The organism is Bacillota bacterium, from assembly GCA_013178305.1.
In the GTDB taxonomy this organism is placed as follows: domain Bacteria; phylum Bacillota; class Sulfobacillia; order JABLXB01; family JABLXB01; genus JABLXB01.
Map to the genome: position 1 here is coordinate 576,717 of JABLXB010000001.1, position 115,343 is coordinate 692,059.

Here is a 115,343-nt window from a genome sequence, read left to right on the forward strand (position 1 = left end):
ATGCGTAGGGCGCGTAGGCCGATGCCGGAACCTTGAGCATCCCATAGACGAACAGGCCAGCTGTGCTCCATGGGATCAGCACCGTCCCCAGCGTGCCCGCGTCCTCCAGAGTCCTGGACAAGACCCTGGCGTGAATTTCTCTCGCCGCGAACGCGTCCTTGAACGCGCGCCCGGGGAGGATTATGGCCAGCATCTGGTTCCCCGAAACGATGCCGACCAGGTAGCACGAGGCTATGACGGAGACGATGAGGCTGCCGGTCGAACGCACCCTCTCCAGCACAGCGTCGATGACCACGGACAGGACGCCCGTCCGCTCGAGAATCCCGCCCAGGGCGGTGGCCGCGAGGATCAGCGCCACGGTCCCCATCATCGAATTCAGGCCGCCCCTCGTAAGCAGCCTGTCGACCGCAACCGTCCCGGTCTTGCTGATGTAGCCGTCCATCGTCGCCCTGACCACCGAGGTAACGTCGGCCCCCTGCGTCAGCACCGCCCACACGCCGCTGAAAGCCACCGCGAACGATAGTGACGGGATTGCGGGCACCCTCCTTACGGAGAGCGCGATCACAACGAGCGGCGGCACCAGTGCGAGCAACCCGATCCGGAACGTCTTCGATAGCGCGTCCGTGATCGCCCCGACCGCCTGTGAGTCGACATGACCCCCGGCGAACCTGGCCCCGAGGAAAGCGTACAGGCCGAGCGAAACGGCCAGGGCCGGGATGGTGGTGTACATCATGGAGCCAACGTGCTCGAACAGCTCGGCGCCGGCCATTGCGGGCGCCACGTTGGTGGTATCGGACAGGGGCGACATCTTGTCGCCGAAGTAAGCACCGGCCACGATCGCTCCCGCGACCATCGCCAGCGGGACCCCGAGACCCTCGCCGACCCCCATCAGCGCGAGGCCCACGGTGCTGACCGTACCGAACGAAGTGCCCGTCGCCGTGGAAACGACACAGCACAGAAGGCATGCGGCGGCGAGAAACATGCCCGGGCTGAGCAGTTTGAGACCGTAGTAGACCATCGTCGGGACGGCGCCGCCGAGTATCCACAATCCGACCACCATGCCGACGAGCATAAGAATGATTACCGCGGGAAGCGAGTTGCGGATGCCGTCCATCATTCCTTGCTGGAGATCCTTCCAGGTGTAGCCGAGGTAGCTGCCGAACAACCCCGCCGCGAACGCCCCCGCGACCAGTGGGGCGCTCATCCCGACCTTCAGCCGGATCCCGAGCACCACCACACCGAACGACACCACCAGGGCCAGAACGGCCTCCCACAACTCCGGCTTTCGCCCTGCCCCTTTGCCGGCCGTCTCTACCATTCCACCGTCCTCCCCCCAACCGCGAAGCTACGGCGCACGGCAGTGGTACGCGGGCCTGGAAGAAATATAAACGGGCACCCGGTAAAGGTGCCCGTCACGATCCCCAAAGCACCGCCCCTACCGAACTACCGTACTTATCCGTGCTGCATGCGGCTCCGCCTCTTACTATAAGGTCCGCTCCAGGGCGTGTCAACAGGCACTGCCGCCGGTCACCCGCCTCTGTCAGACGAGTTCGCCCCTGGCAACCATGACGACCTTGCCGCCGACGCGCACGTCAACGCCGGTCTCCGATTCTTTGGCCCTGAGGAGAAGCAGCGAGGGTCTGCCGATCTCATAGCCCTGCTCCACGCGGACGTCAATCTCGCTCGAGCCAAAGTACCCGTGCTTCACGAGGTACCCGGCCAGGCAGCCGTTCGCGCTTCCCGTGGCTGGGTCCTCGGGGATCCCATGGTACTCGACGAAAACCCTCACGTGCAGGTTGTTACCCTCCTCCACCGTCTCGGGGCAGAAAACGAGGATGTCCTTTGCCTCGGTCTTCTCGGTGAGATTCATGAGCCTGTCACGCCTGACGACGATCCGCCTGACAGCATCGATGGTCTTCAGCGGGGTCATGAAAAACGGCAGACCCGTGGAAACCTCCTGGACGGGGAACCTGTCGTCGAAGTCGGCGGGGTCCAGCCCCAGCACCTCGGCGATGGGCCGCGGGTCGTGGACCGGACCGAATACCGGGTGGCGCTGCCTCATCCACAGTACCCCGGAGTCGCCGCCCTCCCCGAAGGTGACCGGTATCTGGCCGACCTTGAGGTTCAGCGAAACCCGCTCAACGGTCGAATTCAGGATCTCGTTCCTGATGACGTAGGCGGTGCCCAGCGTGGGGTGACCCGCGAACGGAACCTCGTCCTCAGGGGTGAATATGCGCACGTCGAAGCCGCCTTCGCGCTCCTTCTCCGAGAGGATGAACGTCGTCTCGGAGAAGTTGATCTCCCTGGCGATCCGCTGCATGCCGGCATCCGACAGCCCCGAACAGTCGCGCACCACCGCGAGCTGATTGCCCGCGTATTTCTCCTCTGCGAACACGTCCACCATGTAGAACCGCCTTGCCATCGCGAGACCTCCTTTACACGGTCATGCTGTGCCGGCTGACGATCACATGCCACACCAACATCATAACCCTCGAAAGGCCCGCAAAAAAGAGGGCACGCGGCCGGAACCGCGGTGTTCCCGCGGAGGCCGCGCGCTGGCGAGCCTTAAGGGCGTTCCAGGAGGGCTCTGAGGTTCCTCCCCAGGTGCTCGAATCGCCCGAGGCCCATCGAATCGAGTTTGGACTGGACGGACCGCCACACCGCGTCGTTCAGGTCGAATTCGGTCCCCATTATGGTGGCCGTCTCCTCATCCGTGAACGCCGGTTCAAGGTGCTCGACCTTCAACTTCCCCCGGTTGACAGGGCATTTTTCCTGGCAGATCATGCACCCGATGATGGCATTGTGCGCGGCCGGTGACAGCCAGTCGGGCCAGGCGCCCGGCTGCTCGGTAAACCAGGTAAGGCATTTCTCCGCGTGCAGGAGGAACCTATTCTCGGGTATGGCGCCGGTCGGGCAGGCCCGCCGGCAGAGAGTACATTTCTCGCACTCCGGCTGCATCTCGGGATCCCTGAGATCGTGAAGGCTCGCGCCGCGGTCGACGTCGGTGACGAACCCCACGAGCTGGTGATAGCTCCCCATCCCCGGAGCATAAGCGATGTTGTTCCGCCCGTACCTGGTCAGGCCGAGCCTCGCCGCTACCGCCTTGTGGGGCGCGCGGAGATCCGACAGGCGTTCGCGCGGAATGACCGGATCCATCTGTTCGCGAACCTCCCGCCAGAGTTCGGGATAGCGCACGTACGTGGGCGGAACAATCGCTTCAATCTTGCCGCTCCGCGTCTCGAAGGAAATGGCGTGTGCGGGGCGTGGGATTGCCAGCATGAGCACGGCGGTGGCATCAGAGGTCCGGGAGGATTCAAGCAAGCCGTATTTTGGGACGATGTCGTTCCGGAACTGCTCGGCGACCTCACCGGAATCCAAGCGCGCCCTGATGTCCGAAGCCGCGCGGTCGAGCACGGACGGGTGCCCAACGGCAACGGCGTAACCTCGTTCAGCAGCCCATTCTCTGAGTCGTTCGATCACCGTAATCCCTCCCGGGGTAACGCCTTATTTGACATACGCCAGTTACACAACTAGACTATACGTCAGGAGCCGGTAACAGTCAATACCCATTTTGGAAGTTACGGTATTCCGGACAACCACTGCGGAGGAATCGCGCTCTTTGGACATTGCCGCTATCGACCTCCTGAACAGCGACTGGCATGATTACCGCGGCTCGGGCCGCAGGGTGGATCGCCTGGACGACCCCGAGTGGCTGAAGATTTTCGTGTCCCGGTGGGGTCTCGACGCCGCGGGAACCCCTGGCGAGAACGTGCGCGCGTCACTGAAAGACCTGCGGGCGCTGCTGAGGCGGATCGTGGAGGCCGTCTCGCGAGGCACCGAGCCTCACTCCCGAGACTTCCAGGAATTCAACAAGGTGCTGGCCCTTTCTCCCGTCGTCAGACGGCTGGTACCCACCGGGGGCGGGTACACCCTGGAACCGGTGCCCCTCGAAAAGGGTTGGGACTGGGCTCGCGCGGAGATAGCGAGGGGATTCGCAGAAGTACTCGCGCACGGGGACCCGTCGCGTTTCAAGATATGTGAGAACCCCGACTGCTTCTGGGTGTTCTACGACGAGAGCAGGAATCGCTCCCGTCGCTGGTGCGAGGATACCTGCGGAAACCTGCTCAAGGTGCGCAGGTTCCGGGAACGCCGGAAGGGCACAACCCCATGAGCAGCCACATAATATGTGGCGGAGGATAAATTCCACCCTGCCAGGGCTTCTGCCAGGGCCCCTGCCAGGGTTGCCGGGGGGAACCCGTTCGATGATGACCCCGCCTGTCGTGCCCTTCCCACCCCGCATCGCGGTAGCCGCAATCCGAGGTGGGCCGCTCGCTCCCGGCATCAATGGAACCGTCGTATTCCGTGACGTGCCATGGGGCGTGGAGGTATCCGTGCAGGTGGCGGGCCTGCCGCCTTACCGGCCCGCCGAGGGCGACAGGCCTCCAATTGGCCCCCACGGCTTTCACATCCACGAGAACGGGAACTGCGAGGTGGGTGATCCCGGCAACCCGTTTCAGGGCGCAGGTGAACACTGGAACCCAACCGGCCAGCCGCATGGGAACCACGCCGGTGATTTCCCGGTACTGTTCTCGAACGGCGGCTACTCCAGGATGTCGTTCTTCACCAACCGGTTCCGCGTCGCCGACGTCGTCGGCCGCGCAGTGATAATCCACCAGAACCCGGACGACTACCGCACGCAGCCGGCCGGCGCATCGGGCAGGCGGCTTGCGTGCGGTGTCGTTATGCCCGTTTACTGGTAGACCCGGGCACCGGGTGGGCCTCCCCGGTCCCCGCCGGCAATACCCCGCGTTGATTTATGGCGTGGAGGTTCAACGGCAGCGACCGCGAAAAGTACCGATTGGTGATTGCTTCTTGAAGAGACTGAACGTCTACCTTCTGCTGCTCTTCTCCGTTACGACCTGGGGTGGCTCGTTTGTGGCAGCGCGGATGGTGCTCGATCCCGCCGCCGCATCAGTCGCCGGGTCTGGTGCAGGCCCCGCAGGCGTGACAACGCTCACCCCGATCATGCTTTCGGTGGCACGGTCCGCCCTGGCCTCGGTCATATTGCTCCCTGCGCTGGTCCATCAGCACCTCCGCGTGCGGAGGATTGAACCCCGTGACGCCGCCGCATTCCTGATACTCGGCCAGCTGGCCGTGACTGTCTACTTCTGGCTACAGTACCAGGGCGTCCGCCTGACCAACGCAGGCGTTTCCTCTCTGGTGGTCGTGGGTTTGATCCCTATTGCCACTCTCCTCATCGCGAGCCTCGTCGAGCGGACCGCCCTCGGATGGAGGAAGACGCTAGCCGTCGCGCTGGGCCTTGCCGGCGTTGCCGTGGTGGCCGGGCAGAAGGGGTTGGCGGTCACGGTCGAGTCCGGATTCCTGCTCGGCAGCGTGTGCCTCGCGGCCGATGCAGTGTGCTTCGCGATATACACGGTGGCCATCAGGCGACTGAGTTCGCGATACGCCACGATGGAGATCACCTCTGCCGTGCACGTCTCAGGCACGGCCGGGCTCCTCGCGCTGGCCACAGTGGAGGGTGGATGGCAGTCGTTCAGCCGCCTTGCCCCGGTACAGTGGGTCGCGATTGCGTATCTGGCGCTGGCATGTACTATCGGCGCCTACCTGTGCTACAACTATGCCGTCTCTCGGCTCGAAGCGGGCAAGGCGGCCGTGTGGATCTACCTTGAACCCCTCGTGGCGTCAGTGCTCGGGGTCCTGCTGCTTGGGGAAACCGTGACGGTCCACACCTTCGCCGGCGGCGTCATCATTTTTGCGAGCCTCTACTTCACGCAAAGGACTTAAGCCGGCTGCAAAGACTCGCGCCGGTTGAGAGGGCTCACAATGCATGGACCCGGAGTTTACTCGCCTCCGCCTACCGGCCTAGCGCGGGAATATCCACTGCGGGATGTTCGGGTCTTCCACGCGAATCACCTGTGTGACGGAGTCTCCCTTCAGTACCATCGTGTTGCCGCCGGCCGTGAACATCCTGCCTACGACATCCCCGTTCTTCACAGCCAGGATACACCTTACGGGGATCATCCGGTCCCACAGTTCGGCCCCCACCTGCTCTTCGCGCAGCGCGGGTGGCTCCCACGAGATGATGAGCGTGTCGCCGTAAGCGTACATGGATGGGGGTGTGGCCGCCTCGGTCCTGTTCGCATAGCGCTCCTGGAAGTACTGCAAGGCGTCGTCGATGGCGCTGCATGGCTCGACTTCGCCGGTAGCTATGTCGACCCTGAAGACCTTTCTGTCCTGGCAGCCGATGAAGATGGCGCCCCCCACCTTGACCATGCGGGTGCCCGCGCCAGCCTCCGTGATCTCGAGGTCCTGGGCTATGACGCGCCACCTGACCGTGTTCCCGGAGTACGTGGCCTCGACCAGGCCCGAGACCGGCCCGCGGTCGGAGGACTTCGCCGTCTCGAAGTACATTTTGAGCTGATCGCCGGCCCAGTGCGCCGCGATGGGACGGAGTAGCGAGACTCCGGCGCCCAGGTCGGGCATGAGTGCCAGGCGCCTGACCTCAGTTCCCTTCCGGATCTCCAGTTCCGTGTCGCCCTCCAGCACGGACCTGGTTATCTTCACGGTCTCTTCCCTGGAGCTATCGGCCGCCACCAGGTCAAGTCCCCAGCTCGTCGCGACCTCTTCGACCCGGGAACCAGGTAAACGGCTGGCAACGCTTATCTCGAGTCCCGGCTGAGAGGTGAGGACGATCCGGCCTCCGCCATCCCACGCCACCCTGACCCAACCACGGCGGTCCGCATCCTTTACATGAAACACCGGGACGCCCCCGAACACCAACCGCGCACGCTCAAGGTCCCACTCCGCACGCCGTATGGGGTATAGTCCAAGCTCGTCGCCCAGTTCCGATCTCTCCACGGCCAGGAAGGGGATGGCGCCGGGGGCCGGTGTCCCGGAAAGCACCGTTCCAGCTCCCAGCGTATCTCCAGCATCGCCCGCGGAGGTCACGAGCCACGGTTTACCGGGCAGGTCGTCGAACCGCCGGACCTCGACGCTGGCAGCACTGCCCCCTTTACCGTCGTCATTTGACCACAGGGTAAACCTGATCGTGAACGCCTCGACAGCCGGCTCGGGGCCTGCGGCGGGGTCGGGGATTGACTCAACCTGGTAGGTGGCCACCCGCAGGTTACCGGCAGGACGCCAGGGCGCCGCGCTCTTGAGTGCGAGCGCCGATACCGCACGCTGCAGCACCGTGTTCCCCGTCCTGACACCTTCGGCCCACTTCATCGCCGCCTCGGCTGCGGTCCGGGGCGCGAGCGCCGCCTCGAAGAGCCGTCCCTGCTCGCCGCTCACACCGGCCGAGGTGACTTTGACCGTCCTGGTCGCCCCGTCCCAGTCCACCGTAGCGCCAAGCGCCTCGGCGACCCAGCGTACGGGGACGAGTACCCGTCCATTCACGATTTGGGGCAGTACGTCAGGCTGGATAGCCCGCCCGTCGACAACCAGCGTAACTTGACCGGCGGCGAGGGTGACTCCCGCGACCGCCAGCACGACCAGCGCTGAGCACGCGACCATTGCGATTCTCTTCAGGTTCGCCTTCAACTCTGACTCATCCTTTCACTGCTCACTACCGGCCGGTCGCCAGGCGCGCAAACAACAACCGGCGTCACTCAATGAGTGGTGACGCCGGGAGTGGCACAAAGTTCCTATTTTCGTATATTTATATACGAATTCAGGGTTTGCGCACAAATTCAGGGCCGGAGCCACACATTGGGACCCTGGCATTTCTGTTCTGCTTCACAGGAGTCATTCCCGCCCCCATCGAATATCACGCTGACAGCTCGTTCGACCTCGAGGTAGACACCGACGTGGCATACATCTGCTACTACAAAGTGACAGGAACGCCGACATGACCCACGAGAAAATTGTGGCTGGAACCGGATACGGAGTATGTGACGAATACTCACCGCTCCGGCGGGTGTTGGTCAGGCGCCCGGGCTCCGAATTCACCAACATGGAGCAGTACCGGCTATGGGGTTACTCCGGGGAGCCGGACCTGGCTCAGGCTCAGGTGGAACACGACGCCTTCACCGCGATCCTCAAGCGTGAGGGCGTCGAGGTGATCGATCAGGAGCAGGTCCACCCCAAAAAGAGGGAACCCCTGTTCACCCACGACGCCTCGATAATGACCCCGAAAGGCGCGATACTGTGCAGGTCGGGCAATCCTCTGAGGCGTGGCGAAGAAGAGTACGCCTCGAAGGCCTTCGAGGCGCTGGGCATCCCGGTGTTCTTCGCCGTGAACGGCGACGGCACCGTGGACGGCGGTGACACGCTCTGGCTGGACCCCGACACGTTCCTCGTGGGGCACTCCTACCGAACGAATCACGAGGGCTACCGGCAATTGCGTTCGGCCATGGAAGGCGTCGTGGCGCGACGCGTTATCCAGGTCCCGCTGCCCCATCACATCGGACCGAGCCACGTCCTGCACTTGATGTCGGTGATCTCCCCTGTCGACCGCGATCTGGCCGTCGTGTATCCCAGGCTTGCGCCGATCGTTTTACTCGAACTGCTGGACGAGCGCGGGATCAGGTGGGTCGAGGTCCCCGATGAGGAGTTCGAATCCATGGGGCCGAACGTGCTGGCGATCTCGCCGAGGAACGTGGTGATTCACTCCGGCAACCCTGTGACGAAGAGCCGGCTGGAGGACCACGGTTGCCATGTGCACGAGTACACGGGTGAGCAGATCTCGATGATACCCTGCGGGGGGCCGACGTGTTTGACGCGGCCTATTCTCAGGGGATAACGCCAACATGACGCCGGCCGCACCTCGCTGGAGGTGCGGCCGTTCGCCGTTCTTGAACAGTATTTCCCGCAACATCCGGTCCAGAATCAGCTGTGAAGTTCTTCCACCATCCTGATGACGTCATCCGAGGGCCTGGCGGTCGCCAGGCTGACGACGATCATCACCACGAAGGACAAGGGCAGGGATATCAGTATATGCGACAGGCTCGGGAGCTTCATGAACCACAGCGTATATAGATAGGATACCGACCCCGCGAGGAGCCCCGCTATGGCGCCCGCGTCGTTGGCTCTCTTCCACCAGATACCCAGCACCACCGGCGCGAAGAGGCTCGACACTATCAGGCCTACGGCGGCAGTGTATAGCATTGTCAGCAGCTTCGGCGGGTTAAAGGCGAAGAACATCGCCGCTAGGCCGATGACCCAGGTGGTGATCATACCGATGTTGATCACCGTGCGGTCGGACGCCCGGGGGTTGATAATTTTCTCATAGATGTCATGTGCGACTGCGCTGGCGCACGACAGGAGAAGAGCGTCCGTCGTAGACATAACCGCCGCCATGACCGCGGCCACCGCCAGTCCCGCGAATATGGGTGGCAGGAACTCCCCGGTCATCTTTAGAAACAGGGTGTCCGCATCCTTGAGCCCGGGGAATACCACGTGCCCCGCAGTGGAAATGCCCAGCACGCCGAATACGACCATGACGGCGTAGATCAGCATGGCGTAGTTGAGCGAGTACCTGGCAGACTTCACGTCCTTCGATGTGTAAATGCGCATGACGATGTGCGGTATCACCGGAGCCGCGCACGCCCACACCACAAACGCCCCAATGTAGGAACTGAGCGGCAGCGCAGCGAGTGTTCCGACCTGGGGTCTGACCCTGGCAGCCTCCATAAGCAATGGAGTGACCCCGCCGAACCTGGTGAACATCGTGATGGCCAGCACCAGCATCATGAACACGACCAGGATCCCCTGGACCACGTCCGTGACGGTGACGGCCCACATTCCGCCGATCGAAACGTAGACTATAAAGACGATGGCCGTCAGCACAATCGCCTGATTGTACGGAATCCCGAGAAGAAACTGAGCCGTGACTCCCGCAGCCTTCATCTGGGCGATGATGTAGGTGCCCATCGAGAGAACGATGATAATTGGGACTGCTATCTGGATGAACCTCGACTTGTAGCGGGACGTCAAGAAGTCCGTTATCGTGACCTTACCCAGATTCCTGAGCTGTTTCGCCACGAGCACGCCGGCCATGGGGAATCCAAGGACGGCGCCGGCATACATGGCGAAGGCGTACGGGATACCCAGGGAGTAACCCAGCGCCGTGACGCCGAGAACCGAGCCACCGCTTGCCAGGGCCGCCATGAGTGCCCACGAATTGACAAAAGTGCCGATCTGCCTTCCGGCTATCCAGTAGTCGTCCTTGGATTGTCTCGCCCTCTTCTGGGCCCAGCCGCCGATCAGGATGCAACCGACGATGTACAGCCCGGTAATCGTGAGTTCCAGCGTCTTCATGAGCGCTTCCCTCCCGCCGACGCGGTCGTGTTAGTCCCAGGGCCCGGCTTGCCTTCCTGGCTGAGGTTGTATAGTCCCAGCAACGGGCCTATGAACATCAGCGCTCCCATCCCCCAGCCGAACACGACCATACCATTCACGGTCGTCGTCCGGCTCCATGGGAGAAAGAACACGACCGCCAGGACCACGAACGTGATCAGCAACCAGGCGTCCCCCTTCCGCATAGGGAAGAAGTCCATCTTGCGCGTCCCTCCTCGCGATGAATTGAAAGAAGCCTACACACTGCCGTCAACACGCCACCCTACCTGCCCAGCGACTCAGCCACATTCTCGAGGCCAAGCTCTCTCAGCTTGGAACCCGCAGGTATGCCGTTCGAATCCCATCCACGAAGCGAGTAGTATTCGTCCAGGAGTCGCTCCACCGTGTCCCTGGTGAGATGCTTCCCCTTTGTGGGCCCGCCGGAAACGGGCTCCTCATAAAACCGTGCGGGCGGGTAGTCGCAGGCCCTGCCGAAACCCGGGACCTCCCTGGCCCAGAACGACCTCGTCAGGTTCCACACCTTCTCCGAAACCCGCAACAGGTCTTGCCACGTCATGTCCATCCCCGTAACCAGTGGGAAGATCTCGCCGTAGTACTTGAGGTCAAATCCGATCTCGATCCAGGGGAACCGGCACACCGTGAGCATATCGAGCAGCGGCCTGACGTGTTGCAGTTCGATCACCTTGGCCGCCTTCCCTCCAATTACGTCCCTGCCCACAGCTATGTCGTAGGTTATCGCCCACGCCCTGTTGTGGTGGGCCCCCACATCACACGTCATGTATGCGAGTAGCGTTCCGGCCGCGTAACGGGGCTCGTATCCGGAAACCTCCAGCCCCTTTACTTGTATGGCGTACTTCTCACTACCACCGCCCAGCGCGCGAGCGGCGGACCGTGCGCCCTCGGCCAGGACAGCCCCTACACCTTCGCGCCTGGCGATCTTGTTTGCGAGGTATTCCACCGAGGCCATATCGCCGAACCGCAGTTCGCGACCATCGACGTCGCCCCTGGAGATGAGCCCCTTCTCAAAGCATTCCAACGCAAAGCCGATGACGTTACCGCCGGAGATCGTGTCCAGGCCGAGGTCGTCCATCACGTGGTTGAGATACGCAACCTGGGAGATGTCGGAAATGCAGCAGGCCCCTCCGACGAGAGCGATCGTCTCGTACTCCGGCCCTTCCTGGTATGTCTCCATGCCGCCGGCGCTCACCTTCGTGTACTTGCCGCACGGTATCGGGCAGCTGAAGCACCCCTTGTCCACCACGACTATCTCTCGGAGGGCCTTGCCGTTTATGTTCTTGTACGGGGCGAAGTAACCGGCCGCGAAGTTCCTGGTCGGGAAGGCGCCGTTTTCGTTGCACCAGTCGGTAATGTCCGCCGTGCCGTACGGCGTCCACGTCTTGAACCCGGGCCTCTCGAACGCCGCCCGGAACATCTCCTTACCCTTCCTGAGCACGCCTTCGGGGTCGGCGACCTTGTAGCCGCGGCTACCCCTGACGGCAACCGCCTTCAGCTTCTTGGAGCCCATTACGGCGCCTATTCCGGTGCGGCCGGCCTGCCGTCCGAAATCGTGCGTTACGCAGGCAATTTTGACGAGGTTCTCGCCGGCCGGCCCGATCGTCACGATCTGATACTCTTTTCCAAGGTCACGCTTCAGGGCCGCTTCCGCATCATAGCTGCCGAGCCCCCAGTACTTTCCCGCGTCGATGATACTCACCCTGTCGTCGTCAACCACCAGACACACTGGTTTGGGTGATTTCCCCGAAATGATGAAAAGGTCGTAACCCGCGGTCTTCATCTCTGCGGAGAAGTGTCCGCCCATGTTGCTGTCGCCGTACCCGCCGGTCGCGGGCGACTTCGCCCCAAATTCGACCTTGCCGCTGCTGGGCAGGAACGACCCCGAGAGCGGTCCCGCGGCTATGACGACCTTGTTACCTTCGCCGAGCGGGTCTGTCCCCTTCTCGACTTCGTCCCAGAGAGTCTTGGCCACGAACCCGCGCCCGCCGATCCATTGCCGGGCCATGCCGGGCGGTAGTGGTTCGACCGTGGTTGTCCCATTTGACAGGTCTACTCTCAGTATTCTGCCGCCGTATCCGTACGGCACGCCTGCTCACCCCCCTCTAGCCTGCCGGCGCCTGCAAGAACGCCCCGCGGGCACCACTCAACGCACTCGCCGCACTGGTTGCATATAATGGGGGCCTTCAAGTCCGGATGGACGAACACCGCAGAGGACGGGCACGCGCTGACGCACGCCCGGCATCCCGTGCACAGGGCATCATCAACGACGTAGGCGGAATCCTTGAACCCAATGGCGCCCGCCAGGCAGGCCTCGGCGCACTTCCCGCACTGATCGCACAGATGGATCCGGAACCTCCCCGGTACGGGGAACTCCCCCTCGACGCGTATCGCCGCCTTCTTCGGATTCATCTCCTTGAAGTGGGTCAGCGCGCATAGGATTTCGCACGTCCTGCATCCAGAGCATAGCGCCTCATGCGCGGTGATCGGCATAGTACTCCTCCTCCGTATTGGGAGCAGCGATTCTTGCCGGGGCGAATGCCTCCCTTTGGCCGAACCTACAAAAACCAAGCCCGTTATTTTAGGCGAAGCCACAAATGTCGGTTCACACAAAACGCCGTAACGTTTTTTTGGAGAAGACGCCAAAGGGCGCCCGGGGAGTGCTGGGGAACCGTACCGGAGAACCACTGCAATGCCTGCCCGGTAAGCGTGGGGGTGATGCCGTGAAGGACCACGTGTTTTACGCAAGTCTCAAAGCGACGTATCCGGTCATAGACCGCGGCGAGGGCGTGTACCTGTGGGATACGTCCGGCAAGCGGTACCTCGACGGATGCTCGGGAGCACTGGTGGCAAACATCGGCCACGGTGTAAAGGAGGTGGCCGACGCGATTGATCGCCAGCTCCGGCGAGTCGCCTTCGCGCACAGGTCCCAGTTCACGAGCGGTCCGCTCATCAGTCTGGCCGAACTGATCGCGGAGATGGCGCCCCCGGGTATGAACTGGGTTAACTTCGTCTCCGGCGGCTCCGAGGCCACCGAGACCGCGATGAAGATGGCGCGGGAGTATTACATCGAACGTGGAAAGCCCGCGAAATACCAGGTTGTGGCGCGCTGGCAGAGTTATCATGGTAACTCGATCGGGGCCCTGTCCATGAGCGGGCACATCGGCAGGAGGCGTCGCTACGCCCCAATGCTCGTCGATTTCCCCCATGCCGTCCCCGCGTACTGCTACAGGTGCCCGTTCGACAAGAGGCCGGAAAACTGCGCGCTCGAGTGCGCCGCCGATATCGAGAGGGCCATCGTCAGCGCCGGTCCCGAAAACGTGGCGGCCGTAATCATCGAGCCCGTTGTCGGTTCGTCCCTCGGGGCGGTCCCAGCGCCCGACGGATACCTGCAGGCGGTGAGGGACACCTGCACTAAGTACGATGTCCTGCTGATCGCCGACGAGGTGATGACCGGTTTCGGCCGCACCGGCGCCAACTTCGGCGTGGACCACTGGAAAGTCGTACCCGACATGATAGTGTGCGCGAAGGGGGCAAGCGGCGGGTACGCCCCGCTCGGCGCGGTCGTGCTTACGGATGAAGTCCACAGGGCGTTCAGAGAGGGTTCGGGCAAGTTCGCCCACGGCTTCACCTACGGCGGCAACCCTGTCGCGGCGGCCGCGGGTGTGGCGGTGCTCGAGTACCTGAAAAACCACGACCTCGTCAACGCCTCGCTAGAGAGGGGGCGCTACCTTATGGCGGGGTTGAAACGGCTGCAGGAGTCCTGCTCCATGGTAGGAGACGTCCGGGGGATGGGGCTGATGACGGGAATCGAGTTCGTCTCCGATAGGCGCACGAAGGAGCCTTTCCCAGTCAAGAGCGGCGTGACCGACATGGTGAAGTCGGTGGCATTCTCAAAAGGACTGATCCTATACCCGGCCCCCGGGTGCGCCGATGGTGTCCGCGGCGACACCGTTATGGTCGCCCCGCCACTCGTCATAAAGGACTCCGAGATCGACGAGCTGCTGGCCATCATCGAGGAAACCCTGCGGGAAATCGAGGCCCGGGTTCCAGGGCTTGAGAAGCGGACCTGAAAGGAGTGCGTGCGTTTTGGCCCTCCCTGCCACCGCAACACAAAGGTCGAAGGTGCGAACGATTCAGGAGGCGCTGTCCAGGGTCGTCGACGGCAGCAGCATCATGGTCGGCGGCTTCGGGCTGGCCGGGTGTCCATGGCCGCTGATCGACGCGCTGGCGGTGCACGGCGCCAGGAGCCTCACGATAATCTCCAACGACCTGGGGTCGCCCGGCGTCGGGTTAGGCAAGCTGCTGACTTACGGTCTGGTCAAGAAGGTGATCGGCACCTATTACACCTGGAACCCCGAAGTGTCCAGGCAGTATCTCGAGGGGTTGCTCGAGGTCGAGCTGGTCCCGCAGGGCACGTTCGTTGAGAGAATCCGCGCCGCGGGGGTGGGCCTCGGGGGGTTCTACACCCCTACGGCGGTCGGGACGGAATTGGCCGAGGGCAAGGAGACACGCGTGATAAGTGGCCGGGAACACGTGTTGGAGTTCCCCCTCAGGGCCGACGTTGCCCTGGTGAAGTGTCATAAGGCCGACACGCTCGGCAACCTCGTATACCGGAAGACCGCCCGCAACTTCAACCCGTTGATGGCTATGGCCGCCGACTACGTTATAGCACACTCAGACTACATCGTTCAGCCGGGGGAACTCGACCCGGAAGCCATAGTCACTCCGCAGCTGTTTGTGGACGTAGTAGTCCACGGAGGGACCGGCAATGAAGCATCTTAGTGAAGACGTCGCAAAGGTAAGGATCGCCCACAGGGTTGCAGAGTTCGTACGGCCCGGAGAATACGTGAACCTCGGTGTAGGGATCCCCACGATGGTGGCCGACTTCCTCGCGCCCGGCGCCGTGTGTTTTCACAGTGAGAACGGTATACTCGGCGTGGGACCCAAGGCTGGCCCCGGCCAGGAGGACCCCGACCTGATTAACGCGGGGAGGCAGGGCGTCACCGAGCTGCCCGGATCCTCGTATTTCGACTCCGCCCTCTCGTTCGGGATGATACGCGGGGGGCACATCACCACGACGGTGCTCGGGACGTTACAGGTTGACGTGGAGGGAACCATCGCCAACTGGAAGAATCCAGCCGGAGGGCTGCTGGGCGTCGGCGGGGCCATGGACCTCTGCACCGGAGCCAGGAGGGTGATCGTGGCCACCACGCTTTTTACCAGGAATGGCGAGCCGAAGGTCGTGGACAGGTGTACGATGCCGGTTACGGCGACGCGTGAAGCGGACGTTGTCGTTACCGAATTCGCCGTCTTCGAGAAGAAGAACGGGAGATTGACCTTGACGGAAATCGCGCCCGAGATCACTCTGGAGGAGATGAGGTCCCTGGTCAGGGCTGCGTTCGACGTAGCGGCCGACCTGAAGACAATGCGGGTCCAGGGCGGTGAGGCGAATGGTTGAGGTGGCCGTTGTCGGGGCAGGGCAAACCCCTTACGGGGACTTCCCGGACCTCACGATAAAGGAGATGTTCGCGGCGGCCGTCCGTGAGGCCGCAGGCAGTGTCGACAAGGGTTTTGACCCTGGACGGGTCGGCGCCGCGTACATTGGGACCCTGGGGTCGGGGGGATTTCAGCTGGGCCAGTCCGACGTGCTCGTGGCCGAATACGCGGGGCTCCCGGCTGTCCCCGTCACTCGCGTTGAGAACGCCTGCGCCTCCGGCGGCTTCGCGCTGTATACGGGGGCCCTCGCCATAATGTCCGGACTGTACGATGTTGTCGTCGCCGGCGGCGTCGAGAAAATGAGGGATGTTTCGGCGACAAAGAACAAGTACTGGCTGGGCGTCTCCGGAGACACCGAATACGAGAGGCTGGCCGGGGTCACGTTCTCCGGCATATACGCGATCATGGCCAGGCGTTACATGTTCGAACACGGCGTGGACAGGAAGTACCTGTCGATGGTCGCGGTGAAGAACCACAAGCACGGCGCGATGAACCCGAAAGCGCATATCCGGCGCGAGATCACCCTGGAAGAGGCCATGTCCGGAGCTCCGGTAGCCGCCCCGCTGAACGTGTACGATTGCTGCCCCACCTCTGATGGGGCCGCCGCCGTCATCCTCGCTCGAGGGGACATTGCTCGCGAATTCACCGTCTCCCCGGTTTTCATCAAGGGGATGGGAGCGGGGGCGGACGCGCTTGCCATCCACGACAGGCCGGACATAACCGGCCTCCAGGCGGTGCGCGACGCTGCGCGGCAGGCGTACGCGGCAGCCGGAGTGGGTCCCGATGACATCGACCTCGCCGAGGTGCACGATTGCTTCACCATAGCGGAGATCATGGCCTACGAGGACCTGGGATTCGCGCCCAGGGGCCAGGCCGGGGATCTGCTGGACCGGGGGGACACCTCGATCGGCGGGAGTATCCCCATGAACGTTAGTGGAGGCCTGAAATCCAAAGGGCACCCCCTTGGGGCCACCGGCGTAGGGCAGGTCTGTGAAGTCTTCCACCAATTGAGGGGAACGGCCGAAAGCGCGGGCAGGCAGGTCAAGAACGCCCGGCTGGGCCTCACCCACAACGTCGGCGGCTCGGGGGGAACCGCGACGGTCTTCATCCTCGAAAGGCGGTGACGCTTTTGACCGGGATTATCGGGTGGGGGGCATTCATCCCGAGGAAGCGTATACGGGCTGCTGATTTCAAGGCGGCGTGGGGCTCCTTCGGTGGGGTGAGGATACTGGAGAAGACCGTCCCCGACGTTGACGATGATTCTGTCACGATGGCAACCAACGCCGCTCAGGCGGCCGTAAGGCACGCCGGCATAGACGCTGCTTCCGTCCGCGCGATCGCGCTCGCTTCCTCCTCCCTGCCGTACGAACAAAAGCACCAGGCTGGCACCGTCGCTATAGCACTCGGCGTACCAGGGAACTCCATGGGCCTCCAATTCGCGGGGTCCTCGAAATCCGGGACCGAAGCACTGCTGTGCGCGCTCGCCCTGGCCGAAAAGACGGGCGGCCACGCCGTGGTGGCGGCGGGCGACCGGAGGGGTTCGAGCATGTACAGCCCTCTCGAGCACGCTGCCGGCGCGGCGGGATGCGCCCTGGTGACCGGCGCGGGAAACGTGATCGCGGAGATGGAGGGTTCCGCCCACTTCATCGACGATATTCCGGGAGACCGGTTCAGGCCTGCCGGACAGGCGGACCTCGAGGATATCGAGGTAAGGGAATATACGGAACGACTCATGCTCGGGGCCATGACATCCGCCGCTTCGGGCCTACTTGGAAAGCTCGATGCTGAGCCCGGCGATTTCAAGCACCTCTGCGTTACCGAACCCGACGGGAGGCTTGCGGCGCAGGTGGCAAAGAAGCTCGACCTGCCGGAAGACCGTATCGCCGCTGCAAGCCTGGCGCGGCGGCTGGGTGACACGGGGGCATGTAGCGTGCTGCTCGGACTCATATCCGCCCTGGAGGACTCCCGAGAGGGAGACCGGATCCTGGCCATCGCGTATGGAGAAGGCGGCGGCGCCGCCGCCCTCGCGTTCCGCGTGCTGTCCAGGCCGTCCCCGAGCAACCTGGACGAGCAGGTGGCCGGCGCGGAATACATTGACTTCATCGAGTATCTCAAGCTCAGGGGCAGGGTCAATTAGGAGGGGTATAATGGGGGCGCACGTGTCCGTTCCAGCCTACAGGAGGTCTTTGCCGCAGAGATACGCCCTCATGGGGCTCAAGTGTTCGACCTGCAACGCTATTGTTTTCCCGCCGAAGGCCTATTGCCCGCACTGCCGCTCCAGCGGTGCGGTTTCCCCCGTCCGCTTGAAGCCCGAGGGGGAGGTCTACTCTTTTGCCGAAATCTCCGCGGCGGGTTCTCCCCCGGAGTTCGCGCACCTCGCCAGGACGCGAGACTCGTACGTCGTAGCGCTCATCAGGCTCGACGAGGGTCCCAGGATAATGGCCCAGGTCGTGACCTCCGGTAAGCAAGTGCAGATTGGGTCGCGGGTACACGGCGTTTTCAAGCAGGTCTACACGGAAGAGGGCATCGTCCGCTACGGGCTGAAGTTCCAGGTCGTATAAGGCCCCTGGGCCCTCCCGGCCTAGCCCCTGGCGAGTATCAGCGCCGCCCTGAAGTAGAAACCGCCTTTCGGCGAAAGCGGGTCGAGCCCGGTGAGTTCTTCCACCTTCCTGAGGCGGTATCTGATCGTGTTCGGGTGAACGTGCATCGCAGCCGCCGACTCCTCGATGCCCCCGCTCTCCAGCACGTGCTCCAGAGTGTGAATAAGGCTCGAGTCGTGGCTCGAATCATACTCCCGCAGCGGCTTCAGGAATCTCTCCATGAGCAGCTTGCCCTCAGCTGAGAGCTTACCCTTCAAGATATACGCCTCGAGGGCGTAGTCCTCGAAGAAATGGATCCTCCTCCCGGGGGCAAGCCTCGCCCCAAGCTCTACGGCGCGCTTTGCGAGAATGTATGAACTTGACAGCGCCGACGGCGAGGTCACCGGGAGACCCACACCCATGCTCAGAACCCGCGCTGGTCCTGAGATCTCTTCCAGAGTAATCTCCAGCGACCTGCGGGACGTCCTGGACAGGAGATCGGACGGGCGCCTGGAGGTAATCAGAGTGATGAGTTCGCTCCCCCTGACGCAGCTCAACGACCTCGGCAGCGTTTCCTGTAGTACGCCAAGCAGCCGTGTAACCCACATGTGCCGCGGTTCGTCCTGCAACTCGAAGTTTATGACGGATACGTACGTGTGAGCCTGGAGTTCATAGGAGAAGGTCTTCAGCTTGTACAGGACAGCATCGTCGTTCAGGTGCCCGAACAGGATGCCCTCGAACGTCTCCGTCAGCTCGGGCCCGGCGGCCCTGACCATGCGCTGGTTCTGGAGGAGGTTGAACGCTATCGCCGCCGCGGTCTGTTTGACCAGCAAGTCGAGAGCCGGCTCGATCCCCGCAGGCGACTCTACCACAAGGCAGGCCATCCGCTCTCTCAGGACCTGACACGGCCATACCAGGCAGGAACCCGCCCTAAACGGGCTGATCTGCGGGATCGCGGAAGCCAGCGTTCCCTTAAGCGCGTTCTCCACGGCCCGGCTCATCTCCGTCGACGAGGCCAGGACATCCCCGCGGGCCGATACCACCCAGCACGGGGCGCGGAGCTCGGCGGCAAGGTCTTCACAGAAGCTCGAAAGGCTATCGTTGCCCAGGAGCTTCTGCCACAGCCGCTGGGAGAGCTGCGGTCCGGGCCCGCGGGTCTCGGCCTGCAGCGCGGAGGAATCGACCGAAGACTCCCTGATGAGGTCGCCTACCACCTTGTAGATTATCTCCCTGAACACGACCTGCGACGGGACGGTCAGTATGGGTAACCCGAGGTGGTCGGCCTGGTTGACCATCTCCGGGGGCACACTCTCGACAAACCTGCCGACTTTCACGATCACCGCAGCCGCCTGCCTCTCCGCGAGGCGCATGATGAGCCGCACGCGCAGCGTCTCATCGTCCCGCATCGAGTAGAGCGTAGTCAGGACCAGTTCGTTACCGGACAGGTGCTCGGGCAAGTCGGGCGCTTCCATCACCGTAACGTTGGTAATGACCCTATCGAGGGCCGACGCGCCAGCCACCAGCGTGAGGTGTTCCTTGAGGCCGGGTATGTTCATTATGTCGCGGACTCTCATAGTCAGGCTCACGGCCGCCGTGGGTGGGCAGGCCATGCCTCCTCGATCCTGAATTCCCCACGGAGGCCTCAGTCCCTCTTTGTATGCGGCACGCTGACTCGAAGCCCGCGGAGCGCGCTCTAGCAGTACGCGCAACCCCGGCAGGTTTCCCCGGATAAGAACGGCTTCCTTCAGATTCCGCCTTACATGGTAAACCGCAGCCTTTGTCAACATCCTGAGGGCCCCCACGATTGGGGGCCCTCGATACTTGAGGCCTGCACCTTTACGCGCCCACGCCTCAATCTCGCCTCAACTCGACAGGCTCCTCAAACTACCTGGCCCGCGCCTTGTCTCGCTACACTCGCCGTGGCGTACACAGTCCTCGCGAGTGTCACGATGTCGAATACGGGAAGCCCTGTCACCGCCTTTACGTCCACGGCATACGGAGGCAGGTTGGTGCATTCGAGCAGCGACCGGTCGCTGCCCGATGCCATCCCTACTACATCGCCTTCCCGGATCCGGTCGCCACTTCTTTCGGCTGCGTGACGGCCGATACAATAAGCGTCACAACGGCGGATGCCGCCACGCCGTACAGGATCCCGCTGAACCACGACACCGCCGCACCGACTATCAGCCCCAGACGGGAACCCCACGCCGTCAGGCGGCTGTTGTGCTCGCCCATCTCGAAGGGCCTTGAGTAGTCCTTCTTCCACAACAGGCCCACGAGCAGTACCGGCACCACGCTGCCGCCTGCGAGGGTATACGCTTTCGAGAACAGGCCGATGATCGAAGTGGCCTTGACTGCAGCATAGCACGCGAACACGCCGAGGACCACCGTGAGCCATTTCGCCAGCGACACCAGTTCCTTGTCCGATTTCTTGACGAACGGCCTGATAAGGTCATTGACTACGATGACCGCCGCCGAGTTCAGGTTCGAGTCCGCGCTGGACATGGCAGCCGCCAGGATGAGAGTGAACACCACGGCCGTCACCCCGAGGGGGACCTGCGTCATCATCATCCAGGGCATGGCGGAATTCGCTTGAAGTCCGGGGTTGATGGACCTGGCCACCAGGCCCACCATGGCCGTGAGGGACGTCGCGAAAATCACGAGGATACCGCTAATGAGCATGCCGTTCCTCGCCGTAGCGCTATCCTTCGCCGCGAAGCACCTCTGCCAGTATATCTGAGCCGCGAGTATACCGAAACAACCTGTAATGAACAGCTCCAGGAGCTTTACCGCCGGCATCGACATACTCCACAGGTTACCCAGCCCGGCAGCGGTCAGGCGCTGGCCCAGGGTGGACAGGCTCCAGTTCACCGGCGCGAATGCGTAAAAATAGAACACCATGCCGAATAGGACGACGATGATCCCCTGCAGCAGGTCGGTCCAGACAACCGAGTAGATACCGCCCAGCATGGTGTAGACGATGAACACCGCTGAGAACAGGACGATCATCAGGGTGGGGTCGGTCCCGGTGAACACCGCGAATATGTCACCGAGCCCTTTACCCTGGCCGCCCACCCACGCGATCATGATGCATGTGGTGAGAACCCCGACGATGGCGCGGGAGATCTTGTCGCGGTGGAGCAGGTCCTCCATCATTTCCGAGAGGGTATGGTACGTAAACCTGCCGGCCATGCCCGCGAAGACAAGCGCAAATATGACCTTGGAGCCCTGTTCGCCGAAGACGAATGGGAGGTGTGACAGGCCCTTGGTGAAGCCCTGGGCCGCGTGGCCTATGAAGTTGCCGACCCCCATGATCGTCGCGATATCGGTGAACAGTATCAGTATGAGCGGCAGCGTCCCACCCGCGATGGCATAGGCCGAGAACGACTCGCTCGCCTTGTCTTGGACCTTGAACGAAATCCAAAGGAAGATCCCGCAGAAAACGATTGTGATTGCCCAGGTCATCCCAGCGAGGGTCACTATGAGTTCCTCCTTTCAGTAATCATAATCCAACCAGGAAGCAGGTTGCACTACACTGTTGAGCCGGTCCTCATCACCTCCTCCAGCCCAGCCCGGGGCGGCGGGACGGTCACGCCACGACCCCTCTCCGCCTGCGCCCGGCAGGCGCGGACATCTCCGACGTAAACTGGTCGAGTCTCGAGGGTGGGATATCGAACACCATGCCTGTAGGCGGCAGGGGTTCCTCATAGAAAAACGCCGGTAACCTGTCGTCTTCGGCCGTAAATCCTGCGAGGTCGTTAAACTCGTGCTCGTCCCGCAGCACTGACCTGGCGAGGCCGTCCAGGTACGATGGATCACACTCAATGCCCGGGCCGCACGCGATAATCCTGGCGAGCAGTGACAGGTCGTCGAGGAGCACGGCCCGCGTGAACCAGCAGAGTCCGAGCGTGTCCAGCAGGGCGGCAAGCTTCTGGAACTTCCTTGCGTACTCGATCTTGCCCTCGGATGAGGTCGCGTCGCCCGGGCCGCCCAGTCCGTTACCCATGGTGTGATCGGCACCCATTGTACTTGTTGAATACGTGACCCCCACACCCTTGAGAACCCGCGGGTCGTATGCGGCCAGCGACTGGTCCTTGACGACGGGAACCCGCTTGACCCCCAGCATCTTTCCAGTCACGGCGGTGCCCTGCCCGATCACGCGGCCCCATCCCTGCCCCCGGCCCGCAAGCCGCACCATCTCGAGCATCGCCGCGCCGTCCCCGAATTCCAGCAGCCCGCCCTCCATTGCCACGGCGATGGCCGCGCCGGTCTCCATGGTGTCGAGGCCGAGGTCGTCGCACATCCGGTCAAGCTTCGCGACCACGTCGAGGTCCCCTAGGCCGCAGTTGGAACCCAGCATGACGATCGTCTCGTACTCGAGGCCGGACGTTATGTACTCGCCACGCTCGTCCGGGTAGATGTTGGAGCACTTGATCACACAGCCGGGATAACAGGCGTGCCCCGTCTTGCCACCGCGGGTTTCCGTGTTGGTGGCCAGTCTTATACCGTCGATCTCGGTGGCCTTTTCGAACGCGCCAGCCGAGAAGTTCCTGGTGGGCATTGCTCCCAGCGAGTTCACAAAGTTGACGAGCGAGGCCGTGCCCCACTTGCGCAGGGTTACCGAAGTCGTGGGATGGGAATTGAGCGCGGCAACAAATTCCCTGACTGCGGACGTGAACCCCGACCTGTCGCCCACAGTGGGCGGCTCCGATCGCCCACTTATGACGACCGCCTTTACACCCTTGCTGCCCATCACCGCGCCGAGCCCGCCCCTGCCCGCATGCCTCGAGGGGAGGCCCTCCATGTTTGTCACGGCCACGCTGGCTGTGGGAAGAAGCAGCTCCCCGGCCGGACCGGTGCATACGATGGAAGCATCCTTACCGTACTCCGACCTCAGCTTTGCAGCCGTATCGTATGTGCCGAGGCCGGAGAGTCCGGCAGCCTCACGTATCTCACCGCCGTCCGGAGACAGGAACAGGACGTAGGGACCCGGCACCGGCGGTATCCCTTCAATCACGACGGCGCCGATCCCCAGCCTGGAAAGAGCCTGACCCGCTGTACCGCCGACGTTCGACTCCTTGATCGTCCCGGTGAGCGGGCTCTTACCCCCCACCGATAGACGCCCGGCGCAGGGAACGCCACTTTGTCCCAGCAGCCCGGAAGCAAGGATTAGCTTATTCCTGCCGGACATCGGGCCCACGCGTGGGTCCATCTCGTCGAGAAGCATCGCGGCGATGAGCCCGCGCCCACCGAGATCTCTGTACCCGCGCGGGAATTCCTCCACCGTGATACGCGGCCCCGAAGACATGTCCGCCCTGACGAGCTTCCTGCTGTCATTCTGGTTCATGGGGACCTCCCGCGTTATGGCTTCAAACCGTCCACGCCCACCCGTTCGAGAACCTGTTGCAAGCCACGCTCCTGCTCGGGCGACAGTTCCTCAAGCGGCGGCCGGCACGGGCCGCAGCGGAATCCAAGTACGTTGAGCGCCTTCTTCACGGGAATCGGGTTGGTGGCGACAAAAAGCCCCTTGAACAGGGGAAGTAATGAGAGGTGCTGGTCCCTGGCAGCGACCACGTCGCCGCAGACGAATGCGTCTATCATGCGCCTGATCCGCGGGCCCGTTACGTGAGATGCCACGCTAACAACGCCGTGCCCACCGACAGCGAGGATCGGCAGGGTGAGGCTGTCGTCGCCCGAGTATATCCTGAACTCCCGCGGTGTGAGTGACCTGATCGCGCTGACCTGGTCGAGTGACCCACTGGCCTCCTTGATGGCAACGATGTCCGGTACCTGGGCCAGGCGGGCGACCGTCTCGGGCAGCAAATTGACCCCAGTACGGCCGGGGATATTGTAGAGGATCGCGGGGACTCCGGCCTCATCCACGATCGCCCGGAAATGCCTGTACATACCCTCCTGCCCGGGCTTGTTGTAATAGGGGCAGACCAGCATGATCGCTCCTGCGCCGCTCTTGACGGCGCGCCTGGAGAGGCGTATCGAACCCTGGGTGGAGTTTGAGCCGGTCCCGGCGATCACCCGGCCGGTCCCAACCGCCTCAACCACGGCCTCGAGCAGGGCGATCTTCTCATCCTCCGTCAGGGCCGGCGCCTCGCCGGTCGTGCCGAATATCACGATGCTGTCAGACCCGCTCGCCACCAGGTGACGCGCGAGGGTCTTTGCGGCGTCCAGGTCCAGCGTCAGGTCATCCTTAAAGGGGGTTACCATCGCTGTTACTACGCGCCCCATATCCATTCCGAACCACCCCTTTCACGTGTGCCCGCCGCCGCGGGCGACTGGTCCGGCGCCTCGCAGCCGTCCTACGCGGGCCTGCCACTGCATACCGCGTCAAATCGGGATAACGAGAACGGGCCAAGCGGCATTGATGTCTTCCCGGTGTCCAGGAGTTCCGCTATGAGCAAACCCGTGACCGGCGATAGCGCGATCCCATCCCCCTCGTGGCCCGCGGCCACGACGAACCCGGGCACGCCGTCGACGGGACCGAGTATTGGCATGCCGTCGGGGGTATACGGCCGGAGCCCGGCGAAGGCCCTGATAAAATTGACCTGTCGCAGCCCGGGGACCAAGTTAATTGCGTGACGGGAGATTGCGACCAGAGCATCGTAGGTGTTGCGCGAGTCGTAGCCCGCGAATTCGCGGCACCCGCCCAGGAGCAGGTTGCCGTTCCGCGTCTGGCAGAGCGAAAGGCCGATCCCGAGGTCGGGGCCGGCGTCTCGAGAGGCGTTCAAGCCCTCTGCGCCGTCGTACACGGCCTTCCCCAGTTTAGCCACGAGGTACCGCGCGCACAACACGTCGCCGTGGACCAACCTTGGCATCTTCTCACTTACGAGGAGCTGGCCCCTCCTAGGCTTGATGGGCACCTCGACCCCCGCCATCCGGCCGATCTGGGGCGCCCACGCGCCCGCCGCGTTGACCACCCATTGCCCGCGGGCGTTCCCCTTGTTGGTCGCCACCCCGGATACCCTGGGCCCGTCGAAAAGCAGCCCGGTGACGTCCCAGCCGGACAGGAAGCGCGCTCCGAGCCGCTTTGCCCCCACCATTAGCGCGCGCGTGAGGCAGAGCGGGTTGACCTCGGCGTCCACGGCGCTCCACGTGGCGCCCACGAGTCGATTCGAGGCCACGGGCAGGCGCCGCCTGACCTCCGATGCCGGAATCAGTCCAACCTCGAGCCCTGCCTTGCGCTGCCGTTCGACCAGCCCTTTCATCACCTCCAACTGCCGTTCGTCCTCTATCAGCACCATGCCGCCCGCGCGGGAGAACTGTATGTCCGTCTCCAGCTCACGCGCCAGGTCGTCAAACATGGCCACGCTCTTCATCGCGAGTTGCAGGTGCAGCCCGGGGCTTTTCGACTGCAGGATTGCGGCCTTGTCGCAGGCCCCCGACGAGCCCGAGCCGGCGTCGCCCCTGTCGAGAACGACGACTCGCTTCCCGCGCCTGGAAAGGTGATACGCGATGGAGCAGCCGATCACGCCGCCCCCAACTATGACGACCTCAGCCTCCGAAACCGTCATCCGTCAGATACCCTCGCCTTCTCGACTATCGCCGGTCTCGTTGGCCAGCACGGCGAGCGTCACGGGCATCACGGGCGGCCGCACAGTCTCCCTGGCGACCCCGCCCGGCGGGGTGGCGGTTGCCCGCTCTATCTCCTGCATAACGAGCCGCCGGCACGTCCTCCCCTGGCACAGCCCCATGCCTGCGCGGGTCCACCGCCGCACCCCGCCCAGGGTTGTGGCCCCGTCGGCCAGGGCCTGCCTGATCTCCGCCATCGTGACCTCCTCACACCGGCAGACAAGCGTGTCATCGCCGTGGCTGAGGCCGTCGCCGTTCCCGGTGGGCCCGCAATCGCGCCCGGCGCCGCCTTCCCGCCCGGCGTATTCCCCGCAGCGGCACGGCGCCGGCCTCATCATCGTACGCACCCGGGACGCGTGCTCCGGGGGTACCGCCAGGGTGACCACGCGGGTCCGGTCGTGACTGCGGGGGCAGGCGACCCTCACGACACTCGCCTCGCAGACCGGCTCCCCCTCCCTGTCGCACGCCACGACCCGATCGCCGGCCTCCGGTTCGGGCAGGTACTCCCAGGGAAACGACACGAGCGCGCGGTCTTCGCGGGACATGTCGACCACGAATATCGCCTGGCCGGGGCAGGCGGGGATACACATCCCACAGCCAGTGCACTTCGTAGGGTCAATGCGGGGAAGGCAGGTTATCGGTTCGCCAACGGTGATGGCGCCGCGCGGGCACACCTTCTCGCAAGGGTTGCACGGGATCTCCTCAACGCATTCGATGACCGCCCTGGGTCCCCGGCGCAACCAGTGCTCGGGCGTGAACCCCGGCGAAGCAATAAGCTCGGCCATCGACGGTACTCCGGTGAAGGCGACGCCATCCCGGGGGTTGCCTGCGTTCATCCCGCGCACTCCTTCCCGGCCGCCGGCTTCTCGCTTGTCGCGCAATCGCCGGCCCTGACCTCGAATTTCCTGAGTATATCGTCTTTGGCCTGGCGCCTGTGAACGCCGAACGGCCCCTCTCGCAGCTGGCATAGCCGGTCCCAGACGCGCTGCATCCTGGATTCTGCCTCCGCCCTGCCAATGCGCCCGAGCGAGGACGCGGCGGCCAGGCCCGCGAGCCGGCCCTCCTCCATGGCGCTCGACGCCTCTTCCACCCCGGTGATGTCGCCGGCGACGAACAGGCCCGCCGTGGTGGTCTCCATTTCGCGGTTGTGAACCGGGATAAAGCCTCCGAGCCGGGAGTTGTGGATGAACTCGCACCCGGCCATCCACGCCAGTTCCGCCAGCGGGGTCAGCCCGACCGCAAGGCAGATGGTGTCAGCCCTGAATGTCCGCTCCGATCCCGAGACCGGTCGCCACGATTCGTCCAGCATCCCGATGGTGACCTCGGCGACCCGGCCCGGCCCGGTAGCCCGCAGAACCGTGTGTGAGCGGTAAATTGGGACTCCGGCCCGCCGGAGCTTGGACGCGTGCACTCCATAGCCGCCGATCTTCGGAGCGGCCTCAACCACGGCGACGACGTTGGCCCCTGCCTGAAGCAACTGGTACGAGACGATAAGCCCGACGTTCCCCGAGCCCACCATCACGACGTCCGAGCCCGGCAGCACCCTGTGCACGTTTATCATCGTCTGGGCCGCACCCGCCCCCATGACCCCCGGGAGGGTCCAACCGGGGAACGGTATCGAGTTCTCAGACGCCCCGGTAGCCAGTAGTACCCTGTCAGCCTGCACCTTCTCGTGCCGGTCTCCTCGGTTGACGGCGAGTGTCCACCCCGGAAACAGACCGTAGACCTGCGAGTCCAGCCAGACCTCCACCCCCGTATCGCTCAGGGTGGACAGCATCCGCCGGCCTATCTCAAACCCCCTGGTGCCCGCCTGATGCTCCGAGGAACCGAAAAACTTGTGGATCTGTTTGAACAGCTGGCCGCCCGGCTTCAGGTTCTCGTCTATGACGACAGTCCGGACGCCCGCCGAGCCTGCCTCGATGGCCGCCGCCAGGCCCGCGGGGCCCGCCCCGACGACCGCTAGTTCGAATCGCCGCAACCGGAATCACTCCATTCGCCCAGACCGTGTTGCGTCCGGACTATCATGCCGTCCCTCGCCGGGGTGACGCACGTGCGCACGTTCGGGACGCCGTCCACGGTCATGACACAGTCGGTGCAGCGCCCGATCGCGCAGAACACCCCTCTGGGCTCGTGCCTCACGGGTGTCGTCCTGAATGACGCCACCCCCGCCGCCATCAGGGCGGCCGCGATGGGCTCCCCCTCAATGGCCTCCACTGGGCGACCGTCGAAGTCGATGATTACCGTGCGATCCGCCGGCGCCGCCCCCAGGATGGGATGGTCGATTATCCTCCACGTGGCCAAGCAGGCCTCGCCCCCTACACGTATGCAGATGCAGATTGCTTCAATAAGATTGGAGCAATATCCGTGCCAGGCGCAGAAACGAAAACGCCGCGGCGAGAAACCGCAGCGTTGTTGGGCGAGCAAAGCCGGGGCGTCCTGTCCGAATACCCCAGCGTGCCTTCTTATTTCAAGAATTTATTACTAGGCTTTAGAATTGCCGTCTCCATTGATGGCGTACAGGCGCATCTTGTTGTAGAGAGTAGCCAGGGAGATCCCGAGCGCCCTGGCGGCCATTCGCTTGCCTTCGGTCGAGTTGCCGTATTGCAGGATAGCCCTTCGCAGGGCGTCGCGCTCGAGGCCGGCGAGGTTCAACCCCGCCTCCCGGTTCCCCCACGCCGGACTCCGGTCCCCGTGCGGAAGGCATGCCTGCAGGTTCGTGGCCGAGATCACATCCTCCTCGCTCAGCAACACTGCCCTCTCGAGCACGTTCGCCAGCTCGCGGACGTTTCCGGGCCAGTGATGACCAGTCAGCAACCGCATCGCTTCCGGCAGTATTCCCGTGACGCTCTTTCCGAGTCGCCTGTTGAGCTGCTCGATGAACCGTTCCACCAGCATGGGGATATCTTCCACGCGCTCCCTCAAAGACGGAACGTTGAGCGCCACCACGTTCAGCCGGTAGAAGAGGTCCTCCCTGAACCGGCCAGCCGCCACGTCGGCCTTGAGGTCCCTGTTTGTGGCAGCAAGTATCCGGACGTCGACGGTTATCGGCTTCGTTCCACCGAGCCGCTCGAATTCCCTGAACTGCAGGAGGCGCAGCAGCTTGGCCTGGACCGCTATCCCGAGCTCTCCGACCTCGTCGAGGAGGATAGTCCCCCCATCGGCGAGCTCGAATTTCCCAACCTTCGTCCTGGAGGCGCCGGTATAGGCCCCCTGTTCGTGCCCCATGAGCTCGCTTTCCATGAGGTTTTCGGGGATGGCGGCGCAATTCACCTTGATGAACGGCCCGTTCCGCCTCGGGCTCGCGTTGTGGATCGCGTGCGCGAACAGCTCCTTGCCGGTGCCGCTCTCGCCCTGTATGAGTACCGTGGTATCGGTGCCGGCGACCTTCCTGGCTATCCGTACCGCTTCCTTCATCGGGTTGCTTTCGCCGATTATGTCTTCAAAGGTAAACTCGCTTCCCTGGAACTGCTCGAGGCGGTTAGTGAGTTGCTTGATCAGCCGGTTTCGTTCGTCGAGCTCCTTGATCAGCCTGTTCATCTTGGTGATATCCTGGAAAACCACCACGGAGCCCACCATTTCCCCATTCACGAAGATCGGCGACGCGTTGGACAGGACCTCGGCTTTCGAACCCACCGCCCTGTTCCTCAGCCCGAACACGTCCTTGCCCGTCTTCAGCGCCTTTACCAGGGCCCCGTCGGGGGATACTTCAAACGCGCTCCTCCCGATCCGCTCAGACGCAGGGACTCCGGTTATCGACGTGAACGCGGGGTTGACGTAGCGGATGATGCCGTTCCTGTCGGCGAGCTGCACGCCCTCCTGAACTGCGTTGAGGATGGTGTCGAACTTCCGTTTCTCCTCGACTATGACCATCAAGGCATCGAAGGAGAGTCCGGAGATGACCTCCGTCGAGCCCGCCTTGCTCCCGATTACCTCGCGCAGCAGTGACTCGTCGCCAACGACCACCACACCGGGGTTCACCGCGGAGAGCAGGGCTTGAAGATCCCCGAAGATGCGGAACCTGACGTCCGGCACGTGCTGAGGGGGTGGATACAATCCGACCAGCTCCACGAGCTCGCTGGAGGCGAGGCTCTCCAGGAGGGACAGTACCTCCTTGCCTCCGCCCACGAGGCCCACATGCAGGCGCGTGCGAGACTCATCTGTGTTGTTGCCGCTCACGACTGCTATTCCCCCGTTCAACAGAATCGCCACGTAACCCCGTTCTTGTACGGTTCGCGGTTCTCGACAGTCGCCGAGGTTGTGTCGCTGTCGGTTATGTAGCCGGCCGCTCAGGCGGGCTTCCCTATACGCCCGAGTCTTTGGCGAATGGTACCGTAGCAAGGGGCTAACAGGGTAACAACCGCCAGTACCATGAACGCAACAGACAAGGGCCGCTTGAAGAACACGAGGACATCCCCATAAGCAATGAGCAACGACGTCCAGTAGCTTGCCTCCATGATCGGTCCCAGGATGAGAGCGAGCAGGAACGGCGCCATGGGAAACCCCGCCTTGCCCAGGCAATAGGCGATGACGCCCGTTATGACCATGACTGCCACGTTCATCATACTGTTGGCTGAGGAATATGCTCCGACCACGCAAATCACCAGAATTGTTGGGGCCAGAACCTGCAGCGGAGTCCGCACTATGTAGTGCCCGACCTGCACGACGAGGTGCCCTAAGAGAAAGAACAGGATATTCACCAGGAAGAAACCGGCGAAAAACGTGTAGACGATCTGGGGATTCTTGTGCATAAGGTGGGGACCCGGTTGGATTCCCTTCATGATGAGGGCCCCAAGCAGCACCGCTGCGGCGGCCGATCCGGGGATGCCAAGCGCGAGAGTCAACACCAGGTCGCCACCCGTCGCCGCGTTGTTGCCGGTCTCGCTAGCGACAAGGCCATCTGGCTCTCCGCTCCCGAACCGCTCCGGGTGTGCGGAGGAACGCTTCGCCTCGTTATATGACATGTACGCTGCCATTGACGGACCGGCGGCAGGGGCTATTCCTATGATTATCCCGATAATCGAGGACTTCACTATTGTGCCCCAATACCGGAGGATCTCCCCGGGAGCAAGATACCACTTCCGCGACGTTGACTCAGCGTAGAATACGTTTCTGGTGCGGAGGTCCTCTATCATTTCAAGAACGCGGGGTAGCGCCAGAGCGCCGAGAATCAGCGGAACGAAGTCGATCCCGCCGATGAAGTAGTAGTTGCCGAACGTAAGACGGATGTAGCCGTTGACGGGATCTGCACCTACAGTGCTCACGACGAGCCCAACTACCGCCATGATGAGTCCCTTGATCGCGTCTTTGCCGACTACACTGGAGACCATCGATATTCCCCACAGGGTCAGGGCAAACATCTCCGGCGGGCCAAACCTCAGTGCCCATATTGCGATGACCGGTGTGAGGGTGATGAGTACGAGCGCGCTGGCGAGGCCGCCTATTCCGGAAGCATACAAAGAGTATAACATGGCCTCACGTGCTTTGCCCGCCCTCGCCATGGGAAAACCGTCGAACGCGGTGGGAATGGAAGCCGCTGTGCCGGGTATGCCAACGAGAATCGCCGAGATCGACCCTCCGTACACTGCCCCACAGAAAACCCCCGCAAGCATCAGAAGGCCCGCGTCAATGCTCATCCCGAAAGTCAGCGGCAATAGCAGTGCCATGCCGGTCGTGGCAGAAAGCCCTGGTAGAGCTCCAATAACTATCCCCAGGAGCGTACCGCCGGTCATGGCTATCACGTTGGTCAATGACAGGGCACTAATGAACCCGCTGATGACTAATCGGACTATCTCTCCCAATTGGCCGATCTACCTCCCGGCTTAAGGCAAGGGCACGCCAAAAACGTGTACAAAGGGCCAGTATATGGCGACAGTCACTGCGGCGGAGATCAAAGCCACCTTAATCTTGCTCGCCCGATATCCCGCCAGGATAATCGATACAAATAGCAGTGTCACTGTAGAGACAATGAAACCGACTCTAGGCAACGCGATTACATACGCGATCAGCAATGCCGCCCCGGCAGCGACATCCCGGACATTTCTGAACGAGCATGTCGAGCCGGCTTTCAGCACCGCCAGGGGGACACTCAATGCCATCAGGATCACCAGGAGACCACCTGGAAAGGCCGCAGCCTCTAGAGGAGCTGTCCTCAGCGAAAACAATAGGAATAAAGCCACAACAAGCATGACTACTGCAATCAATCGCTCCATCTGCACATCACCATTTACGGGTCTGACCGGGGCGCGATGACCTGCCGCACCCCAGTCAGACTCGAGTGTTATGTTCACGCTATTTCTTCATGAGACCAGCCCGATCAATGATCTTCTTGTACGTCTCATGAGATGCCTTGATCAACTCGTTCGTTGCATCAGGCCCCTTGAATACGTAGCCTATGCCTGCATCTTTGTAAGCTTTTTTAAGATCCGGATCGTTCATGGCTTTTTCGAAGATGTCATATAGCCCCTTCGCGATATTGTCGGGGGTGCCGCGCGGGACAGCCAGGATCCTCCAGACACTGAGGTCAACGGCGATGCCTTTCTCAGTGAAGGTTGGTACATCCGGCCACGCTGCCAGTCGCTGCAGTCCAGAGTGGGCGAGGACTTTGAGCTGACCGGAGTCGACCTGGCCGGCAATCTCAGACGGATACGGTACTCCGGCGTCAAGGTCTCCCGCCAGAATACTCATCACTATCTGAGCCCCACCTTTTACCGATACCCTCTGGAACTTCACGCCCGTAGCCATCTCTATCTGCTCGCGCACGTAGTCGTGGTTGGTCCAGTTACCTGAAACGCCGATCCTGATTTTTTGGGGGTTCTGCTTGGCGAAAGCGATGAACTCATCGAGCGCCTTGTCGTACGGGCCACCCTTCTTTACGACGAGGCAGTTGGGGTCCGCGGCGATTTGACAAATCGGCCTGAACGAATCGTACTTGTATTGCACACCTGGAACGAGGTACTGGTCGGTGACCAGGGAAATCGCCATCTGCCCGATAGTATAGCCGTCGGGTGGGGCCTGGAGCACTTTGGTGTAGGCCACAACACCTGCTCCCTGATCCTCATTGAGGATATTGACCGGTTGACCTGCGTACTTGCTGGCGAACTGGGCAAATATCCTTGCGGTAGTGTCGTGTCCCCCGCCCGGCTTCGATGGGACTACTATCGTCAGAGGTTTCGTGGGTTTCCAGGCTTCTCCCTTTGACTGAGAAGCGTTCGACGAGCAACCCGATGCAAACACGGCCAGAAGTACGACGGCAAGCCACAATACTGTAGTTCGGTTACGGCTAACCATTCTCAATTCCCCCTATCTATGAGTTCCCCCGCGGGCTGTCCGTATTGTATCGCTTTCTGTAGAAGGGCTTGAGTTCCGCTATCGGCACCTTCCTGTTTATGAGATCCCGCATGTGAGTCTCTTCCTGGAGAATCGACCTGACCTTCTCCAGTACGAGCTGCACTTTGTCGGCAGGTACGATACACACCCCCGAATCGTCCGCCACAACCAGGTCGCCGGGGATTACCTGAACGTCGTGAAGGGTTACCGGCCCGTTGATCTCGATGGCTTCAATCCGGAATTTTCCGGTTATCGGGGTACGCCCACGGCACCATACCGGATAGTCCATCTGCCTGATAGCAGGAAGATCGCGTACTGCCCCGTTCACCACGGCGCCTATCAGGCCGCAGGATCTGGCTACAGTACAGGACTGGCCACCCATGTTCGAGACGTCGAGATTGCCTCCGAAATCCGCAACCAGGATGTCTCCGGGCTCCGCCAGGTAATATGCATCGCGGGTGGCCATTCGAATTGTGTCGTGGTCGTAGTACCCCTGGGTCGTGGTCTTGCGCTCTGGAATGCTCCTGAGCGTAATCGCGGTGCCGGCGATCTTCTTGTCCGGGATGACCGGAGCTATGTACGATGCCGCGACTGCGCCATTCAATCCCAGGGAGTCCAGTACATCCGATATGGTACTCGTCAGGTCGTGCAGCTTCATGAACTGGTCCACTACTTCCTTCGGCACCCTCGGGAACTTGATCTTCCTGATGCGGTCCTGAGGTACACCACCCCAAATACGCCCCTGCTCCTTGTATTCCTGATACTCCCTTTCCAGTTCACCGGACACCCAGATAGCCCCCCGTTTACAGCGTAGTGAATTTGCGGATCGTGCGTCAGGCCTCGCGGGTCGGCCTATTTCACCCGGCGAACGTAGGCCTTCCACCGGTACCTGTCCGCGCGATAGTAGGAAATGCCGCGTATTATCGCCTCGTCCTTTTCCTCGCCATACATCACCACCCGGCGTACGAGGAGAGGGCTTCCCTTGTGAACGCCCAGATCTCGGGCTTCCCGTGCCGACGCGACCGTCCCCTCAATCTCCATCTCCAGGCCGTCCCACTTGACCCCCGCTTGTTCTGCCAAAACGCGGTGCACCACGTTGCCCTCTACCTTGTCAGCATCAAGTACGTCAGCCCACGGGGCCCTAACCCAGCGATAGTCGATAACGAGCGGGATGTCATCGGCAAAACGAAGACGGTCGATGAACAGAACGCGAGTCTGGGGGGCAATCCGGAGCGCCGCAGCCACTTCGGACGGGGCCGGCATCCACTCAAGTCTGCGAACCTGGGTTCTCACACTTCTACCTTGATGGGTCCATTCATCGAAGAAGCTGGACAGTTCGTTCACGTTTTCCTCGATTGGGCGCTGGTGTGAAACGAATACTCCAACACCTTTGAGGCAGTATATGTGGCCTTCGCGGATCAGGTCGTCTATGGCCTGCCTTACGGTAAGACGATTGACCCCAAATCTCTTGGCCAGGCTCGCAATGGTGTACGTCTCTCCCTCTTGCCGGTCGCGCAGTATCTCGTCTCGCAGGATCTCACGTATCTGCGCGTAGAGAGGGATGGGCGAGTGCCTATCAATGCTCATGTGAGCACCTCACTCAGGCTAGGGAAACTGGAACGCAATGATAGATATCTATATATCTATCCTAAACTGGGAGGAAGGGACGTGTCAACAAATTCTCTTTTCACCGCTAGCAGGAAATCGCCGCTGGGGGCGGGGGTCATGGCGAAGGCCGACAGGCGACGGCGGAGTATACCGTCAGGTTTGCGCGACGTCGGAGAACCGGGCCCCGGACTCGGCCCCTGAAGCAACGGTGGTTTCCTCTTCTTCACAGGCGAGCAGGAAGCCCCCGTATCCAGGGATTACTATTGACGATGCAAAAAGGAGAATGTAGATTCGTTTGAGCATTGATTATCTTCCTCCGTTTCCCCCTGCACATTGTGATTCGGTGAAAAACGATACCAGTCTTTACCGTAGACTCAACTGGAGAGGTATTGGGCGGTAAACCTATGGTAGGTGGAGGAGGTTACTGAAGCAAAGACTACCGACACCGCCGTACGGCACGAGTTCGCTTCTGACCCTACCGCCACGTGGCATTATTGACAACGACCTAGATCTGCTCGCAAAGACGACCAACGTGTTCCAACGTGCAGACAACTTCCTTCAAGCCGAGAGACTCCAGAACCTCTCGCTTCGGGTACCCAGTGGCCACGTCCCAGCCGCGGGCTTCGTAGTATTCATCGAGCATGGGTGCCAGATTGACCACGTGTCCCTGCGAAGGCCCTGACGTTATCGGTTCCTCGAGGAAACGCCTGCAGAGGGTGTCGTCGGCCTTCGTCAGACCCTGGAGGACGTTGAACGCACGCTCCACATTCACGGCGCGCTCGCCAGCCCGCATGACTTCATCCGGCGACATATCGATGCCAGTAACGACGCGAAAGAATCGCGCCTCCCATTCGGGGTACATAAGGGCAGTACGTACGATAAACTTACAGATGCCCAGCGAGTCAGCGGCCGCGCGCTGGTCTTCCGACCACTTCACCAACCGGCCCTTCCCCACTGTGCCGTGGGGCATGACAGCCTCCGCCGTGCCAAACATGGCGACTGCCTCGTCCGGGGTGAAGAAGGTCTCACCAGTGGGCAGCCCGCGCAGGTGACACCCGCCCCTGCTCGCGACGGCGTAGCCGAGTCCCCACGCGGGGGCGGCCCTCGGGTCGCTGAGGCCGGGGTCCTGGCCCTTCGAATGAATCACGAAGTCCGAGCTGCCACGGCCGACCGCCTGCGCGGCCCTGTACGCGCCCTCGCCCAGCAGCCTCGAGAAGTCGTCCTGCCTGTGAGCGATGGCAGGCAACAGGTCGAGGATGGCCCGGACTCCGCCCCACTCCATCACTCGTCCGTTGGTGTCGCCCTCGTCCAGGATCCCCTTCTGCCACGCCTCCATCGCCCAGGCAATCGTGCTCGCGGTGTTCATCGTGTCGAGGCCGAGGCGGTTGCACAGGGTGTTTGCCATCAGGATCGACTCCGTGTCGGCGTTCCCGAGCTTCGACCCGAATCCGGCGATGGTGACGTATTCAGGCCCCTCGCCGCACGCGCCGGCGTATGGGCCCTCATCTATGTTGCAGGAATGACTACAGTGCAGCGGGCATGAGAAGCACGCCCGCGATCCGTTCCAATACTGCCACATCGAGGTGGCGGACAGAGACTTCCACCCGTCGAACTGGGACCTCTGGTAGTTCAGCGTAGCGAGGCGGCCGAGCTTCTGGTGGCTCTCGATGAGTGATGGAGTCCCATCCCGGGAGTACTGCTGAGACCACGGGTCGGTGCTCAGGGTCCTGACAGCATCCTGGAACGCCGCGCGCATCGCGTCGGCATTGGCGACGCGCACGCCTCCGGTTCCTTTCACCGCCACCGCCTTGAGATTCTTCGAGCCCATTACGGCGCCAATGCCGCACTTGGCGGCAGCCCGGGATAGGTGGGTGATTATCGCCGCAAGGCGCACGAGGTTTTCCCCGGCCGGACCGATGGACGCTATCTGGACACCCTCATCGCCCAGTTCGTGATGGATGGCGGAATCGCACTCCCATGTGTCCAGGCCCCACAGGTGTGAGGCGTCACGGATCTCCACTTGCTCGTCCCGGATAAACAGGTACACTGGCTTTTCAGAAGCACCGCGGACAATGACCTGGTCGAAGCCGGAGTACTTTAGCTCCGCGCCGAAGAATCCCCCGAAGTTGGAGTCCCCAAAGCAGGGGCTGGTCGCAGGAGTCGCGGCAGCGCCCGGTACGGTCGCCTGACCATCTCCGGTCGCACCGCCGCCCTGTGTGCCACGCCCCATCCCGACCACTGTAAGCGGCGAGATAGCGGTAATCGTACACCGGCTGGCCCCCGGCACCAGCGTTCCCACGAGAGGCCCAACGCCGAACACGAGCAGGTTTTCCGGGCCGAGCGGGTCAACTCCGCGCCCGCCCAGACCGAGAATTGTAGCCGAGTTCAGACCCCTGCCACCCAGGTAAAGCATCAGCATCTCGGGGTCGATGTCCTCAACCTGTACCGAGCGCCGAGTCAGGTCGACGATAAGCCGGCGGCCCGTCCAACCACCGCGGCGTACACGGCCTCTGCCACAAGTTCGGCCACCTCCAGCCGGGCTGCTTATACGCGCAGTCACGCGGGCCACATTCCGTTCATGCCCTAGACACTTCCTATCTTGAGGTCAGTGACGAACATCTTTGAGGGCGAATGAGTAATCATGAAGTCGATCTTGACGCGCTGGGCAATTATCTGGGGTGTAATGCTGCACGCCCAGAATACTGGTATGTCGTCCGGTTCAAGCGGAAGCGGCGCGTTGACGTCAGCGTGCTTGAGATCGACCCCAATGCTATCGGGGGACCCCACGTGCACCGGGGCACCGTGCGCGAGGGGCAGGGCGGCAGTGACTCTCACCGCGTCCGCGACCTGCGAGCCCTTGACCGGACGCATGGTAACCGCCATTGGCCCCTCGAATGGCCCCGACGGTGCACACTGTATGTTAGTTACATAAATCGGGTTGCCACGAACCTCGTGCTTTTCGCGCATCCCGATCCCGGCCTGCTCAAGGGCCCATTCAAAGCTGAGGCTACACCCGATCAGGAACCCAACCAGGTCATCATGCCAATGAGCCATGATATCGGTCGTCTCGGCCTCGACTACGCCTTTCCGGTAAATCCGGTAACCGGGGAAATCCGTGCGGATGTCAGCCCCCGGCGCAGCACGGCGCGGCTCGGGCGAGCCTACGTCGGTGACATCTACTATCGGGCACGGTTTGGGGTTTCTCATGCAGAAAAGAAGGAAGTCGTATGCGAGGTCCCTCGGGACAGCGACAAGCCCCGCCTGGAGGTACCCGGGAGCAAGTCCGCGGGTAGGCTCGGTCCATTCCCCCGCCCGCGCAGCCGCGCGGACCTCCCATCCGGTGGCGTATGCCGGTTTAACGCTGTGCATGCGTCAATCCCCCCTTGCCCTGGCTCCAATCCCTGACCGCCCCAGGAAAGCGCTCTGAACCCCCTGGTCTTTAAGCAGATCGGAGCCTGTGCCGCTGAGCGAGATCTTCCCGTTCTCCATAACGTACCCCCTGTGGCACGCCTCGAGCGCCAGGGCTGCATTCTGCTCGACGAGCAAGATCGCAGTCCCCTTGTCGTGAATTTCCCGTATCAGCTGGAATATCTGGTCGACCACAATCGGAGCGAGACCCATTGAAGGCTCATCGAGAAGGAGCACTCTCGGGTTGGACATCAACGCCCGCCCCATGGCCAGCATCTGCTGCTCCCCACCGCTCAGCACAGAGGCGGGCTGCTTAGCCCTCTCGCACAGAACCGGGAACAGACTGAATATGCGATCGATGTCCTCAGATATGCTGCGATCCGCACCGCGCAGGTAAGCACCGACTTCGAGGTTCTCGCGAACGGTCATCTTCGCGAACACGCGGCGGCCTTCCGGTACGAGACTCAGCCCACGCCTGACTATCCGGTCGACGGGCTGGCCGCCGATGCTGTCGCCGTCAAGCGTGATGCTTCCACTGGTCGGCCTGAGCAGCCCCGTTATGGTCTTGAGCGTAGTCGTCTTGCCCGCCCCATTTGAGCCTATCAAGGCGACAATCTCTCCCTGGGCCACCTCGAGGTTGACGCCGTGGAGCACAGCGCCCTCACCGTATGAGGCACACACGTTCTCAAGCCTGAGCATCGAGCCACCTCTTTCCCAGGTAGGCTTCGATTACCTGCCTGTTCGAGATCACCTCGGCGGGACTGCCTTCGGCGATCTTCGTGCCGAAATTGAGCACGCTCACGCGGTCGGATATTGACATCACCATGTCCATCTTGTGCTCTATCAGCAAGATTGTCTTCCCCATGTCACGGATCTGCCGGAGCAGGTCCACGAGATTCTCGGCCTCAGCCGTGGTTGTGCCCGCGGCCGGCTCATCCAGCATGACCATCTTGGGATCGGTCGCGAGGGCACGCGCGAGTTCCAGTCGCTTCTGCTCACCGTATGACAGGTTCTTCGCGAGGTCGGACTCGTAACCAGCCAGGCCGGCCAACTCCAGGAGATCCCGCGCGCGGCGTACATTCGCCGCCTCTTCCTCCACGACCCACTGCGGTCTGTACACCGAGTGAACGGCCTGCGCCTTCAGTCTGCAGTGCCGTCCGACCAGCACGTTCTCCAGCACCGTGAGGTTCTTGAACAAGAGCACGTTCTGGAAGGTCCGGACGAGGCCCCTGAAGGTTATGTCAGATGGCCGCAATGCCGTGATGTCCTCGCCCTTGAATTCGATTGTCCCTGCGGTCGGCCTTGAAAACCCCGTAACCACGTTGAACAGCGTGGTCTTCCCCGAGCCGTTAGGCCCGACTATCGAGTGGATGGTGTTGGCCGCGACCTCGACGCTCACGTTGTTGAGCGCCTTCAGGCCACCAAATGACTTTGATACACCATTTACCTTGAGCAGAATCACCGGCGTCGCCACCTCCTCGCCAAGGCGCCCGCCACGCCGACCAACCCCTTCGGCATCTTGATAAGCAGGATGATTGTGACGGCGGCGTTGAGGATGAGCCTGAAATCGGTAAACGCCCTCAGGTACTCGGGTAGGAAAGTCATAACGATGCTTCCGACCAGCGGGCCGTACATCGTTCCTATGCCTCCGACCACTAGCATCCCAAGGATAGCGAACGACTCCGCTGACTGGAAGCTGTACGGGCTGATGTAACCTACAAGGTGGGCAAACAGCGCGCCGGCGAGCCCGGCGTACGCGGTGCTGATGCCAAACGCAGTGATCCTGTATCTGGCGACATTGATTCCGATCGCCTCCGACGCCGTCTCGCTGTCCATGATCGCGCGCAGCGCCCGCCCGAGGTGGGAGTCGACGATCCTTGACGTAACCCAGAGGCACAGCGCTGAGACAACCGCCATGAAGATGTACTGGGACGTCTCGCTTGACAGCGTGTATCCGAACACCGAAAGCGGCGGTATCCCGCGCAGGCCGCCAGGGCCGTTCGTGAGGCTCTTCCAGTTGGTGATGATGAGCATCAGGATTTCGCCGGTCCCCAGGGTGACGATGGACAGGTAGTGACCCTGGAGCCTCAGCGTCGGATAGCCCAGCGCCATGCCGAACAGTGCAAGCAGTGCGGTCGTAGCGGCGACTGCAATCCACACAGGGAACCCCACCCGGACACAGAGAAGGGCGGAAACGTAGGCGCCCAGACCGAAGAACCCTGCGTGCCCAAGGGAGAGCTTGCCGGTGTATCCTGTCAAGATGTTCAGGCCGGTGGTGACCACGAAGTAGATCATGGACATAACCAGCAGGTGGATAATGTACCGGTTGGGTACGATGAGCGGAAGCAGACAGACAACAACCATACCAGCAGCCAGGACCACCAGCCGCCGGCTCGGTGTCCTCGCCTGTGGTAGGGTCTGCGGTTGCGCAGTGCCCACCTCCGCTGGCTTTGGGGAAGGGCTACCCCGCACGCTTCTCCCTCCCTTCACCGAACAGGCCGCTGGGCCTCCACAGAAGCACGCTTATCAGAATGACAAATGAGACCACGTCCTTGTACTGCGTGGATATGTAGACCCCAGCAAGGCTTTCAATCACGCCGATGGTCAGGCCCCCCACGACGGCTCCCGGCACACTCTCCGTTCCGCCGAAAACGAAAGAGGAAAACGCCTTCAGCCCGAATGACCTGCCCATCTCGGAAAAGGCGTAAAACGCCGGGGCTACAAGGATCCCCGCCAGGCCGCCAAGCATTGAACTTATGGCGTAGGTCAACCTCATGTTCGCATCCACATTTATCCCCATGAGGCGTGCGACCTCGCGGTCCTCCGCCACCGCCCTCATTGCCTTGCCCAGCCTCGTCCTGCTGAAGAACCACAAAAGGAGCGTTACCGCGAGCGTCCCCGTGACGATGATCCACAGGCTGTCCCCGGAGAAGGCAACCGGGCCCGCGTGAAGCACGTGTCCGCCAAAGTAGTTGGGGAACAGCAGAGGGTCGGCGCCGAAAATCATCTTGGCCACTTCACGGAGGATGATGCCTACTGCGATAGTGCAGATGAGGTAGCTCCGCGAAGGCGATTCAAGCAGAGGGTGGAATGCGACGGTCTCGATAACCGCCCCCAGCAGGGCGGTGAAAACCAGGGTCAAGATGAACATCAGGGGGAGGGGCACCTTCCCGATGGAGTATAGCACGAGCCCCATGAATGCGCCGGACATCATGATGTCACCCTGGGCGAAGTTGAACACCCCGACGGCTTTGAAGATCATGACGTAGCCCAGCGCCATGAGGGCGTATACGCTCCCCATCGCGACCCCCTGCACGATTACCTGAATTACCATTTGAGCCTGTCCCATTGTGTTTACCTTCCGTAAAGGTATTCGGGCAACGCCGGGCCGGTTGACCGCCCGGGGGACCGTTGCGGGTTCCGCGGGCGGCCCTGGCCGGCAGGTTGGTCACAATCCCTTAATTGTTGCTACTTGGGCCAGACCACTTCGTACTTGGGCGGGTTCACCCCGGCCACCTTGACTATCATGACCGAGCGCTGCACGTCGCCCGTGGCGTCGAACGTGAGCTTGCCGCCCAGTCCCGGGAAGTCGGCGGTCTTGGCGAGTTCGTCGCGGATCTTTACCGGGTCGAGGCTTCCGGCGCGCTCAATTGCCTTCGCCGCAACCATCATGGAGTCGTACGCAAGCGCGACGTAGTAGTCGGGAAGCGAGTTGTACTTCGCCTTGTACTTCTCAATAAACGCCTTGTCGGCTTCGGTCTTTCCCTCAGGCACATACATCTGCGTGTTGGTAAGCCCGAGAGCGGCGTCGCCAGCGAGTTCAACGAGCTTCACATTCGTGAGAGCGCCGAGTCCGAGGACCTGCGGCGAGTAGTCCATCTGTTTCGCCTGCTTGATCGCGAGCGCGCACGGGTCGTACATCCCGAGAAAGAACAGGGCGTCGGCCCCGGCGGCCTTGATCTTGGTCAGCTGTGAAGTGAAGTCCTTGTCCTTGGGCTGGAATGCTTCGACTGCCACGGGGGTCAGGCTATGTTTCTCCTGGAGGCGCTTCATGACCCCTTCCTTCGCATTCGTCCCGTAGTCATCGGAGGCGAAAATGATGCCTACCTTCTTCAGATTGAGCTCGTTGACGCAGTAGTCGACAAGCGCGTTAGCCTGCGTCGAGTTGGACGCCGTCACCCTAAAGATGAACTTGTTGCCCTGCTTGGTGATCTCATCGCTGCTGCTTGACGGCGTGATCTGGGGTACCTTGGCCTGCGCGCAGACGTCCATCGCCGCGAGGGTGCAGGAGCTGGTGTTCGAGCCAATGATTATGACCGCCTTGTCCTCGTAGATCAGCTTCTTTACCGCGTTGACAGTCTTTGTGGGGTTAGATTCGTCGTCCTGGCTGAGCAAGACTACCTTCTGTCCCTTGATTCCACCCTTGGCGTTGATGTCATCAACCGCGAGCTGCACACCACGCTGCAGGTTGATGCCGGGGCCCGCGGAGCCGCCGCTGAGCGGCTCAACGAGACCGATCTTGATCTCCTTGGGGGCCTGGCTACACGACGACAAGACCATCGCCAGCACAACAACCCCGGCCAGAACGGCTAGTGTCCTTTTCATGACTCCATTCTCCTCCTTTTTGTCCGCTGTGGAACCGTCAGCACCACTGAGGCCTGCGGTTGGTATGCTCCTGCGTTACTCCAGGCCCAGGTGCTTTGCAGGCGTCTCTTTGAAGACCTTGCGGATCTCCTCTTTTGTGACCCCGTAGGCCAAGAGTAGCTTTATCATCCACCTCGTGGCGACCACGTGAGATGGGTTGAAGTTCTGGCCGTAGTCGGACCCGAACACAACGTTGTCGGCACCGCACTCTTTGACGATTCGCGCGGCATACACAGGCCCGGTCTCATGCAGCGGGAAGCATGTGGTGCCGAGGCCCGATAGCATGAGCTTGCAGCCCATCTTGGCCAGGAGCTTCATCTCCTCGAGGCTGTTCTTCGAGTGGATGTGAGCCGGGTGTATGATTTCTATCCGCTTCACTCCGCCGCTCAACGCTTCTTCGACCAGTACTCGGGTTTCCGAATGCGGGTAATGGCCGGACGCCAGGACCAGGTCATTGTCGATGACCATCTTGAAGATCTCTTTCATCGGGGGAACTACCTTTTTGCCGTCGTCGGTGAGAATCCTGACGCCGGATCCGGTCCTGTCATCGAATACGACCCTGCGGTGGTGGTACGAATCGATCATCGGCATCCATACGTATTTCATCCCCGGGAAGCCCAGACAGCGTCGGACGGCGTCGGGATTGATACCGCCGACCGATTGGTTGAGCGTCACGCCGCCGAATACCTGGACGGGGACCATGCCGTTCTGCTCGGCCCAGGAGTTGACGATCTTCTGCACGAGCGCGTTACGGGATGCGGAGGGTGTAAACCACGTCTTGATGACGATAGCACGCATCTTCGCCTTGGTCGCCTCGATAGCTATGTCGTCCTCGAGCAGCAGCCGCTCGAATGGCTCGGAACCACCGTGCGCGTGGATGTCTATGGAGCCTTCCATGAGCTCGTCCACGTCTCTCTCGGTGAACTTGATTCCCGCCAGGAACCGGGCGTACTGGATGTTCACGTACTGAACCTGTTCCCTGATAAGGTAATCCTCGACGTCCCTGCTGACCCCCTGGACGTCGGGCATAATCCACTGGCGCAACCTCTCAACCCTGTCGTCCGGGACCGTGATCTTTAAGATCTCCTGTAAATCCATGCCCTTGTCGCTCACGCCTGCAACCTACCTCCTCAACTTCCAGCACCGAACCTCGCAATCAACACGACTACCATGGCAATTACCACCTCGCCGGCACCACCTCGCAAACGTTTGCAATTTCAGATGTAGTCAGTTCTTCAATTTGGAGTGAAACTCGCTCAGGTCGTTCTCATAGCGGGGGCCGAAGTGGAGCCCCTTGCCACGAGCGTGGTGGGCACCACCACCCTCTTCTGGGGCATCTCTTGTCCGTTCATTAATCCGTGCAGCAGGTGGCCAGCCTGTAGACCCATCTCCCTCAGCGGGGTCCTCATGGTCGTGAGTGGTGGGTTCAGGAACCCCGACAGGGGGAAGTCTCCGAAGCCAACGACGGAACATTGGGTCGGGATTCGAACTCCACAGTCGGACGCGGCCTTCATGGCACCGTAGGCTATCAGGTCACTCGAGCAGACTATTGCGGTTGGGGGATTCTTGCCGCCGAACAGCGTCATCCCCCCGGAATAACCCGCCTCAGCAGTGAACTCCAGTGAGTGAACAAGCACATCATCATCGTAGTCGAGATCGAAATCAACGACGGCCTTCCGGTACCCGTCGAGCGATTTGACGCTCTTGATCGAACTGAGCGGTCCGTTGAGGAGGGCTATACGCCTGTGGCCCAGGTCGGCCAGGTGCTTCACGGCCTCGTAGATACCCCCCTCGTCGTCCGGCCGGACAAATGGGATTGGCGAAGTATCGAGGTAGCTCCCCACAAGCACCGTCGGCAGTTCGCCGCTCTCCGCTTGATATATGTACGGGTCGCCAAGACGCACCGCGAACAGTATGGTACCATCGACTACCCTGCTCTGGAACATCCTCCGGTGCTGCTTCGGTGACGAGCAAAACAGGTAGTTGTACTCGTAGTCGTCGAGTACCTCGCCGATCCCCTCCATGACCAACGCAAAGAAGGGGTTGGAGAACACGAAGAACATGCCCCTGGGGACTATCAGCGCGATGTTGCCCGTTTGTCGTTTCACAAGGCTGCGGGCGTTGAGATCCGGCCTGTAGTCCATCTCCTTCATGAGTGCCCGGACTCTGGTCCTCATTTCATCGCCGATACCCGGAACGTTATTGATTACCCTCGACACCGTGGATGGCGAGACGCCCGCCGCTTTCGCCACGTCTTTGATTGTGACGCGCATGGTTTACTCCTGTAGCAGGCTTTTTTCTTGCAAACGTTTGCAGAGTTGGATCAGTATTCGGCGGGCCATAGCGGTGTTCCTTCTGACACGCGTGGGATTGCAGAAAACAGCGGAAAGGCTCTCGGCTCGGGTACGGCCAGGAGCCCTTTCCTCTGCTAACCTACCGACTCTGCCTGGCTGCGGAAATCACTGTCCGGAGGAGACCATCAACGCCTGTGCAGCCTCGACGAATTTCGCCTTCAGCCCGAGAGCAGTCAGCGCCTCCAGCGGCACAACCGTCGTGTCCTTCACCAGTTCTACCGCCGCCGGCAGGTCCAGCCGGGCGCCATCAACGAAGGCTGCGGATGAGCCGACCTTCGCGCTGAGCGTGCGCCCTCCCAGTCTCGCCACAACGCCCCTGGTGGCAGCATCCCAGGCCACTTCCCCCTTCAGTGCCTCGACGACCGCGCGGAGCGGGACCATCAGCGTCGCGCCGGCGCGGTAGGGTGACACCGCCACCAGCAACAGCCGCCCGCCGACCTCCAGCAGGATGGGCCTCTTGGCGCCCTTGGCCAGCAGGGGCTCGCTCACGCCGTCGACACCTACCAGGCCTAGGATGTTCAGGAATATCTGCTGCGGCCCGAGCCAGGCGTCCGTCGGATCGTAATACTCGCCCGGCGAGTGCCCGCCGAAGCTCTTGCCACCGCCTCCGATGGTGATGCCGGGGACACCGAGAGCGATGGGCACGTTGGCGTCGGTGCTGCTGGGCTCCTCGAGTTCAGGTTCGACGCCAATAGCCTTCGAGGCGGCCCACGCGGCCTGGACTATCGCCTCATCCCTGGGCTGCGAACCGGCGGGCCGGTCGCCGACGAGATCGATGTTCACCGTCATCTTGTCGCTGTTCCAGCGGGCGTTCTCCTCGGAAACCGCCGACTTGACGATCCCCAGGAACTTCGCCTCGAGTTTGAGCAGTTCGGCAAGGTCGTTGGAGCGCATGTCGACCAGCATCTTGGCCTCCGCGGCAATGGAGTTGACCGAGGTGCCGCCGCTCACGGTGCCGACGGTGAACGTGGTCTTGGGCTCCTTGGGGGTCTGGAGGTCGGCGATCTTGGCGATGGCGCGGCCGAGTGCGTGGGTGGCGCTGGGCAGGCCGAACGCGCCGAAGCTGTGGCCACCCGGGCCCTTGCAGGTAATCTCGTAGCGGTGGCTGCCGGTGGCCAGGTAGCAGATGCCGTTGCCGGTTCCGTCAACCGAGACGAACCCATCGATGTTGGGGTCGTCGCGGAACAGGGCCTTCACGCCGCGAAGGTCGCCGAGGCCCTCTTCGCCGACGTCGCCGCAGAAGATGACGTCGCCGACCGTCTTGATGCCGGTCTTGTTGAATGCGCGGATGACGCTGAGTAGCGCCACCAGGCCCCTCGTGTCGTCGGCGATGCCCGGGGCGTACAGTCTGCCGTCCTTCTCCTTGACCGTGACGTCGGTGCCCTCGGGGAACACCGTATCGAGGTGGGCGCACACCAGCAGTCTCGGCCCCTTACCGGTCCCGGGCAGGATGCCGAACACGTTGCCCTCCGAATCCATCTTCACGTCCTTGAGCCCAAGAGCGGCAAGGCGCTGCATGTAGTCCCTGGCCCGGACTTCCTCTTTGAACGGAGGGGCGGGGATCTCGCATATCGTCTTCTGCTCAGCGATAGTATCATCGTGATCGGCCCTGAGGAAATCCAGGCCTTCCTTCACCTTCTGGTTGGCCACGATGGCCGCGTAAGCCGCACTGACAGCCGGCGCTACCGTGTACGGCGCCGCAGCCGGCGTGGCTAGCGCAGACGCAGCTCCCGAGAGCACCATCACTAGGACAAGTATCCACGAAACAAGAACCCGGCGTCTTAACAGCATACACCAATACCCCCTGATAAGCGTTGTCGGGGGCAGCGCGGGGCAAAGGCGGATATGGCCGGTGACCGGCCGCGGACAGCGGCTCGGACGACCCCGTTGCTGCGCAACTCCCAGGGACATCCTATACACGCGGGGGTCGAAACATGCTCCCAAGACAAAGGCATGACCCCGCCTCACGGCAGGGCCATGCCTTTAAACCGGCGCCGCTACACCGTCAGCGCCGAGTATAGCTCGTCGAATATGCTGCTTATGGTCTGGCGAACGAAGGATTCGCTGCTACGGTCGGCGCTGAGCACGTCGGCCAACGAGGTCTGGCTATTCTTTTTGTACTGCTGGATAGCCTCTGTTTCCTCCGTACTGCCCGTGTTTTCCGGCGGAGGCGGTGGAGGGGGCGGGAGCAGGCTCGACACGTCCCCGGTGTCCGCCGCGCTCTGGAGCTTGTCGGCAAGGTTTGATTCGGTCGTTGGCGGGCAACAACCGTCACTCTGATACGCATATCGGCTCGGCAGTTCTCACCCGCGTCAGGGCACAGTCAACGAATGGTAAACGGGCGGGCAAACCTTTTGGCTCTGAGTCGCTTCTCCGGGGTTGCTTCTCCGTAGCCGCGTCTCCGAAGCCGCCCCTCCGGGTTCACTTTGCCGGCAGACTGGCGTGAGTACGGCGCCACCGGAGGGGGCATTCGCGGCGCTCAGGTCGCCTCCGTGCGCCCGCAGAATGCGCTGGGCCACCGTGAGCCCCAGCCCAGTCCCGCCGGTGCGGCGGTTTCGCGAGTCTTTCCCGCGGAACAGCGGCGTGAAAACGTGCGGGAGGTCGTGCGGCTTGAAGCCTGGCCCGGAGTCGGTGACGGTGAAGGCGTATCCGTCTGTTTCCCGCCGCCACTCGACGTGAATAGTGCCGCCGGGCGGTGTATGACGCAACGCGTTGTCGAGCAGGTTCTCCACAGCCCTCGTGAGCAGGTGTTCGTCGCCCTGGAGCAGGCATGGTTCATCGGGGCCGCGTGCCGACAGCGCCACGCCTTTCCCCCCGGCAAGCAACGCGACGCTCTCGACGGCCTTCCGCAATAGACTCCCGAGATCCACGGGCTGCCGGTCAGGGGTCAACTCCAGGTATTCCATCTGGGCATAGGCGAGCAGGTCCGACACAAGCCGGTCGAGGTGGGTTGCCTTCTCCTGGCAGATGGTGATGTCTTCCGCGCCTTATCGGGTGTATCAGCCAGCCCTTTCTCCAGCCCCTCGAGGTAGCCCCGCAACGAGAAAAGCGGCGTCCGGAGGTCGTGTACGATGGCACTGATGAAGAACCGGCGTTCCTGTTCGAGCTCGGCCTGCCTCGAGATGCGCCCTTCCGCCTGACTTACGGCGCCGCCGGCGATGTTCTCCATCTGCTTGGGCGTATCCTACTCTACTTATGCGACGAGGCCATCGCCTACCGGGCCTCTGTTTCCAATGCTGGTCACATCCCCCCGATTGGCAGCGAACGGATCAGCGAATACCCCAGCCTCAAGCCGTAAAGCACTATGACTGCGCCGCACACCATGCTTATCAACCTGACCGCGCGGTCTAGCCAGCTGCGGAACGCGGACACGAGGAGCGCCAGCAAGGTGAACCATATTACCGAGGCAGAGCAGACCCCCAGCATGAAGTAATTCGAGGCCTCACCGGACAGCGAAGCGCGCATCCCCCCGAGTAGCAGCGTGCCATCGACTATCGCCTGCGGGTTAAGCCAGGTGACGACAAAGCAGTCGGCGGCGACTTTGACCAGCGAATCGCGCAGCGCCACACCACTGGAGACGGTTGCGGGCGAGCGTACCAGGCGGACCCCGATAAACGTAACCGCGACGCTGCCGGCCATCAGCAGCGCCGTCCTGAGTGCTGGCAACCTGCTGAGCACAAACCCAATCCCGAAGAAGCATGACATAGCAAGCGAGATGTCAAATAACACGGTCATCAGCGCGACCAGCAGCGCCTTCGACCGGCCCTGCCGGATCGACGTGTTAATTACGTAGAGGTTCTGTGTTCCGATGGGCGCAACATAGGCAAACCCAAGGATCAGTCCTTGTAACAGGTACTTCAGCATTTGTTAACGAGACCTCCGGTCAGGACCATTCGCCACCGTTAGTCACGCCCGCTTCGATTCACCGCCCTGCCCCTCAAGTTCACCAGGACGACGCCGGCCAACACCAGTACGCCGCCCGCGACGGACACAATAGTCGGAACCTCACCGAGCCACAGCCAGGCGATTAGCATGGCAACAGGCGGAACCAGGTAGAGAAGGCTGCCGGCCGTCGCAGCAGGGAGATGCGCGAGCACGTTGGACCATGCGACGTAGCCCAGTGCGCCTGGCACGAGGCCCAGATAGACGACTGCCGCGGTCGAACCCAGCGAAGCAGCACTCAGGCTGCCGAGGAGTCCCGGGGCAAAGGGCAGCAGGAAAACAGTGCCACTCCATATAGCGTAGGTGGTGCACTGAAGTGCGCTGTATCGCGAGAGGAAGGCCTTCTGGCCGAGCGAGTACAGGCTCTGCGCGACGGCAGCGGAAAGCACGACGAGGGCGCGTGGCTCGATTCGCAGGCCCGACCCCTTCCCTACCGAAATGACGGCGACGCCAGCGAGGCTCAGCGCAATGCCGGCCCAGCCCCATGGGCGAAGCCGCTCCCCGAGAAACACCGAGGCCACCAGGGCCAGCCAGGCCGGGGCCGAGGCGACGAGGAGACTCGCGGTCGCCGCCGGCACAGTGGTCTGGCCGTAGCCCAGTGCCACGTTGTAGAAGGCGATGCCGACCAGGCCCGTCAGTGCGAGGCCCGGGACGTCACGGCGGTCCGGCAGCGGCATGCGGGTGGCCACGGTGTACACCGCGAGCGTCGCCGAAGCCACGGCGTAACGCAGGAGCGCTAGATGAGCGGGTGAATATGCCTGCAGCCCCGCCCTTATCCCTGCAAACGCCGAGGCCCAGGACACTACGGTCACGCCGGCCGACACGAGTACTGCCATCCCTGGCGCCATCCCCGGCGCCGCTCCGGCGCGCACCGGTTTCTGGGGTGTCGCTGTAGCACGAGCCTGCTGCATATCCGCACTTCCTCCCACATTCCCTGTCGTCCTGAGTGTACGCTCGTGCTACAATTCATTCAAGCGAATATTTCTGATAGCATCCATCGTTGCAGCCGATGGGAGTGGTCGGTGTGGATGTTCGAGAGCTGAAGACGTTTCGAATGGTGGCCTCGACCCTCAACTTTACCCAGGCTGCGGCAGCGCTGGGTTACGTCCAGTCGAGCGTCACCGCGCACATTCAGGCACTGGAGGAAGAACTGGGGGTACGCCTGTTCGACCGGCTGGGGAAGCGGGTGGCCCTCACGGGAGCGGGGGAACGCCTGCTCAAGTACGCGGACCGCGTACTGGCGCTGATGGAGGAGGCTAGGACCGCGGTGAGCGGAGAGGGCGACCCCGCCGGGTCTCTGGTGATCAGCGCTCCGGAGACGCTCTGCACGTATCGCCTGCCGTCCATCCTCCACAGGTTCCGGCAGAGGTTCCCCCAGGTTCGCATATCGTTTCGCCCCGCCCCATGCGCCAACCTGCGCCGGCTCGTCGGAGAGGGCATGCTGGACCTGGCATTCGTCCTCGAGGAGTCGTTCGAATCAGTCAGCCTTACAGTCGAGCGGCTTGTGGTAGAGCCGGTCGACCTCATCGTCCCGCCGGGGCACCGGCTGGCATCGTTGCAGGAGGTCCGTGCAGCCGACCTCGAGGGTGAGCCTGTGTTGCTTACCGAATTGGGCTGCGCCTACCGCAACCAGTTCGAGCGGGCTCTCATCGCCAGCGGGGTGTACCCGTCCGAAGCACTGGAGTTCAGCAGCGTCGAGGCGATCAAGCAATGCGTGATCGCGGGGATCGGCGTGGCGGTACTGCCGGCCGTCACGGTTGCGGCCGAGATCTCCGCAGGGCAGCTCGTGGCGCTCAGGTGGGCCGACCATCCGATCGAGGTTGTGACACAGATGATATGGCACAAGGACAAGTGGATATCCCCCGCGCTGCGCGCGTTCGTCGGCGTGGTGCACGAGGTGCTCGCTGCGCCAGCCGAGCCTTGCGCGAACGCACATCAGGGGTGATTGAGACGCGGTTCAGGCAGTCTTCGTGGGTTTCACAGCGGACATAACCCGCTCATCCAGCGGGTCTGCCAGGACAATGTCCAGCCCCGCGGCGACAGCCGCGGCGGTGAGCTCGGGATCCAGGGCATTGCGCGCCGCGCCGCGCCCGTTGCCCGCCACACCGAGGCACGTCCGGCAACCGAGCTTCCCGTGAATGGCCTCGATCGCACCGGCGATCTGCTCAGCCGCCGACTGCCCCGCACCGCCCGCCAGGACCGGCTCAATCACGACATCCCACCGCGGGATCCCGTGTGATCCGGCGATTGTCACCAGACGCCGCGCTGCTTCCACGCAACCCTCGACTGACGACGGCACGCCGTCGTCCGCGACCGTCAGCCCTACCGCCGCCCCGTAACGCCTGGCCACACGGAGGATGGCCTCAGCGCTGCCTTTCTCAAGGGTGAACGAACTGACCAGCGCCTTTCCGACGAAAGCCTTGAGACCAGCGTCCAGAGCGGCTACCGAGGTTGAGCCAATGCACACGGGCACGCGACAACTCTGCTGCACCGCCTGCACGGCCTTAACCAGAGCCGCCGCCTCGTCCGGGCCAGGGCCGGCACCCGAACCCCCGACGCTGACGAACAGCGCCTGCGCCCCCGCTCTGACCTGCTCTCTGGCCTCTTTCCTGACCAGCGAGAAGACGCCGGCTTTCATCTCCCCGGCGAGCTGACCACTTGCACTTGCGTCGATCCGGCTGCCGAATACGACCGGCCGGTTCTCGGGCCCTATGAAGAGCGGCTGCGTGCGCGAAGCCAAGCCGAGGGTCTCCCCCAGCGGTCCGGCGCCCTGGCGGGGCTTCAACCCTGCTACGGCCGCGCACAGCCGGCGGATGTGCTCGGGCGTCGTCCCACAGCAACCGCCGACGATGGACGCCCCCGCGGCCACCATCTTCGGCCCATACGACGCAAACTCCTCGGGTCCCATGGGGAACTTCGTCGAGCCGTCGGGTTGGAGCTGCGGCATCCCCGCATTCGGCTGCACCGAAACGGGAACGCGCGCCACTGAGGCCATTTTCTCCACGGCGGGGACGAGCAGCTCGGGCCCCGTCGAGCAGTTGAAGCCAATGACATCTGCGCCCATTGACTGCAGCACCAGCCCGGCAGTGACGGGGTCGGTCCCGGTGAACGTCCGCCCGCTCGGGTCCATCGTCATCTGGGCGATTATCCGTATGCCCGGAGCATGGTCCTTGCACGCGAGAATGGCGGCTCTCATCTCGTTCAGGTCGCCGATTGTCTCGATAATTATGAAGTCGGGAGGAGAATCGCGAAGCGCCTTCGCCTGCGCCGTGAATTCCTCGTACGCCCTGTCGAACGCGAAATCCCCCATCGGTTCCAGCATCACTCCGAGGGGTCCCATCGAGGCCGCTACCAGCGCACGATCGCCTGCAGCCTTCCTGGCGTTGTCGACCGCCGCCTTGTTGACCTCTCTGACCTTTTCCCCCAACCCGTAGTGTGAAAGGCGAATGGGCGTCGCGCCGAGGGTGTTGGTCTCAACCATCTGCGCTCCGGCCTCAACGTATTGCCGGTGGACCCATTGCACGACGTCGGGGCGCTCGAGGTTCCAGGCCTCGGGGCACTGCCCCGCCGGAAGCCCGCGGGAGTGGATCATCGTGCCGGTGGCTCCGTCGCATACGAGGACTACTTTACCAATGAGGTCGATAAGACTCATGCGTTCCACCCCCGGCTCAAGCTCGGGCAGGATTAGACGACGCGCAGGCCTCGGCCGTCCGGCCCCGTTTCACTGAATTATACTGGGGGCATCCGCCAATTTCAAGCACGCGCCCGCCGGCGCGCCAGTCGGCAACTCCTCACGCTGCCGCACAGCGAACGGTCACTTGCCGGTGCTGTCACATTGATACCCCCGCTCTGTTTTGTCGCCTATACCTGGTAATATGAGTAGCTCATATTCCTGCGGGCCAGGACTTGGCAAGGTGTTTCAGGGTGTTTCTTGGTGAGTACGTCGGCTGCACCCCTTCGTGCTGCAGGAGATTCAGCACCCCAAGTAGTAATTATTGTTAATGGTGTCAACTCGGCGCCAACCCGGTACCCTCCAGGAGACTATGGAGATGCGGGGGTCAAGGGTTGTTGGTTGTCCCATTTGCGTCCCCGGCTCCATGTTCCGAATATTCTCCAGGGGGTGTGATTATGGGCAGCTTCTTTTCCCGCCGCGCTGTTTCAGCGCGCCCCGCTCCAGGCCCTGTCCCGCTTGAGCCGGTTCCGGCATCCCAACCGACGGCAGCCCCTGCTGAGACGCCCGAGACTCCTGCCACCCCGGTCGAGGCTGAGCAGGTCCGGAGCGAGTCGGCCGCCGTGGCCGAAAGCCTGCAGCAGGTGATCGGCGGTCTTGAGGCGGTCGTCGCCCGGACCAGCATGGGCAGCGCCCGCAACGCCCTACGCCTCAAGGCCCTGGCCAGCCGAATCCAGGATTCCTACGCGGGCATGCGCCAGATTTCCGAAGCCGCCAAGCAGATCCAGCAGGGGATTCAGGTCGTGGCCTCCTCCGCCGGCGACGCGGCCCAGGTGGCCAAGAAGGTGCAGGAGGAGAGTGAGTCCGGCCACGATTGCGGCCGGCAGGCTGAGGAAGCGACCCGCACCGTGCAGCGCCAGATCCACGACATGACGGTCCGGCTGGAAACGCTTGTGGAGCAGGTCCGGGACGTCACCCGGGTGACCGGGATTCTGAACGAGATCACGGCGCAGACCCGCCTGCTCGCCCTGAATGCCGCGATTGAGGCGGCCCGGGCGGGTGACCACGGACGGGGCTTCGCCGTCGTAGCCAACGAGGTGCGGGCGCTGGCCGACAAGGCCGCCACGCAGACCAAGGAGATTGACGCCCTGGTGCGGGAGATTACGAGCCAGCTGGCGCCCGTCCAGGCGTCCGTGACCCAGAGCCGGGACCTGGCCGATATGGCCACACGGCATGCGGCGGAGGCCAGCCAGTCCCTGGAAGCGATTCGGTCCCTGGCGTCCCAGTCGGCAATGCACATGGAGCAGGTAGCAGCCGCCGTGGAGGAGCAGACCGCCCTCATGGAGTCGCTGCACGCGTCGGCCCGGCAAGCGACGGAAGGGCTCGACGGCGTGCAGCAGGAGGCGGGCCACATCTCCCAGGCGACGGTGCACGTGTCGCAGGTGTCGGAGGAGGCGTACCAGTACCTGGGCCGGTTCGACGCCAACACGACGTTCCACCGGGTGCTAAAGGAGATCCGGCGGCTGGCCGTGGACGGCCGGCGGGTGCTGGAGCAGGTGATCGACCAGGGGAAGGTCACGCTGGATGACGTGCTGCGCCTGCAATACACCGAGATCACGGGACCGGCGATCCGGTCGCTGGCCCGGCTCTTCGACGTCAGCCGCGTCCCCCCGAGTGGCTTCACGCCGCCGAAGTACAGCACCGCGTACGACAGCCTGGTGGACGAGCGCATCCAGGACCTGCTGGACGCCGCCCTGGAGCGGGAGAGGGCGATCGACACCGCAACCATCATCGACCTGAACGGGTACATCCCGGCCCATCCGCGCAAGTTCTGCAAGGATTGGACAGGCATTCCCGAACAGGACCTGGTCAGAAACCGCATGAAGAGGATCTACCTGGGGGCGTCGCTGCGAGGCGCACGGGTGGCCATTCCGAACGCCGAACGGCTGCCGGAGCGGGTCACCCGTGAAGACCTGGTGCGCGCCGGCATCGACCTGCGGGAGCGCGCGGCGGTCGCCGGGGAATTCCTGGTGCAGGCTTACGCCCGCGATACAGGCGAAGTCGTGTTTCTGGTTACGGTGCCCGTGTTCGTCAAGGGGTATCGCTTCGGGGCCGCCACCGGTACCTGGCGGGTCGAGTAGCCCGCCGCTTACCTGCCCACCTGGCAAGGTCGTGCCTGAAGAGTCATACTGGCTCTTCCCTGGTACTATACTATCCGGACAAGATTGAGATAGGCGATGGTTGCGGGTTTGAATACGGTTTTTTCGATCCGCCTCGTAATGGAGGAATTTTCTGACCCGCTCGAAGGTCAGATCCTGGGAGGAGAGGCGGGTGATTTTACGCCGCATATCAGATGAGACAAATTGGAGGGAAAGCCGAATAGCGTCTCGATAGCTCCTTATCGACGCCGGACGCAACCCCTTTTGGGCCACAAGAAAGTCTACGAAAAAGGAGTAAGTGATGCGACCCAGATTCTCATCGTTCATGGCGACACCTCCTTTGACGAAGCTTCGCTGACCGGGGAATCCAGCTGAGCATGCGCGAAGCCAGCCCGAAGGTCTTGCCGAGGGGACAGGCTTCTTGCCGTGGCTTCATACCCTCAACCGACCCGTCGCCATAGCCGCCGTCCCCGGCTGCAGTCCGCGAGCTCGACTCCCACCTCCAAGACACCGCCCATGCCGGGCGTACAATGCAGAGGCCCCCTCCGGGGGGCCTCGTATGAACGGACCTGTGAGCGGGCCTCCGCTCATGGAGAACCCGCATCTGTGCTACATGCCCACGACCTCGGAAAGAGGCGTGTATGGGAGACTATGCGCCTCCGCCACGGCCCTGTACGTCACGGTGCCGCTTATCACGTTAACGCCGAGCGCGAGCGCTCTATCTTCCTTTATTGTCGCGATGTAGCCCTTGTTGGCCAGTTTCAGCGCATACGGCATAGTCGCGTTGGTCAGTGCGAACGTGGACGTCCTCGGTACCGCCCCGGGCATGTTCGCAACGGAGTAGTGAACCACGCCGTGCTTGACGTAGGTTGGGCTAGAATGGGTCGTTACCCTGTCGATGGTCTCGACCGAACCACCCTGGTCGATGGCTACGTCTACGATGACCGACCCGGGCCGCATCGCCCTCACCATGTCCTCGGTGACAAGGCGCGGTGCCCTCGCACCCGGCACGAGCACCGCCCCAATGAGCAGGTCGGCATCCTTCACCGACTCCGAAATATTGAACGAGTTCGACATGAGCGTAATCACATGCCCGCCGAAGATGTCGTCCAGGTACCTGAGCCTTTCAACGTTTAGGTCGAGGATGGTCACGGTGGCGCCCATCCCTACGGCCACCTTGGCCGCGGCGGTGCCGACCGTGCCCCCGCCGATGATGGTCACACTCGCGGGCGGAACCCCAGCCACGCCGCCAAGCAGGATCCCCCTGCCCCCGTTCCGCTTCTCGAGCAGGTGAGCCCCTATCTGAGTCGCCATCTTCCCAGCAACCTCGCTCATCGGCGTCAGGAGCGGAAGCGTGCCGTCTTTCTTCTGCACCGTCTCGTAAGCAATCGCCACAACCTTGTTCCTCACAAGCGCCTTCGTCAGCTCGGGCTCAGGAGCCAGATGCAGGTATGTGAACAGCACCTTGCCCGGAGTAAGCAGGTCGTACTCGGGAGGAAGGGGTTCCTTTACCTTGAGGATCATGTCTGCGATAGCGAAGACGTCCGTAGCCCTGTCCAGGATCCTGGCGCCAGCTGCCTCGTATTCCCCATCAGAGATGCCGCTGCCGAACCCCGCGTCTTTCTCGATGTAGACTTCGTGTCCGAACTTGACGAAGCTTGTCACGCCTGCCGGCGTGATGGCGACGCGGTTCTCGTCTGCCTTTATCTCCCGCGGAACGCCGATTCTCATCTGTAGCGCACCACCTCCAGAGGGTAGTCCTGGATGGACCGATCAAAGGGGCTGAATGCGTACCCCCGTCATCAGCATACACTATAGACTCTCGCAAACCTCCTCGGTAGTCAGGAGGAACGAGTCGACTTCTTCTGGAGAAGTGTAGTGGCACGCCGACAGGCGGACAACGGCCTCTGTGCCCAGCACGCTCAGCACGTGCCTCGAGTAAGCGTCGGACCACCTTGCGGAGATCGCGATACCCTTTTCGACGAAGGCCTTTACGACTTTTTCCGTAGCCACACCACGGATGTTGAAGGGAATCAAGCAGGCACGTCTGGCTATTGGCTCTTTCAGGCAATACAAGGTCACGCGGTCTATTCTGCGGAGTCCGCGGGTCTTTGACGAGCCTTCGAGTAGCCGGTCCAGCAGCGCCATTTCATGCGCCTCAATTGCCGTCATGGCAGCCAGGACCTGTTGCCTCCTGTCCTTTGAACTGGTGAAGTGACGTCCAAGCCAGCAGAAGTAGTCTACCGTGGTTGACCAGGCGGCGTAGTCGGCGTGGTCCACGCTGCCAATAACCCAATCATTGGCCTTCTTACCTCGCAGTTTGTCATGGGGGATCACCGAGAACCTGTCGGAGAGCCACGCGAACGCAATCCCCTTCTTGCAGTTGGCCTTGTATGGCCCAATGACATAGACGTCCGGTTGGATCTCCTCGACGTCGATAGGAGCGTGCGGAGCATACTGTACCCCGTCAATAATGACGCAGAGATCGTCTTTGATGCGCCTGGCTTCCCTTACGATTGTGGCTGCATCCATGTAGGCTCCCGTGACATTGGCCCCGTGAAGGAAGACCAGAACCGAGGTGTCCTTGTCGACCAGGTCCAGGATGGACTCCGGCGTGACGACTCCAGTAGCTGGGTCAAACGGCGCAACCCGCCATTCCTTATGGAACGTCTGTGCTGCCAGCCATGTTGAATCGTACACCGACGGGTGTTCGGCTCCAGTGGTAACGATGTTGGTGCCCGGGAAATGGGCAGCTGCCGCTGTGACAAACCGGAAAATGGCTCGAGTCGCAGTCTGGTCGGGGACGACCACTCCCGATTTGGCCCCGATAAACACACGGACATCGTCCTCGCCTCGTTCCATGACCTCGCCCGCGTGTTTCGAACCCTGGCTAGGTCGGGCCAACTGGTCTGGAAGTGCGACCTCCTGTTGTACGACGTCGACTACCTGTTTCAGCCTCAGCGAACCGGACGCGGAGTCGAAGAAAATGCGCCTTCCCGCGTACGGACACGCGTCTACATACAAAAATTTGGACCGGATCTCCTTCATGAGTGACTCGGGGAACAATCGTCCCCGGGACCCTGAACCTTGCACGATGGACTCCCCCTTTTCCCCAACCTTACCTATACCAGATGGCCATCACGTATTAGAGTGACACCATCGAGATATACTGTTGGTTTCTTGACCACGCAATCGGTATGCATTACCGTCCGGATCCGGCCGCCAATGGTGCTGTTGGACCCGAACCCGATGTGTATGGTTCCGAACACGCCCTCATCCTCGAGCATGCACCCGATAAACCTGGCTTCGGGGTTAAGCCCGATCCCGAATTCGCCCACTGCGAAAACGTTCCGGTCTACCGTGCTGTCCAGTAGGGCCTTGAGGGACTCGGCCTCTCCGCCTCCCTCAATGTTGACTATGTATCCTTCCCGGACCGTCAGGGTTACCGGTTCTCGTACAACGCCCACTTCAGGAACTGGAATGCTGCCGTCGACCACGAGTACACCTTCCGCAGTGCCTTCGACGGGCGCGATGTGTGCTTCTATATCCGGGGGCGAACCAAAACTACCCCGTTCAGTGCAAATAGCGGATTGGTCGCGGCCCTCTCTTCCGTCGAGGCAGAGGGTCAGGTCGGTCCCCTTTTCGGTGGTAATCCTGGCGCATCTCGCTGTAGTCAAGGTCTGCGCTACCTTCAATACGACCTCCCGCTGCTGAACGAAATCGGCAAGCAGGCCCCCACGCACGAGCATGTCCTCGCAGTAATCCGGCATGCTGACGAACCTGCCCCCAGACTTGCACACGGCAAGTCTGGCCTGGGAGTGTGACATTGAATACGTCGTGGGAGCGAAGACGACGTTCGCGTTAAGTATTGCGTCGGCCACAGACTGGGGTGGCTCCTGGCCATGGGACTGCCGTGGCAGCATTACCAGCACTATGGGGTCGAGGCCGCGCTCGACGAGGAGCGACACAAGCACCTCGGCAATAAGCACCTTATTGGTGTCCGTCACCACCACTACCCGCTCTCCCGGCCTCACCCCCGCGCAAACATCGACGAGCGTTCTTGCCCCCTTGACCATTTCCACGTGTCTCACCAGTACGTCACTCCTATAGCCCTAGATAGACTCTTCTGATGAAGTCACTCGCCAGCAGCTCACGGCCGGTTCCCTGGGCGACGATCTTCCCCGTCTGCAGTACAAACCCCCGGTGAGCGAGCTTCAGTGCCTCCTTGACGTTCTGTTCTACCAGTAACACCGTCACGCCGGCCTCGTTTATCCGTTTGACAAATTGAAGTACCTCGGACGCAAGCTTCGGCATCAGTCCAAGCGAAGGCTCATCGAGCATGAGTAATCGGGGTCCTGACATGAGGGCTCGTGCGATCGCCACCATCTGTTGCTCGCCACCGCTTAACGTTTCGGCCCTCTGTCTCGACCTTTCTTTGAGGCGCGGGAAGAGCTCGTAGACCTGCTGTAGACTCTCGGTAATCTGGGCTCTGTCGCGACGCGTGTAGGCTCCCACTATCAGGTTGTCGAGCACCGAGAGCTTGCCGAACAGATGGCGGCCTTCAGGCACGTACGCTATTCCCAGCCTGACTATCCTGTGGGCCTTCAGGCCCCCTATGGACTGGTCCTGGTAACGCACACTCCCCGTCCATGGGCTGAGCAGCCCCGCTACAGTCTTGAGAGTCGTAGTCTTGCCGGCGCCATTTGACCCGACGATTGCCACGATCTCCCCGGAATCCACCCCGAAAGAGACGTCGTATATGGCCGGCATGATCCCGTAGCCGGTCTGGAGGTTCTCAACCCTCAACATCGTCCGACTCCCCTAGGTATGCCTTGATAACAGTCTCGTCCCTCACGACTGCCGCCGGTGGACCCTCCGCGATCTTCTCGCCCGACTGGAGTACGATAACGCGGTTGGAAATGGGCATGACAACGTCCATGACATGCTCGATCATCAGCACCGAGACCCCCATTGAGTTGATGCTGCGGACGAGGGCCACGGCGTCTTTCCTCTCGGCCTCGGTAAGACCAGCCATTGCCTCATCCAGGAGCAGAAGTCTCGGCCGGGTCGCAAGGGCGCGCGCCACCTGCAAGCGCTTTTTCTGCGCTACGTTGAGGGAACCGGCGTACATCCCTTGCTTATCGATCAACGACGTCATGCTGAGGGCCGTCACAGCCTCCCTCTCGGCGGTAGGCGGGTCGTTCGTCCGGCAGAACGCGCCAACCATGACGTTCTCCAGGACTGTCATATTGGCCAGGATCTGCGGTATCTGGAACGTCCTACCCACACCCAGGCGACACACGTAATTGGGCGGCCTGTTTGAGATATCCACTCCACCGAACCGGACCCTGCCCGCGTCGAGCTTGTAGAAGCCGTTGATGCAGTTGAACAGGGTCGTCTTACCAGCGCCGTTAGGTCCGATAATCCCGACGATCTCCCCTTGCTCAACGCTGAAGGTGACGCCTTTGTTGGCCCACAGACCCCCGAAACGCTTTGTCAACCCTTCGACTTCAAGCAGACTCATTGGCCGGCACGCCCCCGCTCATCCGTCGATTGCTCCTGTCAAACAGGCCCATAATCCCTTTCGGCTGGTATGCAGCTACAAGTACGATCAGCACTCCGTAGACTATGAGATCGACTCCCCTGCCGCCGCCTCCCAACCACACACGACTGTACTCGGCCAGGAAAACCAGTAATGCCGACCCGATCAACGGGCCCCAGAGTGTGCTTTCACCGCCTAGTATGGTTACAAGGCATATTTTGGTAGATATGCCCGTGGCCATCACGACGTACGGGTCGATGTAGAGGAGGTACTGCGCGTAGAAGCTGCCACAAACACTCGTTATGACCGCACTGACTGCCAGGGCTAGCACCTTGTACTTGAAGGTGTCGACTCCCAGGCTCTCGGCAGCGTCGTGGCTTTCCTTGATCGTTCTGAAGTAGAAGCCAATCTTGGACCGTTTCAGTCTTGCCACAAGGAGCGTCGCAGCTATGAATATTGCCAGGATGATGTAGTAATAAGGCAGCTTACTGCTGTGAAACTGCATGTTCAAAAGCGGATTTCCCTTGCTCAGCGGGACTTCCAGGCCCACGGCTCCACCAAACGCCTTGAGATTGAGGAAGATGATCCTGGCAGTCTCGCCAAGGGCTATCGTAGCTATGGCGAAGTAGAACCCCCGTAGCCTGAAAAACGGATACCCTATTGCAAGGGATACCAGGGCCGAGACAACGGCTCCGAGCAGCATCCCCACCCAGGGGCTCAGGCCCCACAGGATAAACGACTTCGTGGACGTATATGCTCCAAGCCCGAAGTACACGGCGTGACCCAGGGAGACCTGGCCAGTCAGCCCGCCAATGATGTTCCACGCGTGTCCCAGCACAGCGTATACCAGGACCATTATCAGAACATGTCTGGGAAACGGCTGTACAACAACAAGCGGCGCAACAAGCCCAACTGCAATCAAGATGACGAGGGCAGCCCTTGAGGTCGCAATGCCGCCTGGACGTGTGCCGGGCACGGCCATCATGTTCACCTCTGCTCTGTCTTGTCTGCCTGTTACCATCCGAACAGTCCCTTTGGCTTGAATATGGCAATGCCCAGATAGATTGAGAAAACCACAAGGTACTTGAGTGCGGTACTCAGATAGAAGCCGGAGATCCCATCCGCCAGACCGATTACTATACCGCCGAGGAAGGCCCCCGGGATGCTCCCGAATCCGCCCATTGCCACCGCAACAAAGGCGAACAGGTTGAAAACGGAGCCTACCCCGGGGAAGATGTAGTAGTAGTAAGACAGGGCCGCCCCCGCCGCACCGGCGCAGGCGGCCGCAATACCGAACGCCAGGGAGTAGATCAACTCGGGATCGATCCCCACGAGGGACGCGGCCTCCCTGTCCATGGCCGTAGCTTGCACCGCTTTGCCGAGCCTCGTGCCGTTCAAAAAGAAGTAAATCAGCACCGCAAGCACGACGCTCGTGGCGGCAGGAACAAGCTTCACCTTACTCACGATCAGGCCTCCGACATTCACTGAGCCTGAGATGGCAGCATTTGTCACCATGCGGTAATCGGCACCCCACAGGAACAGTGCGAGGTTGGTCAGTACTATGCTAAGCCCGAAGGTGAGCAGGATCTGCGCTATCAGCGGCGCCTTCAGAACGCGCCTCACGAGAAGCTTGTAGATGACTACCCCTATGACAAACAGGACTATCATACTGATCGGGAGGGAGACGAGGGGGTCGAACCCTCTGAAGGCGTTCATCCAGTAGGCTACGTACATGCCTATCATGAGGAACTCCCCCTGTGCGAAGTTGACGAGGTCCATGACCCCCCGCACAAGCGCTATACCCATGGCTACCAGCGATATTACCGATCCCACCAGCAGCCCTTCCAGGATTGTCTGGGCAAATGCCTGTACTCCCGACATACTAAGACCTCCAGACAGAGCACACGGCTACCGCGGGCCTCATCCGCCTACTTCCTGTCCTTCCAGGCGGGCATCGGCCAGGCGAATTCCTTTGCCGCAACGTCAGTCGGCCATACGGTGACGTATGTCCCATCGAACGCCTGGGCGATAATCCCGGTGGCCAGTGTGTTCTGGTGCGTTTTCTGGTCGAACTTCACACCGGACCAGGGAACGATGAGCGCGTCCCCGCCGATGCTGGTCTCCAGAAGCGCCTTCTTGATATCCCCGGGCTTCGTCGAGCCGGCGCGGTTGAGAGCATCGGCCAGTACGAGAAGCCCCGTGAAAGCCCTGGCGTAGTCCCCGGTAAGGTCCTTTCCGGTTTTCTTCTTATACATCTCGTTGACTACCTTAACCATCGGGCGCTTCACGCCCAGGTCCGGGGCCCAAACAGTGGTGGTGTACACGTAGTCCGTCATCTTCCCGAGTGCGGTGAAGAACTCGGGAGCGATGAAGCCGGCCCTCTGCCCGATGATGGCTTTCGGAGTGAAGTCGAGGTCCTTATAGGTTTTCATGAACAGGATCGCGTCCGAGGTGTACGAAGCCTGGAGCACCACGTCCGGGTTGGCCTTCTTAAGACGCAGTACCTCGGCCGTGACGTTGGTAGAGTCACGCGGGTACGTTATCTTCTCCACGACCTTGTACCCGAGTTCTTTGGCCTTGGCTTCCTCCAGGTTGGCTATCTGGGCGCCGAATTCGGTATCCTCTGAGACTATGGCAACCGACTCGATAGACACACCCTTTGACGACGTCGAGGAACTTGAACGAATCTTCGACGAACGTCCCATCGTGGGGCCCGGTGCGGAAAAACCATTCGAAACCGCGCTCCGTCAGCGCCGGGGAGGTCGAGTCAGGGCACAGGAAGATGACTCCCAACCTCTCTGCAGCCTGGCTGGCCGTTTTCGTAACCGCGCTAAGGTGAGCCCCGAGAACCGCGGTCACTTTCTGCTCGGTTATCAGGCGTTCTGTCTCAGCTCTGCCTACCTCGGGTGACCCCTGCGAGTCGGCCACCACGAACTCGATCTTCGCATTTCCTAGACCCGGGAGGCCCTCATCCTTGGCCAACGGTAGTGACAGGTCGTACTTGCCATTGACGATTTCGGCGGCCAGTTCATATGCAGCCACGTAATCTTTCCCGGTTCCAGCCAGAGATCCCGTCATCGGGTAAACCAATCCCAGCTTGATGGTTTTGGCCGGAGCTGCCTTGGGCTGTTCTTTGGCCTGCTCTTTGGGAGCCGGCGAACAGGAGGCTACAGATACCGCAAGCAATAACATGATCAGGAATCCGATGCGCCGCTGCCACCTTACCATACATCTGCACCCCCATTTGCGTTGTGATGAACCAGTTACAGGCTAACCACGTCTACCACGACCAACTCAGGTATCCGTTTACCATGTTTGCCTCCATGCTGGCCATGGAGCTCTGTTTATCACCTTCCTTGAGCTGCCTGAGTATCTCTTCATGGTCACTGAGTGATTGCTGCATTCTCTGGGGCTTGCAGCAGTTGCGTAAGCCGGCCTGAAACACCCGTCCCCGGATGTTGTCGACTATCTCAATGAGCAGGGAGTTGCCGTACTTCCTGAGGAAAAAATCATGGAAAGCCGTGTCCTCAATCATGAACCTGTACGGGTCGCCTGCTTCCACAGCGGCGCGTTGCCTCTCAATAATCTCGGCCAGTTGATTAAAATCGGCCTCAGTAAGCGTGCCAAACACCTTTCCAATCACGTATGTCTCGATGGCGGTCCTCGCCTCGTATATGTCCCTGGCATCTTCAAACGTAACGCTGTTGATGAGAACCCCGCGCTTGGGGAGCACACGAACTAAGCCCTCTTTTTCGAGCCGCTGACAGGCCACGCTAACGGGTGTCCGGCTCATGTGAAGCGTCCTCGCCATGACACTGATGCTCACCGCCACACCCGGTTGGAACTGACCTGAGAGAATCATGTCCCGCAGGTGGGTATAGGCCTTTTCCGCAAGACTTTGGGAATCAACTACTGCGCGCTTCTGTCGGCGTCTTCGCGAGGCTTTTGTATGCGTTTGGGCACGGTCCTCATTGATGCCTTCCTCGACCACCCTGCTGTTGCGTAGGCTTGACATTGGCTCCGCTTCACCTCTTAAGGCCCAGTTATGACGTCGTTAGGAGCGCAAGCTTGGCCCGGCCTTTCCATGTACTGTAACATGCAAGTTGCATGCTAGTGACATGCGAGTTGTACTCTTCGACGTCGTACGGGGAAACTCCTTCTTCCCTTGGAAACTCTGGGGGAATCGTCAAGAGCGGCGCCAAGCGAGGTCACGGTGCTTATCAGGGTCACTGACACCAGGGCCAGCACAAGGGCGTATGCCGCCTAACGATAGTTGTTGGGCCGTCGGAAGCGAGCTATGGCGTTCCCTGGGGAAGGGGGGTCACTGAAGTCACGTACAGCGTGCTCGTGAGGGGCAGGCGACTGAGAACCAGGCGGTACCTCGGAATGATCGGCTCATTGCGCTCGACAGCACTATCGTTTTTCGGGGGCAGAGCGCTGACGATAACCTGAGCGTTCAGCCCGTCCACCTTCCAGTTGGGATAGATCGCAACCGGAAGCCTGTCTCCTCCCGAGCCATGCACAAATACGATGATGCCCGGTCCTGCAGCAATATCCTCCCATTCCAGGGGCTCCGAATACTTCAAGTTAACGAGATCCAGGGTGGAATTCCGAGCGGCGTAGCCGCTCAACGAACCCCAGTTGGGAGGGAGCCTCCTTGCGGGCTCGGCGAGTCTGCCGAACCCACGAATCTCCCTGAGATAGATGCTCGAGATGGAGGTCTTCACCCATTTGCCGTTGTCGTAATACCTGAAGCGGCCAGCCAAGCCTGCAGCCAGGAGCAGTCCCAGTAGCACAAGCTTGGCGACAATTCGCTTACCGAAGGGCATACTTCCTCCAGAAGCGGTCACCCGGCGCCCTCCCCAGTACTCCAACAGTGGAACACGTCGTTCTGATCCGCCCGGTTCCGGCACTCCCAACAGGTAAGCTCATCGTCTGGGCCAGAACCAGGCCATCTCAGCGTTGAACGTGGCGAAACCGTAGTAGCCGAACAGGTTCTTCTCTTCGGGAAACGGGCCAAGTACCTTTTCCGGCCTGCCTCCCTCGAGCGTGATCGTCCATAAAGCGTTGTCTCGCATGTAGAAGACCCTGGTACCATCCCTCGACCAGACGGGCCGGTATATCCCACTGCCGGCTTCCGTCAGAGGACGCGCGCCCGAGCCGTCTGCATCGGCTACCCACAACGTCCGCGTTGCCACCCAGGCCGCGAGTTGTTCAGGCCCGTTTATGCTCCCGGCACCGTCTGACAAGTCCTGAGCGGTCACATAGGCGATCCGCCTGCCATCCGGCGAGAACGAGGGATCCAGAGCCACACAGCCCCTCGCGTTCTTCAGTTCGCGGACCGGCCCGGCCTTTGGGTCGACTATCGCCAGCCTCTTGCCCGACCAAGCCTCACGCCCACCGCCCGCCACCACGACCAGCCGCCCCTGAGGAGAGAAGGACAGCCACTCGCGGTATCCAAGCGTGGTAGCAGTAGGCCTGGGTTCCTGAGAACCGAGTCTCAATCTCATCAGCGTCATGCCGTCTGCAGCGAGAGAAGCCGAGTGCAGCGGATCCGACCAGTAAAGCAAGCCGCTGTTATCCGGCCACCAGGCAGCCACCCACACCCCGGCCTGCGACGCCTCCACGCGTTTGACCGGTTCGCCACCCTTAACATCAACAGTATAGAGGGCATCACTGCGGTTCACCGGATCATCGTAGGCTAGAGTCGCATTGTAGGCCAGGGACTTACCATCAGGTGACCACGCGCACCAGACGAGGCCCGGAGCCAGGGCGAGATGCCTGGGTTCACCTTCGGCCGCCGCCACCCAAACGCTGTTCCCCACTCCCACGGCAAGCACGTTCTCGGCGGGTGACCACGAAAAGTCCCTGGCGCCGACCGGCCCTGGCAGTCCTTGAATCTGACGGCCCTGGCTACCGTCTCGCCGCACCACCCATAGCTGCCCAGTCATCTCCCCGGGGTCCGTAACGCGAACGAAGGCCAGCCACTGACCATCGTTGGACCAGGCCGGATGCGCCGCCCTGCCGGAGTCAGTGAGCTGCCTGACCTTGCCGGTCTCGCCCTCAACGACATATAACAGGCCCCGCCAGACGAAGGCCAGGTCATCCTGGTCCCCAAGGGGCGCTGTGTTTACTTCCGGGCCATCCCGGTCGTGCGCGGTAGCAGGTGGCGACATGTTTGGCTCCGCCCGGGCCGGCTGAAGCGCCTGCGACACATCGGCCGGTGACGGTTGCGCCGTGTGGTTCAGCCACATGATGACCCCGGAAACAACGATAATACCAGCGTAGGCGACCGCACACCGGATTAGCAAGCGAGTGTTGACCTTCATGCCTATCACTCCGACCCCCGCGTAGTTTCGACGCAAGGCCTCTTCGTCCTGTTCCGGGACGCTGCCGTGCCCGGCCGCCCGGCCACCGCAGGGGTGAAACACCAGGTAACGCGATCCCGTCTGCAACTGGCTCAGTCCGTGGATAGAACGACCATCGAACTCCCGCTCCCGCCCCCCGCCGGGGGCTCCATAAGGACGACCAGAGACTCGTCCGGCGACCACAAGTACCGGGCAGCCGCGACTGCCCACGGATCCGTCGCGCGGGGAGAGTAAGTCCACAGCCTGCGGTCGCTTACCCGGAGGAATCTGAAGTCATTGCCGGGGTCTTCCCAGCAAACACAGCTTCCCAGGGGCGAAAGCCCCGCAAGCCCGCGCGCAGCAATTTCCCCGGAAAGGATGGTGCTTCCATCGGGGCCGTCGGCCCTGATCTGGACGCGGTGCGCGGGGACACTCACCGGAGTGAGGGATACACCTGCCACAGCACACACCCGCCCGCTACCGACGCCGTAAGGCACCGCCCGCCAGGGTCGATCCTGATGGGGTGAAACGACGGGACCTGGGATGACGGCTTTGAGCCTGCGGATGGCCGGTAAACCGGGCTTAGCATCGGGACGTCCCTGGAATTCCCATAGGCGATCACGCTTCTCCAATCCGGAGCGAGTCCGGGTATGAACCCGGCAGGAATCTCCACCTCCCAGATGACATTGCCGTCCTTCTCGATGCAGGAGACCAAGGCTCTATTCTGCCCCTCCGTCCCGGTTGTACCGTATACGACGAACCTGTCATCCACTATTCTCACCAGCGCGCGGAAGTCGCCCCCGCCGGACCCTGCGGTCTCGAGTCTGGCCCTGGAAGGCGCGGTTATTTCGACAATCTCGCACGATGAGGGTGCGGTTCCCAGGATTGCCGGCGTAATGTGGAAGTATCGCGCAGCTGCGGCTCCGGGTTCCCTGGCCTGGACCCATACCCCTCGCCTGGAGAACCCACATACCGTCGCCACGTACCCCGCCGGCAACTCCAGCCGCCCGGCCACCCTTGCAGGCGCGGCGTCCGCCCTGGCGAAATCGACCGGTCGCGAATGCGGCGCGCAGCCTGTGAACATGCTCACACCAACGGCATAGGCCAGCGCTAGACGCAGTCTTCCAGGTGGTTCCGCCGTCTTCGGTAACGAAGAACACGGCAGCAAAGTCGCCGTACTCGCTTCCCTCCCGGACAAGGTGAAAGATGACAGGGAGACTCCGTGGTTTGCGCGGCCTTCAACAAAAAACTGGGGCGGGAACACGTCAATGACACTGCTCTCCAGACCAGGGGGAATGGGCAGTCTTGGCACTCTCCAGGTTTTGCCGCGGTCCGTGGTCATAATAGAGGCCCAGTTGATCCGGTCCACGGCACTCAACAGTGATCCATCCTGTCTTGCCGTCGGGCAGGAAACTGACGCTTTTCTTAAGACCACGAAAAGGCAGGCTGTCACGCCATCAGCTGTTCTTCATGCTTAGTCATGAAGAGCCTCGCTGATGCAAAGGCGACTTCAGACCAGCCCCTGAGAAGCAATGGCCCAGCCGTGACACTTCGTGACCATGTGGATTTCCTCAAACGCAATCCCCTGTGTTTGGGTCGATTCTGGCTTACTGGTCGTCGCAGCGTTACTCGAAGGTGTAAAGGAGCCGGCGAGCCGTGCGGCACAACCACCTAAGACCGATGATGTTGCCACGGAAGCCATCAGGAGTCCCACTACAAATCCCCTCATAGCCGTTCCTTCCCTCGTAACACCCGGTTGTCCATCGCCCTATCCGCTGTGACACATTTCTCCTTTCGAGACGCAGAAGTGCTTAGAGAGTTCGCTTCTCAACACTATTCCAGGCCTGTGGCCCATCCTTAAGGAGAGTGGCCTCTCCAGGCGCCAGTGGGGGACTGCCGCTCGCCTCGTCACCGGGTCAACTTTCCTCACCTGCTATTGAGCCTTTCCAGCTGCCTTGAGGGCCTGCTTCGCGAACTCGTCCACTGACTGCCGGAATGCCGAGCGATTCCCACGCCAGAACCCACGGCTGGTGACGACTCTACACCCTATCCCGGTCAAGTGGCTCGATACCTGGCTGAGCGGCGCCTGGTGCCCGCCCGAAATCCCGCACGTAGCGAAGGGAGCGAACTTCTGCCCCGCCGCCGACTTCAGCCCGGAAAGGAACGAGTTTACTGCGGGTGCCGGTCTTCCAGCCCAAACGGGAAACCCGATGAAGACCAGATCGTAACCGCCGGTGTCCGCCACCGCCTGTGACAGGGTCGGACGCGCCGAGACGCGCGCCTGCAGAATGCCGGAGAAGACGCCGGGTACTTTCTCCGTCCTTATCGGCGCAACTGTCACTTCGATCCCCTCGGAGCAAAGCCTGTCCGCCAGCAGCCCCGCCACTTGCTCGGTCGTTCCGGTTCTTGAGTAAAAGGTGACCAGCGCTTTCACGGTTCCGCCTCCCCTGGATTTCCCCATCCAAGGAACCAGTATATGCCATAGAGCGAAGCCCGGCAATCGGCCACGCCGGCGAGCGAAATCCTTCCACTCCATTGGTACGAGTGCCCTAAAACAAGGTTACGGCTTCGGGCCACGGGTTCTGGAGATAAACTCAGGCATGTCAAACGGATACCTGACGTTTCTGGCCCGCTTGAACTCAAATGGCCGTACGGATCTGGTCATCAGAAGTCTCAACATCGATGTGAGCAAATCGCTTTTCCCTGCAGCCCATGCTATAGAGCTTGGCGTTTCTACGAAATCCCTGTCGGTACCGGCCTTACGCCTCGCCCCGGGTCCGCATGTGGTGACTCCCACGGGAATCTCTCAAAAGGCGGCCTCGATCGCCCTGAGATCCCCTTATGAGGATTTCGCGAGATGCGTGAATGAATGGCAGCGCCGGAGAGATGTCATCCTGGCGGAGGCGGAAGGGATGCCTATAATTCCGGCCGCCGGTGGGTGGTCAATGCTTTTTGGTGTTGGGAAACTTGGATACGACTCCTCCAGCGCCTCGGATCTCGTGCTCAGGAGAGGCAAGATAGCTGCCACCCCGATGAGGAACTGGGGAGAACAGAACAGCGATCAGTTCGTGCACTTCGTTTTCAGCAATGAAACCACCGACCGGCTGACCGGAATCGGTGAGAGGATCGAGCGGTCCCTTTGCCGGTAACTATTAGATCCTGGAGGCAATACCGTGGAGGATATTTCATCCGTTATCGGCCGGAACCTTGGCAGCATCAGAAAGCAAAAGGGGTTGAGCCTGGACAAGGTAGCCGAACTGACCGGAGTAAGTAAAGGCATGCTCGCGCAAATAGAGCGCGGGGAGACCACTCCAACCGTCAACACTGTGTGGAAGATAGCCACAGGGCTGAAAGTGCCGTTCAGCGAGCTGATTGCCGAGCAAAGGCCGCTTGTTGAGTTTGTCGACAGCGACCGTATACAACCCATGATAGACATGGTTGAGGGGATGACCGTCTATCCCCTTTTCCCCTTCACCCCCGAACGCAATTTCGAGGTGTTCACGGTCATTCTCGAACCAGGCTCAAGTCACTCCTCTGATCCCCATGCGGAAGGGGCTGAAGAGTGTATTGTCCTAGTGGAAGGAACACTGGAGTTGACCATCGCCGGGGAAAAGCATAATCTCTTCCCCGGAGATGCCATTCGCTACCAGGCCCATAAGCCCCATACATATAAAAGCGGCGCCGGAGTGGCGTCGAGGTTTGTTGACATTATTCACTACAGCAATCCAGCAAGATAATAGGGAGACTGACTTCTTTTCCGTCATGTGTGATTTACGTATAGTCTCCGCCTTTAGTCTTCGGGCGGTATTGACCAGAAAACAGAATCGGGGTCTCGGCTATCATCCTGGCCGAAAACCCCGGGAGTTTCAGTATGGTGTCGGGAGCGGGACTTGAACCCGCACGGTGTTCACCATCCGCCACTCAAACGTACGCGCCTGCCCGCACCCACACCCCCGTCTCAACTGCTCAGACTATCATCACGTATTCCGGTTCACTCCACCGTCACCGACTTCGCCAGGTTCCTCGGCTTATCCACGTCGCAGCCCCGCGCCACGGCGGCGTAGTATGCCAGCAGCTGCAAGGGCACGACCTCGACCGCCGGCATCAGCAGCGGGTCAATCGACGGAATCTCCAGTAGCACGTCGCACTGGCGCCGGATGTCCGCCATTTCATGCGATCCCTCGGGCACGACGCCTATGACAGTGGCCTCGCGCGCCTTGACCTCGGTGATGTTCGACAGCATCTTCTCCATCACGTGCGGTTGCGTCGCCAGTGCGATTACCGGCACGCCCTCCACGATGAGCGCCAGCGTCCCGTGCTTGAGCTCGCCGGCGGCGTATGCCTCGGCGTGGATGTAGGCGATTTCCTTGATCTTCAGCTGGCCTTCCATCGCAATGCTGTAATCGAGGCCGCGGCCGATGAAGAACATGTCGTTGACGTGCGCCCAGTCGCTGGCGATCCTGGCCACCTGGTCCTCGAGCCGAAGTACGGCAGCAACCCTGTCGGGCAGCGCGCGGATCTCCGAGATGAACCTCCGCCTCTCGATCTCGTCGACCAGCCTGCGCTCCTGCGCGAGGTAGGTCGCCAGGAGGGCCAGCGCCGCGCACTGCGTGACGTATGCCTTGGTGGAGGCCACCGCGATCTCCGGCCCCGCCCAGGTGTGCAGCACGTAATCGGCTTCGCGGGAGATCGAGCTGCCCAGCACGTTGCATATTGCCAGCACGGGCACCCCTTTGCGCTTCGCGACGCGGAGCGCGGCCAGCGTGTCGGCGGTCTCACCGGACTGGCTCACGACGATCATCATGTCGCCCGGTCCCATCAACGTCTCGCGGTAGCGGAACTCCGACGCGAGGTCGGCCTCGACGGGTATCCTCGCCATCTTCTCGATGAGGTACTTGCCCGTCAGCCCCGCGTGGTACGCTGTGCCGCAGGCTACAACGAAGACCCGCCGGACGCCCGTCACCAGCTCGTAGGGCAGCCCGAGCTCGTCGAGGACCACCCGGGACCCGTCGTCCGCGACTCGCCCGCTGAGCGTGTCGCGCACCGCCCTGGGCGTCTCGTGGATCTCCTTCAGCATGAAGTGCTGGTATCCACCCCGTTCCGCCGCGACGGCGTCCCACTTTATGTTGAATACCTCCTTGTTGCGGAGGTGCCCGCCGGTATCCTTGATGGTCACGGAGTCGCGCGTCAGGATGGCCATCTCGCCGTCCTCGAGGATGTACGCCCTGCGGGTCTTGCCGAGGATTGCGGGTATGTCGGACGCAATGTAGTTCTCGCCCTCGCCCAGGCCCACGATGAGGGGGCTGTCCTTGCGGACGGCGATTATCTTGCCGGGCTCGCGCTTGCTGATCACACCCAGCGCGAAAGAGCCCTTCAGCCTGGACACGGCCTGCCTGACTGCCTCGCTAAGGTCGCCCTCGTACACGTCCTCGATGAGGTGGGCGACGACCTCCGTGTCGGTCTCCGACGTGAACCTGTGGCCGCGAGCAACGAGATAATCCTTGAGCGTCCCGAAGTTCTCGATTATCCCATTGTGAACGACCACGAAATCACCGGTGCAGTCTGAATGAGGGTGCGCGTTCTGGTCAGACGGCCGCCCGTGTGTCGCCCATCTCGTGTGGCCGATGCCCAATCCGTCCGAATCGTTGAAGCCGTCGAGCGCCGCCACCAGGTTGGACAGCCGGCCGACTTTCTTGAGTACCTCGATGTGGTCCTTGTCGAGCACCGCCACACCGGCGGAGTCATAGCCCCTGTATTCCAGTTTCTTGAGTCCGTCCAGGATGAACGGGAGCGCGCTCCCGTCACCAACGTACCCGACGATGCCGCACATGCATGTACTCCTCCCCATGAAAAACAGAATCGTGCCATTCCCCGAACGTGGGAGACGAGCCCCCGTGAGGGAACGGCACGACGTAAGGCAGACATCACAGCCCTAAGCCTGACGGCGCCTTCCGGCGCCGGAACATCGCGGATCTGCTTCGAGCATTGCGTTATGCCGTCACCCGGCCGATTTGTCTCCGGAGTCGCCTCCGGCCTTTCCCGGCCTACTCTCGGTCGTGACCAACCGTGGGGCATCCGCCGAATCTTTCGATGAACCCCACCCTCGTCAACTTGCGCGACCCTCGTACATAGAAAACCACACACGCTGAGAACCACCATTCGCGCAAGTCCAGGCGCTGATTGCTGTCGTGGGCGCCTCGCCGGGCGTTAACCCCGCGCTCGCCCCCGCCGTTCCCTCGATCTCACTTGCCATAGCCGCACGACGGGCCCCGCACAGGGACTCGCCCGCGCGACCGTGGGCCGCTACGCCCCGAACTCCCTGCTTATCACCTCCCCGATTTCCTCGGCGATCTGCAGCGCTCGCCCTGCGTCATCTGTCTCGACCATCACGCGTATCAACGGCTCGGTCCCCGAGGGCCTCACCACCACGCGACCCGTTTCGCCGAGCGCCTTCTCCGCCCGCGCGATCACCGCCTGGACTCCGGAAGCGGATGACAGCCTCTCCGAGAGACTGCCGATCGCTCCCGCCACCTTGACGTTCACCATTACCTGCGGGTACTTCGTCATCGCCGCCGCGGATGAGAACTTGCGAGCGCTCGCCTTAATTATGGAGGCCACCTTGAGCGACGTCAATATCCCGTCACCCGTGGTGCTGTGATTGAGGAATATGATGTGGCCCGATTGCTCGCCGCCGAGGTTATACCCGGACGCCAGCATCTCCTCGAGGACGTACCGGTCGCCGACGCGCGTGCGCTTTACCGACACACCGCTTCTCCGGAGAGCCACTTCCAGCCCAAGGTTGGACAGCACCGTGGCCACGACTGTATTGTCCTTCAACACTCCGCGCGACGCCATGTCCAGTCCGCAAATGGCGAGAATCTGGTCGCCGTCCACCACGTTGCCTTTCTCGTCGCTGGCTATGCACCGGTCGGCGTCACCGTCATACGCGAAGCCTACGTCGGCCTGGTTCCGGCGGACCGCCTCGCACAGTGTCGCCGGATAGGTAGAGCCGCACTTGACGTTGATATTCAGCCCGTCGGGCGAGTCGCAGACCGCGACGACCTGCGCGCCCAGCCTGCGGAACACCTCGGGAGCGATCGCGGACGCCGATCCGTTCGCGCAGTCCAACACCACCTTCAAACCCTCGAGCGGCGCCGCGCCCAGATCGCGCCCCGCAGGACTCCTGTGCGCGGATTCCTCCGCCACACTCATAAGGAATCCCATGTACATCTCGGTGGATTCGTCTTTGCTCAGCACTCGCGCCCGCCCGACGTCGCCCTTCGTCGGCCGCGGAAGCCTATCTGAAGCGCCCGCCGCGGTCCCGCAGGCGGGCCCGCTGGCCGCACGCACAACATCGCTCAGACCCGCAGGTCCGAGCACGAGCGTCTCTATCTCCTCCTCGACGGGATCGGGAAGCTTGAAGCCGTTGACGTTGAATACTTTGATCCCATTATATTCAGCGGGGTTGTGGGACGCGCTGATCATGAACCCGCCGGCGATCCCGGGAAGCCTGCTCAGATAAGCGACGCCGGGGGTGGTCATAACCCCGGCGCGGAGCGCGTCGGCCCCCGATGAGCATATCCCGGCTACCACCGCAGCCTCCAGCAGGTCGCCCGACGCGCGGGTGTCGCGCCCGACGATGATGCCCGGGCGCGACGCCGGTTGGCCGGGCCGGACGGGCGTTACGCCGCCGCCTGCGGGGCCGGCGCCTGCCGCAGGGACGCCCCCGGTCTCGGAGGCGGGGCCGTTCTTCACCAGGAAGTACGTCGCCGCCCGCGCCACCCTGTAAGCCAGTTCGGCGTCGAGTTCGGTGTTCGCGATACCCCGTATTCCGTCAGTACCGAAGAGCCTGCTCATGGCGCCTCCTCCGTGCGCGGTTCTACCTCGGTGTGAGAGTCAACGTGACGTTCTCCGGCGTCACCTTTTCGAGGGAGAATTCGTCCGAGACCGGGACCTGTACCCTTAACTCGTGGGACCCCGCCCCGAGTCCCGCGGCGTTTATGAACGGCTGAATCTTCTGCGCGATGTCGTCGGCATTCAGCGCCTCTACCTGGTCACGGCGTCCCTCAATGGTGACGTCCACGGAAGGCGGATTCACGTTGAACCTGAACTGCCCTGGTGACACGTTCTGAATCCGGACGGGTATGGCCTGGAACGTCCTCTGGATCCTGTCCTCCACGATGGCGACTCTGACGAGCACGGTCCTCTGCTCGACGCTGAATCCAGGTGGAAGCACCAGTTCCGCCTGCTTGTCGACGTCGTACGACTGGCCCGAGACGTCGACGCCGTATGTCCTGATCGAATTGAGTGCCCCCAATTTGTCAGCGGGTCCCCTGACCCTGACCTCTTTGGGCACGGTGGTCACGTCGGCCACGCGGAACCCTGCCCGAGCCGTGCCGACGATCTGCGGAACGACCTTCACCATCTTGGCCGGGGGCAGGGGTTTCATTGCCACCCTGATCTCGATCTGCTTCGGGTTCACCGTCACCAACTTGACTTCGCGGCCATCCCCGTCTACCGCGCGGAGATCTATCGCCCTGGTGACGTCCGCGGCCGCCCCGGCGACATCCACCTCCCCAACAACCTTCTGGACGCTCTGCATCTTGGACTTGGGGCCTTTCAGCGCGACCTCGGGGGTCTTGAGCTCGACACCCCCCGTAACGAAGTCCTCATTGGGGCTGCCCGTCAACTTGATTTCAGGCTTGAATGACCTGGTAACTTCCACGTCGAGCGAGATCGAGATGTTCTCCGGCACCACCTCCACCAGGTCAATTCCGGCGGGGAGCGCGACCTTCACCGGGAACTGGGAACGCCCGGGCTCGGCGCCCTTCAGGTCTACCGTCGCCGTCACCTGGTCGTCTGTCACACCTGAGATCAACCGCTTCTGGCTCTGCACCGTGATACGGATGTTCGTGGGGACCGTCTCCATGACGAACATGCCGCTCTCCAGGTTGACGAACTTGACCGGCACGTTCTGAAAAGTCCTGGGCGTGATGGGGTTCTGCTCGGTCGTAACCTGGAACCAGAGCACTATGCCCACGAGGATCGATATCACTTTCAGGGTGAAATCCTTCTCAAGCCAGCTGTTCATGGTCTAACCACTACCCATTCTTGTCGGCTCACCCGCGCCGCCGGAGGCCGGCGTGCTTGCTCTTGCACAGGCTCGAAAGCATCTCGCGCAGGGTTTTGCCGTCGAGATACCTGATGAATTTGCCCGCGTTGGCCAGGGATATCGTCCCAGTCTCCTCGGAGACGACGACGGCCAGCGCGTCCGAATGCTCGGTGATGCCCAGCGCCGCGCGGTGGCGGCTGCCGAATTCGATGCTCAGGTCGGCCGCGTCGGTCAGCGGCAGGAAACAAGACGCCGCGACTATCCTGTTGCCCCTGATTATCACGGCGCCGTCGTGCAGCGGCGTGCCCGGGACGAACAGGTTGATCAGGAGTTCGGCCGTGACCAGTGCGTCAATGCGGACACCGGTTTCGACGTAGTCCGTGAGACCGGTTTCCCTTTCCACGACGATGAGCGCGCCGCACTTGTTTCTGGCCATGACCTCGGCAGCACGGGATGTCTCCTCGATGAGCCTGGCCACGTCCACTTCCTCGAGGAACGCAAGAGACGGCGAGAACAGCTTCCCTCGCCCGATCTGTTCGAGCGCCCGCCTGAGCTCGGGTTGGAACACCACGGGGAGGGCGACGAAAAGCATCGTCCTCGCGTTGACCAGCAGCCAGTTGATGGTGTACAGGCGGAGCCGGCCCGCTATGAGGGTGCCCACGAGCAGGATAAGGATGCCCCTGATGAGCTGGACCGCCCTGGTGCCGCGGACGAGGGTCAGGAACTTGTAGATGAGATACGAGACTATGGCGATGTCAACGACCGCGACGACGAGATCGGCCAGGCTCAGGAAGCGGATCTGGTTTAGTAACACCGGTGAATCACCCTTGCTTGATTACACAACATCGACAAGATTCATTCTACGGTCAATGCTGCAAAACCTTTGCTCGGCGCTGGCAATTCATGTGGGGGTCAGTAGGCCCTGGCGACGACGAACTCGGTGAGCCGCTCGAGGCTGGTGCGGGCCGGGCACGATCTCACGGCCGTGAGGCGGTCCGCCGCTCGCAAGGCGAACGTCCTCGCCACCCCGGAGCAGTACTGGGCGGAATCGGATTCCCTCAGGATCGCAAGCGCTTCAGCCAGGTCCGCAGGGTCGCAGGCCCCCTCCGGATGCTGGCGTCCGAAGCAATTAAGGAGTTCCGCAAACCGGCCCCGTTTGGGCGTTGTCTTGAGGCAACGTATGACGGGCAGCGTCAACAATCCCTCCCGGAGGTCTACCCCCGCGGGTTTGCCCGTCTGCGCGGGATCGCCGAATACGTCAAGCGCGTCGTCGGTGATCTGAAACGCAATGCCGAGGAACCTGCCGTAATCCGCAAGGGCTTTCCCGGCGGCGGCCGGCGCCCTGCCCAGCAGGGATCCGATCCTGCAGCACTCCGACAGGAAGCGTGCGGTCTTACTTTCGATACGGAGGAAGTATTCCCTCTCACCCCTTTCGCCGGAGTCCGAGAACAACAGCGAGACGCGGTCGTCGCCCTCACCGAGCTCTCGCGCCTGGCCCGCGCACATCTCTTCCGCGGCCGAGGCTAACCCCGCGAATGCCGCAGGCGGGATGCCGGCCAGCATCGCGAACGCCCTCGCGAACAGGTAGTCTCCGGCCAGGAGCGCAGTCCTGATACCCCACCTGTCGTTGACGGAGGGCATCCCCCTGCGCCTGTTGGACCCGTCGATGATGTCGTCGTGGATGAGGGTGGCCGTGTGGATCATCTCCACGGCCGCCGCGGCGGGAATGACGTGCTGGGCATCATAGCGGTAACAGAGGGCGGACAGGATCACCAGGGCGGGCCGGAGCCGCTTTCCGCCGCGCGCGAGGAGATGTGCTGCCGGAGGCTTGAGGCTCTCGTCTCCGGAGTCGAGGGATTCCCGTATCATCTTCTCGACGGCCGCCAGCTCGGGCGCGGCCGGCTCAAGCAACTCATCGATCCTCATACACCCCGTTTTCTGCTCCGGTAACGGATTATCCTACGTTCGCCTACATTGTGGCGCAGGGCCGGCCGCCTTATCCGCGCGGCGCGTCCAGCCGGCGCAGCCGGCGGCGTGGTATAGAAACGCACGGCTGGCTGACGCTCGAGCAGTTCGTCGACATGGTGGCCATCGCCGAGATGACGCCCGGTCCGATAGCCGTCAACACCGCGACGTTCGTGGGGTTCCGCCTAGCGGCGGTGGCCGGTTCCGCGGCCGCGACCCTGGGCGTGGTGGCGCCGTCAGCGCTTGTTGTGACAGTGCTGGCCGTGCTCCTCCGGAGGTACAAATCGGTTCCGTGGCTGAACACGTTCTTTATCGGGGTCAGACCGGCGGTGATCGCGCTCATCGCCCACGCGGGTCTGTCCGTGGCCAGGGCCTCAGTCCGGGACACGGCCTCCCTTGGTATCCTGGCGGTTTCGCTTGCGCTTACCCTTGGGACCAGTATAAACCCGATCCTCATACTGGTGGCCGCCGGAGTCGCGGGGGCCATCATCTTCTAGAACCCGTGCCGGACCATCACGGGCGGCCGTATCCCCCTGGCGACTCCCCGAGAGGGCGCGCGCTATCGCCGCGATCCTTCTCATCCGGTGGTTCACGGCCGACTTGCTGATGGGCGGGTCCATCAGCCTCCCGAGCTCCTCCAGGCTCGCCTCGGGGTTCTGAATGCGAGCCATCGCGAGCCGCCTGAGGGACTGCGGGAGCGCGTCGAGCCCAACGGTGGCCTGTATGTCCGAAATGTAATCCGACTGTTTGACGGCGGCGTTCGCAATCTTGGAGATGTTGGCGGTCTCCATGTTCACCAGCCGGTTTACGCGGTTCTTGACGTCCTTCATCACCCTGGCGTTCTCGTAATTGAGAAGCGCCGTGTGAGCCCCCATCAGGTTGAGCAGCCGGACGATTTGCTCGCCCTCCTTGAGGTAGACTACGGAGCCGTTCTCCCTGTTCAGAAGGTTTGCGTCCACGCGAAGCGTCTTCAGTTTTCGCTGCAGGTCGGCAGCCTGCTCCTCGTGCTTGGAAACGATCTCGAGGTGGTGTCCGCCGGACGGCGCCGCCACCGAACCGCTGCCGAGGAAAAACCCCCGCAGGTACGATCTCGCACAGTGCGCTTTCAGGGCGATCGCCGGCCCCGGCCGGTGTTGGAGGAGCCTGTCCCGGGGGAATCCGAGCGCATCCAGCAGGCGCTCCGCGTCGGGGTGGGCCAGCCGCACGATGTACCTCATGGTCTTGCGCGGCCGCGAATCCCTGCACACAATGAACTCCGGGTGTGCACTGCAGACGTCCTTCACCAGGCGGAACACCTTCCTCGACACAGCGGGGTGACCGGTCGAGACAATGAGTCCCATGCGGCCGCCGGATTGCACCTGCAGGGTCCCTGAAGCCATCAGGAGCCCCGCCAGTTCCGCGCGCCTGCAACAGTCGCGCTGCGGGTATACGCGGGCCAGCTCGTCCTTTACGTCATGAGAGAACGACATTCCGGCCCTTCCTCACCCTTCCCATGAGTCTCATGATGCATTTCGCCAGCTCGTGTGGGTCGTGCCTTACGTAGTCACCTCTGGTCACTAGGGGTTTACTCACGACGGTGGCTCCGCCGAGCTCCACGTCTCCGCCTACCGGGACGGCACCCTGTTCGAGGTAGCGGCGGCGCGCCGGTTCCGGCGCCTCCTCACTGTTACATACCACCGCGTCGATGGCGTCCTCTCCCAGCGCCCCCGCGACCGCCAGCACGTGCGCCGCGGCGTCGTAGCCGTCGGTCTCTCCGGGCTGCGTCATCACGTTGCAGACGTATATGCGAAGCGCCTTCGAGCGCCGCACGGCCTCAGCTATGCCGCGAACCGACAGGTTCGGCATGATGCTCGTGTACAGGCTGCCGGGGCCGATCACGATCGCGTCGGCCTCCTCGATGGCGCGGATCGCCTCGGGGAGCGGCTGGGGGTCCGGAGGGTCCAGGAACACCCGCCTGATCTGCCTTCCCGGCTGCGGGATCGAGCTCTCGCCGCGCACGACGTTCCCTCCGGCGACCTCGGCGCAGAGCGTGACGTTCTCGAGTGTCGAGGGAAGAACGCGCCCGCGAATGGCAAGGACCTTGCTCGACTGGCGCACTGCCTCTTCGAAGTCCCCCGTCATCTCGGTCATAGCGGCGAGGAACAGGTTCCCAAAGCTGTGCCCCCGCAGTTCACCCTTCCGGAACCGGTGTTGGAACAGCGCTTCCATCAGGGGCTCGGTGTCGGCCAGCGCGACGAGGCAGTTTCTGACGTCACCGGGGGGCAGCATGCCGATGTCCCGCCGGAGGCGGCCGGAACTGCCGCCGTCATCGGCCACGGTGACTATGGCGGTGATGTTGTTCGTGTACTCCTTCAGGCCGCGCAGGAGGACCGAAAGGCCGGACCCTCCGCCAATGGCGACTATCCTCGGGCCACGTTCGAGGTAGCGCTTCTGGAATACGATGTCAGTGAGACTATCGGTGGCGCCCGGTGCGAGCGCCCCGACTATCGAGTGTACCAGGCGGTTGACCGCATAGGCGCACAGCCCGACCCCCACGACGAACACGGCGACGCCCAGCCCGACGGGAGAGGCCTGGCCGCCCGCGATTGACCTCCCGAACTCAAGCAGCACTTGCTCGATCCTCGCGAGGAATCGCAGGTCGGAAGCGATGGCGATGCCCTCGCCGGCCATGATGACGCCGAGCGACAGAAGAAACACCCAGCGTTTTATGTTGAGTCCCGGGAGAAACCAGCGGGCTATCCTCATTCCTTCCCCTGCCCTGCGGTGAGCCATTTGTCGATGTCGCGGTGCTCCACGACCACAGTGTTACCCTCTCCGCGCAGCGCGTTTGCGAGCTCTTCCGCGACCACGACGGACCTGTGCTGGCCTCCGGTGCAGCCTACGGCGATGTTGAGTTGCGTCTTCCCCTCATTAATGTAGTGGGGCAGCAGGAATCTGATGAGGGAATTGAGCCGCCTCATGAACTTCTTCGTGACCGGCCACTTGAGGACGTACTCCTTCACCTCGTCGCGTTCGCCGGTCAGCGGCCGCAGCGACTCCACGTAGTGCGGGTTGGGCAGGAACCTGACGTCGAATACGAGGTCGGCATCGAGGGGAAGCCCATGCTTGAAACCGAACGTCACGACGGTAATGATTATGCGCCTGCGCTCTTTCTCCGTGGAGAATATCTGGAGGATCTCTTCCCTGAGGCGCTGGGGTGTCAGGTCCGAGGTATCGATAATGACGTTGGCCTTGCCTTTTATCTCCTCGAGCTTTTTCCTCTCTGCTTTTATGCCCTCGAGGATGTTGCCCTGCGGAGCCAGCGGGTGCCTGCGCCGGGTCTCCTTGTACCTCCGCACCAGCACCTCGTCGTTCGCTTCGAGGAACAGTATCTCGTACGGCAGCCCGACCTCTTCGAGCCCTTTGAGCGCTTCGGCAAGGTCGTCGAAGAACTCGCCCCCACGGATGTCGATGACGAGGGCGACCCGCCGCACGGAGTCGCCGGACGACTGGGCGCACAGCTCAGCGAACTTGGGTATCAGGGCAGGTGGCAGGTTGTCCACGCAGAAGAACCCGAGATCCTCGAGACTCCGCACGGCCTGGGTTTTGCCCGCGCCGGACAACCCCGTGATGATGACGAACCTGATGTCGTTCACTGCAACGACTCTCCCCAGGCAGGTTATTTGGGGCTTAACCTTCTACTCCGCGATGACGGTATCCTCTATTGGCTCCGGCGGTCGACCGCCGCCGGAGGCCGGCCTCCGGCGGTAGCCGTCGAGTGCCACGTTTGCGATCTGCTCTGGCACGAGTCCTGCCTTCTCCGCTATCGCCGCGGCGCGCTCGACCCGGCCCACGTCCCGAGGGTCGTGAGCGTCGCTGGAGAGGACGAACTTGGCGCCCTGCCTGGCGGCCACCCGTACGTAGTCCGGCCCGCTGCGCGTGTGGGAGGCGTTGATCTCCAGGGCCGTCCCCTTTCTGACGCACGCGCGCGCCAGCTCCGCCGTATCGATGTTGACCTTGAGGCCGGGGTGGGTTATCAGGTCGATCCTGTTCCGGTACACCGCCTCGACCAGTGCCTTCGTATTGTCGACCCTTGCTCGCCGCGAGCCCGCCCGCGTCCACCGGGCCAGGGTGAGGTTGTTCACCATCAACCTCAGGGTATCGTCGAGCGTGGGGGGCAAGACCTGCAGGTGTATACCAGCCAGTCTGATATCGAGACGCGCGTCGATTTCGGGTGGGGTGTCCAGTCTCCCGTCGAGGCTGACAACGTTGGCCTCTATGCCCGCGAGCACCTTTATCTGCGGGAACTCCCGTTGGCACTCCTCAATATCTTGCAGAAGGGCCCCCCAACGGCTCCTCTTCGTGCCTATCCACAGCATGGCGGGGCCGTGGTCGGTTATGCCGACCTCCGACAGCCCCATCGATACGGCGGCCCGGACGTTGTCCCTCACGGACCCGGTCCCGTGGCTGTACCTGGTGTGCGTGTGGTAATCGGCGAATACCCTGAATTTGCCGTCAGCGGGGGCCACTCCAGATTACTCCAGGAGCCCCGATAGATGCTCCTCGAAATCCTGTGGGCGCACCAGGAACGCCAGTCTCTCGGGTTCGGTGATCATGCACGTGTACAGCGGGACCCCGCGCCGCAGCCCCAGTTCGGGTAGATCGGCCGGGTCCACCAGCCTCGGCGCGGGTGCGTAGCCGTAATGCTCGTTCGGCACGAACACGCCCTTGTCGCCGTTCTCCACCTCGTAGAAGGCAGCGCCCCGGGCCTGCCTGTACGGCCCGTAGTTCGAGGTGAACGTCGCCTCCACGAGGTTGCACATCACCAGAGGCTCGGGGCCCGGATTAATCGTGACGTGGCCGTACCCGGGCGGCATGACGACCTTGTCGCCCGGCCCCGCCTCGACCACCACCACGTCGTCGACCGTACCGGGTTGTTCGCCAGGTCTCTGCAGGAGGTAATGGGCGCGCCCGCTCAATACCTCGTATATCTCGGGATACTCGACGGATTCCCCGGGAACGTGGGCGTGGTAGTGGCCCGCGGTCTTTATGTACTCCGTTCCGATGGCGCCCGGGCGGATCACGGTTATGTCGTACCTGATGGAGTGGCATTCGGCAATGCTACGGTGTTCGGGGAGTACGACCCCCCTGTACATAAAGTAGAGGTCTTCGGGTCCCGCCGCAGTCTGGTTGTAGAGAACGTCGCGGATCTCCTGGAGGCGCCTGACCGAGGGTTTGACCGCAGTCAGGCCGTCCGAAAACCGGACGTCCAGCCCATCAACGGAGATCGGGATGCCTGAAATCTCGCGCAGATCCCGCATGAATACCATCCTTTCCGAGCCCGCCTCTACAGTGCCCCGCATGCGCTATTCAGTGGACGGGTCTCTGGGCTTGCAGATAACCTCCAGCACCTGGCCGTCGAAGAATGACTTGGCGTGGGCTGGCCTTACTACCAGAGCGGTGTCGGCGCCGTTACTCGATCCCCCGACTGCTATTATTTCCTCGCCGTAGGGTACCAACCCTGCGTCGAGGGCCATCGTGGCGATCTCCACGCACACCTTCGTCCCCTGCCCGAACATGCGGAGGGTGTACGCTATCAAGCCGCCCACGTATTGACCGCCGAACTTGTTCGCGACTGCGCGGTCCACGCCGCCGAACAGGTGGGTCGTGATGAGCACCGGAACCCCCTTCGACCGCAGTTCGGATACGATCTCCGCCGGCATCTGCTGTTTGCCCGGCTCGTCAAACCCGGAGTGGTGGGCGACCACGATCAGCTTTATTCCGCCCTCGCGCGGCAACAGCTCGAGCGCCTTCCTGGCCGTGGGTCCGCACGTGCTGGCCACCACGACATGTTTTATGCCCATCTCGCGGGCACGAGCGTATGCCGCCTCGATGGTCGCAACGGTGTTTTCGGCTCCTGCGCGTTCCCAGTACATAGACGCACCTCCGGCTGACAGGTTCTGCGAAAAGCCCTGTCTCCCCTCTTACTCTTTTTCACCAGGCCGCGCATTTAAAAAGGTAAGGAGGTTCCGGGGCGAATGTGTAGAACCCACGTCGTTAGCGGCAGCATCCAGAGGTGTTCACATGACCGGCCTTGCCGATAGAGTACGAAAGATGATTGAGTCCGAAGACGAACGCCAGCCGTTCACCGATGGGCAGATGGCGAAAGCGCTGGGCGTGAAGAGGCCGTACATCACACACCTCCGAAGGGAAATGGGGATGCCGGATTCCCGGGAGCGCCTCAAGCAGGCGCTCCACCGCGCCATCGGCAGGCTTCCCAGGACCGGCGGTGCGGGCCATGAAGAGCGCCTCGATCTCAACGAACTCGCATCCAGGCTCGGTAGGGCCGGCTTCAATGTTTCGCGCTACACCTTGCGAAGGTTCCTTAGCGCCTACGGTCAGGGGGGCGCGACGCCGGTGCGCTCCAGCGGCAGTACGACCACCGGAATGGAGCGCCGCCGGGACAGCCGGGGTAACCAGGCCGCAGGCGGTGGGCGGGCTGCGCAAGGTGAGCGGGCCACGCGGGGGGAACAGGCTCCACAAGACGCGTTTGCCTCCGTGATCGGCTACGACGGGGACCTCAAGAGCTGCGTCGACCTCGCCAAAGCCGCCGTGCTGTACCCGCCGAACGGCCTGCACACACTCATAGTCGGCGAAACAGGGGTGGGTAAGAACCTGTTTGCCGAGGCGATGTACCGGTTCGGGGTCGAGTCGGGAGCGCTGAAACCCGCCGCCCCGTTCGTGCATTTTAACTGCTCGGATTACGCAAACAACCCCGAACTGCTCTTATCGCAGCTTTTCGGTCATGCGAAGGGGGCCTATACCGGCGCCGAGGGGGAAAAGCCCGGTCTCGTCGAGAGGGCAAGCGGGGGGATGTTGTTCCTGGATGAAGTGCATCGCCTGCCGCCGCAGGGGCAGGAGATCCTGTTCCGCATCATAGACACGGGGCGGTTCCGGCGACTCGGGGAGACGGGAGTCGAGCACAACCTCACGATCCGGCTCGTGGCGGCTACGACGGAAAAACCCGAGGCGATGCTGCTCGACGCGTTTCGCAGGCGGATCCCCGTGTTCATCGAGATCCCGCCGCTGCAAAAGCGGTCCTTTCACGAGCGTTTTCACCTGCTCTCGCAGTTCTTCCGGCAAGAGGCCGCACGAGTTCGCACGCGGATAACGGTCACCCGCGACGCCCTCGTCTCACTCATGCTGTACTCCCCGAAGGGAAACGTGGGCCAGCTCAAGAGCGACATACAGGTGTCGATCGCGAAAGCGTTCCTGAACAGCGTTACCGACCGGCGGGATGACATGAGGGTCGATGTGAACACGCTCCCCTTCGAAGCCCAGAAGGGCCTGGTTAAGGCCAGCAGCCTGAGATACGGTCAGGATTTCCTGGCGCCGCTCACCGACATGGTATTCGAAGTGAAGCAGGGCGAGGCGCAGGCTGAGCCATTCCCCGGCAAAGCCCCGAGCAAGGCGGGGGTAGAGGAGACCATATACGATTTCATAGAAGCACGCTGGCGGCAGCTGCGGGAGACCAACTTCTCGGAGGACGAGATCGGCGATCTGATCGGCCACGAGGTCGAGCGCAAGATCAGCGCCAGCATGAAGCGAAGCGCCCGGGTTGCCCGCGATGACCTTGTCAAGGTGGTCGGGAGCCATCTGGTGCGCTCTGTAGAGGAGGCGCTTACGCTGGCCGGCCCCGCGATAGCGGTATCGAACCCGAACCTGGCTTACTATCTGGCGCTTCATCTCCACGCTTCAGTCAACCGTATCAAGCAGGGAAAACCGGTGATCAACCCTCGTCTGAACGAAATCCGCTCGTCTTACCCCGCGGAATTCGAACTGGCCAGGAAGATGCTGGCATACATCGAGGGGAGCCTGGGAGTGGCGTTGCCCGAGGCCGAAGCGGGTTTCGTGGCGCTGTACTTACGTAACGCGTCCGCGGCCCAGCAGGGGCCGCCGGATGTCGGGCTCGTCGTGATGACGCACGGCCGCGTGGCGAGCAGTCTCCTCGAAGTGGCCCACAGACTGATGGGAGAGTCCGACACCTGCTGCGTCGAGATGTCGCTCGATGAGAACCCCGAACAGGTCATACGCCGCGCCACGGATGCCGTGATCCAGGCAAACCGCGGCAGCGGCGTGCTGATCCTGGCCGACATGGGATCTCTCACCACGTTCGGGCCCGTCATATCGAAAAGTACGGGGATCGAAACCAGGACTGTGGACAGGGTCGACTCGATCCTGGTGATGGAAGCCATGCGCCGCATCCGCTTCTCCCGGCTGAGCCTCGACGAACTCTCCCTGCAGCTCGGGGAGATCTCGGGCGGGCGACCGGCGGCCGCCGAGCGGTCCAGGCGCGGGGCGGTCATCCTGACCGTTTGCCTCACGGGAAAGGGAACCGCGGAGCACCTGAAGAAACTGCTCGACCACACGCTCACCGACAGCTCGGTTGAGATACGGCCGCTCGGCGTGTTCGGTTCGGGGGACCTTTCACAGGCGATATCGAGGATCCAGGCCGGCAAGGACGTCATTGCGGTCGTCGGCACGGTGGACCCCGAGTATCCGAACGTCCCATTCATTTCGGTGGAAGAGGTGATCTCGGGGAGGGCAACGCGTGTACTGCAATCCCTCATCGAGCAACGCCCTTCCCCGTCACTCCAGGACCTGTTCGACGCGTCGCTCTGCAGGGCGAAGGTCAACCCGGGCACGAAGGACGAGGTGCTCAGGGACATGTGCGACATGCTCCGGAAGGCCGGCGTCGTCAGGGAAGGGTTCTACGAGAGCGTCGTGGAACGCGAGTCGCTTGCTCCCACATGCATGTACGACCCGGGTGAGAACCCCATGGCCATCCCGCACCCCCTGGTGTCCAGTTTCACGGAGAAGTCCGCCGTGGCTGTCGCCACCCTGGCGTCCCCGGTGGAATGGGGTGGCCTGGTGGTCGACCTGGTATTCCTCATCGCCTATACGTCCCGCGACAAGGTCCTGGCAGAGACGTTCTTTCACACCGTGCTGAAGAACGAGGGCCTGCTCGCAGCGTTGCGAAAGGCGAAGAAGGATTCGGACATTTTCAGCCTGTTACGTTCTTGATTCACTCCGGCTTTTCCCCAGCGTAACCGCCTATTTACCTTTTTCTCTCGTGACGGCACGCGCCTTGCTTTGGTGTCATACCAGGATGCCGGCGGCTCTCACCGGCGCCGGCGGGACCGTGGCTCAGGGCCGTGGATCACCGGCAGGGCTTCACCATAGCGTGAGGAGGTGCACCGTGCGATGCTCGGGACTCTCAGGGCGGAAGTACTTCACACGGCGAGGTCGCTGCGTGACCTCGGGCTTGTGTCTCTCGCCGGCGGGACCGTGTGCGCGCGAGACCGGGAGACCGGCCTGGTGGCGATCACGCCGTCCGGGGTCGATTACTTCGAGATAACCTCCCCTGACGGGATATGCGTCGTCGATCTGGACATGCGGCTGGTGGACGGGCGGTACAAGCAGTCCATCGCGACGGACATGTTTACGCGCATCCTCAAGGCGCGACCTGACGTGGGTGCGGTGATACACACTCACTCCCCGTTCGCCACCGCGTTCTCGTGCTGCGACGAGCCGTTACCCGTCCTCACGACGACGCACGCGAACATCGCCGGCGGCCCCGTGCCCGTGGTAGTCCCCCTCCACCCCGGCGCCCACACCGGGGACTATCTCGACAACATAGTCACCACCATGGGAACGGGCTATGCGGTGAACCTCAGCCATCACGGTCCGGTTGTCGCCGGGCGGGATCTCGAGCACTGCCTGGCCGTGGCCATAACCGTCGAGGACACCGCCAGGATCGCGGCCATCGCGCGCCGATTGGGCGGCGCGACTCCGCTCGACGCAGCCCAGACGAGAATCGCATTCGAGTATTACAACACCAAGTACGGACAGAGGTGAAAGGAGGGTCCGGTACGAGAAAGCTGGTGATCGTAGTGTGCGGAGCGGGAATCAACACGTCCACGGCTGCCAGGGATTTCATCATGGAAGAGCTGGCCAGACGCAAGATCGGCGACGTCGAGATCAAGCACGTGCTGCTGGGCGACATCGAGCGCTATCGCGGCCAGGCGAGCGTCATAGTGCCGATGGTCAACGCGAACTTCGATTTCGGCGTCCCGGTGGTAAAAGGCATGGTATTCCTTATCGGGAGACGGGCGGACAAGGTAAAGGCAGTCGATGAAATCGTACAGCACCTCAGCACTTAGCAGTACCGGAACGAACGAAGGGAGGACGTGAAGTGAGCGCGATAGCGTCGTTTGTCAGCTGGTTCACAGGCCTCGGCCCGACAGTCATGGTTCCGGTGGTAATCATCATCCTTGGAATCCTCTTCAGGGCCGGCGTGGCAAAGAGTATCCGCGGCGGACTCGTAACCGGCATAGGCCTGGCGGGCCTTTTCATGGTGGTGGACGTGATAGTAGGCGCCCTGCAGCCCGCTACTGCGGCGATAGCGCAGCGTCTCGGCCTTCAGCTCACCCTTGTTGACGTGGGCTGGACCGACTGCGGCATCGCGTGGGGTTGGCCTGGAGTCGCGGCGGTCGTCATCGGAACCCTTGTCGTGAACGCAATCATGATCGTGCTTAGACTGACGAAGACACTGTGGACGGACATCTGGAGCATCTGGCACGGCCAGGTTGTGGCCGCGTTTGTGTGGGCCGCGACCGGGAGCCTCATACTCGGAGCGGCTGCCGGCGTCCTGTTCCTCGCCCTGGGCAGCATCGCGGCGGACCTGGCCGCTCCCCGCCACCAGGAATTCAACAACTTGCCGGGCATCGGCGTCCCGTGCGCGGTGACGTGGGTAGGCGTGATCATGAACCCGGTGGCCGAGCTGCTGAGGAAGATCCCTGTCATCAAGGACATCGACGCCTCCCCCGACTCGGTCAAGAAGAAGTTCGGCCTGTTCGGCGAGCTCCCCGTGATGGGCGCCGTCATGGGCATCATCATCGGGCTCCTGGCGGGATACAAGATCGCCGACATCCTGGGGCTGGCCATGAAGGTGGCCACCATGATGGTGCTACTCCCGAGGATGGTTTCGCTACTCAGCGAAGGATTGATCCCGATAAGTATCGCAGTCTCCGAATACTTGCAGGAGCGGTTCGGCGACCGGCAGTTCAACGTGGGTGTCGACTGCGCCGTCCTGCTGGGGCACCCGTCGGTCATGGCCTCGGCTGTCATACTGTATCCGCTCGAGGTGCTCCTGGCGGCTGCCCTGCCCGGTAACGGGATACTCCCGATCGCCAGCCTCGCGCTGATCCCGTTCTGGTGCGGCGCGGTTGTGCCTTTCACCAGGGGCAACGTGCTCCACACGGTGATCATCGTCCTGCTGTGGTCGATCCCCGTTATGTACATCGCCACCGCCCAGGCAGGAGTCCATACGGAAACGTTTAAGCTGATGGGACAGTTCACCGACAAGATCCAGCAGGGAGCCAGGTTCGCCAGCTTCGATATGGGCGGCGACGTAATCGGCGCGATTATCCTGAAGGTGTTCACGCTGTTCAAGTAGGGCTTCTGAGTGCGGGGCCCGCTCCGTGCCGAAGCGCGGAAGCGGGCCCCGCGCAGGGTGGGCGAATTCTCGGCAGGGCCGGCGGGTGAGGATATTGTTCGAGATAAAGGACGAATACGTACTGGTCAGGCCTCGGGTGACAACACGGGACGACGTGATACTTATGTTGTCCGATGCGCTCGCGCGGCACGGCGCTGTCTCCCCCGAGTACGGGCGAGATGTCCTGCAGCGGGAGCAGCAATACCCCACCGGATTACCGACTCAGGGGATCAAGGTGGCGATCCCCCACGCGGGATCCGAGCACGTCATCCGGTCAGCCATGGCGGTGGCCCTGCTGGATAAGCCCGTCACCTTCCACTGCATGGATAAGCCTGAGGAAGGCCTCCCTGTTCGGATAGTCTTCCTCCTCGCCAACAAGAAGCCCGACGAGCAGGTCAAGTTCCTGAGATCGATCATGTCCCTGTTTGAAGACGGGGCGAATCTGAGGAGTCTCCACGTTATGCCCGACGCGGCGTCGGTGTCGGCGTTCCTGCGTGACAGGATGGCCCGGGCCGCTGTCTGAATCCTCCAAAGAAGGCTGATCGTATGGCTACCGCGAGAGATAGGGTGCTCGCCGCCCTCGACCATAAAGAGCCGGATCGTGTCCCACTGTGCCTCGGGGCGTCCGGTGCGAGTGTGACCGATGCCGTGTATTTCGCCTTGAAGACGCATTTCGGCATCGAAGGTGACGTGGAACCGTTCCGCAGCGGGCACGGCGACAACATATACGACCCCCGCGTGTTCGACAAGATGGGCTGCGACTTCAGGCACGTGTTCCTGAAGTCGTCCCTGGCGTACAAAGCCCCGGTACTCCCCGACGGGAGCACCGTAAATGAGTGGGGCGTAGCGGTCAAGAAAGTCGGGATATTCAACGAATGGGTGAGTCACCCGTTGCAGCACGCGTCGCTCGCGGACCTCGACTCCTACCCGTGGCCCAAACCATACGAAGGACAGCGGGACCGCGGGCTGAAACAGACCACCCTCGACTACTACGAGAACACCGGATTCGCCATAGCCACGAGGTCGCCATCGAGGGGGTTGTTCGATCTTGCTATACAGCTGCGCGGCTTCAGCGAGTTCGCGCTCGACCTCTACACCAACAGGAGGTTCGCCTCGGTGCTGCTGGGCAAGATCAACGAGGTGTTGATGGCTTTCTACGACGTGCTCCTCGACGACACCGGCCCCTACGTGCACATCGTCGAAACCCAGGACGACATGGGTCACCAGAACGGGCCGTTCTTCTCGCCCAAGACGTTCAGGGAGTTTTTCAAGCCTCTCAGGCGGGAACTCAACGCGTTTATAGGGCGAAAGGCACCGAACGCCCGAATCTACCTCCACTCGTGCGGGGCCGTGAGCGAGTTCATAGACGACCTGATCGACTGTGGGATTCAGGTGCTCAACCCGGTGCAGCCGCTGGCGCGAGGCATGGACACGACAACCCTGAAGCAGCGGTACGGCGCGGCGCTGACCTTCCACGGGGCGATCGACCTGCAGCGCGCACTGGCCGGCACGCCGGAGGACGTGGAACGAGAGGTCAAGACGAGGGTACGCGACCTGGCCCCCGGCGGCGGATACATCCTGTCCCCCGCGAACGTCGTCCAGGCCGATGTCCCGGTAAGCAACCTCATACTGCTCTTTGACCTGGCGAGGAGGTACGGCGCCTATCCGATCTCAGTCGGGTGATCCGGTGGGAACCGCGCGCAGAGCGCGGCTGCCCCTAATACTCGTGGCGGGGGGCTCGTGCGGCAACGCGATGCAGCGAGCCGCCGAGCGCATCAGGCAGGCCTCCGAAAGCGCGGGCGTTCAGGCGCAGGTGCTCATCCAGAACCTCTGGGAGCGGGCCGAACCGGATTCGCGCGCCGACGTGATCGTCCAGATGTTCCCGTTCTTCTCCGCGCTGGATGTCCCTGTGCTGGACGGAAGGCCGTTCATCCTCGGCAAGGGCGAGGACGAGCTGCTCGCCAGGATACTCTCACTGATCTGCGAGGAGGCACGACAATGACCTGCGCTGCCGTGGAACGAGTCGCGAAGGCACTAGAAGAACTGGATATCGAGAACGCACGCTCCATCGTCGAACAGGCGGTCGCAGACGGTGTTCCGCCCGCGGCCATCCTGGAGGAAGGGCTCATCGCCGGGATGTCCCGCATCGGCGAGAAGTTCCGGAACAACGAGGTGTTCTTGCCCGAGGTGATCGTGGCTGCCAGCATATGGTCGGACGCAATGAAATCGCTCAGCCCTTTCCTCGCCAGCGAGGCGACCCTGAGCCGTGGGAAGGTGGTAATCGGCACGGTCAAGGGCGACATCCACGACATCGGCAAGAACCTCGTGAAGGCGATGCTGGAGGGCGAGGGGTTCAGCGTCGTCGACCTCGGGGTGGATGTCACCCCGGAGAGATTCAGGGACGCGGTTGTCGAGCACAAGCCGGACGTACTGGCGATCTCGGCGCTGCTTACCACGACCCAGGCCGAAATACCGGTGACTATCCGCTATCTCGAACGGGAAGGGGTACGGCGCAACGTCAAGATAATCGTGGGTGGAGCCCCTATCACACATTCGTGGGCGCTGTCGACCGGAGCGGATGGCTGGGCTCCCGATGCGCGGACCGCTGTGGATGCGGTCAGGGCGCTTCTTGGGAAACCTTGAGCGGCAGAGGACACGGCGCGCTCACAGTATATAGATGTCCGGAATCACGATTTTCCCCTTTTCGGTTGAGACCGATGTCCTCGGCCAGGTGCTCCCCATGGATGCAACCTCGAGCCCGTATTCGGTCAACAGAACCAGCTCTTCCACCTGTACCCCGCCCACCGTGATGAACCAGTCAAATGCCTGGTTGCTCTCGACCAGCATGTCTGTCCAGCATCGAGTTGGGTCCCCTACAAAGTAACCGGTTGGGCCGCCCTGAAAGTGCAACTCCCACTCGTCGGGGTAACCCATCTCGGAATACCAGTTTTTCTGATGCTGAAGGATGCTGGAGTAAGCGACCCCATTTTCGAGCATTCCCAATACTTGACCTTCAATCGTTACCGCGGCGCGGTGAGCATCCCGGATTCTTCGTGGGGGCTCGCCAAGGCTGACCAGTCGATTGACGTTCGCGTGCAGTCCCCAGCGGCTCGAGGCTGAATGGATGAGGGCATACTTCTCCAGCCTCTTTGGGGATGGAAGCGCATGCCAGTATCTCTCCAGGCGATCATCACTGCCAACAATGATGACCTCCGGTTCAATTCCATCCAGTACCAAACATGAATGCAGTTGCCGCCCGATTTCGCTCTCGGACATCCCCGGACGCACCCAACGGGCTATTTCCTCAAGGATCAACGCGGTCTGGTGGCCGAGCCAACGAGAGCGGTCCAATTCCAGTTCACTCAGGGGTCCATGAACCCGCTGGATGTCCACCGCTTTCGTGCCGGGAAACCCGGCGTCCGAAGCGATGTTTTTCCCCGCCAACCCGAAGGCTCCGGTTCTCGGATCACCCTGGTGCCATTTTGAGGCGATCGGTTCATAGCCCTGCCCGGGGATCTGTTCCTCGAGGATTCGGGCCACATCCATAGTGAAGGCCAGCAGATATTGACGCTCGGGGGTAATCAACAGGTGGCCGAAGCCGTATTCCGTGTGTTTCAATACGTGATTGTCGCCGCCGCACGTAAGCCACGCGAAGTTGTCTCGCCGAGAGACTATTATCCCATCGAGGCGCTGCGATTCCATCCAGGATCTCAATCGTGTGATTCGCTCACTCGCAACCGAATGGACCCTTGCGTCATCCTGAGTCACCGGAATTCTGCGGGACAACTCCTCCAGATAGATCACTCCCGAGTCTCCATGTAGCCACGCATTCGCTTAACGGCTTCCACTACAGCCGGGTAAGGATCGAACGAGTAACTCCATCCCAACTCCAACGTCAGGAATCCCTGGTAATCATATCTGCGAAGGAGGCCCATCATTTCCTCAAAATCGAACGTCCCATCGCCCGGGATAGCGTTTTGTTGCTCTCTCGAGTTGTTGTCGTTGACATGCACCTGCCAGAGGTACTCCCCCAGACCGTCCAGCGCCGGCTGAAGACCCTCTTTAGACAGGTTCAAGTGGCCTGTATCAATGACAACCCCAACCATGTCTGACTGCAGGTCTCGAATTACCTGGATAGCTTGACTCGTGTGATTCAAATAGCCGCTCAATCTGGGGTAAACGACCTCGATCCCAAGTCTCATTCCACGCATTTCCGCATGATCACACACTGTCTCCAGGCTACGGATGAAGGTCCCGCGGGAATCCTCCAGAGTCTGACCGTATAGAGTGTTAGTTGGGACCACCAGTACATGATGGGCTCCCATTAGAACGGCATTATCGATGCAGTCTTTCATGTAATTGACGCTGTCAACACGAATTGCGTCCACGGGACTTGAAAGTGAAAACGGATAGCGGAAGAAGGCCGGCAATACTGACACTACTGCTAACCCGCTACTCTCGATTCTCTTTTTCAACTCCGCGAGGGTCCCGGCTGGATAGTCGTTCCGAAACAGGTGTGGTCGCCCGCACCAGAGATCAATTCCATCCAATCCCGCTTGGATGACCTGCTCCACAGCAGCGTCAAGTGGGTAATTCACGAATACCGATGTGGCGGTAGATATTCTCACTAAGATATCTCTCCTCAAACAGGTCGCTGGTGAATCTGGTAGTCCTGCATGATCAATCGACGCATCAAGAGCTCGCGTCTCAGTCGCTCGGGATTGATGACCACGGCCGCCGGCAAGCCATGATTGATCGAATGAACGGTTCTCTTTATGTCACTGTCCAGCAGCAAGCATTGCTCCGAAGGAACCTGAACCCTGTTGGGCAAGTAATAGAACACATCGGGGAGCACCCTCAACAATCGACTATCTTCCAGGCATATGATTCTCTCAGGTGGAAAGTGGAGGAGGACTTCCTGGGAAGACGGCAATTCCTTAAACCACGCTTCAGGCAGGTCAACAACCAACCATCGATCGACCTCGGCTTTGACTCGTGTGACTGCATCCAAAACGCCTGGAATCAACACCAGTCGACTGAGCATTCTCTTGAGGAAGAGTTCAGGCGAACCTTCAATCCCGAGAGACCTCACAGCGACCTGGCAGAATTCCTGGCCGTCTATTCTCCCCAGGGCCAGGTCATCCCGCATTTCCCGGTATCGGGAGATGGCCGCCGGATTGATCCCGGCAATCCCAAACGAAGGCAATATTTCTGTAACGGCGGCATCAAGAGCCGGCAATAGAACCCCGCTTGTCCAGAAGAACAGTACCCGTGTTTCGCCCATGCGTCTATTCCCCAATCGCCTGAAGTATCAAATAGCGGGGTTCCTGGTCCACCTGGTCGTCGATCACCAGGATATCCTGATACGTGCCGAGCGCCAGCTTGCCATTCACGACAGGGGCACTCACCTGGGTCTGCATCAAGGCCGAACGAATATGGGCGTGGCCGTTGAAGTCCACCGCGCGGATATGATGCTTGTAGGGGTAATTGGTAGGCACGATTCGCTCGAACACATCGCTTAGATCAGCAACGATCCCCGACTCGTGTTCACCGATGATAACTGCTCCAGTCGTGTGCTGAAGAAATACGAGAACCTGGCCGTTTTTCAAACCGGAGGCTCGGACGAATTCCGCCACCCGGTCGGTGATGTTGATTACATTGAACCGTCCGTCCGACAGAAGCTCAATCTGCTCACTGATGACCATCGTCATGTCACCTTCCCGCGCCCGTGCAGGTCCCAGACAGCTTCAACGACATCTCCTCTCATCGCGTAAATTTGGTCGAACAGGATGACCGTTCCATTGGCGTCCTTCACCCACAACTCAACCTTATCTCCGATCTTTGGGGGCGGGCTGTCCGGCTGAATCCTCAACCTGCTGTGTTCTTGCGGCATTGAGAATACTTCGCCCCGCGGGTGTTTCACCTCGGGGAAACCATAGGCTAACGAAATAGACTTTCGGCCGACATCCAGGATGGCCAGGTCTTCGGCCCCCGGCCGGTCGGGCCTGCTGACGACAGTAGCCAGGACCGACAGCGCGCATTCAAATTCGCTCAGACCATTGTCACGGTAGGTAGTATCGTTGAAGATATAGGTGCCGGCCTGCAGCTCAGTAAGACCGTGCACTGAGCAGGCAGATTTGTAGGTGGCACTCCCGCCTCCACTAACGATCTCGACGGGGATTCCTGACTCGATCAGATCGTTTTTTACGGCAACCAGGATCTCATAAGCCTGAACGGATCGTTGTTCCTGCTCAACCTTGTTTTCTACGAAGGCCAGGTGCCCGTCATACCCCATGATGCCTCGAAATCGCAGCCCCGGGGTCGACAAAATCGTCTTGACCATTCTCCTGGCCGGACCAAACGGCTCCACCCCGCAACGGTCATTGCCGATGTTCACTTCCACAAGGACACCGATCTGCACTGCCCTTGCTTGAGCCATCTCCGAGAGCATCTGGATATTCTCATAAGAATCGACGGCTACGATTACATCTGTGTAGGCCGCAAGATTGACCAGCCGTTGAACCTTGCGTGAACCCACCACCTGATTGGCTATCAGGATATCACGTATCCCCGCTGCGGCCAGAGTCTCCGCTTCAGATAGCTTGGACACCGTCAAACCGATGGCGCCTGCGCGCAATTGCATCCAGGCGAAAACGGCGGTCGCTTTGTAGATCTTGGCGTGGGGACGAAGGCTGATCCCGGCCGCACGGCAGAGGTCAGCCATTGTCCGAATGTTTCTTTCCACCGCCGCCAGATCCACAAGCAGTGCAGGGGTATCCAGATCGTACTTATGCAGTCCAACCTCATATTCGTGGCTACTCATACGGCCCCCTCAATACTCTGGAATCATTTCCCCGTCAACAACCTTCTTCTGGATTTCCATAATCTCGACAGGGTCAATGCATGCTCGAAGCACTGCGCGTACTACGTAATCACCTTTTCGCCCAACAAACACCGCCGACACGGATTTCTGCCCGGCCAGAGCCATGACCCGGTCTGCTAATGGTCGATAGGAAATGCCTGGACCCAGGAAATCCTCGACCTGCTCCGTATTCCAGACGATCGCGTCAATCTCACCCCTCTTGAGGAGCTGCGAAATCTGGATGAATGAAACCGATCGGGTTTCAACGTCTTGACCGGCAAATTCCAGGTCCGTCAGCATGCAGTGATCGTGGGACTGCGGGTCTACAGCTACACGAAGCGGCCTTCCCGGTTCCGGCGGCTGATTCCGGTAGAACACACTGTATCCAGAAAGCCAGGTTGTCGGGGGCAGTGAAAGCAATACTTCGTTTTCTTGTCCGGTCAATTCTCCGGCGGCCAGTCCTGACATTACCACGGCATGACAGCGGTTATCGTGAAGGGCTTTCAGGCGAGTCCGCGATCCGCGGATAAAGATCAAGTAGGCTTCCATCCCCGCCTTCTCAAATCCGATTTTCAGACCGGTTGCCAGGCCTTCAAACCGGCGGTGCATCGGCAGGGTCAGGGCAATTACCAGGGGACCCTGTCCCAACAGGTTCCACAACCTGCTGACCGATATCCTGGTAAGATAGGACCCCATGTGCCCACGCCTCTGAATGTCGACCGCGCCCATATCCTGCAGGCCCCTGAGTGCCGTTGAGATCGCTCCCACACTCATCTGCGTGGAAGACGACAACTCACGTATGCTGGGAAGACGCTTTCCCTCCCCCAATTGGAGGAAATACCCCGCCAGGCTCGCCTGCAAATCTCGAACGTTTCGCCGCCCAGAATTCTCCAGGTTCAACTCAAGTTCTCCATTCATATATCTATTTATCGAGGCTTCATGTACAAGAGTCAATGCCAGTCCTCGAAAATGCCCCCCAGAAGGACGGGCACAAACCGGCGATACTGTTCAAGACGCTCTTGATGCAGCCTGGCCCGCTCCGGACTTGGCTGGTGAGTACGGCTCGTCGCCGAGAGAGCAGAACTGGCTTCGTCGATATCACTGAAGACTCCCACGCCCAATCCGGCGAGAAGCGCTGCGCCGAATGTCCCGGGTTCTTCCTCCGCGGCGACCTCAATTGGGACGCCCATCATGTCAGACTTGAGCTGCGTCCACCATTCGGATCGGGTTCCACCTCCGGTTGCGCGGATTTGATCAACCAATACGCCCTCTTCTCGCAACAACGAAAGGGTATTCACATGGTCATATGCGATACTCTCCATGAAAGCCTGGACAATCTCTGCCGGTTGGGTTGCCAGTGTCAGCCCGATGAGCGCGCCGCGCAGCTTGCGCCCGCCACGCCAGTAGAGCATCGCACCGGAAAGATACGGCAGTGCCAGGACAGGGCTGGGGTCGCCTCCACGTCGGGACAGCTGTTCTGTGAACTCTGCGATCGAGAGGCTGACCGTATCGCGCGCCCAGTTAAGGACCGCATTCCCGGTCGGGCAGATCGCGTAAACCGATCGTTCGATTCGACCAAAATGCGGCGTTATCGACAATCCCCGAAGCAGCATCGATGGAGTAGGGAATTGCGTTGTCGGAATGAGCATGTTCTCATACGAGCCGCTAATCAGGCAGGCCGTACCCAGGCGGGAAGCCCCCGCACCGATTCCTGCGCAGTTCAGATCGTGCCCACCTGACACAATGACAAGGTCTGATGGAAGGCCGAGTTCATCGGAGACCCTCCGGAGAACCGGGCCTATCGCGGTTCCGCCAGGAAGAACCTCCGGCAGAAACTCCGGCGGGATTTCATACTCGGCGAGCCGTTCAGGCGACCAGGCATTGGTCTTCAAGTCGTAAACCAGCCATCGAGCAACCAGGCTTGGTTCACTGACATTCCGTCCGCACAGTCGCTGCGTAAGGAAGCCATGCCAATCCGGGTAACCTCTCGCCTTATGAATCACCTCAGGATGGTACTTCCGCCACCAGAGCAGCCGTAATACCGGATCCATCCTCTCCCGTAAGTGTCCGCAGGAGAGCTCCCATGCTTCAGGCAGGGGCGCTTCATGAAGGGGCACGCCAGCGGGATGAGCCTCAAACTCCGATCCACGCACATCTGCCCCCATTATGTTGTTTCCGAGGGGAGTCCCGTCTTCATCGGCCGGAAAGTTCTCCCGCCCCGAGGCACTGATGGCGAGCGCTTTCGGGGGATCGCGGCGGACCAATTCCATCCGCATTAATTCGCAAAGCCCGCGAGCCGCGGCCCGCCAGACCTCTTCGGGATCCTGTTCCCACAAACCGGGAGCCGGGTGCAGCGGAGAAATATCGTGCTTAACCCCGGCCAGGAATCTCCCTTCTTCGCTGTATGCAGAGATCTTCACTGAACTCGAGCCCACGTCAATCCCAAATAGGCTCATGAGTCTCTCCCCTATTCGGCATTGGTAATGAAACCGCCGTCCACCAGCAGCTCCGCACTGGTAACATAGCTCGCGTCTTCACTGAGCAGGAAAGCAACCGCGCCGGCGATTTCGGATGCCTCACCGATCCTGCCCATCGAAATCCGCTCTTCGTAGTAGGCGCGAGCCGGGCCGTTTGGATCCAGCAATTCAGCGCTCATATCTGTGAGTATTGCGCCTGGCAGAACGACATTGACCCGGATTCCGTGTCTTCCCAGGACCTGCGCGAGAGCCTTTGTCATCATCCAAATCCCGGCTTTAGTTGCACAATAGACGGTCTGCTCCTTGGCGGAAACCCAGGCGGAAATTGATGACACGGTTACGATCGCCCCGCCGTGCCCTTCTTTGATCATCTGTTTTGCAGCCGCCTGGCAGACCACCCAGGTACCCCTCAAATTCGTTTCCTGAATACGGTTGTAGTCATCGATAGTGGTTTCATCCCATTTGAGCAACGGGTTGATTGCGGCATTACTCACAAGGAAGTCCAACCGGCCTCCGATTCGGGCAACCTCCGAGACCATCGAGACTACCTGTTCCGGTTCACGCATGTCAGCCGCTACCGGAAACCCCTTTCCGCCAACCTTCTTTATCCTGTCGAGGGTCGCGGCTGGATCGCTCGTTGGACGATGATTAACCGCCACGGTTGCGCCCTCGGATGCCAGCCGGATGGCGCAGGCCTGTCCAATTCCCCGGGTAGCGCCTGTCACCAACGCCACTTTGCCATCAAACCGTCCCATTTCCCCTCACCTTTTGACCGGATTGTTTTGGTCTTTCACTGTGCAATTCGAGAGAGGGCTCCCGGCAAGGTTTGCCCGCCGTCGACCGGGATCACCGCTCCCGTCACAAAAGATGCCTCGGCACTGGCTAACCAGACAATCCAGGCCGCCAACTCCTCCGCTGTCCCCATCCGTTTCAGAGGCAGCTCACGGGTCATCCGCTCGTAAGCGCCCGCCACATCGTTCCCTGCCCAGGTCAGGTGGATCGGGGTGTCAACCGGGCCGGGGGCAATGCAGTTCACCCGGATGCTCGGAGCCAGTTCGGCCGCCAGAGACCGGGTCAGGTATTCCAGGGCCGCCTTTGAAGTCCCGTACATTGATTGCCCAGGGATCGCCAGCGAACCAGAAGAGGACGAAATATTGATGACAGACGCTGACGCCGATTTTCTCAAATGCGGCAAGGCCGCCTGGATCAAGAAATAGGGCGCTCGTACATTTACTGCCATGTGCCGGTCGAAAAGCTCAAGCGTAGCCCGGTCAATGGGCTTATGGTCTATAGCAGCCGCGTTATTGACTACGATATCCACCCGCCCCCAGGCATGCACGACCTGGTCGACAATGCGAGCTGGGGCTGATGGCTGCCCAAGATCAGCCGGAACCGGCATGGCCTGCCCACCCCTGTCGCGTATTGAACGCGCCACCTCTTCAATGGGTTCAATTCTTCTTCCAACCAAAGCAACCGCCGTCCCAATAGCGGCCAGACCCCGTGCGGCAGCGGCCCCGATTCCCGTCCCACCCCCGGTAATAATCGCGACCCGTTCGACTTGTGTCATGAATGGTTCTCCCCTCTTGCACTGCGCGCTCGTTGGCTTCGCTCCACCGGTCAGAATACTGCGATCGGGTTAAATGGAGAACCTGTCCCCTTCGGCAGGCGCAATGGGGCAATGACAACCATGAACTCAAATCGGCCTTCCTGCTCGCTCACTTGCGCCAACTCTTCCAACTGGAGGCTGTCCGCACATACCATTCCCATAGCGGTAATCTGAAGTGGATGGATCGGATATTGTATTCCCTCAACGTACGATGGGACGACCTCACCATCTCCGTCGGGTAAGAAAACAGAGACCTTCCGCTCATGCAGCAGGGTCAGGCTGTAGGGATCAAGGCCCGCACGCCCCTCGCCTGTATAACCGGGATCCCAGGCTCCAAGCTCCAGGCGCCGGCGGTGATGCCCGGTCCGGAAGACCATGATGTCGCCCTCGTCGAGCCGGACGCCTTCAGCTCGTTCAACAGCTTCGATTTCATCGCGGGTAACCGCCTCGCCGGGTTCCAGCCATTTCACACCCCGGTAGCGCGGAACGTCGATCAGCACACCGCGTCCAACTATCCCGTGAGCATACGTGGTGATATCGTACCGGTCTGCACCCCGGACGGTCACGGATGCAGCAGGCCATCCATTGTAAAGCGATCCCTTGTATGCAATGTGGCACAGCGCATCGATGTGAGTGTGGCAGTCGCCGTGGAATTGCATGCCGAGGAAATCGGTCGCAAACCGCAATTCTCCGGAACCAATGTCGATATCGTGCGTATTTGCCATGTAGTGAATGGCCGGATTCGGGTTATCCGGGCCGGCGAAGGCATTGATCGGGATCGCCATGGATACGCTGCGACCGCTCCTGACAAGGGCTGCGGCCGCCCTTATTTTCTCAGGCGTAATATAATTCAGAGTACCCCTGTCATCATCAGGTCCCCATTTGCCCCAGTTCTTGAGGGACTCGAACAGCCGGTCAAAATCGTCTATGGAGATCTCGGGGCGCGTAGATTCGAGCATTTCCATCCTTCCTCACCGGCCGGTTACCTGGCCCCGTCCGGACAAGTGCCAATGGACGGAGCCAGGGCAACACCGACTAATATTGCTACTGTTTCTTGGCGTTCTTCTCCGCCTCTTCCATGTATTGCATCACCGCATCAACGTTATCGGGCGTAACGATCAACAGACCCGAATCGATCGTGCGAGGCATCCAGTTGCAGGTCCAGGGGTCAATCCCGCCGATGCGGATCGAGTTGTTGTGCCAGCTGTAAAGAAAGAACAGGGCCATGTAATTCATGACGTCGTATTTTTCCATCGTGACCATCTGGATTTTACCATTCTTGATGTTGTTCAGGAACTCGCGTCCGGCCTCATTGCATGTCACAATAACCTTCCCAGACACACGAGCCTCATCTAGAGCGGCAATAATGCCGGGGCCGGCCTCGGAGTCAAGGCCGATAATGCCCGTCAGGTTCCGGAAGGCTTTGAGAAGGGCTCCAACCCGCTGCGCAGCCAGGTCTGCCTGCGAGTCGTTGTCTTCTTCCGCTACTACCGTGATTCCCGTCCCTTTGAGGGTATCTTTTATGCCCTGCCGTGAACGCTGCATGTTTTCATTTTGAATTGGGGAGATCACCGCAACCTGTCCGGTAGTCAATCCGCGTTTCTTGTGCTCCGCAATCTGGTATTCCGCCATGCGGACGCCAAGCTGGTACCAGTCCGTGCCTACATAGGCAAGACGGTTGGATTTGAAGAGATCCCCATCCGTTACAACCACCGGCACCTTCATGGCGATGGCCTTATTCACCGGCTCGGTCAGGGCCGGATCCCAACCACCCACCACGATGATCCCGGCCGGCTTGCGGGCGGCTTCCTGCTCCACCGTGGCGATGTAAGCCGCCAGGTCAACGGTCGTCGGGCCGGCTTTGCGAACCTTTACGCCAAAGTCCCGGGCGAAGGCGTCCAGGGCGGGATAAACCCGTTCCACAAAAAGCGGCAGGCTGGAACACTGAGAGATCCACACGTATTCCTGATTAGCGCGGTCAGACCCACCGATCTTGCCAACCTGGGTAACCTGCTTGTCCTCGCTTTTTGGTGGAGTTGTGGCAGCCTGGGAACAACCTGCTAGCAGAACAGCGAGCAACAGAATGGAAATTGCCCTCCACATAGTCTTCATCTTGAGATACTCCTTTCGGGATACTCTTCTTGCCGGCCCCTGTCCTCGGTATGTCGGTGGTTCTTTCACCCCTCTCTCCAGGTTCACCGTCTGCTCCTGCCGATCTGATCAATACCAAGTGCCGCAAGCAAGACAATGCCGACCACGATACTCTGCCAGAAGACTGGCACGCGGGCAATGATCAAGGCGTTCTGGATAAGAGACATGAATAGTACAGCAAGAAGCGCGCCGGGGATCGTGCCAACCCCGCCTGTCAAGCTGGCGCCGCCAAGGATCGCCGCTGTGATCGCACGCAGCTCTGTCCCTACCCCGGCAAGCACAACCGCGTTGCTTAACCGCGACGCCAACAGGGTTCCAGCCAGGCCAGACAGCAATCCCATCAGCGCAAAACCGGCGAAAACCACTCTGTTCACCTTGATTCCCGACAGCATGGCAGCCTTCGCATTGCTGCCGATGTAATAGAACTGGCGGAAATACCGGGTCCTGCTCATTGCGAACCAGGCGGCTAACGCAACGATCAGCATGACCCAGAAAGGCGACTGCAACCCGAGGATCATCGCCTGTCCGAACGGGCGGAATCCTTCAGGCAGGTTGGCTACACCGGAAGGAGAAACGAGCTGGGTGACGCCTCGCAAGATGTTCTGCATAGCCAGGGTGGTAATCAGCGCATTGATCCGTAGCCGGGTGACGATCAGGCCGTTGACCACGCCAACGAACAGGCCGGTAAGAACGCCTCCCAGGAACCCCACTCCGGGGGGTAGACCCCACAGCTTGACCATGGTACCGGCCATAATCCCGCCAAAGGCCAGCGTGGCCCCAACAGAGAGATCAAACATGCCGGCAACCAGCAGGATCATCATCCCGACGGTGAGGATGCCACTCTGAGCAGCGTCCAACAGAACGGCAGTGAAATTGTCCCAGTGGGGAAACGCTTCGGGATGCTGGTACGTCATATAGCCGCCGAGCAGAGCCAGCAAGACGATGAGCAGCAAGACCCGGTCCTCGGCAACCCGTTTGGCTATTCGTCTTGGCAGAGAATTACTGGATTGTCTTCGCGCGGTGTATTGCGCTGTCTGTGGCATCGCTTATCGGATTCCTCCCTCTGCTACCGCGCTCATGGGCGTGGCCATCTGCAGAATGGCAACTTCATCTACAGCGCCTGCATCTAATTCCCCCACTGTACGACCTTCGGACATCACAACAATGCGGTGGGCCAGCGCCAAAACCTCTGGTAGATCGGATGATACTACCAGCAAGGCTACACCTTCGCGAGCCAAATCCCGTAGAATTGCATACAGATCCGACTTCGCACCGACATCGACCCCTCTTGTCGGTTCATCCACAATAAACAGTCTCGGTTTGCGCGCCAACCACTTCGCAAGCAGGACTTTTTGTTGATTACCCCCGCTTAAGAACATGACCTCACGTTCCACGCTGGGGGTAGCCACCCGGAGCGCCTTACAGGACCGAACCGCAAGGTCCTTCACCATCCGGTTATCAATGATGCCGTTTCGGCATACAGCATCCATGTTAGTAGCCGCGATATTGCTCGAGATACTCGAAGCCAGGAATAGACCTGCTTCACGCCTGTCCTCAGGCAACATCCCAATTCCGGCTTTCATGGCATCAACCGGATGGGTTGGAACCAGCTCTCTCCCGCCGATCCGAATTGTGCCGGAAATGATGTCCCGAATACCGAATATGGCTTCACATAATTCTGTGCGACCCGCTCCGACTAGACCTGCGAGGCAGACAATTTCTCCTGCGCGAACCCTGAGCGACGCGCCCTTAACCGGAGGGGCGACCAGGTTCTCAACCTCAAGAACGACTGGGGCTTCCGCTGGAGCCCGCCTGCTGTCCCGTTCAAATGACAGTTCTCGCCCCACCTCAAGGTGGATGATCTCGTCGGGCGAAGTCCTGGCGGTCTCCCGAACACCGGTGACCTTCCCGTCCTTGAGTACTGTCACCCGATCGGCAACTTCAAAGACCTCTCCCAGCCGGTGGGTCACATAGATGATTGCCACCCCACGGTCCGCCAGGCGGCGGAGCACTTTAAACAGGTGGCGGGACTCGTTGATCGTTAACGACGACGTTGGTTCATCGAGCATGAGGATTTGTACGTCTTGAGAGAGGGCTTTCGCGATTTCAACCAGTTGGCGTTGGCCGGGAGACAACTGAACAACCGGTGTGGATGGATCGATGAAGACATCGAGGTCTTTCAAGAGGCCCTCGGTGATTCCGCGCATCCGGGGGAAATCAACCACGCCCATTGACGTGACCGGTTGGCGTCCAGCGAATATGTTCTCCGACACATTTAACGGAGGAAACAGGCTCCCCTCTTGAAATACGATTGCTACTCCCGACTCCTGCGCAGCCTTTTCATCTGCTGGCGAATAAGGCCTTCCCTTGATTTCCATGAAGCCCTTATCTGGACGGTACACCCCGGCGATGATGTGCATGAGGGTTGATTTCCCTGCGCCGTTCTCCCCGACGACCGCATGGACTTCCCCCGGGGCAACCTCGAACGATACGTCATCGAGGGCCACTACGCCTGGAAAGACCTTGGTTACATGATGGACACCTAATTGCGGAGGAATTCGAGAAGCATTGTCGACGACCTGGTTTGGCACAGCCAACTTTCGCACACCCCCGAAGACTATGAACCAGAGGGCCCGGAGTGTTCACGCATGAAGAATGTTCATCTTTCACGAACAATGATAACACAGAATTGGTCAAGATCAATCCCTTAAATCGTTGGATCTTCGTCGTTGGGCGCTAACTGACAGGCTGGCTGACGGACGGCTGGAACTTTCTCCCCGGCAGTTCGTCGTAGAGCCGTATTCGAGAAGACCCCGTGGCCACGAGGGAATTATATCAGGGGTGATGTCTGTGGACAGGCGAAAGGCTTTCATGGCGATCGGGCTGGCCGTGGCGCTTTTCTGCGCGGCGGCGTTTGCGGGACTGGCGGGCAGGGTTCAACCGCGGGCTGCGGTGGCCGAGGAAAGCTCGCAGCGCGTGATTGCGGCGACGGGAGAAGCGACAGTCAGCGCGAAGCCGGATATCGCGTACGTGGGGCTCGGAGTGCAAGCACAGGCTGACACTGCAAGGGAGGCTCAGAGCCAGAACTCCGCGGCGATGAGCCGCGTGATGGCTGCGCTCGCTAAGCTTGGCATAGCCAACGACGACATCAAGACGTCGCGGTTCAACATGTACCCCGTATACGACTACAAGCCCGAGCCGGACCAGCAACCGAAGCTTGTCGGGTACCGGGTCGACAACTCCATCCGGATTACCGTCAGGGATCTGAGTCGCGTGGGAACCGTGCTCGACGAGTGCGTGAAGGCCGGCGCGAACCAGGTCGAGACCGTGACGTTCTCACTCAAGGACGCGACGAACTACCGGATGCAGGCGCTCGAGGAGGCGGCGCGCAGCTCGCGCGCCGAGGCGGATGCCATGGCCAGGGGCCTCGGGCTCACGATCACCGGCATTAAGGCCGTGCAGGAACTGTCTTCGTCGGTGCCGCGATACGAGTTCACGATGATGGACGCCATGCCCAGAGGTATGGGCGCAAGCGCCCCGGTGGCGCCCGGGCAGATAGAGGTCAGGGCCGAGGTACGGGTCGAGTACACATATTGAACAGTCGCTGCGAACACCGGCACCCGCCCGTCAGCGGCGCGGGTGCCACTGTTTCCGGGCGTTCACTCGACCCCGGCCGTCCCCCCGTCCCGCGCCGGGGTCTCGAGAGCCACTCCCTTGAAGAACTCGAAGTCCTCCAGGATTACGCGAACGAGTGAGGCATCCAGGTGGCCGGACTGCGCCATGTCCGTCATGAGCCGGGTGACCTCGTCGCGTTCCATTGCAGGGCGGTACGGGCGGGCCTGGTTCAACGCCTGGAACACGTCGCTCACGCACACCACCCTGCAGCCAACGTCGAGATCGTGACCGGTGGCGCCGAACGGGTACCCCAACCCATCGAGTCGTTCGTGGTGGTACGACCCCCACGTGGCGATCTCGCTGAACACCGGGAGCCGCCGGAGTATCCGGTAGCTGTGATATGGGTGCTCCCTCATAACCGCACGTTCAAGGGGGGTCAAGGGGCCAGGCTTGTCGAGGATCTCGTCGGGGATGCCGAGCTTCCCCAGGTCATGGAGGAATCCTGCGAGCCTTATCAGGCCGACGTCGCGATCGGACAGACCGGCCCTCGCCGCAAGATGGGCAGCCACCGCGGCGACGCCGGCGGAATGCCACCTCGTAAACGGGCTCTTGTCGTCGATGACCTCCGCGTATATCCTCGACAGCGGCTCGATGTCGGCAGGGCTGAGATTGACTCCCACGGGTGGCGCGACACCGAGGATGTACCTGTCAAGGTCCTCTGACATCAGATCTAGCCAGAACGAATCTTTCTCGGCGATGCGTTCGAATGCGCGAACCAGGGCGGGGTCGAACACCCCCGGCGTCCGGAACCTGATCCTGTCGATCATCGAGCGCTTCTCATGCAGCACGTGCCGGGCGTAATGGGCGAGGATCGTGGCGCGGTCCGCGAGGTGGATGATCCTTGACCCGAGAGGGATGCCGGCGCCGCTCTTCCCGCGTGGATTGTCTCCATAGAACCTGTCGTGGTGGTGCGCCACCAGCTCGGACACCCCGGGCAATCCAGGCAAGGATGCAAGCAGCCGGGCACCGCGTTCGGCGTGCTCGAAGGGGCTGTCCACCTCGAATTGGACGAGCCTCAGGCGCTGCGCGGAGGTGGACACCCCCGCGTCGTGGACCAGTGAGGCCCAGAACACGTCTCGCCGCACATCCGGGGTCGCGCCCACCAGGTCGACGATGCGAAGCGATACGTAGGCGACCTCGATCCCGTGGCGCAGTCTGGGGAACGCCCCCCGTCCGACCAGGTCCAGGGCGCTGGCGAGGGTGATGAGAACCTCGTTGACTGTCGCGGCCTTGTGGCCGCCGGCGCCGGCCAGCTTTCGCTGCGTGTAAGATCCCCTCCTTTACGCCAGGTTGGACAGGGCCTCCTTGATCTTGCCGGCTAGGACCGGGCCGATCCCCTCGACCGCCGAGATATCCTCGGAGGCGGCCCGGGCTATACCCCGTACTGAGCCGAAACGCCTCAGTAAAGCCGACTTCCGCTTTGCCCCGATGCCCGGGATCTCGTCCAGGAGCGATCTGAGTCCCTGTCTGCCCCTGAGTTTTCTGTGATATCCTACGGCGAATCTGTGCGCCTCGTCCCTGAGTCGCTGAATTAAGTAAAGTGCCTTCGAATCCCTGGGGAGAATGACGGGATCTGGCCGGCCGGGCAGGAATATCTCTTCCTCCTGCTTGGCGAGGCCGATAACCGGGATGTGCAGGAGGCCGAGCGCCTTCAGCACCTCGAGCGCCGCACTGAGCTGACCCTTGCCGCCGTCAACCAAGATAAGGTCGGGAAATTCGGCGAAGCCCTCCGGCGGCTCGCCCCGCGGCGACGCGTCGGCGCGCTCCTCCCGCTCCGCCAGCCCCCTCCGGAAGCGCCTGAACAACACCTCCTGCATCATGGCGAAGTCGTCCGGCGTCTCTCTGGACTTGATCCTGAACTTCCGGTACTGGCTCTTGTCGGGTCTCCCGTCGCGGAACACGACCATGGAGCCGACCGGTTGCCTGCCCTGGATGTTCGAAATGTCGTAACCCTCGATGCGGTGAGGGCTCTCCGTCAGGCCCACGGCCGACGACAGGCCTTCGAGCGCCGACCGGATCTCCTCCGCCTCGCGTTCCTCCTCCGGCTTCATTTCTTCGATAGCGAGGCGCGCGTTGGTGATAGCCATCTCCACGAGCTCGCGCGGCTTTCCCCTCGACGGGACCCGCGTGCGAACCCTCGCTCCTCGTAGACCCGACAGCCACTCCTCTATTGCTTCGAAGTCCGCCGGTTCGGCCGGCAGGAGGATCTCGGGGGGAACGGAGCTCGCGGACGAATAATGCAGTTTCAGGAACGACCCGGCGATCTCACCCGGCTCGGCGCCGGCTGCGTCGGATAGCGCGAACGTCTCCCTCCCGACCATCTTGCCGTCCCTGATCTGGAACACCTGCGCCACAGCGTCGTTCCCCGCGGTGGCGACGCCCACGACGTCCCTGTCTTTCATGTCGGTGAAGATGATGTTCTGCTTCTCCGCGATATCCTCGACGGCCCGGATCTGATCGCGCAGCCGAGCCGCTTCCTCGAAGTCCAAGCGTTCTGCGGCGCCCTGCATCCTCGACCTGAGACGCGACACCACGTCGCGGGTCCTCCCTTCCAGGAAGGAACACATGTCGCGGATCATGCCGCCGTAGGCCTCTTTGCCGACGTGGCCGCAGCACGGCCCCAGGCACCTGCCGATCTGGTAGTTCAGGCAGGGCCTCCTCGCGTTCCTGAAGGCGTCGTTGCTGCACGTCCTGTACGGGAACACCCTGCGCAGGAGGTCGAGGGTCTCACGCAGAGACCCGGCGCGGGTGTACGGGCCGAAGTACCTGGAGCCGTCCTTCTTCATGGACCTCGCAATCAGGGCGCGCGGCCAGTCCTCATCGAGGGTAATGCGGAGATACGGAAAATGCTTGTCGTCGCGGAGCTTGATGTTATACCGGGGCCGGTACTTCTTGACCAGGTTCGATTCGAGGATTAGGGCTTCGACTTCCGAGCCCGTGGTGATGTACTCGAGATCGGCGATGTTCGCGGTGAGGCCGGTCAGGCGCCTTGTGTACGCCTGTCCCACCTGGAAATACGAACGGACTCTGTTGCGGAGTGATATGGCCTTGCCGATATATATCACTTTACCCCGGGAGTCCTTGAAAAGGTACACGCCCGGGAGTTCGGGAAGGTTGCGCACCTTCTCGATCAGTTCGGACGCCGGCGCTTCCGCAGGGATCGCCGGGCCCTCGCTAACTCTCCCGTCGCCGGCCGCCATACCTCATCTATCGCCTCCGGCCGCAAGTTCCAGGCGCCTGCGCCGCTCTCGCGGGTCGAGCGCCACCTTCAGGAACTGTCCGGTGTACGAGCTCTTCACCGAGGCTACCTGCTCGGGAGTCCCTTCGGCGATGACTCGCCCGCCCTGGTCACCGCCCTCCGGACCGAGGTCGATGATGTAGTCGGCGGTCTTGATCACGTCCATGTTGTGCTCTATGACGACCACGGTCGAACCGGCGTCCACCAGGCGCTGCAACACCTCCAGCAGTCTCCTGGTGTCCGCGAAATGGAGCCCCGTGGTCGGTTCGTCCAGGATGTACATTGTTCTCCCGTTGCCCCGCCTGCACAGCTCGGTCGCCAGCTTGACCCTCTGCGCCTCGCCGCCCGAGAGCGTGGTGGCCGGCTGGCCCAGCCGTATGTACCCGAGGCCGACGTCGTGCATGGTCTGGAGTTTTCGCTGTATCTTCGGTATGTTGGCGAAGAACTCGAGCGCTTCCTCTACCGTCATGTCGAGGACCTGTGATATGTTCTTGCCCTTGTACTTGACCTCGAGCGTCTCCCTGTTGTATCGCGCTCCCTTGCACACCTCGCAGGGCACGTACACGTCGGGGAGGAAGTGCATCTCTATCTTGATTATCCCGTCGCCGCGGCACGCCTCGCAGCGCCCACCCCGCACGTTGAACGAGAACCTCCCGGGCCTGTACCCGCGGGCCCTCGCCTCCTGCGTCACCGCGAACATCTCGCGGATCGGGTCGAACGCGCCCGTGTAAGTCGCGGGGTTGGAGCGCGGCGTCCTGCCTATCGGCGACTGGTCGATCTCGATCACCTTGTCCAGGTGTTCGAGGCCCAGTATCGCTTCGTGCTCGCCTGCTTTGAGTCTCGATCCGAACATCTCGTTGGCGAGCTTCCGGTACAGTATCTCGTTGACGAGCGTGCTCTTGCCGGACCCCGATACGCCCGTGACGCACACGAACATGCCCAGCGGGAACTCCACATCTATCCCCTTGAGGTTGTGCTCGCGGGCGCCCTTGACGACAATGTACCTGCCGTCTGGTTCCCGCCGGCGCCCAGGCACAGGTATGGACTCCACGCCGCCGAGGTACCTGCCGGTCACGGAGGCAGGGTTGTCGATGATATCGCGCACGGTCCCGCTAGCCACCACGCGGCCGCCGTGCTCCCCGGCCCCTGGCCCGATGTCGATAACGTGGTCGGACTCCCACATGGTGTCCTCGTCGTGCTCCACCACGATAAGCGTGTTGCCAAGATCGCGCAGCCGCTTCAGAGTCGACAGCAGCCTGTAATTGTCCCGTTGATGAAGCCCTATGCTGGGCTCGTCCAGGATATAGAGGACGCCCATCAGGCCCGACCCGATCTGCGTCGCGAGGCGGATCCGCTGCGCCTCCCCGCCCGCGAGGCTGCCTGCGGAGCGGTCGAGCGTGAGGTAGTCCAGCCCTACGTTCACCATGAACGTGAGACGCTCCCTGATCTCCTTCAGTATCTGGTGAGCTATCAGGCGCTGCCGGTCGTCCAGATTCAGTTCATCGAAGAACTTCAACGCTCGTGAAACCGACATGCGGGCCACGTCGGCGATTGACAGGCCCGCGATCTTGACCGCGAGGGCCTCGGGTTTGAGCCTCAACCCCTTGCACGCCGGGCAAGGGCGCGAGGACATGTACTCCTCGATCTCCTGGCGCATCGCCTCGCTCGTCGACTCGCGATAACGTCGTTCGAGGTTTCTGACGACCCCCTCGAATGGGGCCTCCCAGGCGCGGCGGGTGCCGAACTCGTTCTCGTAGAGGAACCTCACCGGACGGCCCTTCGTGCCGTACAGGATTGTGTCGATCTGCTCGGGCGCCAGATCCTCGACGGGGGCTTCCATGCTGAATCCGTATTCCCTGGCCACCGTCTCGAGCATCTGGTAGTAGTACGTACTCGTGCTCTTGCTCCACGGGGCTATTGCCCCGTCCGCCAGAGATTTCCGCCTGTCCGGGATGACCAGGTCGGGGTCGATCTCCATGTTGTTACCCAGGCCGGTGCAGGACGGGCACGCGCCGTACGGGGAGTTGAACGAGAACAGCCGCGGTGCGATCTCCTCGATGCTGATCCCGCAATCGGGGCATGCGAGGTTCTGGCTGAACAGCAATTCCTCGCCCGCCGTAGAGCCCGCGGCGCCGGCCGCCGGTCCACCCGCCGGAGCGTCCGCCGCGGCCCCTGCGCCAGGCGCCCCGACGATTCCGACCACCGCCAGGCCGCCGCTCAGGGCCACCGCCGGCTCCAGCGAGTCGGCCAGCCTGCGTGCGGCGCCGGGCTTGACTATCAGCCGGTCCACCACCGCCTCGATCGTGTGTTTCCTGTTCTTCTCCAGCCTGACCTCGTCTCCGCCGGACAGGTCGACGACCTCGCCGTCGACCCTCGCGCGGAGGTAACCGGCCTTCCGGATATCCTCGAAAACCCTCGTATGCTCGCCTTTCCTGCCCCTGACCAGCGGCGCGAGTATCTGTATCCGCGTCCCCTCGGGAAGCCCCATGACGCGGTCTACCATCTGCTCGACCGCCTGCCGCGATATCGGCCGGCCGCAGCTCGGGCAATGGGGCTGGCCGATCCGCGCGAACAGCAAACGGAGGTAGTCCCACACCTCGGTGACGGTCGCCACCGTCGAGCGGGGGTTCCGGCTCCCACTTTTCTGATCGATGCTGATTGCGGGCGATAACCCCTCGATGTAGTCCACGTCCGGCTTATCCATCTGGCCGAGGAACTGCCTCGCGTACGCCGAGAGCGACTCGACGTAACGGCGCTGTCCCTCGGCGTAGATGGTGTCCATGGCCAGACTCGACTTGCCGCTCCCCGACAGGCCGGTGATGACGACGAGCTTGTCCCGCGGGATCTCGACGTCTATGTTCTTCAGGTTGTGCTGTCTCGCACCCCTGACGAATATCCTGTCCCTCATTGATGGATCCTGGCCTCCAGCTCGAAGATGATATCCCGGAACGACGCGGCGCGCTCGAACTCAAGCCGCTTCGACGCCTCCTTCATCTGGCGCCTGAGCTTCTCGACCATCTTCGGGATCTGCGCCCGCGGCAGCTTCGAGACGTCGTGGTCGGCCCAGTACTGCGCTGACGGGTCGGCGGCACGCGTCGCCTCGATCACCGCGCGGACCGACTTGCGCACCGTTTCCGGGGTTATCCCGTGCTCGCGGTTAAACCTCGTCTGCAGCTCGCGGCGCCTCTCCGTCTCCGCGATGGCCTTCCTCATCGAGTCGGTGATCGCGTCCGCGTACATTATGACCTTGCCCTCAACGTTCCTCGCTGCGCGTCCTATCGTCTGTATCAAGGATGTCTCCGAACGGAGGAAACCTTCCTTGTCGGCGTCGAGTATCGCCACCAGCGACACCTCTGGGAGGTCGAGTCCCTCTCTCAGCAGGTTGATGCCGACAACAACGTCGAACACACCCGTACGCAGGTCGCGGATTATCTCCATGCGCTCGAGCGTCTCCACCTCGGAGTGGAGATACCTGACCTTCACGCCCATCTCGCGAAGGTAATCGGTGAGATCCTCAGCCATCTTCTTTGTCAGCGTCGTGACCAGCACCCGCTGGTTCTTCTGCGTCCTCAGCCTGATCTCGGCGAGGAGGTCGTCGACCTGGCGCTTCGTCGGCCTGACCTCCACCTCGGGGTCGACGAGACCTGTGGGCCGGACGACCTGCTCTACGACCCGCTTCGTCTTGCGGAGTTCATAGGGCCCAGGGGTCGCCGAAACGTAGACCACGTGGTTGATCCTTTCCTCGAACTCCCCGAACTTCAGCGGCCTGTTGTCGAACGCCGACGGGAGCCTGAACCCGAACTCCACCAGGGCCTCTTTCCTCGACCGGTCGCCGTTGTACATCGCCCCGATCTGCGGGACAGTCTGGTGGGATTCATCTATGATTACCAGGAAGTCTTCCGGGAAGAAGTCCAGCAGCGTGTACGGCGGCTCCCCCGGCTTGCGGCCCGTGAGGTGCCTCGAGTAGTTCTCGATGCCGGGACAGAACCCCGACTCGCGCAGCATCTCGAGGTCGTACCTCGTGCGCTGCTCGAGACGGTACGCCTCGAGCGCCTTCCCCTTATCGCGCAGTTCCTTGAGCCGCTCGTCAAGCTCCTCCTCGATCGTGACCAGCGCCCGCTTCACTTTCTCCTCGGTAGTGACGTAGTGGCTTGCCGGGCTTATCAAAACGTGCGAACGGTGGCCCAGGACTTCCCCGGTGAGCGCGTCGATTTCGCCCAGTCGCTCCACGAAGTCGCCGAACATCTCGATCCGTATCGCCTTCTCTGTAAACGATGACGGGTAGACCTCGATCGTATCGCCCCTCACGCGGAACGTCCCGCGTTCGAACGCGATGTTGTTGCGGGCGTACTGGATGTTGACGAGGCGCTTCAGGAGCTCGTCGCGACTGTGCTCTGCGCCCTCGCGCAGCGAGATCGACAGCTTGCCGTAGTCCTCCGGCGAACCCAGGCCGTAGATGCACGACACGCTGGCGACGACGACAACGTCCCGCCGCTCGAAGAGCATGCAGGTCGCCGAGTGCCGGAGCTTGTCTATCTCGTCGTTCCGCAGCGAATCCTTCTCGATATACGTGTCAGTCTGCGGGATGTACGCCTCGGGCTGGTAGTAGTCGTAATAGCTCACGAAGTATTCGACGGCGTTGCCGGGAAAGAACTCCTTGAATTCCCCGCAGAGCTGTGCCGCGAGGGTCTTGTTGTGGGCGATCACCAGCGCCGGCTTCTGGACGTTAGCGATCACGTTCGCCATCGTGAAGGTCTTGCCGGAGCCCGTGACGCCGAGGAGCACCTGCTCTCTCTCGCCCCTGAGGATCCCTTCGGACAGCTGTTCTATGGCCCTTGGCTGGTCACCCTTCGGGGTGTACTCAGAAACCACCTTGAATTCCATGGTGGGGTATCATCTCCGTGGAACATGCTATCATACCAAACATGTGTTTGCAATCGCCGGAGGAAAGCCGGAGGAAAGCCGTGTACCTCGATTGTGTGATCGGACTGTGATGTTGTCACCCTGTGATCGATTGCTTAGATTGAGACCGATGTCTCACCGCCTGCGGGGTTCCTGATTTCGACCCTGGCCACCAGGGGCGCTATGCGGTAGGCGAGGCGCTCGAGGCGGGAATACGGGCACGTAGGCAGCCTCATCCAATTGGGGTCGAGTGTTTTCGCGGGAGGCCGGTACGGCTGGAGAACGTACTTGCTTGCTCCCTGGAGCCACCTGGCAGCCGCCTCCACGTCTCCTGGGGACAGCAGCCCGGGCACGACCGTGGTTCTGAACTCGTAGTTCGTCGCACTGCGCTGTACGAGGCGGATGCTTTCCTCGATGGTGCGCGGGTCCACCCGGCTACGGGTCACCCTCCGATACTTGTCGGGAGGAGCCTTGACGTCCATCGCGATGTAGTCTACCAAGCCGCGCTCCAGCAGCCGCGCCAGTACATCGGGGCGGGTGCCATTGGTATCCAGCTTGGTTCTAAACCCCAGCGCTTTTACGTGGGCCAGAAATCCGGGGAGGCAGGGATCCAGGGTGGGTTCTCCGCCACTCACGCAAACCCCGTCTATGAATCCCCGGCGGCTTTCCAGGAAGTACAGGAGTTCTTCTTCCGGGATGCGGGGCAGATGGGGGGAATCCAGGACCAGGTCGGGATTGTGGCAGTACGGGCACCTGAGGTTGCACCCGGCCAGGAACACGGTGGCGCACACCATACCAGGGTAGTCGATCAGGCTGAACTTCTGC

104 protein-coding genes and 1 pseudogene (2 of these 105 cut by a window edge) are annotated in these 115,343 nt (G+C 61.7%); 23 read left to right on the forward strand and 82 right to left on the reverse strand.

The window, feature by feature from the left end; translation table 11 throughout:
- The 3 genes from nhaC to HPY55_02740 all read right to left on the reverse strand — a co-directional run.
- A protein-coding gene (gene nhaC / locus HPY55_02730) for a Na+/H+ antiporter NhaC (protein ID NPV69547.1) crosses the window boundary here: on the reverse strand, positions 1-1,318 show its 5' portion. It extends 74 nt beyond the left edge of the window; 1,318 of the gene's 1,392 nt are visible here — the first part of the coding sequence; the start codon lies at positions 1,316-1,318; its stop codon lies beyond the left edge, outside the window.
- A 222-nt stretch (positions 1,319-1,540) separates the two neighbouring features.
- Positions 1,541-2,422: a PhzF family phenazine biosynthesis protein gene (locus HPY55_02735; GenBank protein NPV69548.1), complete on the reverse strand. Its 882-nt coding sequence runs from the start codon at positions 2,420-2,422 to the stop codon at positions 1,541-1,543.
- Between the two features lie 143 nt (positions 2,423-2,565).
- A complete protein-coding gene (locus tag HPY55_02740; protein ID NPV69549.1) occupies positions 2,566-3,480 on the reverse strand; it encodes a hypothetical protein in 915 nt (304 codons plus the stop codon).
- Positions 3,481-3,619: 139 nt separating this feature from the next.
- Between HPY55_02740 and HPY55_02745 the strand changes: the two genes are divergently transcribed.
- The 3 genes from HPY55_02745 (at position 3,620) to HPY55_02755 (ending at position 5,805) form a co-directional block, all read left to right on the forward strand.
- Positions 3,620-4,171, forward strand: a complete 552-nt coding sequence (locus HPY55_02745; protein NPV69550.1) for a hypothetical protein — start codon at positions 3,620-3,622, stop codon at positions 4,169-4,171.
- Between the two features lie 91 nt (positions 4,172-4,262).
- Positions 4,263-4,760, forward strand: a complete 498-nt coding sequence (locus HPY55_02750; GenBank protein ID NPV69551.1) for a superoxide dismutase family protein — start codon at positions 4,263-4,265, stop codon at positions 4,758-4,760.
- Positions 4,761-4,872: 112 nt separating this feature from the next.
- Complete coding sequence (locus HPY55_02755) at positions 4,873-5,805, forward strand: EamA family transporter (protein NPV69552.1); 933 nt, start codon at positions 4,873-4,875, stop codon at positions 5,803-5,805.
- Between the two features lie 78 nt (positions 5,806-5,883).
- Here the strand turns inward: HPY55_02755 and HPY55_02760 are convergent, their stop codons facing one another.
- Positions 5,884-7,536, reverse strand: coding sequence for a copper amine oxidase N-terminal domain-containing protein (locus tag HPY55_02760; protein NPV69553.1), 1,653 nt, complete (start codon positions 7,534-7,536; stop codon positions 5,884-5,886).
- Positions 7,537-7,870: 334 nt separating this feature from the next.
- Here HPY55_02760 and HPY55_02765 point away from each other — a divergent pair, with 334 nt between their 5' ends.
- Positions 7,871-8,764 carry an amidinotransferase gene (locus HPY55_02765; GenBank protein NPV69554.1) on the forward strand — a complete coding sequence of 298 codons (894 nt, stop codon included), beginning with the start codon at positions 7,871-7,873 and terminating at the stop codon, positions 8,762-8,764.
- Positions 8,765-8,850: 86 nt separating this feature from the next.
- Here HPY55_02765 and HPY55_02770 read toward each other — a convergent pair whose 3' ends face one another.
- The 4 genes from HPY55_02770 to HPY55_02785 form a co-directional block, all read right to left on the reverse strand.
- Positions 8,851-10,281 carry a sodium:solute symporter family protein gene (locus HPY55_02770; GenBank protein ID NPV69555.1) on the reverse strand — a complete coding sequence of 477 codons (1,431 nt, stop codon included), beginning with the start codon at positions 10,279-10,281 and terminating at the stop codon, positions 8,851-8,853.
- Positions 10,278-10,520, reverse strand: a complete 243-nt coding sequence (locus HPY55_02775; protein ID NPV69556.1) for a hypothetical protein — start codon at positions 10,518-10,520, stop codon at positions 10,278-10,280. The genes HPY55_02770 and HPY55_02775 overlap by 4 nt, the downstream gene beginning before the upstream one ends.
- Before the next feature lie 62 nt (positions 10,521-10,582).
- Positions 10,583-12,421, reverse strand: coding sequence for an aldehyde ferredoxin oxidoreductase family protein (locus HPY55_02780; protein NPV69557.1), 1,839 nt, complete (start codon positions 12,419-12,421; stop codon positions 10,583-10,585).
- Positions 12,391-12,825 carry a 4Fe-4S dicluster domain-containing protein gene (locus tag HPY55_02785; GenBank protein NPV69558.1) on the reverse strand — a complete coding sequence of 145 codons (435 nt, stop codon included), beginning with the start codon at positions 12,823-12,825 and terminating at the stop codon, positions 12,391-12,393. The genes HPY55_02780 and HPY55_02785 overlap by 31 nt, the downstream gene beginning before the upstream one ends.
- A 104-nt stretch (positions 12,826-12,929) precedes the next feature.
- Between HPY55_02785 and HPY55_02790 the strand changes: the two genes are divergently transcribed.
- From HPY55_02790 to HPY55_02815, 6 genes are read left to right on the forward strand one after another with little or no spacing between them, the layout of a single operon-like run.
- A complete protein-coding gene (locus tag HPY55_02790) occupies positions 12,930-14,405 on the forward strand; it encodes an aspartate aminotransferase family protein (GenBank protein ID NPV69559.1) in 1,476 nt (491 codons plus the stop codon).
- 16 nt (positions 14,406-14,421) lie between these two features.
- The gene (locus tag HPY55_02795; protein NPV69560.1) at positions 14,422-15,117 is read left to right on the forward strand and encodes a CoA transferase subunit A; all 696 of its coding nucleotides are present in this window, start codon (positions 14,422-14,424) and stop codon (positions 15,115-15,117) included.
- A complete protein-coding gene (locus HPY55_02800) occupies positions 15,104-15,793 on the forward strand; it encodes a 3-oxoacid CoA-transferase subunit B (GenBank protein NPV69561.1) in 690 nt (229 codons plus the stop codon). The genes HPY55_02795 and HPY55_02800 overlap by 14 nt, the downstream gene beginning before the upstream one ends.
- Positions 15,786-16,955: a thiolase domain-containing protein gene (locus tag HPY55_02805; GenBank protein NPV69562.1), complete on the forward strand. Its 1,170-nt coding sequence runs from the start codon at positions 15,786-15,788 to the stop codon at positions 16,953-16,955. Before HPY55_02800 ends, HPY55_02805 begins: the two co-directional genes overlap by 8 nt.
- A gap of 5 nt (positions 16,956-16,960) precedes the next feature.
- Positions 16,961-17,968 carry a hypothetical protein gene (locus tag HPY55_02810; protein ID NPV69563.1) on the forward strand — a complete coding sequence of 336 codons (1,008 nt, stop codon included), beginning with the start codon at positions 16,961-16,963 and terminating at the stop codon, positions 17,966-17,968.
- 10 nt (positions 17,969-17,978) lie between these two features.
- Positions 17,979-18,392 carry a Zn-ribbon domain-containing OB-fold protein gene (locus HPY55_02815; protein ID NPV69564.1) on the forward strand — a complete coding sequence of 138 codons (414 nt, stop codon included), beginning with the start codon at positions 17,979-17,981 and terminating at the stop codon, positions 18,390-18,392.
- Between the two features lie 20 nt (positions 18,393-18,412).
- Here the strand turns inward: HPY55_02815 and HPY55_02820 are convergent, their stop codons facing one another.
- The 29 genes and pseudogenes from HPY55_02820 to HPY55_02960 form a co-directional block, all read right to left on the reverse strand.
- Complete coding sequence (locus HPY55_02820) at positions 18,413-20,197, reverse strand: hypothetical protein (protein ID NPV69565.1); 1,785 nt, start codon at positions 20,195-20,197, stop codon at positions 18,413-18,415.
- Positions 20,198-20,289: 92 nt separating this feature from the next.
- Positions 20,290-20,433, reverse strand: a pseudogene (locus tag HPY55_02825) (aspartate/glutamate racemase family protein).
- A gap of 29 nt (positions 20,434-20,462) precedes the next feature.
- Positions 20,463-21,890 (reverse strand): sodium:solute symporter family protein, encoded by a 1,428-nt coding sequence (locus HPY55_02830; protein ID NPV69566.1) that lies wholly within the window; start codon positions 21,888-21,890, stop codon positions 20,463-20,465.
- A gap of 109 nt (positions 21,891-21,999) precedes the next feature.
- The gene (locus HPY55_02835) at positions 22,000-23,757 is read right to left on the reverse strand and encodes an aldehyde ferredoxin oxidoreductase (GenBank protein ID NPV69567.1); all 1,758 of its coding nucleotides are present in this window, start codon (positions 23,755-23,757) and stop codon (positions 22,000-22,002) included.
- A 14-nt stretch (positions 23,758-23,771) separates the two neighbouring features.
- Positions 23,772-24,659, reverse strand: a complete 888-nt coding sequence (dapA, locus tag HPY55_02840; protein NPV69568.1) for a 4-hydroxy-tetrahydrodipicolinate synthase — start codon at positions 24,657-24,659, stop codon at positions 23,772-23,774.
- Between the two features lie 65 nt (positions 24,660-24,724).
- A complete protein-coding gene (locus tag HPY55_02845; GenBank protein ID NPV69569.1) occupies positions 24,725-25,936 on the reverse strand; it encodes an FAD-binding oxidoreductase in 1,212 nt (403 codons plus the stop codon).
- 3 nt (positions 25,937-25,939) lie between these two features.
- Entirely contained in the window at positions 25,940-26,830 is an 891-nt protein-coding gene (locus HPY55_02850) for a 4Fe-4S binding protein (protein NPV69570.1), read from the reverse strand.
- Positions 26,827-27,972, reverse strand: a complete 1,146-nt coding sequence (locus HPY55_02855) for an FAD-dependent oxidoreductase (protein NPV69571.1) — start codon at positions 27,970-27,972, stop codon at positions 26,827-26,829. The genes HPY55_02850 and HPY55_02855 overlap by 4 nt, the downstream gene beginning before the upstream one ends.
- Entirely contained in the window at positions 27,954-28,295 is a 342-nt protein-coding gene (locus HPY55_02860; GenBank protein ID NPV69572.1) for a (2Fe-2S)-binding protein, read from the reverse strand. The genes HPY55_02855 and HPY55_02860 overlap by 19 nt, the downstream gene beginning before the upstream one ends.
- A gap of 180 nt (positions 28,296-28,475) precedes the next feature.
- Positions 28,476-29,864, reverse strand: a complete 1,389-nt coding sequence (locus tag HPY55_02865; protein ID NPV69573.1) for a sigma 54-interacting transcriptional regulator — start codon at positions 29,862-29,864, stop codon at positions 28,476-28,478.
- A gap of 416 nt (positions 29,865-30,280) precedes the next feature.
- Complete coding sequence (locus HPY55_02870) at positions 30,281-31,792, reverse strand: C4-dicarboxylate ABC transporter permease (protein ID NPV69574.1); 1,512 nt, start codon at positions 31,790-31,792, stop codon at positions 30,281-30,283.
- A gap of 21 nt (positions 31,793-31,813) precedes the next feature.
- The gene (locus tag HPY55_02875; protein NPV69575.1) at positions 31,814-32,203 is read right to left on the reverse strand and encodes a tripartite tricarboxylate transporter TctB family protein; all 390 of its coding nucleotides are present in this window, start codon (positions 32,201-32,203) and stop codon (positions 31,814-31,816) included.
- 79 nt (positions 32,204-32,282) lie between these two features.
- Positions 32,283-33,281: a tripartite tricarboxylate transporter substrate binding protein gene (locus HPY55_02880; GenBank protein NPV69576.1), complete on the reverse strand. Its 999-nt coding sequence runs from the start codon at positions 33,279-33,281 to the stop codon at positions 32,283-32,285.
- Between the two features lie 16 nt (positions 33,282-33,297).
- The gene (locus HPY55_02885) at positions 33,298-34,113 is read right to left on the reverse strand and encodes an RraA family protein (GenBank protein NPV69577.1); all 816 of its coding nucleotides are present in this window, start codon (positions 34,111-34,113) and stop codon (positions 33,298-33,300) included.
- Positions 34,114-34,172: 59 nt separating this feature from the next.
- On the reverse strand, positions 34,173-34,907 hold the full coding sequence (locus HPY55_02890; GenBank protein NPV69578.1) for a GntR family transcriptional regulator: 735 nt from the start codon (positions 34,905-34,907) through the stop codon (positions 34,173-34,175).
- Between the two features lie 174 nt (positions 34,908-35,081).
- Positions 35,082-35,231 (reverse strand): hypothetical protein, encoded by a 150-nt coding sequence (locus tag HPY55_02895; GenBank protein ID NPV69579.1) that lies wholly within the window; start codon positions 35,229-35,231, stop codon positions 35,082-35,084.
- 202 nt (positions 35,232-35,433) lie between these two features.
- Positions 35,434-37,488, reverse strand: a complete 2,055-nt coding sequence (locus HPY55_02900) for an aldehyde ferredoxin oxidoreductase family protein (GenBank protein ID NPV69580.1) — start codon at positions 37,486-37,488, stop codon at positions 35,434-35,436.
- Positions 37,489-37,511: 23 nt separating this feature from the next.
- Positions 37,512-38,297 carry a putative hydro-lyase gene (locus HPY55_02905; GenBank protein ID NPV69581.1) on the reverse strand — a complete coding sequence of 262 codons (786 nt, stop codon included), beginning with the start codon at positions 38,295-38,297 and terminating at the stop codon, positions 37,512-37,514.
- Positions 38,298-38,300: 3 nt separating this feature from the next.
- Positions 38,301-39,035, reverse strand: a complete 735-nt coding sequence (locus tag HPY55_02910; GenBank protein NPV69582.1) for an ABC transporter ATP-binding protein — start codon at positions 39,033-39,035, stop codon at positions 38,301-38,303.
- The gene (locus tag HPY55_02915) at positions 39,022-39,795 is read right to left on the reverse strand and encodes an ABC transporter ATP-binding protein (GenBank protein NPV69583.1); all 774 of its coding nucleotides are present in this window, start codon (positions 39,793-39,795) and stop codon (positions 39,022-39,024) included. Before HPY55_02915 ends, HPY55_02910 begins: the two co-directional genes overlap by 14 nt.
- On the reverse strand, positions 39,795-40,700 hold the full coding sequence (locus tag HPY55_02920) for a branched-chain amino acid ABC transporter permease (protein NPV69584.1): 906 nt from the start codon (positions 40,698-40,700) through the stop codon (positions 39,795-39,797). Before HPY55_02920 ends, HPY55_02915 begins: the two co-directional genes overlap by 1 nt.
- A 97-nt stretch (positions 40,701-40,797) precedes the next feature.
- Positions 40,798-41,685: a branched-chain amino acid ABC transporter permease gene (locus HPY55_02925; protein ID NPV69585.1), complete on the reverse strand. Its 888-nt coding sequence runs from the start codon at positions 41,683-41,685 to the stop codon at positions 40,798-40,800.
- A 119-nt stretch (positions 41,686-41,804) separates the two neighbouring features.
- Positions 41,805-42,941: an ABC transporter substrate-binding protein gene (locus HPY55_02930; protein NPV69586.1), complete on the reverse strand. Its 1,137-nt coding sequence runs from the start codon at positions 42,939-42,941 to the stop codon at positions 41,805-41,807.
- A gap of 75 nt (positions 42,942-43,016) precedes the next feature.
- Positions 43,017-44,093: a hypothetical protein gene (locus tag HPY55_02935; GenBank protein NPV69587.1), complete on the reverse strand. Its 1,077-nt coding sequence runs from the start codon at positions 44,091-44,093 to the stop codon at positions 43,017-43,019.
- Positions 44,094-44,236: 143 nt separating this feature from the next.
- Positions 44,237-45,253, reverse strand: a complete 1,017-nt coding sequence (locus HPY55_02940; GenBank protein ID NPV69588.1) for a LacI family DNA-binding transcriptional regulator — start codon at positions 45,251-45,253, stop codon at positions 44,237-44,239.
- 186 nt (positions 45,254-45,439) lie between these two features.
- Positions 45,440-47,077, reverse strand: a complete 1,638-nt coding sequence (locus HPY55_02945; GenBank protein ID NPV69589.1) for a M20/M25/M40 family metallo-hydrolase — start codon at positions 47,075-47,077, stop codon at positions 45,440-45,442.
- A gap of 569 nt (positions 47,078-47,646) precedes the next feature.
- On the reverse strand, positions 47,647-48,225 hold the full coding sequence (locus HPY55_02950; GenBank protein NPV69590.1) for a HAMP domain-containing histidine kinase: 579 nt from the start codon (positions 48,223-48,225) through the stop codon (positions 47,647-47,649).
- 349 nt (positions 48,226-48,574) lie between these two features.
- Positions 48,575-49,198: a LysE family transporter gene (locus HPY55_02955; protein ID NPV69591.1), complete on the reverse strand. Its 624-nt coding sequence runs from the start codon at positions 49,196-49,198 to the stop codon at positions 48,575-48,577.
- Between the two features lie 38 nt (positions 49,199-49,236).
- Positions 49,237-50,112, reverse strand: a complete 876-nt coding sequence (locus HPY55_02960) for an EamA family transporter (GenBank protein NPV69592.1) — start codon at positions 50,110-50,112, stop codon at positions 49,237-49,239.
- A gap of 188 nt (positions 50,113-50,300) precedes the next feature.
- Between HPY55_02960 and HPY55_02965 the strand changes: the two genes are divergently transcribed.
- Positions 50,301-51,221: a LysR family transcriptional regulator gene (locus HPY55_02965; protein NPV69593.1), complete on the forward strand. Its 921-nt coding sequence runs from the start codon at positions 50,301-50,303 to the stop codon at positions 51,219-51,221.
- 12 nt (positions 51,222-51,233) lie between these two features.
- On the opposite strand, the gene HPY55_02970 is transcribed toward HPY55_02965, so the two are convergent.
- Complete coding sequence (locus HPY55_02970) at positions 51,234-52,928, reverse strand: dihydropteroate synthase (GenBank protein ID NPV69594.1); 1,695 nt, start codon at positions 52,926-52,928, stop codon at positions 51,234-51,236.
- 476 nt (positions 52,929-53,404) lie between these two features.
- Here HPY55_02970 and HPY55_02975 point away from each other — a divergent pair, with 476 nt between their 5' ends.
- Positions 53,405-55,087: a hypothetical protein gene (locus HPY55_02975; GenBank protein ID NPV69595.1), complete on the forward strand. Its 1,683-nt coding sequence runs from the start codon at positions 53,405-53,407 to the stop codon at positions 55,085-55,087.
- A 627-nt stretch (positions 55,088-55,714) separates the two neighbouring features.
- Here the strand turns inward: HPY55_02975 and ald are convergent.
- From ald to HPY55_03045, 14 genes are all read right to left on the reverse strand, one after another.
- A complete protein-coding gene (gene ald / locus HPY55_02980; GenBank protein ID NPV69596.1) occupies positions 55,715-56,836 on the reverse strand; it encodes an alanine dehydrogenase in 1,122 nt (373 codons plus the stop codon).
- An 81-nt stretch (positions 56,837-56,917) separates the two neighbouring features.
- Positions 56,918-58,198 (reverse strand): aminotransferase class V-fold PLP-dependent enzyme, encoded by a 1,281-nt coding sequence (locus HPY55_02985; GenBank protein NPV69597.1) that lies wholly within the window; start codon positions 58,196-58,198, stop codon positions 56,918-56,920.
- Between the two features lie 29 nt (positions 58,199-58,227).
- Entirely contained in the window at positions 58,228-59,196 is a 969-nt protein-coding gene (locus tag HPY55_02990) for an aminopeptidase (GenBank protein NPV69598.1), read from the reverse strand.
- Positions 59,197-59,209: 13 nt separating this feature from the next.
- Positions 59,210-59,914 (reverse strand): ABC transporter ATP-binding protein, encoded by a 705-nt coding sequence (locus HPY55_02995; GenBank protein NPV69599.1) that lies wholly within the window; start codon positions 59,912-59,914, stop codon positions 59,210-59,212.
- Entirely contained in the window at positions 59,901-60,629 is a 729-nt protein-coding gene (locus HPY55_03000) for an ABC transporter ATP-binding protein (GenBank protein ID NPV69600.1), read from the reverse strand. The genes HPY55_02995 and HPY55_03000 overlap by 14 nt, the downstream gene beginning before the upstream one ends.
- Complete coding sequence (locus HPY55_03005) at positions 60,616-61,668, reverse strand: branched-chain amino acid ABC transporter permease (protein NPV69601.1); 1,053 nt, start codon at positions 61,666-61,668, stop codon at positions 60,616-60,618. Before HPY55_03005 ends, HPY55_03000 begins: the two co-directional genes overlap by 14 nt.
- On the reverse strand, positions 61,662-62,528 hold the full coding sequence (locus tag HPY55_03010; protein ID NPV69602.1) for a branched-chain amino acid ABC transporter permease: 867 nt from the start codon (positions 62,526-62,528) through the stop codon (positions 61,662-61,664). The genes HPY55_03005 and HPY55_03010 overlap by 7 nt, the downstream gene beginning before the upstream one ends.
- Before the next feature lie 47 nt (positions 62,529-62,575).
- Entirely contained in the window at positions 62,576-63,301 is a 726-nt protein-coding gene (locus tag HPY55_03015; GenBank protein NPV69603.1) for an ABC transporter substrate-binding protein, read from the reverse strand.
- Between the two features lie 626 nt (positions 63,302-63,927).
- On the reverse strand, positions 63,928-64,638 hold the full coding sequence (locus HPY55_03020) for a GntR family transcriptional regulator (GenBank protein ID NPV69604.1): 711 nt from the start codon (positions 64,636-64,638) through the stop codon (positions 63,928-63,930).
- 304 nt (positions 64,639-64,942) lie between these two features.
- Positions 64,943-65,497 carry a hypothetical protein gene (locus HPY55_03025; protein ID NPV69605.1) on the reverse strand — a complete coding sequence of 185 codons (555 nt, stop codon included), beginning with the start codon at positions 65,495-65,497 and terminating at the stop codon, positions 64,943-64,945.
- Positions 65,498-65,575: 78 nt separating this feature from the next.
- Entirely contained in the window at positions 65,576-67,102 is a 1,527-nt protein-coding gene (locus HPY55_03030) for a biopolymer transporter Tol (protein ID NPV69606.1), read from the reverse strand.
- 5 nt (positions 67,103-67,107) lie between these two features.
- The gene (locus HPY55_03035; GenBank protein NPV69607.1) at positions 67,108-67,455 is read right to left on the reverse strand and encodes a hypothetical protein; all 348 of its coding nucleotides are present in this window, start codon (positions 67,453-67,455) and stop codon (positions 67,108-67,110) included.
- Positions 67,428-68,078, reverse strand: coding sequence for a hypothetical protein (locus HPY55_03040; GenBank protein NPV69608.1), 651 nt, complete (start codon positions 68,076-68,078; stop codon positions 67,428-67,430). The genes HPY55_03035 and HPY55_03040 overlap by 28 nt, the downstream gene beginning before the upstream one ends.
- An 849-nt stretch (positions 68,079-68,927) precedes the next feature.
- Complete coding sequence (locus HPY55_03045) at positions 68,928-69,428, reverse strand: hypothetical protein (GenBank protein NPV69609.1); 501 nt, start codon at positions 69,426-69,428, stop codon at positions 68,928-68,930.
- Positions 69,429-69,594: 166 nt separating this feature from the next.
- Here HPY55_03045 and HPY55_03050 point away from each other — a divergent pair, with 166 nt between their 5' ends.
- Positions 69,595-70,143, forward strand: a complete 549-nt coding sequence (locus tag HPY55_03050; GenBank protein NPV69610.1) for a hypothetical protein — start codon at positions 69,595-69,597, stop codon at positions 70,141-70,143.
- 24 nt (positions 70,144-70,167) lie between these two features.
- Positions 70,168-70,731 (forward strand): helix-turn-helix domain-containing protein, encoded by a 564-nt coding sequence (locus HPY55_03055; GenBank protein NPV69611.1) that lies wholly within the window; start codon positions 70,168-70,170, stop codon positions 70,729-70,731.
- A 254-nt stretch (positions 70,732-70,985) separates the two neighbouring features.
- On the opposite strand, the gene glmS is transcribed toward HPY55_03055, so the two are convergent.
- The 12 genes from glmS to HPY55_03115 form a co-directional block, all read right to left on the reverse strand.
- A complete protein-coding gene (glmS, locus tag HPY55_03060) occupies positions 70,986-72,824 on the reverse strand; it encodes a glutamine--fructose-6-phosphate transaminase (isomerizing) (GenBank protein ID NPV69612.1) in 1,839 nt (612 codons plus the stop codon).
- A 473-nt stretch (positions 72,825-73,297) separates the two neighbouring features.
- A complete protein-coding gene (gene glmM / locus HPY55_03065; GenBank protein NPV69613.1) occupies positions 73,298-74,851 on the reverse strand; it encodes a phosphoglucosamine mutase in 1,554 nt (517 codons plus the stop codon).
- A 22-nt stretch (positions 74,852-74,873) separates the two neighbouring features.
- On the reverse strand, positions 74,874-76,085 hold the full coding sequence (locus HPY55_03070) for a hypothetical protein (protein NPV69614.1): 1,212 nt from the start codon (positions 76,083-76,085) through the stop codon (positions 74,874-74,876).
- A gap of 28 nt (positions 76,086-76,113) precedes the next feature.
- Entirely contained in the window at positions 76,114-76,920 is an 807-nt protein-coding gene (locus tag HPY55_03075; protein NPV69615.1) for a TIGR00159 family protein, read from the reverse strand.
- A 98-nt stretch (positions 76,921-77,018) separates the two neighbouring features.
- The gene (locus HPY55_03080; protein NPV69616.1) at positions 77,019-78,032 is read right to left on the reverse strand and encodes a polyprenyl synthetase family protein; all 1,014 of its coding nucleotides are present in this window, start codon (positions 78,030-78,032) and stop codon (positions 77,019-77,021) included.
- Between the two features lie 70 nt (positions 78,033-78,102).
- Positions 78,103-78,459, reverse strand: a complete 357-nt coding sequence (locus HPY55_03085) for a hypothetical protein (GenBank protein NPV69617.1) — start codon at positions 78,457-78,459, stop codon at positions 78,103-78,105.
- A complete protein-coding gene (gene whiA, locus HPY55_03090) occupies positions 78,446-79,540 on the reverse strand; it encodes a DNA-binding protein WhiA (GenBank protein NPV69618.1) in 1,095 nt (364 codons plus the stop codon). Before whiA ends, HPY55_03085 begins: the two co-directional genes overlap by 14 nt.
- On the reverse strand, positions 79,524-80,816 hold the full coding sequence (locus HPY55_03095) for a YvcK family protein (GenBank protein ID NPV69619.1): 1,293 nt from the start codon (positions 80,814-80,816) through the stop codon (positions 79,524-79,526). Before HPY55_03095 ends, whiA begins: the two co-directional genes overlap by 17 nt.
- The gene (gene rapZ, locus HPY55_03100; GenBank protein NPV69620.1) at positions 80,813-81,706 is read right to left on the reverse strand and encodes an RNase adapter RapZ; all 894 of its coding nucleotides are present in this window, start codon (positions 81,704-81,706) and stop codon (positions 80,813-80,815) included. Before rapZ ends, HPY55_03095 begins: the two co-directional genes overlap by 4 nt.
- 42 nt (positions 81,707-81,748) lie before the next feature.
- Positions 81,749-82,579 carry a PHP domain-containing protein gene (locus HPY55_03105; GenBank protein ID NPV69621.1) on the reverse strand — a complete coding sequence of 277 codons (831 nt, stop codon included), beginning with the start codon at positions 82,577-82,579 and terminating at the stop codon, positions 81,749-81,751.
- A 6-nt stretch (positions 82,580-82,585) separates the two neighbouring features.
- Entirely contained in the window at positions 82,586-83,371 is a 786-nt protein-coding gene (locus tag HPY55_03110) for a glucose-6-phosphate isomerase (GenBank protein NPV69622.1), read from the reverse strand.
- Between the two features lie 45 nt (positions 83,372-83,416).
- A complete protein-coding gene (locus HPY55_03115; GenBank protein ID NPV69623.1) occupies positions 83,417-83,986 on the reverse strand; it encodes a hypothetical protein in 570 nt (189 codons plus the stop codon).
- A 178-nt stretch (positions 83,987-84,164) separates the two neighbouring features.
- Between HPY55_03115 and HPY55_03120 the strand changes: the two genes are divergently transcribed.
- The 8 genes from HPY55_03120 (at position 84,165) to HPY55_03155 (ending at position 92,250) form a co-directional block, all read left to right on the forward strand.
- Positions 84,165-87,134, forward strand: a complete 2,970-nt coding sequence (locus HPY55_03120; GenBank protein ID NPV69624.1) for a sigma 54-interacting transcriptional regulator — start codon at positions 84,165-84,167, stop codon at positions 87,132-87,134.
- 180 nt (positions 87,135-87,314) lie between these two features.
- Positions 87,315-87,968: a class II aldolase/adducin family protein gene (locus tag HPY55_03125; GenBank protein ID NPV69625.1), complete on the forward strand. Its 654-nt coding sequence runs from the start codon at positions 87,315-87,317 to the stop codon at positions 87,966-87,968.
- Positions 87,969-87,994: 26 nt separating this feature from the next.
- Positions 87,995-88,273: a PTS galactitol transporter subunit IIB gene (locus HPY55_03130; protein ID NPV69626.1), complete on the forward strand. Its 279-nt coding sequence runs from the start codon at positions 87,995-87,997 to the stop codon at positions 88,271-88,273.
- Between the two features lie 32 nt (positions 88,274-88,305).
- Positions 88,306-89,568 (forward strand): PTS galactitol transporter subunit IIC, encoded by a 1,263-nt coding sequence (locus HPY55_03135; protein ID NPV69627.1) that lies wholly within the window; start codon positions 88,306-88,308, stop codon positions 89,566-89,568.
- An 85-nt stretch (positions 89,569-89,653) separates the two neighbouring features.
- Positions 89,654-90,130, forward strand: a complete 477-nt coding sequence (locus HPY55_03140; GenBank protein ID NPV69628.1) for a PTS sugar transporter subunit IIA — start codon at positions 89,654-89,656, stop codon at positions 90,128-90,130.
- Between the two features lie 23 nt (positions 90,131-90,153).
- Complete coding sequence (locus tag HPY55_03145) at positions 90,154-91,290, forward strand: uroporphyrinogen decarboxylase (GenBank protein ID NPV69629.1); 1,137 nt, start codon at positions 90,154-90,156, stop codon at positions 91,288-91,290.
- Between the two features lie 4 nt (positions 91,291-91,294).
- A complete protein-coding gene (locus HPY55_03150) occupies positions 91,295-91,609 on the forward strand; it encodes a hypothetical protein (GenBank protein NPV69630.1) in 315 nt (104 codons plus the stop codon).
- The gene (locus tag HPY55_03155) at positions 91,606-92,250 is read left to right on the forward strand and encodes a corrinoid protein (protein ID NPV69631.1); all 645 of its coding nucleotides are present in this window, start codon (positions 91,606-91,608) and stop codon (positions 92,248-92,250) included. Before HPY55_03150 ends, HPY55_03155 begins: the two co-directional genes overlap by 4 nt.
- A gap of 21 nt (positions 92,251-92,271) precedes the next feature.
- Here HPY55_03155 and HPY55_03160 read toward each other — a convergent pair whose 3' ends face one another.
- From HPY55_03160 to HPY55_03220, 13 genes are all read right to left on the reverse strand, one after another.
- Positions 92,272-93,309 (reverse strand): M24 family metallopeptidase, encoded by a 1,038-nt coding sequence (locus tag HPY55_03160; GenBank protein ID NPV69632.1) that lies wholly within the window; start codon positions 93,307-93,309, stop codon positions 92,272-92,274.
- A 98-nt stretch (positions 93,310-93,407) separates the two neighbouring features.
- A complete protein-coding gene (locus tag HPY55_03165; GenBank protein NPV69633.1) occupies positions 93,408-94,235 on the reverse strand; it encodes a sugar phosphate isomerase/epimerase in 828 nt (275 codons plus the stop codon).
- Between the two features lie 14 nt (positions 94,236-94,249).
- On the reverse strand, positions 94,250-94,891 hold the full coding sequence (locus HPY55_03170) for a hypothetical protein (protein ID NPV69634.1): 642 nt from the start codon (positions 94,889-94,891) through the stop codon (positions 94,250-94,252).
- A 4-nt stretch (positions 94,892-94,895) separates the two neighbouring features.
- The gene (locus tag HPY55_03175; GenBank protein NPV69635.1) at positions 94,896-95,312 is read right to left on the reverse strand and encodes a YjbQ family protein; all 417 of its coding nucleotides are present in this window, start codon (positions 95,310-95,312) and stop codon (positions 94,896-94,898) included.
- A 2-nt stretch (positions 95,313-95,314) separates the two neighbouring features.
- Positions 95,315-96,430: a DSD1 family PLP-dependent enzyme gene (locus HPY55_03180; protein ID NPV69636.1), complete on the reverse strand. Its 1,116-nt coding sequence runs from the start codon at positions 96,428-96,430 to the stop codon at positions 95,315-95,317.
- Positions 96,431-96,439: 9 nt separating this feature from the next.
- Complete coding sequence (locus tag HPY55_03185; protein NPV69637.1) at positions 96,440-97,369, reverse strand: hypothetical protein; 930 nt, start codon at positions 97,367-97,369, stop codon at positions 96,440-96,442.
- Positions 97,370-97,419: 50 nt separating this feature from the next.
- A complete protein-coding gene (locus tag HPY55_03190) occupies positions 97,420-98,925 on the reverse strand; it encodes a hypothetical protein (GenBank protein NPV69638.1) in 1,506 nt (501 codons plus the stop codon).
- Between the two features lie 11 nt (positions 98,926-98,936).
- Positions 98,937-99,701: an SDR family oxidoreductase gene (locus HPY55_03195; GenBank protein ID NPV69639.1), complete on the reverse strand. Its 765-nt coding sequence runs from the start codon at positions 99,699-99,701 to the stop codon at positions 98,937-98,939.
- Between the two features lie 35 nt (positions 99,702-99,736).
- The gene (locus tag HPY55_03200; protein NPV69640.1) at positions 99,737-100,513 is read right to left on the reverse strand and encodes an SDR family oxidoreductase; all 777 of its coding nucleotides are present in this window, start codon (positions 100,511-100,513) and stop codon (positions 99,737-99,739) included.
- 50 nt (positions 100,514-100,563) lie between these two features.
- Positions 100,564-101,487 (reverse strand): cyclase family protein, encoded by a 924-nt coding sequence (locus HPY55_03205; protein ID NPV69641.1) that lies wholly within the window; start codon positions 101,485-101,487, stop codon positions 100,564-100,566.
- Between the two features lie 109 nt (positions 101,488-101,596).
- The gene (locus HPY55_03210) at positions 101,597-102,664 is read right to left on the reverse strand and encodes a substrate-binding domain-containing protein (GenBank protein NPV69642.1); all 1,068 of its coding nucleotides are present in this window, start codon (positions 102,662-102,664) and stop codon (positions 101,597-101,599) included.
- Positions 102,665-102,747: 83 nt separating this feature from the next.
- Positions 102,748-103,746, reverse strand: coding sequence for an ABC transporter permease (locus HPY55_03215; GenBank protein ID NPV69643.1), 999 nt, complete (start codon positions 103,744-103,746; stop codon positions 102,748-102,750).
- Between the two features lie 3 nt (positions 103,747-103,749).
- On the reverse strand, positions 103,750-105,261 hold the full coding sequence (locus tag HPY55_03220; protein ID NPV69644.1) for a sugar ABC transporter ATP-binding protein: 1,512 nt from the start codon (positions 105,259-105,261) through the stop codon (positions 103,750-103,752).
- Between the two features lie 292 nt (positions 105,262-105,553).
- On the opposite strand from HPY55_03220, the gene HPY55_03225 reads away from it, so the two are divergent.
- Positions 105,554-106,300: an SIMPL domain-containing protein gene (locus HPY55_03225; protein ID NPV69645.1), complete on the forward strand. Its 747-nt coding sequence runs from the start codon at positions 105,554-105,556 to the stop codon at positions 106,298-106,300.
- Between the two features lie 62 nt (positions 106,301-106,362).
- On the opposite strand, the gene HPY55_03230 is transcribed toward HPY55_03225, so the two are convergent.
- From HPY55_03230 to HPY55_03250, 5 genes are all read right to left on the reverse strand, one after another.
- Complete coding sequence (locus HPY55_03230) at positions 106,363-107,451, reverse strand: HD domain-containing protein (protein NPV69646.1); 1,089 nt, start codon at positions 107,449-107,451, stop codon at positions 106,363-106,365.
- Between the two features lie 207 nt (positions 107,452-107,658).
- Positions 107,659-109,578 carry an excinuclease ABC subunit UvrC gene (uvrC, locus tag HPY55_03235; protein NPV69647.1) on the reverse strand — a complete coding sequence of 640 codons (1,920 nt, stop codon included), beginning with the start codon at positions 109,576-109,578 and terminating at the stop codon, positions 107,659-107,661.
- Between the two features lie 3 nt (positions 109,579-109,581).
- Positions 109,582-112,524 carry an excinuclease ABC subunit UvrA gene (gene uvrA / locus HPY55_03240; protein NPV69648.1) on the reverse strand — a complete coding sequence of 981 codons (2,943 nt, stop codon included), beginning with the start codon at positions 112,522-112,524 and terminating at the stop codon, positions 109,582-109,584.
- A complete protein-coding gene (gene uvrB / locus HPY55_03245) occupies positions 112,521-114,500 on the reverse strand; it encodes an excinuclease ABC subunit UvrB (protein NPV69649.1) in 1,980 nt (659 codons plus the stop codon). The genes uvrA and uvrB overlap by 4 nt, the downstream gene beginning before the upstream one ends.
- A gap of 134 nt (positions 114,501-114,634) precedes the next feature.
- A protein-coding gene (locus tag HPY55_03250) for an anaerobic ribonucleoside-triphosphate reductase activating protein (protein NPV69650.1) crosses the window boundary here: on the reverse strand, positions 114,635-115,343 show its 3' portion. The gene runs 32 nt beyond the window's last position; only the last 709 of its 741 coding nucleotides appear in the window; the start codon falls outside the window, past its right edge — the gene reads right to left on this strand; the stop codon is at positions 114,635-114,637.

Bases quoted from the DNA above. Each gene is read 5' to 3' on its own strand.
- HPY55_02805 (NPV69562.1), top strand. From the start codon at position 15,786: ATGGTTGAGGTGGCCGTTGTCGGGGCAGGGCAAACCCCTTACGGGGAC.
- HPY55_02835 (NPV69567.1), bottom strand. From the start codon at position 23,757: ATGAACCAGAATGACAGCAGGAAGCTCGTCAGGGCGGACATGTCTTCG.
- HPY55_03050 (NPV69610.1), top strand. From the start codon at position 69,595: ATGTCAAACGGATACCTGACGTTTCTGGCCCGCTTGAACTCAAATGGC.
- HPY55_02820 (NPV69565.1), bottom strand. From the start codon at position 20,197: ATGTTGACAAAGGCTGCGGTTTACCATGTAAGGCGGAATCTGAAGGAA.
- HPY55_02945 (NPV69589.1), bottom strand. From the start codon at position 47,077: ATGGTGCTCTCGGGAGCTGCGTCTGCGCTAGCCACGCCGGCTGCGGCG.
- ald (NPV69596.1), bottom strand. From the start codon at position 56,836: ATGAGAATCGGCGTTCCGCGGGAGATAAAGGCAGACGAGAACCGCGTC.
- HPY55_03010 (NPV69602.1), bottom strand. From the start codon at position 62,528: ATGTCGGGAGTACAGGCATTTGCCCAGACAATCCTGGAAGGGCTGCTG.
- HPY55_02800 (NPV69561.1), top strand. From the start codon at position 15,104: ATGAAGCATCTTAGTGAAGACGTCGCAAAGGTAAGGATCGCCCACAGG.
- HPY55_02770 (NPV69555.1), bottom strand. From the start codon at position 10,281: ATGAAGACGCTGGAACTCACGATTACCGGGCTGTACATCGTCGGTTGC.
- HPY55_03040 (NPV69608.1), bottom strand. From the start codon at position 68,078: ATGTTCACAGGCTGCGCGCCGCATTCGCGACCGGTCGATTTCGCCAGG.
- HPY55_02940 (NPV69588.1), bottom strand. From the start codon at position 45,253: ATGCGCGTCACAATCAAAGACGTGGCGAAAGCGGCGGGCGTCTCGCCA.
- HPY55_02925 (NPV69585.1), bottom strand. From the start codon at position 41,685: ATGGGACAGGCTCAAATGGTAATTCAGGTAATCGTGCAGGGGGTCGCG.
- HPY55_02975 (NPV69595.1), top strand. From the start codon at position 53,405: ATGGGCAGCTTCTTTTCCCGCCGCGCTGTTTCAGCGCGCCCCGCTCCA.
- HPY55_03175 (NPV69635.1), bottom strand. From the start codon at position 95,312: ATGGTCATCAGTGAGCAGATTGAGCTTCTGTCGGACGGACGGTTCAAT.
- HPY55_03170 (NPV69634.1), bottom strand. From the start codon at position 94,891: ATGGGCGAAACACGGGTACTGTTCTTCTGGACAAGCGGGGTTCTATTG.
- uvrA (NPV69648.1), bottom strand. From the start codon at position 112,524: ATGAGGGACAGGATATTCGTCAGGGGTGCGAGACAGCACAACCTGAAG.
- HPY55_03195 (NPV69639.1), bottom strand. From the start codon at position 99,701: ATGGGACGGTTTGATGGCAAAGTGGCGTTGGTGACAGGCGCTACCCGG.
- HPY55_03000 (NPV69600.1), bottom strand. From the start codon at position 60,629: ATGAGTCTGCTTGAAGTCGAAGGGTTGACAAAGCGTTTCGGGGGTCTG.
- HPY55_02920 (NPV69584.1), bottom strand. From the start codon at position 40,700: ATGGTTGTTGTCTGTCTGCTTCCGCTCATCGTACCCAACCGGTACATT.
- glmS (NPV69612.1), bottom strand. From the start codon at position 72,824: ATGTGCGGCATCGTCGGGTACGTTGGTGACGGGAGCGCGCTCCCGTTC.
- HPY55_03210 (NPV69642.1), bottom strand. From the start codon at position 102,664: ATGAAGACTATGTGGAGGGCAATTTCCATTCTGTTGCTCGCTGTTCTG.
- HPY55_02790 (NPV69559.1), top strand. From the start codon at position 12,930: ATGTCGGTTCACACAAAACGCCGTAACGTTTTTTTGGAGAAGACGCCA.
- HPY55_02785 (NPV69558.1), bottom strand. From the start codon at position 12,825: ATGCCGATCACCGCGCATGAGGCGCTATGCTCTGGATGCAGGACGTGC.
- HPY55_02955 (NPV69591.1), bottom strand. From the start codon at position 49,198: ATGCTGAAGTACCTGTTACAAGGACTGATCCTTGGGTTTGCCTATGTT.
- HPY55_02865 (NPV69573.1), bottom strand. From the start codon at position 29,864: ATGGTCATAGTCGAGGAGAAACGGAAGTTCGACACCATCCTCAACGCA.
- HPY55_03145 (NPV69629.1), top strand. From the start codon at position 90,154: ATGGCTACCGCGAGAGATAGGGTGCTCGCCGCCCTCGACCATAAAGAG.
- HPY55_03070 (NPV69614.1), bottom strand. From the start codon at position 76,085: ATGAACAGCTGGCTTGAGAAGGATTTCACCCTGAAAGTGATATCGATC.
- HPY55_02905 (NPV69581.1), bottom strand. From the start codon at position 38,297: ATGCACAGCGTTAAACCGGCATACGCCACCGGATGGGAGGTCCGCGCG.
- HPY55_03095 (NPV69619.1), bottom strand. From the start codon at position 80,816: ATGAGGATAGCCCGCTGGTTTCTCCCGGGACTCAACATAAAACGCTGG.
- HPY55_02895 (NPV69579.1), bottom strand. From the start codon at position 35,231: ATGCTCAAACGAATCTACATTCTCCTTTTTGCATCGTCAATAGTAATC.
- HPY55_02875 (NPV69575.1), bottom strand. From the start codon at position 32,203: ATGGAGCGATTGATTGCAGTAGTCATGCTTGTTGTGGCTTTATTCCTA.
- HPY55_02815 (NPV69564.1), top strand. From the start codon at position 17,979: ATGGGGGCGCACGTGTCCGTTCCAGCCTACAGGAGGTCTTTGCCGCAG.
- whiA (NPV69618.1), bottom strand. From the start codon at position 79,540: ATGTCGTTCTCTCATGACGTAAAGGACGAGCTGGCCCGCGTATACCCG.
- glmM (NPV69613.1), bottom strand. From the start codon at position 74,851: ATGAGCAGGCTCTTCGGTACTGACGGAATACGGGGTATCGCGAACACC.
- HPY55_02890 (NPV69578.1), bottom strand. From the start codon at position 34,907: ATGAGCATTGATAGGCACTCGCCCATCCCTCTCTACGCGCAGATACGT.
- HPY55_03215 (NPV69643.1), bottom strand. From the start codon at position 103,746: ATGCCACAGACAGCGCAATACACCGCGCGAAGACAATCCAGTAATTCT.
- HPY55_02880 (NPV69576.1), bottom strand. From the start codon at position 33,281: ATGGTTAGCCGTAACCGAACTACAGTATTGTGGCTTGCCGTCGTACTT.
- HPY55_02775 (NPV69556.1), bottom strand. From the start codon at position 10,520: ATGGACTTCTTCCCTATGCGGAAGGGGGACGCCTGGTTGCTGATCACG.
- HPY55_02970 (NPV69594.1), bottom strand. From the start codon at position 52,928: ATGAGTCTTATCGACCTCATTGGTAAAGTAGTCCTCGTATGCGACGGA.
- HPY55_03125 (NPV69625.1), top strand. From the start codon at position 87,315: ATGCTCGGGACTCTCAGGGCGGAAGTACTTCACACGGCGAGGTCGCTG.
- HPY55_03155 (NPV69631.1), top strand. From the start codon at position 91,606: ATGACCTGCGCTGCCGTGGAACGAGTCGCGAAGGCACTAGAAGAACTG.
- HPY55_03110 (NPV69622.1), bottom strand. From the start codon at position 83,371: ATGCGGGATCTGCGCGAGATTTCAGGCATCCCGATCTCCGTTGATGGG.
- HPY55_02845 (NPV69569.1), bottom strand. From the start codon at position 25,936: ATGACGGTTTCGGAGGCTGAGGTCGTCATAGTTGGGGGCGGCGTGATC.
- HPY55_02735 (NPV69548.1), bottom strand. From the start codon at position 2,422: ATGGCAAGGCGGTTCTACATGGTGGACGTGTTCGCAGAGGAGAAATAC.
- HPY55_02765 (NPV69554.1), top strand. From the start codon at position 7,871: ATGACCCACGAGAAAATTGTGGCTGGAACCGGATACGGAGTATGTGAC.
- dapA (NPV69568.1), bottom strand. From the start codon at position 24,659: ATGGATATGGGGCGCGTAGTAACAGCGATGGTAACCCCCTTTAAGGAT.
- HPY55_03180 (NPV69636.1), bottom strand. From the start codon at position 96,430: ATGAGTAGCCACGAATATGAGGTTGGACTGCATAAGTACGATCTGGAT.
- uvrC (NPV69647.1), bottom strand. From the start codon at position 109,578: ATGGCGGCCGGCGACGGGAGAGTTAGCGAGGGCCCGGCGATCCCTGCG.
- uvrB (NPV69649.1), bottom strand. From the start codon at position 114,500: ATGGAATTCAAGGTGGTTTCTGAGTACACCCCGAAGGGTGACCAGCCA.
- HPY55_03190 (NPV69638.1), bottom strand. From the start codon at position 98,925: ATGAGCCTATTTGGGATTGACGTGGGCTCGAGTTCAGTGAAGATCTCT.
- HPY55_02960 (NPV69592.1), bottom strand. From the start codon at position 50,112: ATGGCAGTACTCGTGTCGGCCGGCGTGACCGTAGTGTCCTGGGCCTCG.
- HPY55_02760 (NPV69553.1), bottom strand. From the start codon at position 7,536: ATGGTCGCGTGCTCAGCGCTGGTCGTGCTGGCGGTCGCGGGAGTCACC.
- HPY55_03080 (NPV69616.1), bottom strand. From the start codon at position 78,032: ATGAGGATCGATGAGTTGCTTGAGCCGGCCGCGCCCGAGCTGGCGGCC.
- HPY55_03200 (NPV69640.1), bottom strand. From the start codon at position 100,513: ATGACACAAGTCGAACGGGTCGCGATTATTACCGGGGGTGGGACGGGA.
- HPY55_02850 (NPV69570.1), bottom strand. From the start codon at position 26,830: ATGAACGCAGGCAACCCCCGGGATGGCGTCGCCTTCACCGGAGTACCG.
- HPY55_02910 (NPV69582.1), bottom strand. From the start codon at position 39,035: ATGCTCAGGCTTGAGAACGTGTGTGCCTCATACGGTGAGGGCGCTGTG.
- HPY55_03005 (NPV69601.1), bottom strand. From the start codon at position 61,668: ATGGTAACAGGCAGACAAGACAGAGCAGAGGTGAACATGATGGCCGTG.
- HPY55_03115 (NPV69623.1), bottom strand. From the start codon at position 83,986: ATGTACTGGGAACGCGCAGGAGCCGAAAACACCGTTGCGACCATCGAG.
- HPY55_02930 (NPV69586.1), bottom strand. From the start codon at position 42,941: ATGAAAAGGACACTAGCCGTTCTGGCCGGGGTTGTTGTGCTGGCGATG.
- HPY55_03120 (NPV69624.1), top strand. From the start codon at position 84,165: ATGATTGAGTCCGAAGACGAACGCCAGCCGTTCACCGATGGGCAGATG.
- HPY55_03160 (NPV69632.1), bottom strand. From the start codon at position 93,309: ATGGAATCGCAGCGCCTCGATGGGATAATAGTCTCTCGGCGAGACAAC.
- HPY55_02750 (NPV69551.1), top strand. From the start codon at position 4,263: ATGATGACCCCGCCTGTCGTGCCCTTCCCACCCCGCATCGCGGTAGCC.
- HPY55_02995 (NPV69599.1), bottom strand. From the start codon at position 59,914: ATGTTGAGGGTTGAGAACCTCCAGACCGGCTACGGGATCATGCCGGCC.